Origin of the sequence: Paracoccus onchidii (assembly GCF_028294535.1) — a bacterium.
Lineage (GTDB): Bacteria > Pseudomonadota > Alphaproteobacteria > Rhodobacterales > Rhodobacteraceae > Paracoccus > Paracoccus onchidii.
The window spans coordinates 57,672-173,014 of record NZ_JAQBIE010000005.1; the positions used below are offsets into that span (position 1 = coordinate 57,672).

General features: G+C 59.6%; 96 protein-coding genes, 1 other RNA gene and 1 pseudogene (1 of these 98 only partly in view). 47 read left to right on the forward strand and 51 right to left on the reverse strand.

Annotated elements, in window-relative coordinates; translation table 11 throughout:
- Positions 1-156: 156 nt before the first annotated feature.
- Genes PAF17_RS05365 through PAF17_RS05380 form a run of 4 tightly spaced genes read left to right on the forward strand, consistent with a single transcriptional unit; the run spans position 157 to position 3,048 of the window.
- Positions 157-600 carry a MaoC family dehydratase gene (locus tag PAF17_RS05365; RefSeq protein WP_271888063.1) on the forward strand — a complete coding sequence of 148 codons (444 nt, stop codon included), beginning with the start codon at positions 157-159 and terminating at the stop codon, positions 598-600.
- A gap of 29 nt (positions 601-629) precedes the next feature.
- Positions 630-1,559 (forward strand): bifunctional riboflavin kinase/FAD synthetase, encoded by a 930-nt coding sequence (locus PAF17_RS05370; RefSeq protein ID WP_271888064.1) that lies wholly within the window; start codon positions 630-632, stop codon positions 1,557-1,559.
- Positions 1,559-1,999, forward strand: a complete 441-nt coding sequence (locus tag PAF17_RS05375) for a YcgN family cysteine cluster protein (protein ID WP_271888065.1) — start codon at positions 1,559-1,561, stop codon at positions 1,997-1,999. The genes PAF17_RS05370 and PAF17_RS05375 overlap by 1 nt, the downstream gene beginning before the upstream one ends.
- Positions 1,996-3,048: a threonine aldolase family protein gene (locus tag PAF17_RS05380; protein WP_271888066.1), complete on the forward strand. Its 1,053-nt coding sequence runs from the start codon at positions 1,996-1,998 to the stop codon at positions 3,046-3,048. Before PAF17_RS05375 ends, PAF17_RS05380 begins: the two co-directional genes overlap by 4 nt.
- Here PAF17_RS05380 and PAF17_RS05385 read toward each other — a convergent pair.
- The 5 genes from PAF17_RS05385 to PAF17_RS05405 all read right to left on the reverse strand — a co-directional run bounded on the left by PAF17_RS05385 (position 3,045) and on the right by PAF17_RS05405 (position 8,595).
- Positions 3,045-3,530, reverse strand: coding sequence for a CinA family protein (locus PAF17_RS05385; protein WP_271888067.1), 486 nt, complete (start codon positions 3,528-3,530; stop codon positions 3,045-3,047). The genes PAF17_RS05380 and PAF17_RS05385 overlap by 4 nt on opposite strands.
- Positions 3,527-4,018, reverse strand: a complete 492-nt coding sequence (locus PAF17_RS05390; protein WP_271888068.1) for a phosphatidylglycerophosphatase A family protein — start codon at positions 4,016-4,018, stop codon at positions 3,527-3,529. The genes PAF17_RS05385 and PAF17_RS05390 overlap by 4 nt, the downstream gene beginning before the upstream one ends.
- A 3-nt stretch (positions 4,019-4,021) precedes the next feature.
- Entirely contained in the window at positions 4,022-5,170 is a 1,149-nt protein-coding gene (locus tag PAF17_RS05395; protein ID WP_271888069.1) for a bifunctional 2-C-methyl-D-erythritol 4-phosphate cytidylyltransferase/2-C-methyl-D-erythritol 2,4-cyclodiphosphate synthase, read from the reverse strand.
- Positions 5,167-7,347, reverse strand: a complete 2,181-nt coding sequence (gene purL / locus PAF17_RS05400) for a phosphoribosylformylglycinamidine synthase subunit PurL (protein WP_271888070.1) — start codon at positions 7,345-7,347, stop codon at positions 5,167-5,169. Before purL ends, PAF17_RS05395 begins: the two co-directional genes overlap by 4 nt.
- A 339-nt stretch (positions 7,348-7,686) precedes the next feature.
- The gene (locus tag PAF17_RS05405) at positions 7,687-8,595 is read right to left on the reverse strand and encodes a LysR family transcriptional regulator (protein WP_271888071.1); all 909 of its coding nucleotides are present in this window, start codon (positions 8,593-8,595) and stop codon (positions 7,687-7,689) included.
- A gap of 161 nt (positions 8,596-8,756) precedes the next feature.
- On the opposite strand from PAF17_RS05405, the gene PAF17_RS05410 reads away from it, so the two are divergent.
- The 8 genes from PAF17_RS05410 to PAF17_RS05445 all read left to right on the forward strand — a co-directional run bounded on the left by PAF17_RS05410 (position 8,757) and on the right by PAF17_RS05445 (position 18,090).
- The gene (locus PAF17_RS05410) at positions 8,757-12,146 is read left to right on the forward strand and encodes an indolepyruvate ferredoxin oxidoreductase family protein (protein ID WP_271888072.1); all 3,390 of its coding nucleotides are present in this window, start codon (positions 8,757-8,759) and stop codon (positions 12,144-12,146) included.
- Positions 12,147-12,210: 64 nt separating this feature from the next.
- On the forward strand, positions 12,211-13,023 hold the full coding sequence (locus tag PAF17_RS05415) for a glutamate racemase (RefSeq protein ID WP_271888073.1): 813 nt from the start codon (positions 12,211-12,213) through the stop codon (positions 13,021-13,023).
- 18 nt (positions 13,024-13,041) lie between these two features.
- The gene (ccmE, locus tag PAF17_RS05420) at positions 13,042-13,491 is read left to right on the forward strand and encodes a cytochrome c maturation protein CcmE (RefSeq protein WP_271888200.1); all 450 of its coding nucleotides are present in this window, start codon (positions 13,042-13,044) and stop codon (positions 13,489-13,491) included.
- 103 nt (positions 13,492-13,594) lie between these two features.
- On the forward strand, positions 13,595-14,206 hold the full coding sequence (locus tag PAF17_RS05425) for a holin-associated N-acetylmuramidase (protein WP_271888074.1): 612 nt from the start codon (positions 13,595-13,597) through the stop codon (positions 14,204-14,206).
- Positions 14,197-14,733: a holin family protein gene (locus PAF17_RS05430; protein WP_271888075.1), complete on the forward strand. Its 537-nt coding sequence runs from the start codon at positions 14,197-14,199 to the stop codon at positions 14,731-14,733. The genes PAF17_RS05425 and PAF17_RS05430 overlap by 10 nt, the downstream gene beginning before the upstream one ends.
- Positions 14,734-14,832: 99 nt before the next feature.
- Positions 14,833-16,794 carry a heme lyase CcmF/NrfE family subunit gene (locus tag PAF17_RS05435; RefSeq protein WP_271888076.1) on the forward strand — a complete coding sequence of 654 codons (1,962 nt, stop codon included), beginning with the start codon at positions 14,833-14,835 and terminating at the stop codon, positions 16,792-16,794.
- Positions 16,791-17,252, forward strand: coding sequence for a cytochrome c-type biogenesis protein (locus tag PAF17_RS05440; RefSeq protein WP_271888077.1), 462 nt, complete (start codon positions 16,791-16,793; stop codon positions 17,250-17,252). The genes PAF17_RS05435 and PAF17_RS05440 overlap by 4 nt, the downstream gene beginning before the upstream one ends.
- A 67-nt stretch (positions 17,253-17,319) precedes the next feature.
- Entirely contained in the window at positions 17,320-18,090 is a 771-nt protein-coding gene (locus PAF17_RS05445) for an enoyl-CoA hydratase-related protein (protein WP_271888078.1), read from the forward strand.
- Here PAF17_RS05445 and PAF17_RS05450 read toward each other — a convergent pair whose 3' ends face one another.
- From PAF17_RS05450 to PAF17_RS05460, 3 genes are all read right to left on the reverse strand, one after another.
- Entirely contained in the window at positions 18,091-18,786 is a 696-nt protein-coding gene (locus PAF17_RS05450) for an NUDIX hydrolase (protein WP_271888079.1), read from the reverse strand. It abuts the gene before it with no gap.
- Positions 18,783-19,202 carry a DUF983 domain-containing protein gene (locus PAF17_RS05455; protein WP_271888080.1) on the reverse strand — a complete coding sequence of 140 codons (420 nt, stop codon included), beginning with the start codon at positions 19,200-19,202 and terminating at the stop codon, positions 18,783-18,785. The genes PAF17_RS05450 and PAF17_RS05455 overlap by 4 nt, the downstream gene beginning before the upstream one ends.
- Positions 19,203-19,314: 112 nt before the next feature.
- Complete coding sequence (locus PAF17_RS05460) at positions 19,315-20,724, reverse strand: diguanylate cyclase (RefSeq protein WP_271888081.1); 1,410 nt, start codon at positions 20,722-20,724, stop codon at positions 19,315-19,317.
- A 107-nt stretch (positions 20,725-20,831) separates the two neighbouring features.
- On the opposite strand from PAF17_RS05460, the gene PAF17_RS05465 reads away from it, so the two are divergent.
- The 5 genes from PAF17_RS05465 (at position 20,832) to PAF17_RS05485 (ending at position 24,918) form a co-directional block, all read left to right on the forward strand.
- Positions 20,832-21,119 carry a DUF3572 family protein gene (locus PAF17_RS05465; RefSeq protein WP_271888082.1) on the forward strand — a complete coding sequence of 96 codons (288 nt, stop codon included), beginning with the start codon at positions 20,832-20,834 and terminating at the stop codon, positions 21,117-21,119.
- Between the two features lie 65 nt (positions 21,120-21,184).
- Positions 21,185-21,775: a heme NO-binding domain-containing protein gene (locus tag PAF17_RS05470; protein WP_271888083.1), complete on the forward strand. Its 591-nt coding sequence runs from the start codon at positions 21,185-21,187 to the stop codon at positions 21,773-21,775.
- Positions 21,775-22,788, forward strand: coding sequence for a GGDEF domain-containing protein (locus PAF17_RS05475; RefSeq protein ID WP_271888084.1), 1,014 nt, complete (start codon positions 21,775-21,777; stop codon positions 22,786-22,788). Before PAF17_RS05470 ends, PAF17_RS05475 begins: the two co-directional genes overlap by 1 nt.
- A 94-nt stretch (positions 22,789-22,882) precedes the next feature.
- Complete coding sequence (locus PAF17_RS05480; RefSeq protein WP_271888085.1) at positions 22,883-23,500, forward strand: nicotinate-nucleotide adenylyltransferase; 618 nt, start codon at positions 22,883-22,885, stop codon at positions 23,498-23,500.
- Positions 23,497-24,918, forward strand: coding sequence for a D-alanyl-D-alanine carboxypeptidase (locus tag PAF17_RS05485; protein ID WP_271888086.1), 1,422 nt, complete (start codon positions 23,497-23,499; stop codon positions 24,916-24,918). The genes PAF17_RS05480 and PAF17_RS05485 overlap by 4 nt, the downstream gene beginning before the upstream one ends.
- Here PAF17_RS05485 and PAF17_RS05490 read toward each other — a convergent pair.
- Positions 24,915-25,337 carry a tellurite resistance TerB family protein gene (locus PAF17_RS05490; protein ID WP_271888087.1) on the reverse strand — a complete coding sequence of 141 codons (423 nt, stop codon included), beginning with the start codon at positions 25,335-25,337 and terminating at the stop codon, positions 24,915-24,917. The genes PAF17_RS05485 and PAF17_RS05490 overlap by 4 nt on opposite strands.
- Before the next feature lie 91 nt (positions 25,338-25,428).
- Here PAF17_RS05490 and PAF17_RS05495 point away from each other — a divergent pair, with 91 nt between their 5' ends.
- From PAF17_RS05495 to PAF17_RS05535, 9 genes are all read left to right on the forward strand, one after another.
- Positions 25,429-27,027: a lysine--tRNA ligase gene (locus PAF17_RS05495; RefSeq protein ID WP_271888088.1), complete on the forward strand. Its 1,599-nt coding sequence runs from the start codon at positions 25,429-25,431 to the stop codon at positions 27,025-27,027.
- A gap of 171 nt (positions 27,028-27,198) precedes the next feature.
- Positions 27,199-29,493 carry a glycosyl hydrolase family 28-related protein gene (locus PAF17_RS05500; RefSeq protein ID WP_271888089.1) on the forward strand — a complete coding sequence of 765 codons (2,295 nt, stop codon included), beginning with the start codon at positions 27,199-27,201 and terminating at the stop codon, positions 29,491-29,493.
- A 259-nt stretch (positions 29,494-29,752) separates the two neighbouring features.
- Positions 29,753-31,708 carry an acetate--CoA ligase gene (acs, locus tag PAF17_RS05505; protein WP_271888090.1) on the forward strand — a complete coding sequence of 652 codons (1,956 nt, stop codon included), beginning with the start codon at positions 29,753-29,755 and terminating at the stop codon, positions 31,706-31,708.
- 132 nt (positions 31,709-31,840) lie between these two features.
- Positions 31,841-32,098: a DUF4212 domain-containing protein gene (locus PAF17_RS05510; protein ID WP_271888091.1), complete on the forward strand. Its 258-nt coding sequence runs from the start codon at positions 31,841-31,843 to the stop codon at positions 32,096-32,098.
- 13 nt (positions 32,099-32,111) lie between these two features.
- A complete protein-coding gene (locus tag PAF17_RS05515; protein ID WP_271888092.1) occupies positions 32,112-33,920 on the forward strand; it encodes a sodium:solute symporter family protein in 1,809 nt (602 codons plus the stop codon).
- Between the two features lie 73 nt (positions 33,921-33,993).
- Entirely contained in the window at positions 33,994-35,805 is a 1,812-nt protein-coding gene (locus PAF17_RS05520; protein WP_271888093.1) for a putative nucleotidyltransferase substrate binding domain-containing protein, read from the forward strand.
- Positions 35,802-36,302 (forward strand): hypothetical protein, encoded by a 501-nt coding sequence (locus tag PAF17_RS05525; RefSeq protein ID WP_271888094.1) that lies wholly within the window; start codon positions 35,802-35,804, stop codon positions 36,300-36,302. Before PAF17_RS05520 ends, PAF17_RS05525 begins: the two co-directional genes overlap by 4 nt.
- The gene (locus PAF17_RS05530) at positions 36,302-36,670 is read left to right on the forward strand and encodes a response regulator transcription factor (RefSeq protein ID WP_271888095.1); all 369 of its coding nucleotides are present in this window, start codon (positions 36,302-36,304) and stop codon (positions 36,668-36,670) included. Before PAF17_RS05525 ends, PAF17_RS05530 begins: the two co-directional genes overlap by 1 nt.
- Positions 36,667-38,625: a 3'-5' exonuclease gene (locus PAF17_RS05535; protein WP_271888096.1), complete on the forward strand. Its 1,959-nt coding sequence runs from the start codon at positions 36,667-36,669 to the stop codon at positions 38,623-38,625. The genes PAF17_RS05530 and PAF17_RS05535 overlap by 4 nt, the downstream gene beginning before the upstream one ends.
- On the opposite strand, the gene PAF17_RS05540 is transcribed toward PAF17_RS05535, so the two are convergent.
- Positions 38,626-39,030, reverse strand: coding sequence for a hypothetical protein (locus PAF17_RS05540; RefSeq protein WP_271888097.1), 405 nt, complete (start codon positions 39,028-39,030; stop codon positions 38,626-38,628). It lies immediately after the preceding gene.
- Positions 39,031-39,108: 78 nt separating this feature from the next.
- Positions 39,109-39,789: a GntR family transcriptional regulator gene (locus tag PAF17_RS05545; RefSeq protein ID WP_271888098.1), complete on the reverse strand. Its 681-nt coding sequence runs from the start codon at positions 39,787-39,789 to the stop codon at positions 39,109-39,111.
- Positions 39,790-39,907: 118 nt separating this feature from the next.
- Between PAF17_RS05545 and PAF17_RS05550 the strand changes: the two genes are divergently transcribed.
- Together PAF17_RS05550 and PAF17_RS05555 are read left to right on the forward strand one after the other, a co-directional pair.
- Positions 39,908-41,257 carry a glutamine synthetase family protein gene (locus PAF17_RS05550; RefSeq protein ID WP_271888099.1) on the forward strand — a complete coding sequence of 450 codons (1,350 nt, stop codon included), beginning with the start codon at positions 39,908-39,910 and terminating at the stop codon, positions 41,255-41,257.
- Complete coding sequence (locus PAF17_RS05555) at positions 41,257-42,579, forward strand: NAD(P)/FAD-dependent oxidoreductase (protein WP_271888101.1); 1,323 nt, start codon at positions 41,257-41,259, stop codon at positions 42,577-42,579. The genes PAF17_RS05550 and PAF17_RS05555 overlap by 1 nt, the downstream gene beginning before the upstream one ends.
- Before the next feature lie 1,056 nt (positions 42,580-43,635).
- Here PAF17_RS05555 and gap read toward each other — a convergent pair.
- The 4 genes from gap to purB all read right to left on the reverse strand — a co-directional run bounded on the left by gap (position 43,636) and on the right by purB (position 47,401).
- Positions 43,636-44,637 carry a type I glyceraldehyde-3-phosphate dehydrogenase gene (gap, locus tag PAF17_RS05565; protein ID WP_271888102.1) on the reverse strand — a complete coding sequence of 334 codons (1,002 nt, stop codon included), beginning with the start codon at positions 44,635-44,637 and terminating at the stop codon, positions 43,636-43,638.
- 111 nt (positions 44,638-44,748) lie between these two features.
- Entirely contained in the window at positions 44,749-44,892 is a 144-nt protein-coding gene (locus tag PAF17_RS05570; protein WP_271888103.1) for a hypothetical protein, read from the reverse strand.
- A gap of 89 nt (positions 44,893-44,981) precedes the next feature.
- Entirely contained in the window at positions 44,982-45,998 is a 1,017-nt protein-coding gene (locus PAF17_RS05575; RefSeq protein WP_271888104.1) for a FliG C-terminal domain-containing protein, read from the reverse strand.
- Positions 45,999-46,087: 89 nt separating this feature from the next.
- Positions 46,088-47,401, reverse strand: a complete 1,314-nt coding sequence (gene purB, locus PAF17_RS05580) for an adenylosuccinate lyase (RefSeq protein ID WP_271888105.1) — start codon at positions 47,399-47,401, stop codon at positions 46,088-46,090.
- 287 nt (positions 47,402-47,688) lie between these two features.
- Here purB and PAF17_RS05585 point away from each other — a divergent pair, with 287 nt between their 5' ends.
- Entirely contained in the window at positions 47,689-48,699 is a 1,011-nt protein-coding gene (locus PAF17_RS05585) for a YihY/virulence factor BrkB family protein (RefSeq protein WP_271888106.1), read from the forward strand.
- Between the two features lie 7 nt (positions 48,700-48,706).
- Complete coding sequence (locus tag PAF17_RS05590; RefSeq protein WP_408636380.1) at positions 48,707-49,042, forward strand: SMR family transporter; 336 nt, start codon at positions 48,707-48,709, stop codon at positions 49,040-49,042.
- Positions 49,043-49,045: 3 nt separating this feature from the next.
- On the opposite strand, the gene PAF17_RS05595 is transcribed toward PAF17_RS05590, so the two are convergent.
- The 5 genes from PAF17_RS05595 to hisC all read right to left on the reverse strand — a co-directional run bounded on the left by PAF17_RS05595 (position 49,046) and on the right by hisC (position 54,907).
- Positions 49,046-50,746, reverse strand: coding sequence for a peptidoglycan -binding protein (locus PAF17_RS05595; RefSeq protein WP_271888108.1), 1,701 nt, complete (start codon positions 50,744-50,746; stop codon positions 49,046-49,048).
- Between the two features lie 2 nt (positions 50,747-50,748).
- A complete protein-coding gene (locus PAF17_RS05600; protein WP_271888109.1) occupies positions 50,749-52,050 on the reverse strand; it encodes a biopolymer transporter ExbB in 1,302 nt (433 codons plus the stop codon).
- 165 nt (positions 52,051-52,215) lie between these two features.
- On the reverse strand, positions 52,216-52,767 hold the full coding sequence (locus tag PAF17_RS05605; RefSeq protein WP_271888110.1) for a gamma-glutamylcyclotransferase: 552 nt from the start codon (positions 52,765-52,767) through the stop codon (positions 52,216-52,218).
- Between the two features lie 122 nt (positions 52,768-52,889).
- On the reverse strand, positions 52,890-53,819 hold the full coding sequence (locus PAF17_RS05610; protein ID WP_271888111.1) for a prephenate/arogenate dehydrogenase family protein: 930 nt from the start codon (positions 53,817-53,819) through the stop codon (positions 52,890-52,892).
- Positions 53,816-54,907, reverse strand: coding sequence for a histidinol-phosphate transaminase (gene hisC / locus PAF17_RS05615; protein WP_271888112.1), 1,092 nt, complete (start codon positions 54,905-54,907; stop codon positions 53,816-53,818). Before hisC ends, PAF17_RS05610 begins: the two co-directional genes overlap by 4 nt.
- 122 nt (positions 54,908-55,029) lie before the next feature.
- Here hisC and PAF17_RS05620 point away from each other — a divergent pair, with 122 nt between their 5' ends.
- On the forward strand, positions 55,030-56,292 hold the full coding sequence (locus PAF17_RS05620) for a glycosyltransferase family 4 protein (RefSeq protein ID WP_271888113.1): 1,263 nt from the start codon (positions 55,030-55,032) through the stop codon (positions 56,290-56,292).
- Between the two features lie 93 nt (positions 56,293-56,385).
- On the opposite strand, the gene rpsD is transcribed toward PAF17_RS05620, so the two are convergent.
- The 10 genes from rpsD to PAF17_RS05670 form a co-directional block, all read right to left on the reverse strand.
- A complete protein-coding gene (rpsD, locus tag PAF17_RS05625; RefSeq protein ID WP_271888114.1) occupies positions 56,386-57,006 on the reverse strand; it encodes a 30S ribosomal protein S4 in 621 nt (206 codons plus the stop codon).
- Between the two features lie 123 nt (positions 57,007-57,129).
- Positions 57,130-58,548: a xylulokinase gene (gene xylB / locus PAF17_RS05630; protein ID WP_271888115.1), complete on the reverse strand. Its 1,419-nt coding sequence runs from the start codon at positions 58,546-58,548 to the stop codon at positions 57,130-57,132.
- A gap of 90 nt (positions 58,549-58,638) precedes the next feature.
- Positions 58,639-59,859, reverse strand: a complete 1,221-nt coding sequence (locus tag PAF17_RS05635; protein WP_271888116.1) for a multidrug effflux MFS transporter — start codon at positions 59,857-59,859, stop codon at positions 58,639-58,641.
- Between the two features lie 66 nt (positions 59,860-59,925).
- A complete protein-coding gene (locus tag PAF17_RS05640; protein ID WP_271888117.1) occupies positions 59,926-60,552 on the reverse strand; it encodes a DsbA family oxidoreductase in 627 nt (208 codons plus the stop codon).
- The gene (locus tag PAF17_RS05645; protein ID WP_271888118.1) at positions 60,539-61,003 is read right to left on the reverse strand and encodes an AMP-binding enzyme; all 465 of its coding nucleotides are present in this window, start codon (positions 61,001-61,003) and stop codon (positions 60,539-60,541) included. The genes PAF17_RS05640 and PAF17_RS05645 overlap by 14 nt, the downstream gene beginning before the upstream one ends.
- A 245-nt stretch (positions 61,004-61,248) precedes the next feature.
- Complete coding sequence (locus PAF17_RS05650; RefSeq protein WP_271888119.1) at positions 61,249-61,725, reverse strand: GNAT family N-acetyltransferase; 477 nt, start codon at positions 61,723-61,725, stop codon at positions 61,249-61,251.
- A complete protein-coding gene (locus PAF17_RS05655) occupies positions 61,722-63,233 on the reverse strand; it encodes a tripartite tricarboxylate transporter permease (RefSeq protein ID WP_271888120.1) in 1,512 nt (503 codons plus the stop codon). The genes PAF17_RS05650 and PAF17_RS05655 overlap by 4 nt, the downstream gene beginning before the upstream one ends.
- Position 63,234: 1 nt before the next feature.
- Positions 63,235-63,681 (reverse strand): tripartite tricarboxylate transporter TctB family protein, encoded by a 447-nt coding sequence (locus PAF17_RS05660; protein ID WP_271888121.1) that lies wholly within the window; start codon positions 63,679-63,681, stop codon positions 63,235-63,237.
- Between the two features lie 32 nt (positions 63,682-63,713).
- Positions 63,714-64,700, reverse strand: coding sequence for a Bug family tripartite tricarboxylate transporter substrate binding protein (locus PAF17_RS05665; RefSeq protein ID WP_271888122.1), 987 nt, complete (start codon positions 64,698-64,700; stop codon positions 63,714-63,716).
- A gap of 186 nt (positions 64,701-64,886) precedes the next feature.
- The gene (locus tag PAF17_RS05670; RefSeq protein ID WP_271888123.1) at positions 64,887-65,441 is read right to left on the reverse strand and encodes a carboxymuconolactone decarboxylase family protein; all 555 of its coding nucleotides are present in this window, start codon (positions 65,439-65,441) and stop codon (positions 64,887-64,889) included.
- Between the two features lie 174 nt (positions 65,442-65,615).
- Between PAF17_RS05670 and PAF17_RS05675 the strand changes: the two genes are divergently transcribed.
- Entirely contained in the window at positions 65,616-66,173 is a 558-nt protein-coding gene (locus PAF17_RS05675) for a TetR/AcrR family transcriptional regulator (RefSeq protein WP_271888124.1), read from the forward strand.
- Between the two features lie 618 nt (positions 66,174-66,791).
- On the opposite strand, the gene PAF17_RS05680 is transcribed toward PAF17_RS05675, so the two are convergent.
- Genes PAF17_RS05680 through PAF17_RS05690 form a run of 3 tightly spaced genes read right to left on the reverse strand, consistent with a single transcriptional unit; the run spans position 66,792 to position 72,146 of the window.
- Positions 66,792-70,175 (reverse strand): error-prone DNA polymerase, encoded by a 3,384-nt coding sequence (locus tag PAF17_RS05680; RefSeq protein ID WP_271888125.1) that lies wholly within the window; start codon positions 70,173-70,175, stop codon positions 66,792-66,794.
- Positions 70,172-71,650: a Y-family DNA polymerase gene (locus tag PAF17_RS05685; RefSeq protein ID WP_271888126.1), complete on the reverse strand. Its 1,479-nt coding sequence runs from the start codon at positions 71,648-71,650 to the stop codon at positions 70,172-70,174. The genes PAF17_RS05680 and PAF17_RS05685 overlap by 4 nt, the downstream gene beginning before the upstream one ends.
- Entirely contained in the window at positions 71,592-72,146 is a 555-nt protein-coding gene (locus PAF17_RS05690; RefSeq protein WP_271888201.1) for an ImuA family protein, read from the reverse strand. Before PAF17_RS05690 ends, PAF17_RS05685 begins: the two co-directional genes overlap by 59 nt.
- Positions 72,147-72,278: 132 nt before the next feature.
- Here PAF17_RS05690 and PAF17_RS05695 point away from each other — a divergent pair.
- Positions 72,279-72,902 (forward strand): annotated as a pseudogene (locus PAF17_RS05695) (transposase).
- A gap of 288 nt (positions 72,903-73,190) precedes the next feature.
- On the opposite strand, the gene PAF17_RS05700 reads toward PAF17_RS05695, so the two are convergent.
- On the reverse strand, positions 73,191-74,783 hold the full coding sequence (locus tag PAF17_RS05700; protein ID WP_271888127.1) for an NAD(P)H-hydrate dehydratase: 1,593 nt from the start codon (positions 74,781-74,783) through the stop codon (positions 73,191-73,193).
- A 155-nt stretch (positions 74,784-74,938) separates the two neighbouring features.
- Between PAF17_RS05700 and PAF17_RS05705 the strand changes: the two genes are divergently transcribed.
- The 3 genes from PAF17_RS05705 (at position 74,939) to PAF17_RS05715 (ending at position 77,216) form a co-directional block, all read left to right on the forward strand.
- Complete coding sequence (locus PAF17_RS05705; RefSeq protein ID WP_089343015.1) at positions 74,939-75,277, forward strand: P-II family nitrogen regulator; 339 nt, start codon at positions 74,939-74,941, stop codon at positions 75,275-75,277.
- Between the two features lie 74 nt (positions 75,278-75,351).
- The gene (gene glnA / locus PAF17_RS05710) at positions 75,352-76,758 is read left to right on the forward strand and encodes a type I glutamate--ammonia ligase (protein ID WP_271888128.1); all 1,407 of its coding nucleotides are present in this window, start codon (positions 75,352-75,354) and stop codon (positions 76,756-76,758) included.
- 194 nt (positions 76,759-76,952) lie between these two features.
- Complete coding sequence (locus PAF17_RS05715; protein ID WP_271888129.1) at positions 76,953-77,216, forward strand: hypothetical protein; 264 nt, start codon at positions 76,953-76,955, stop codon at positions 77,214-77,216.
- A 122-nt stretch (positions 77,217-77,338) separates the two neighbouring features.
- On the opposite strand, the gene PAF17_RS05720 is transcribed toward PAF17_RS05715, so the two are convergent.
- Positions 77,339-78,328, reverse strand: a complete 990-nt coding sequence (locus PAF17_RS05720) for a Hint domain-containing protein (RefSeq protein ID WP_271888130.1) — start codon at positions 78,326-78,328, stop codon at positions 77,339-77,341.
- A 374-nt stretch (positions 78,329-78,702) separates the two neighbouring features.
- On the opposite strand from PAF17_RS05720, the gene thiC reads away from it, so the two are divergent.
- The 3 genes from thiC to PAF17_RS05735 all read left to right on the forward strand — a co-directional run bounded on the left by thiC (position 78,703) and on the right by PAF17_RS05735 (position 85,503).
- A complete protein-coding gene (gene thiC / locus PAF17_RS05725) occupies positions 78,703-80,505 on the forward strand; it encodes a phosphomethylpyrimidine synthase ThiC (RefSeq protein ID WP_271888131.1) in 1,803 nt (600 codons plus the stop codon).
- 114 nt (positions 80,506-80,619) lie between these two features.
- A complete protein-coding gene (locus PAF17_RS05730) occupies positions 80,620-83,139 on the forward strand; it encodes a cation:proton antiporter (protein WP_271888132.1) in 2,520 nt (839 codons plus the stop codon).
- Between the two features lie 60 nt (positions 83,140-83,199).
- On the forward strand, positions 83,200-85,503 hold the full coding sequence (locus PAF17_RS05735; protein ID WP_271888202.1) for a Tex family protein: 2,304 nt from the start codon (positions 83,200-83,202) through the stop codon (positions 85,501-85,503).
- Positions 85,504-85,514: 11 nt separating this feature from the next.
- On the opposite strand, the gene PAF17_RS05740 is transcribed toward PAF17_RS05735, so the two are convergent.
- Positions 85,515-86,324, reverse strand: a complete 810-nt coding sequence (locus tag PAF17_RS05740; protein WP_271888133.1) for a GNAT family N-acetyltransferase — start codon at positions 86,322-86,324, stop codon at positions 85,515-85,517.
- A gap of 67 nt (positions 86,325-86,391) precedes the next feature.
- Between PAF17_RS05740 and ssrA the strand changes: the two genes are divergently transcribed.
- Positions 86,392-86,745: a transfer-messenger RNA gene (gene ssrA, locus PAF17_RS05745) on the forward strand.
- Positions 86,746-87,117: 372 nt separating this feature from the next.
- The gene (locus PAF17_RS05750; RefSeq protein WP_271888134.1) at positions 87,118-87,546 is read left to right on the forward strand and encodes a hypothetical protein; all 429 of its coding nucleotides are present in this window, start codon (positions 87,118-87,120) and stop codon (positions 87,544-87,546) included.
- Between the two features lie 268 nt (positions 87,547-87,814).
- Here PAF17_RS05750 and PAF17_RS05755 read toward each other — a convergent pair whose 3' ends face one another.
- The 5 genes from PAF17_RS05755 to guaA form a co-directional block, all read right to left on the reverse strand.
- Positions 87,815-88,747, reverse strand: coding sequence for a sugar ABC transporter substrate-binding protein (locus PAF17_RS05755; RefSeq protein ID WP_271888135.1), 933 nt, complete (start codon positions 88,745-88,747; stop codon positions 87,815-87,817).
- 54 nt (positions 88,748-88,801) lie between these two features.
- On the reverse strand, positions 88,802-89,827 hold the full coding sequence (locus PAF17_RS05760; protein WP_271888136.1) for an ABC transporter permease: 1,026 nt from the start codon (positions 89,825-89,827) through the stop codon (positions 88,802-88,804).
- A 17-nt stretch (positions 89,828-89,844) separates the two neighbouring features.
- On the reverse strand, positions 89,845-91,374 hold the full coding sequence (locus PAF17_RS05765; RefSeq protein ID WP_271888137.1) for a sugar ABC transporter ATP-binding protein: 1,530 nt from the start codon (positions 91,372-91,374) through the stop codon (positions 89,845-89,847).
- A gap of 78 nt (positions 91,375-91,452) precedes the next feature.
- Entirely contained in the window at positions 91,453-92,391 is a 939-nt protein-coding gene (locus PAF17_RS05770; protein WP_271888138.1) for a sugar ABC transporter substrate-binding protein, read from the reverse strand.
- Between the two features lie 740 nt (positions 92,392-93,131).
- Positions 93,132-94,691, reverse strand: coding sequence for a glutamine-hydrolyzing GMP synthase (guaA, locus tag PAF17_RS05775; protein WP_271888139.1), 1,560 nt, complete (start codon positions 94,689-94,691; stop codon positions 93,132-93,134).
- Positions 94,692-94,754: 63 nt separating this feature from the next.
- Between guaA and PAF17_RS05780 the strand changes: the two genes are divergently transcribed.
- On the forward strand, positions 94,755-95,300 hold the full coding sequence (locus PAF17_RS05780; protein WP_271888140.1) for a CAP domain-containing protein: 546 nt from the start codon (positions 94,755-94,757) through the stop codon (positions 95,298-95,300).
- 74 nt (positions 95,301-95,374) lie between these two features.
- Here the strand turns inward: PAF17_RS05780 and PAF17_RS05785 are convergent, their stop codons facing one another.
- From PAF17_RS05785 to proS, 6 genes are all read right to left on the reverse strand, one after another.
- Positions 95,375-96,712 carry a branched-chain amino acid ABC transporter permease gene (locus PAF17_RS05785; protein WP_271888141.1) on the reverse strand — a complete coding sequence of 446 codons (1,338 nt, stop codon included), beginning with the start codon at positions 96,710-96,712 and terminating at the stop codon, positions 95,375-95,377.
- Between the two features lie 13 nt (positions 96,713-96,725).
- Positions 96,726-97,733, reverse strand: a complete 1,008-nt coding sequence (locus tag PAF17_RS05790) for a branched-chain amino acid ABC transporter permease (RefSeq protein ID WP_271888142.1) — start codon at positions 97,731-97,733, stop codon at positions 96,726-96,728.
- A 3-nt stretch (positions 97,734-97,736) separates the two neighbouring features.
- Positions 97,737-98,570 carry an ABC transporter ATP-binding protein gene (locus tag PAF17_RS05795; protein WP_271888143.1) on the reverse strand — a complete coding sequence of 278 codons (834 nt, stop codon included), beginning with the start codon at positions 98,568-98,570 and terminating at the stop codon, positions 97,737-97,739.
- Complete coding sequence (locus tag PAF17_RS05800; protein WP_271888144.1) at positions 98,567-99,349, reverse strand: ABC transporter ATP-binding protein; 783 nt, start codon at positions 99,347-99,349, stop codon at positions 98,567-98,569. The genes PAF17_RS05795 and PAF17_RS05800 overlap by 4 nt, the downstream gene beginning before the upstream one ends.
- Before the next feature lie 111 nt (positions 99,350-99,460).
- Positions 99,461-100,645: an ABC transporter substrate-binding protein gene (locus tag PAF17_RS05805; RefSeq protein ID WP_271888145.1), complete on the reverse strand. Its 1,185-nt coding sequence runs from the start codon at positions 100,643-100,645 to the stop codon at positions 99,461-99,463.
- A 251-nt stretch (positions 100,646-100,896) separates the two neighbouring features.
- Positions 100,897-102,255: a proline--tRNA ligase gene (gene proS, locus PAF17_RS05810; protein WP_271888146.1), complete on the reverse strand. Its 1,359-nt coding sequence runs from the start codon at positions 102,253-102,255 to the stop codon at positions 100,897-100,899.
- A gap of 155 nt (positions 102,256-102,410) precedes the next feature.
- On the opposite strand from proS, the gene PAF17_RS05815 reads away from it, so the two are divergent.
- The 4 genes from PAF17_RS05815 to PAF17_RS05830 are packed head-to-tail and all read left to right on the forward strand — an operon-like array spanning position 102,411 to position 108,096.
- On the forward strand, positions 102,411-103,610 hold the full coding sequence (locus tag PAF17_RS05815; RefSeq protein WP_271888203.1) for an AI-2E family transporter: 1,200 nt from the start codon (positions 102,411-102,413) through the stop codon (positions 103,608-103,610).
- An 8-nt stretch (positions 103,611-103,618) separates the two neighbouring features.
- On the forward strand, positions 103,619-104,308 hold the full coding sequence (locus PAF17_RS05820; protein ID WP_271888147.1) for a P-loop NTPase family protein: 690 nt from the start codon (positions 103,619-103,621) through the stop codon (positions 104,306-104,308).
- Between the two features lie 31 nt (positions 104,309-104,339).
- Positions 104,340-106,505 carry an RNA degradosome polyphosphate kinase gene (locus PAF17_RS05825; RefSeq protein WP_271888148.1) on the forward strand — a complete coding sequence of 722 codons (2,166 nt, stop codon included), beginning with the start codon at positions 104,340-104,342 and terminating at the stop codon, positions 106,503-106,505.
- Between the two features lie 55 nt (positions 106,506-106,560).
- Complete coding sequence (locus PAF17_RS05830; protein ID WP_271888149.1) at positions 106,561-108,096, forward strand: Ppx/GppA family phosphatase; 1,536 nt, start codon at positions 106,561-106,563, stop codon at positions 108,094-108,096.
- A gap of 156 nt (positions 108,097-108,252) precedes the next feature.
- Here the strand turns inward: PAF17_RS05830 and groL are convergent, their stop codons facing one another.
- Both groL and PAF17_RS05840 read right to left on the reverse strand, forming a co-directional pair.
- A complete protein-coding gene (gene groL, locus PAF17_RS05835; protein WP_271888150.1) occupies positions 108,253-109,905 on the reverse strand; it encodes a chaperonin GroEL in 1,653 nt (550 codons plus the stop codon).
- Between the two features lie 47 nt (positions 109,906-109,952).
- Positions 109,953-110,240, reverse strand: a complete 288-nt coding sequence (locus PAF17_RS05840) for a co-chaperone GroES (RefSeq protein WP_271888151.1) — start codon at positions 110,238-110,240, stop codon at positions 109,953-109,955.
- A 229-nt stretch (positions 110,241-110,469) separates the two neighbouring features.
- Here PAF17_RS05840 and PAF17_RS05845 point away from each other — a divergent pair, with 229 nt between their 5' ends.
- The gene (locus PAF17_RS05845; RefSeq protein WP_271888152.1) at positions 110,470-111,483 is read left to right on the forward strand and encodes a TraB/GumN family protein; all 1,014 of its coding nucleotides are present in this window, start codon (positions 110,470-110,472) and stop codon (positions 111,481-111,483) included.
- 5 nt (positions 111,484-111,488) lie between these two features.
- Here PAF17_RS05845 and PAF17_RS05850 read toward each other — a convergent pair whose 3' ends face one another.
- Together PAF17_RS05850 and PAF17_RS05855 are read right to left on the reverse strand one after the other, a co-directional pair.
- Positions 111,489-113,423 carry a monovalent cation:proton antiporter-2 (CPA2) family protein gene (locus PAF17_RS05850; RefSeq protein ID WP_271888153.1) on the reverse strand — a complete coding sequence of 645 codons (1,935 nt, stop codon included), beginning with the start codon at positions 113,421-113,423 and terminating at the stop codon, positions 111,489-111,491.
- Positions 113,423-115,343 carry the 3' portion of a hypothetical protein gene (locus tag PAF17_RS05855; protein ID WP_271888154.1) on the reverse strand. The gene runs 1,181 nt beyond the window's last position, so the window shows 1,921 of its 3,102 coding nt (coding positions 1,182-3,102); its start codon lies off the right edge, out of view — the gene reads right to left on this strand; it ends in the stop codon at positions 113,423-113,425. Before PAF17_RS05855 ends, PAF17_RS05850 begins: the two co-directional genes overlap by 1 nt.

Genomic DNA, 115,343 nt, shown 5'->3' on the forward strand with positions numbered 1-115,343 from the left:
AAGAAGCGGGCCGTTTTGCATAGAGAGATTCAAAACGAGTCGGTAATAAAATGACATAAAACACTAAAAACTGCATATATTATTGCGCATCGGATGAAATGCTGCTATGCAGCATAACACCTTGAACAGTTCGTGACGCAGCAAATGGATGACAGCATGTTCGACAATCTTCCCCGTGGCACGATCGTCATCGAGGATCTGGAGGTCGGAATGACCCGTCATCTGCAAAAGCAGATTACCGATCATGATATCGAGCTTTTCGCCGAGGTTTCGACCGATCATAATCCCGTTCATCTGGATGAAAGCTATGCAAGGGATACGATCTTCGAAGGCCGGATTGCGCATGGCATGTTGACTGCGGGCCTGGTTTCAGCGGTGATTGGCGAACAGCTGCCGGGTCACGGCACGGTCTATCTTGGACAGACATTGAAATTCATGGCACCGGTGCGTCCGGGTGACATGGTGCGGGCCGAAGTGACCGTAGCTTCAATCGATCATGCGAAAAGGCGCGTGACGCTTGCAACCCGCTGCCTCGTGGGCGATACGGTCGTGCTGAAAGGCGAGGCCGTCGTATTGGCGCCAAGCCGCAAGTTCGACTGACGGGGCGCGGCTGCCCCAGTGGGGGCCTCGTGCACATCCATCGCGACTGGACAGGTTTACCGGCTGAAGCCCGTGGGGCAACGGTTGCCATGGGAAATTTTGACGGTGTTCACATGGGACATCGGGCCGTCATCGATGCGGCGAGGCGGGCGGTCGATGCCCCCTTGGGGATCATCACCTTTGAACCTCATCCCAGGCAATTCTTCGCACCTGATGCGCCGTCATTCCGCCTGATGAATTCCGAGGCGCGGGCGAACCGCCTGGCGCGGCTGGGGACTGAGCGTCTCTACGAGCTGCCTTTCGGGGCCGTGCTGGCCGGCCTGACCCCCGAAGCATTTGCGCAAGAGGTGCTGGTTGATGGGCTTGGCGTCAGGCATGTGACTGTCGGGCAGGATTTTTGCTTTGGCAAGAAACGTTCAGGCAATGTCAATATTCTGCGTGATCTTGGCGAACGGCATGGTTTCGGTGTGACTGCGGTTCCTTTGGTCGGGGATGGCGGGCAGGAATACAGTTCGACCGCCATTCGCAAGGCGCTGAGCGAGGGACGCCCCCGCGATGCCGAGCGTATGCTGGGCCATTGGCACAGGATCGAAGGTGAAATCGTGCATGGCGAAAAGCGCGGTCGTGAATTGGGCTGGCCAACGGCAAACATGCGGCTTGACGACCTGCATTTGCCGCGCCTTGGTGTCTATGCCGTGCTGGTCGATGTATTGACCGGACCTGAACGACTGTCCTGCAAGGGCGTCGCAAGTCTTGGGGTAAGGCCCATGTTCGGGCGCAACGCGCCCAATCTCGAGGTGCATCTGTTTGACTATTCAGGTGACCTCTATGGCCAGCATCTGTCTGTTGCGCTCGTCGATTTTCTCCGCGACGAAGAAAAGTTCGGCTCACTCGAGGATCTGGTCCGGCAAATCGATGCAGATGCCGATCAGGCGCGCCGGTTGTTGTCGGGGGTCTGATGCGTGAGCGTTTCTGGGAAATGCCGCTGTCACAGCTTGATCGCGACGAATGGGAAGCGCTGTGTGACGGTTGCGGGAAATGTTGTCTGAACAAGATTGAATATGAAGACAGCGACGAACTGGCGTTTACCCGTGTTGCCTGCAAGTTGCTGGACGGGCACGCCTGTCGTTGCAGTTCCTACGAGAATCGACATGATTATGTGCCGGAATGCGTTGTTCTGACCCCTGCGAAGCTGCGGGAAATATCCTGGTGGCTGCCATCGACCTGTGCGTATCGTTTGCGCCAAGAGGGACGGCCACTGCATAAATGGCACCCGCTGATCTCGGGGGATCCCGAATCCGTTCACCGCGCGAAGATCAGCGTTCGGGGCTGGACCGTCAGTGAGGCCGAAGTTCCCGAAGAAGAATGGGAAGATCACATCATCGAGGATCTGTCGTGAATTTTGCATCCGACAACGCCTATGGGGCGCATCCTGCGGTATTGCAGGCGCTGATAGATTGCAATGAAGGCGCTGTGATGGGCTATGGCGCCGATCCGGTCTCGGCGCGCGCAACCGCGGCCATTCGCGACATATTCGAGGCACCAGATGCCGAGGTCCATTTTGTCGCGACCGGAACAGCCGCCAATGCCCTGGTCTGTGCGCAGCTTTCACCGGGATTCGGGCGCATTTATTGCCATGAGGATGCCCATATCGAAACCAGCGAATGTGGCGCCCCCGAGTTTTTCACAGGTGGCGGAAAGTTGATCACTCTTGCCGGGGCGATGGGCAAGCTGAACGCCGGGCATTTGCAAGAGGCGCTGCGCATCGGCGCGGCAGAGGGCTGGAACGGCGGGCGCAACGCGATGCTGTCGATCACGAATTCGACCGAATGGGGCACCGTTTATACACCGCAAGAGGTCGCCGCGCTGTCCAGGATCAGCCATGATGCAGGTTTGCCGGTGCATATGGATGGGGCAAGATTTGCCAACGCAATCGCATCGCTGGGATGCCGTCCCGCCGATCTGACATGGCGCGCGGGCGTCGATGTATTGTGTTTTGGCGGCACCAAGAATGGGGCCATGGGGGCAGAGGCGGTGATCTTCTTTGATCCCGAACTGGCCGAAGGTTTCGCATATCGGCGCAAGCAGTCCGGGCATGTCTTTTCCAAACAGCGATTTCTGGCGGCGCAAATGCTGGCGCTTTGCGAAAACGGGTTGTGGACACAACTTGCCCTACAGGCCAATGCTGCGGCCACGCGCCTGGCCGAAGGGGTGGCGCGCGCGGGGGGGCATTTTCTGGCGCCGGTGCAAAGCAACGCGATTTTTGCTGCGATTCCCCTGGCGGCCCATCAGCGCGCCGTCGCAGCCGGGGCGAAATACCACCTGTGGCCGGACGCATCGGCCGACGGATCAGACCCGGTGCCGGTCCGGCTTGTCACGTCATGGAACACACCGGATTGCCAGATCGATGCCTTGGTTGACCTGTTGTGCCAGGGTGACGGCGCCTAGCTTGCGCCCTGATCTGCGAACAGCGCATCCAGAAGCATTTGCAATGCGAAACTGACCGAGGCCTCGCGCACCTGTCGACGACCCAGGGCGCCAAAATCGACCAGCCGCGTGACGGTGCCCGTCGCCGTTGCCACGCCAAAGCAAACGCGCCCTTCGGGCTTGTGCTCGGAACCTCCCGGGCCGGCAATGCCGGTGACCGCGACTGTAACGGTCGCGTCCGAGTTCCGCAGCGCGCCTTCGGCCATTTCAGCGGCGATCTCTGGGCTTACGGCGCCGTGCTTTTCCAGCGTTGTGGCGTTCACACCCAGCATCTGCCGTTTGGCCGCGTTTGAATAGGTGACAAACCCCCGGTCCAGCACGGCGGATGAACCGGGGATATCCGTCAATGCCGCAGCGATCATTCCGCCCGTGCAGCTTTCGGCAGTGGCGATCACGGCTTGTGCATCACGCGCCGCTGCCAGAACCTGTGCGGCCAGCGTCACAGCAACACCAGATGAGCGAGTGCCGCGGCCAGCAATGTCGCGAAGCCGGCGAATATTCCAGCCCAGAGATCATCTTTCATGACGCCATCGACACCGCCTTCACGATCTGCACGCCCAACCAGCCACGGTTTCCAGATATCGAACAGGCGAAAGAACAGGAATGCCGCCACCCAGCCCGGATAGGGGAAGACCCCTGCGTCCATCCCCGAAAAATAGAATGCCGCTGAAGGAAAGCACAGGGCAAGCCATTGGCCCGCGACCTCATCGATGACGATTTCGCTGCGGTCAGGATCGCTCATGCCGGCTGTATAGCGGCGCACAGCCCAGAACCCGATCAGGGTGACGGCCAAGGTCGCACACGCCAATAGTGGGAAATGCCCGACCCGATGCAACAGCACGCCCATGGCGAGGGCAATGGCGGACCCCCAGGTGCCGGGTGCCGGTTTCAAAAGCCCGGCCCCGAACCAGATGCAAAGCAGACGATCCATGTCCTATTCCTTCATGAGCGCGACGGTTGCAATGGCGGCGATTCCTTCGCGGCGACCAGTGAAGCCGAGCCGTTCAGAGGTTGTGGCCTTTACGCTGATGCGCGGGGGTTCCACGCCCATGATTTCGGCAAGCCGATCCTGCATCGGCGCTGCATGAGGCCCGATCTTGGGCATTTCGCAGATCAGTGTCACATCCGCATTGCCAAAGGCAAACCCCCGGCTGCGCGCCAGATCGGCTGCGTGGCGCAGGAAAATTGCACTGTCCGCGCCCTTCCATTGCGGATCGCTTGGTGGAAAGTGGCGGCCGATATCACCTTCGGCGAGCGCACCATAAATTGCATCGGTCAATGCATGCATACCGACATCGGCATCGGAATGTCCGATCAGTCCGCAATCATGGGGGATCTTCACCCCACACAGCCAGACATGATCGCCCTGGCCGAAAGCGTGCACATCATATCCATTGCCCAGGCGAATATCCATCTTCCCTCTCAGCAGCCGTTCGGCCCGCGCGAAATCGGCGGGGTAGGTGATCTTGAGATTGTTTTCATCACCCGGGGTGATTTCAACCTCGATACCGGATTTCCGGGCAAGTTCGACATCATCGGCGGCATCTTCGGGATGGGCGCGATGAGCCTCAAGTATCGCTGCCAGGGCGAATCCTTGCGGTGTCTGGGCGCGAAACAATCCTTCCCGGGACGCGGTGCCGCGCACCTGGCCGTTTTCTCCGCGCCACAATGCGTCGGAGACGGGAAGGGCAGGCGCAGCGGCCCGCGCGCCGCCCTGTAACGCCGTCACCACGCCGGCGATAACCTGCTGGCTGACCAGCGGTCGCGCGCCGTCATGGATCAGGACATGGCTGATGCCGCTATGTTTCAGGGTCTCAAGCGCGGCGCGGACACTGGCGGCGCGTGTGGCGCCACCGATGACGATGGTGGCCACCCCTTGCGTCAGGGCAATCGCCTGGGCGACATCATCCGGGTGCACGACCAGAATGATGCGCTCAAAGCCCGCAAAGGCGGCCAGAGCATGGGCCAGAACTGCGCGATCGCCCAATTGCCGCCATTGTTTCGGCCCCTCACCCCCGGCGCGGCTGCCGCGACCCGCAGCCGTGATGATCGCGGCGAAGCCGTGGGGTGCGGGTCCGGTCATGCGTGGTCGGGCACGTCGCCATGGATCGCGTCGGCAAAGGCCGAACGATAAAGCGACGACAACAGCTGAAGCGGCGCGCGATCCCCCCCAAGGGCAACTGTGTCGCCGCCAACCTGTCCGACCTGCGTCATTGGCACGTTGGCCTTGGCCGCAGCCTCCAGCAGCGTTTTGGCATTGTCGGGCGAGGCGGCGACCAGATACCGGGCCTGATCTTCGCCGAACAGTTGCGGGATCCGATCGTCGTCAAGGGTGATGCCCAGCCCTGCCGCTTCGCCCATTTCGAACGCGGCCAGTGCAAGCCCGCCATCGGACAGGTCCGTGGCCGCGGCAAGATGCGCGCGCATGTCACGCAGGAAGGTGCCGTGCTTTCGCTCGGCTTCGAGGTCGACATGAGGCGCGTCGCCGGTTTCCATGCCAAAGGCTTCATAGGCCAGGGCGGATTGTCCCAGATGGCCCTCGGTCTTGCCAATCACCAACAGGACGTCGCCTTCGGATGGCAATCCGGCGATCAGGTTCGCCAGATCATCGATCAGTCCGACCCCGCCGATGGTCGGGGTGGGCAGGATGCCCTTGCCGTCGGTCTCGTTGTATAGCGAAACGTTGCCCGACACGATCGGAAAGTCCAGCGCCCGGCAAGCCTCGCCGATGCCCTTGATGGCTCCGACGAACTGCCCCATGATTTCGGGCTTTTCGGGGTTGCCAAAATTGAGGTTGTCCGTCGTGGCCAACGGCAGGGCGCCCGCCGCGCACAGGTTGCGATAGGCTTCGGCGACAGCCTGTTTGCCACCTTCTTGCGGGTTCGCGCGGACATAGCGAGGTGTCACGTCACTGGTGAAGGCCAGGGCCTTGTTGGTGCCGTGAACGCGCACGATCCCGGCCCCGATGCCGGGGCGGCGGATCGTGTCTGCGCCGACCTGGGTGTCATATTGTTCCCAGACCCATGATTTATGGGCATAGTTGGGCGAGCCGATCAGGGTTTTCAACGCCGCGATCGGGCCGATTTCGGGAAGGGCCGGCGTTTCGGTAACCGGCGGCGTCTCGACCCAGAGGCGATCATATTCCGGTGCACTGGAAGACAGTTTGGACAGCGGCAGATCGGCCTTGATGTCACTTCCGTGGAGGATCAGGAAACGATCCTCGGCAATGGTTTCCCCGACAATGGCGAAATCGAGATCCCACTTTTCAAAGATCGCGCGGGCTTCGGCCTCTTTTTCGGGCTTCAGCACCATCAGCATCCGTTCCTGGGATTCCGACAGCATCATCTCATAGGCGGTCATGTTGGTTTCGCGCTGCGGCACGGCATCAAGCTGCAGCTTGATGCCCAACCCGCCCTTGTCGCCCATCTCGACGGCCGAACATGTCAGGCCCGCGGCGCCCATGTCCTGAATCGAGATCACCGCCCCCGATGCCATCAGTTCAAGACAGGCCTCCAACAGGCATTTTTCGGTGAATGGCGCGCCGACCTGAACGGTGGGGCGCTTGTCTTCGATCGTGTCATCGAACTCGGCTGATGCCATGGTCGCACCGCCCACGCCATCGCGCCCGGTCTTGGCACCAAGATACACGACCGGCATGCCCACACCCGAGGCCGCCGAATAAAAGATCTTGTCGGTATCCGCCAAGCCTGCGGCAAAGGCATTCACAAGGCAGTTGCCATCATAGGACGGATGAAATCGAACCTCGCCGCCGACATTGGGAACCCCGAAGCAATTGCCGTATGCCCCGATGCCTTCGACCACGCCCTTGACCAGATGCGGGGTCTTGGGATGCTGGGGGCGGCCGAAAGATAGCGAATCCATCGCGGCGATCGGGCGTGCGCCCATCGTGAACACGTCGCGCAGGATCCCGCCAACGCCGGTCGCGGCACCCTGATGCGGCTCGATATAGGACGGGTGGTTGTGGCTTTCCATCTTGAACACCACGGCCTGGCCGTCGCCGATATCGACAATGCCTGCATTCTCGCCGGGACCACAGATTACCTGAGGGCCATCCGTGGGCAGGGTGCGCAACCATTTCTTTGACGATTTATAGGAGCAATGCTCGTTCCACATCGCGCTGAAGATTCCCAGTTCCGTGAAACTGGGTTCGCGGCCAATGATGTCAAGAATGCGATCATATTCGTCGGGCTTCAGCCCATGAGCGGCGATCAGTTCCGGGGTGATCGACGGTTCCTGCATCTCTGGTCCTTCCTGGCGGTAGAGTCAGCCGCCTTTTATGGCCTGTCTGTCGCTATGGGAAGGGTCCGCCCGAGGCGGATGCCACGTTCAAGGCAAAAAAAAGCCGGGCACTAAGCCCGGCCTAAGTCCAACAGGGAGGTAGAAGGTGATGTGCGATTAAGCTGTCATCGCCTTCGAAGCCTGATTTATGGGCAGGTTGTTAACGGTTCAAGTCTTTTCATGCTGCAGACGCAGCATAGCCGACATGCAGTTGCCGAATAGCTACACGCTAAAGTTGTAGTTTGAAGGCCGAATCATGCAAAACAAGGAGAGGATGCCGTTAGATCTGGCCCATTTGCGCTATTTTACTGCACGGTTCTCACTTTGGTGGCGGCGATAGGCCTGGATCTCTTCCAAGACAAAATCGCGGAAGGCTGCGACTCGTTGTGTTTGGCGCAATTCTTCCGGGTAGGCGAGGAAAACCGGCACTTCACCCGATTCCGTTTCCGGCAGAACCCGCACCAGATCATGATGGTCGGCGGTCAGATAGTCCGGCAATACGCCGATCCCGACATGCGCCAGAACCCCTTGCAAGACACCGAAATAGTTGTTGACGGTCAGGGTCGAACGGACATTTTGCGCCATCACGTCCTGCGCCAGACGCGCGCCCGCAGCGACCTGAGGCTGGTCTGTCTTTTGGCAAATGATCCGATGACGGGCCAGATCCGCCATGGTTTCGGGCGTTCCGGCAAATTCCAGATATTCGCGCGTGGCATAGAGACGCATCCGGATATTCAGCAATCTTCTGCGAATAAGGTCGGACTGGCTTGGCTCTTTCATGCGAATGGCGACGTCGGCTTCGCGCATGGGCAGGTCAAGAACCCGTTCTTCCAGCAGAAGATCGATTTTCAGTTCGGGGTATTTCTCGTACAGTTTGACCAGACGTGGCGCCAGCCAAAGCGTGCCAAAACCGACCGGCGTTGTGACCTTCAATTCGCCCAGGACGTTTTCTTCGCTGTCGCGGATGCGCGCAGATGTCGAATCGAGCTTGCGCGCCATCGATGATGTGGCTTCGAACAGCAATTCGCCCTGTTCGGTCAGAATCAGCCCGCGCGCATGACGATGGAACAGGGTGGTGCCAAGAGAATCTTCCAGGGCGCGAATCTGGCGGCTGACCGCGGATTGCGAAAGATGCAGGGTGTCGCCTGCATGTGTCAGGCTGCCCGCATCGGCCACCGCGTGAAATATTCTTAGTTTATCCCAGTCCATAGCTGTCACATTCCTGCCTAGTCAGCCATGCATTTTTTGCAAAGCTATCGCAGCCCTGCCTTTCTGTCACGCCTGCGTCAAGCCCGGATTTTTTTCTTTTTCGGTCAGCAATTCTGACCTATACTGCGATGCGGGGTGCGACACATGGGAGGAAACGCAGAATGAGCAAGCAGGAATTTTCGCTAGCCGATCGTTTCGATCTTTCGAAGACACAGGTATTGCTGAACGGAACGCAGGCACTTGTGCGGCTGATGCTTATGCAGGCGGCACGAGACAAAGCCGCGGGGCTGAACACCAGCGGTCTTGTGACCGGGTATCGCGGCTCGCCGCTGGGTGGGGTCGATTTGCAGATGATGCGCGAATCGCGTCGCTTGAACGAGGCAAATGTTCTGTTCCAGCCGGGGCTGAACGAAGATCTTGCCGCAACGGCAATCTGGGGCAGCCAGCAGGCCGAACTGCGCGGCGAAGGCAGATATGACGGCGTTTATGCCCTTTGGTATGGCAAGGGGCCGGGCGTTGATCGTACCGGCGATGTGATGCGCCACGGCAATATGGCCGGTTCGTCGCAACATGGCGGCGTCGTCATGGCGATGGGCGATGACCACACCGGCGAATCCTCGACGGTCCTTCATCAATCGGACTGGGCGATGATTGATGCCTATATACCGGTTCTGTCACCTGCCGGTGTACAGGAAATCCTGGATTATGGCCTCTATGGGTTTGCCTTGTCGCGCTATGCCGGCGTCTGGACGGGGCTGAAGACCATGAAGGATACGGTCGAGGCGACGGCCGTTGTCGACGGCAATCCGCACCGGCTGAATTTCGTGCGACCGGATTTTGATATTCCGGAAGGCGGGCTGAATATTCGTCTGGGTGATACGCCTGTCATCCAGGAAGCCCGGATGATCGATTTCAAACGCCACGCCGCCGAGGCGTTCGCGCGGGCCAATCGGATCGATCGCAAGGTCTGGGGCAAGCCCGGTGCCAAGATCGGTTTCGTGGCGGCGGGCAAGAACTGGCTCGATCTGGTGCATGCCTTGTCCTTGCTGGGCATCGACGAGGCGGAAGCCGAACGGCTGGGCCTGACCACCTATAAGGTCGGGCAGACATGGCCGCTGGACATGAAGTCCATGCAGGAATGGTCCGAGGATCTGGAGCTGATTGTTTGTGTTGAAGAAAAGCGAAAGCTGATCGAGGTTCAGCTGAAAGAAGCTATTTTTGACAACCGGCATGGGCGACGGGTGCATGGTTGGCATCATGATCGAACGCGGGAAGAATTGTTCCCGACCCGCTATGCGCTGGATCCGGTGATGATCGCGCAGAAAATCGGATCGATCCTGATCGAAGAAGGCCGCGGCACCGAACATATCCGCGCGGGACTGCAACGCCTGACCGAGGTGCGGCGCAACGATAATGCCCCTGAAATCGCGACGCGCACGCCATGGTTCTGTTCGGGTTGTCCGCATAATTCTTCGACGCGCCTGCCCGAAGGCAGCCGTGCCTATGCGGGGATCGGCTGTCACTACATGGTTCAATGGATGGGGCGCGAAACCGAAGGCTTCACCCATATGGGCGGCGAGGGTGCCAACTGGATAGGCGAAGCGCCGTTCAGTAAAAGAAGTCATGTATTTCAAAATCTTGGGGATGGAACCTATAACCATTCCGGAAACCTGGCGATCCGTGCGGCGCTGGCCGCCGGAACCAATATCACCTACAAGATCCTGTATAATGACGCGGTTGCGATGACCGGCGGGCAGCCCAATGAAGGCGGGCTGAGCGCACAGCAGATTGCGCGTGAATTGGTCGCGATGGGTGTCAGCCCTGTCGTCGTGGTCTTTGATGACAAAGAGGATGTCGACCGTTCGACATTCCCGGGCGGGCTGCGTTTTGAAGAGCGCGCCGAGATGATGAATGTGCAGCGCGAACTGGAAAAAGTCGCGGGTGTCAGTGCCATCCTGTATATTCAGACCTGCGCCGCGGAAAAACGCCGCAGGCGCAAGAAGGGCGAATTTCCCGATCCTGACCGCCGGGTCTGGATCAATCCCGAGGTTTGCGAAGGGTGTGGCGATTGTTCGGTCCAGTCCAATTGCGTCTCGATCGTCCCGCTGGACACGGAACTGGGACGCAAGCGCCAGATCGACCAGTCCAGTTGTAACAAGGATTACAGCTGTCTGAACGGGTTCTGCCCCAGCTTTGTCACCGTCAAGGGTGGCAAGCTGCGCAAACCAAAGGCCGAGGCGTTCGACATTCCCGATCTGCCCATGCCACAACTGCCCGCGATCAGCGGCACCCATAATGTCGTTATTACGGGCGTCGGTGGGACCGGCGTGGTGACAATCGGTGCGGTTCTGGCACAGGCAGCGCATGTCGATGGAAAAGGCGCCGGGATGATGGAGATGGCGGGGCTGGCCCAAAAGGGTGGCGCGGTGCATATCCATCTGCGACTGGCGGACAAGCCCGAAGATATCAGTGCCATTCGGGTTGCGACCGGCGAGGCGGATTGCGTGATCGGCGGGGATCTGGTGGTCACGGCCGGTGCGCGCACGATCGGTCTGATGACCAATGGTCGCAGCGGCGCGGTCGTCAATGATCATGAAATCATTACCGGTGACTTCACCCGCTTTCGTGATTTCCAGGTCCCGTCGGATCGCCTGCGCATGTCGCTGGAGGCCCGACTGGGCGACAAGGTTGCGTTTTTCGACGCCAATGAGCTGGCGTTGCGGATGCTGGGGGATTCGATTTACTCGAACATGCTGGTTCTGGGTGCGTGCTGGCAGCAGGGTCTGATTCCCCTGACGGAAGACGCGATCATGAAGGCGATCGAGCTGAATGGCACCAAGACCGAAGAAAACAAAAGGGCTTTCCGCATCGGACGTTGGGCGATGGTTCATCCCGATCAGGCCCGCAAGCCGGTCGACCCGATCCAGTTGCCGACCGATCCGGTGGTCTATCGTGCTGAGCGGCTGATCGCCTATCAGGGCAAGGGGTTGGCGCGGAAATTCGAAAAGCTGGTCGCGGCAGCGCCCGCGCCGCTGCGTGACAGCGTTGCACGGGGCTATTTCAAGTTGCTGGCCTACAAGGACGAATACGAGGTCGCGCGCCTGCATCTGAGCACGGTCGATCAGGTCGCGCAGACATGGGAAGGTGATACCAGGCTGTCGCTGCATCTCGCGCCCCCGATTTTGCCGGGCATGGATGCGCAGGGCCGCCCCAGGAAACGCGAGTTCGGGCCGTGGATGTTCAAGGCGTTTCGCGTGCTTGCCGCCATGCGCAAGCTGCGGGGCACGCCTTTCGACCCCTTCGGTTACAGTCATGAACGTCGGGTCGAGCGTGGCATGATCCGCGAATATGAACGGGACATGCAGGCCGTGTTCAAGGATGTCCGGGACGCAACCTTGCCAGTCGCCATTGAATTGGCCGAACTGCCTCTGACTGTGCGTGGATACGGGCCGGTCAAGGACAAGGCAGTTCAGCAGGCCGCGCAACGGCGCAAGGAGCTGTTGGCGCAGTTGCAGAGCGGAGACGCACCGATCCGTGAAGCTGCCGAATAACGCAGGTCATTCCCAATTGCCGCGCGGCGTCCTAAAACATGTCGTGCGGCAAGAGGAGCAAGCAATGGCAGTTGGTGTTTTCGATTCGGGTTTGGGTGGTCTGACCGTGCATCAGGCGATCGCCGCCCGGCTGCCGGATGTCCCGCTGGTCTATCTTGGTGACAATGCGCATGCACCATATGGCGTGCGGACGGCCGATGACATCTATGACCTGACCTGCGCAGGGGTGGAACGTCTTTGGCAGGAAGGGTGCGATCTGGTCATTCTTGCCTGCAACACGGCCAGTGCCGCGGCGTTGCGCCGGATGCAGGAGACCTGGTTGCCGCAAGACAAGCGTGTTCTGGGGGTTTTCGTGCCGATGATCGAGGCCCTGACCGAGCGTCGCTGGGGGGACAATTCCCCGCCCCGCGAGGTCAAGGTCAAGCATGTCGCGCTGTTTGCCACCCCGGCAACCGTGGCCAGCCGGGCGTTCCAGCGCGAACTTGCGTTCCGGGCCGTCGGTGTCGATGTCGAGGCACAGCCTTGTGCCGGTGTCGTTGATGCCATCGAACAAGGCGACGAGATTCTTGCCGAAGCCCTGGTGACGAGCCATGTCGAGGCCCTGAGACGCCGGATGCCCAGCCCCGAAGCTGCAATTCTTGGCTGTACGCATTATCCTTTTGTCCAGGATGTGTTCAGCCGCGCGCTGGGAGCGGATGTCGAAGTTTACAGTCAGGCGGGGCTGGTGGCCGACAGCCTGGCGGATTATCTTGAGCGCCGGCCGGAATTTATTGGTGCCGGACGGGTCTCGAAATATCTGACGACGGGCGATCCACGGCGGGTTTCTGGCAAGGCTACGCAATTCCTGCGCAGCCCGATCACATTCGAATCCGCTTGAAGAGGCACTATGTCAGGATTGAAATCATTGAAGAAACGTCGCCGCGTGCAGGTGATTTCTGCCGCGGCACTGGCCTTGGTGATCGCGACGGTGCTGATCGGTTACGGATTTCGCGACGGGATCAATCTCTATCGTTCTCCGACGCAGGTCAGTGAGGCGGCCCCTGCGCCGGATGAGTATTTTCAGCTGGGCGGGCTGGTCAAGGATGGCTCTATCGTGGATCGGGGCGGGGTGCGCTTTGATTTCGTGATTACCGACGGCCTGGCCGAGATCGCGGTGACATATACCGGCGATGATCCCCGCCCCGATCTGTTCAAGGAGGGACAGGGAACGATTGCCAAGGGCTATTATCGCGACGGTCGTTTCGAGGCAAAGGACCTGCTGGCCAAGCATGATGAAAGCTATATGCCGCGCGAGGTCGTCGACACCTTGAAGGAAAGCGGCGTCTACAAGGATCCGAATTCCTGAAACCGGGCGTTGCGCGTGGTGATCGCGCAACGTTCTCATGATTAACAGAACGTTAAATTGCAGGCCCCACCTTTGGCGACAGGGATCGCGAAAAGGATAGGCAATGCAAAGCGTAGAAGAAATCGCGCGGGAAATCGTCAGCCGCGAAGGTGGATATGTGAACGACCCCGATGATCCGGGAGGGGCCACGATCCACGGTGTGACGATCGGCACGATGCGCAGTCTGGGGTTGGACCTTAACCGCGATGGTCGAATCGACGCGACCGATGTCAAGGCGCTGACAAGGGCGCAGGCCGAACAGATTTTCGTTGAACATTACTTTCGCAAGCCGGGCATCTCGCAATTGCCAGATAGACTGCATGCCAGCGTATTTGACATGTATGTCAATGCTGGCCGGAACGCGGTGAAGATCTTGCAGCGATTGACCTCCAGAATGGGCTTTCCGGCCAGCGATGATGGCCTGATTGGCCCAGAGACTGTTCAGGCCGCAAGGGATGCATCGCGTGCGGCCCCGGATCATCTGGCGGACGCATATGGGATCGCGCGGCGGAATTACTATTACGCATTGGCGGATCAGCGCCCTGCCAGCCGCAAATATGCCTCGACCCAAAAATCGACCAAGGGCGGGTGGATAATCCGGGCCGAGGCATTCATCAGCCCTCACTACCACCTGACCCAAGCTCAACATCGTGAAAGGATTGCCGCATGGGCATGATTGACCGTTTCATCGGCTTGGGGGCGAACGCCACGGCGCTGGGAAACGCTGCGGCAGGAATGGCCGAGGTCTTTACCCGCAATCAAACACGCAAGATGGAGCTGGAAGAGGCGGCCTATTCCCAGGCGGTTTCACAGTTCGGGCAAGAATTCGCCGTTCAGCAAAGCGGCGTTTTCAACAGCCTCGTCAATGGGCTGAATCGGCTTCCACGACCGTTATTGGCATTGGGCACGATGGGCTTGTTTGTCTATGCCATGATTGAACCCACTGGATTTGGGCTGCGCATGCAGGGTTTGCAGCAGGTGCCCGAGCCGCTTTGGTGGTTGCTGGGTGCGATCGTCGGGTTCTATTTCGGTGCGCGTGAGGCACATTATTTCCGGCATCGAAACTGGTCGGTGCCGGAAAACGGCGCCATGGCAAAGTCGGCCTCGGCGACGCCGCAAATGCTGCAGGGGTGGGTTGCGCCAAAAGAAGATTTTGCCGACAATGCCGCCCTGCGCGATTGGGCCGCCAGCTTGCGCGGATAGGTCGCATCGCAAAGACGCGATTGTGAAGCATTGGGCCAAGGGGGGACTTTCCCCCCTTTTTTCGTGCCTTTATGCTGGCCGCAACAGAGGAACTCCTGAATGATTGCTGAAATCGGCCATTTCGCCCTGATACTCGCTTTTGCGGTGTCGATATATCAGACTGTTGTGCCGATGGTGGGGGCATCGCGTGACTGGCAAGGCTGGATGACCAGTGCAAATCCCGCCGCGCTGGCCCAGTTCTTGCTGTGCGGGTTGTCCTTTGCGGCGTTGACCGTGGCTTTCGTGACGTCGGATTTTTCGCTGAAGCTGGTCTACGAGAATTCTCATACGGCCAAGCCGATGATCTACAAGATCAGTGGTGTTTGGGGGAACCACGAAGGTTCGATGCTGCTTTGGGTATTGATACTGGCGTTGTTCGGTGCGGCGGCCGCCGTGTTCGGTGACAATCTTCCGCCGCGGTTGCGGGCTCGGGTGCTGTCTGTTCAGGCTGCGATCGGTGCCGCATTTTATGCCTTTATCATCTTTACATCGAACCCTTTTCTTCGCCTTGGAAACCCGCCATTTGACGGGCGCGATCTCAATCCGTTGCTGCAAGATCCGGGTTTGGCCTTTCATCCGCCCTTCCTGTATCTTGGATATGTCGGGCTTTCGATGGCGTTCAGCTTTGCTGTTGCGGCGCTGATCGAAGGGCGGGTCGATGCGGCCTGGGCGCGCTGGGTGCGTCCGTGGACATTGGCGGCCTGGATGTTTCTGACGGTCGGAATCGCACTGGGTTCGTGGTGGGCGTATTACGAACTGGGTTGGGGCGGATTCTGGTTCTGGGATCCGGTCGAAAACGCAAGCTTCATGCCTTGGTTGCTGGCTGCTGCGCTGCTGCACTCAGCGATTGTGGTCGAAAAGCGCGAGGCTTTGAAAAGCTGGACGATCTTGCTTGCGATCATGGCTTTTGGTTTTTCGTTGATCGGCACCTTTATCGTGCGCTCCGGGGTCATCACCTCTGTCCACAGCTTTGCCAGCGATCCGGAAAGGGGGTTGTTTATTCTGGCGATTCTGCTTGCCTTCGTTGGCGGGGCGTTGACCTTGTATGCGGCCCGCGCCAGTGAGATGACTGCCAAGGGGGTCTTTGCACCCGTGTCGCGGGAAGGTGCGCTGGTTCTGAACAATGTGTTGCTGGCGGTGTCGGCATTCGTGGTCTTCATTGGAACGATGTGGCCGTTGTTCGCCGAAATGATGTGGGATCGAAAACTGTCGGTCGGTGCCCCTTTCTTCAACAAGGCGTTTACGCCTTTCATGATCGCCTTGGCGCTTGTGCTGCCCATCGGATCCCTGGTGCCCTGGAAAAGGGCGAAATTCTTGCGTGCCCTTCGGCCGCTGCGCGCCGCCTTGATCTTTACGGTTGCCACGATGTTGCTTGTCTTCGCCGTTTCGACCGGGCGATCGGCGATTGCGGTCATCGGCGCGGGGCTGGGCGCCTGGCTGGTTGCCGGAGCTGTGGCAGAGCTGTGGCATCGCACCGGATCCTCGGGTCTTTCACGCCTTTTCCGTTTGCCGCGCGCGGATTGGGGCAAGGCGGTCGCGCATGCTGGTCTGGGTGTGACCTTTATCGGGGTCGGTCTTCTGACCGCCTGGCAAAGCGAAGATATCAGGGTGGCACATATCGGCGACAGCTTCGAGGTTTCGGGATATACGATTACCTTGCAATCCGTGGATGAGGTGCGGGGGCCGAACTATTATTCGACCATGGCTGCGATGAAAATATCTCGTGATGGGAGGGAAATCGCCGTGCTCAATCCCGAAAAACGCGTTTACCCGGTGCAGGCCATGCCAACGACCGAAGCCGCGATCGATGGTGGTTTCCTGCGCGACGTCTATGTGGTGATCGGGGATGCCCAACCTGACGGTGGATGGGCCGTGCGCACCTATATCAAGCCATTTGCGAACTGGATCTGGCTGGGGTCGATCCTGATGGCATTGGGAGGATTGATCAGCTTGTCCGACCGCCGCTATCGCGTGGCTGCGGGCGCGCGGCAGAAAAAGATCGCGACGGTGCCAGCCCAATGAGACAGTTGATTGCCACATTCGCCCTGCTGTTGATCTTGCCCATATCCGCGCTTGCGGTCCAACCTGATGAGGTTCTGGACGACCCGACGCTTGAGGCGCGCGCGCGTACGATTTCGCAGAAACTTCGATGCCCGGTTTGTCAGGGCGAGAATATCGATGAATCAAACGCGTCAATCAGCCGTGACCTCAGGCTTTATGTGCGCGAGCGTCTGGTTGCGGGGGATGACAACGAGCAGGTCGTTGACGCAGTGGTTGACCGCTTTGGCGAGTTTGTTCTGTTTGAACCCCGTGCACGTGGTGGCAACCTTGTGCTGTGGCTCGCCGGTCCGGTCATGGCGATCCTTGCCCTGCTGGTCGCATGGCGGTTTATCCGGGCGCGTTCAAGGGCGACCCAGAACACCGCCCATCTGTCCAAGGACGAACAGGCCCGCCTCGACGAAATCATGCGCGAGGATTGACGCGAGGTCGCCCTTTACGCGCACGTCACCTTGGGCCATCACGATTGAAGCCAACGGGGAGGTGTGCATGAACTACCAGACGATCCAGTTTGATACACGCGATGGCGTCGCGACCCTCATCCTGAACCGGCCAGAGGTCATGAACGCGCTGAATACGGAAATGCGTTCGGAAATCACCCACGCTCTGACCACGCTGCCTGCCGAAACACGCTGCGTTGTCATAACCGGTTCGGGCCGGGCATTTTGTTCCGGCCAGGATCTGAATGATGGGGCCGCCGCGACGGATCTGGAGGCAACATTGCGCGATGAATACGAGCCAATGCTGCATGCCGTGCTGGATTGTCCGGCACCGGTGATTGCTGCGGTCAATGGCGTGGCGGCGGGGGCGGGGGCCAATCTTGCGCTTGTTGCCGATGTGGTGATTGCCGCTGAAAATGCCAGCTTTGTCCAGGCATTCACGCGGATCGGCCTGATCCCCGATGCGGGCGGAACCTGGATGATTCCACGCCTTGCCGGACATGCTAGGGCGATGGGGATGATGTTGTTTGCGGATTCGATTCCGGCAAGACAGGCCTGCGAATGGGGGCTGATATACGAATGCTGCCGGGACGATGAATTCGCGCAATTTGTCGCAACGCGTGCGCGACAGCTGGCTTCGGGGCCAACCTCGGCGTTTCTGTCAATTCGCGAGGCCGTCAGAGCCTCGTTCGGGAATGACATGAGCGCGCAACTGAAACTAGAGGCGCGGTTGCAGGGGCGCGCGGGCCGCAGCCATGATTTCCGCGAGGGCGTCGCGGCATTTCTTCAGAAACGAGCCCCCGAGTTTCGCGGAAACTGATCACGCGATCTGTGAAAATCGGGGGGCCGTTCCCCGGTTGTCGAAAAACGGCACGGTATCGGGATCAGGAAGATCCTGATGATGGGGAACCGATCCGGCAACCTCTGCGATTTCGGCAAGAACCACCTCGGTGATGAAAGGCAGGTTCAGATTGCGCGCTTCGGTCAGGGGAACCCAGTGCAGATGCGACAACTCATCGCAGGCATCGCCGAATTCGTCGGGGTTTCCCAGAAGTTGCGCGGCGTCAGCGATGAAGAAATGCGCATCGAAACGGCGAGGCCGGCCGGGGGGCGTGATCGCCCGGAACACGTAACGCAGTGTCGACGCATCTGCAGCCAAGGCTTTTTCGGCATAGCCGGGCCATTGGGTCGGGGTTGGTGAGGGTGCGCCAATCACCAATCCGGTTTCCTCGACCAGTTCTCGTAGCGCTGCTGCCGCGATGGCATGCGGGTTTGCAGGTTCGTCCGGACGGGGCTCGGCCCTCAATCTGCGCTGGTGAATATCTGTCAAGGGGCGCAGCAAGGTCGCGTCAGCATCTTCGGGATCGACAGCACCGCCGGGAAACACATATTTCGACGGCATGAAAGCCGCCTTTGCACCGCGCATCCCCATCAGGACAGAGGTTTCCCTGGCGTTTCGCCGCAACAAGATCATCGTCGCGGCCTGACGAATCGGCGGGTCGACCTTGGTGGTCATGTGGCCGCAGGTTCCGCGTCGCGCCCGAATCCGTGCATTCTGCGCGCCCATTGCAGACCAACCATTGCCCCCTTGATGCGCGGCAACAGCAACAACGACAACACGATCGCACCAAGGCTGAAGGTCAGGATCATGGTCATGGCCGAGGGACGCCACGCCATGTAGCAGGCAAGAAGCAGCGGCGCCCCCAGATGCGAGACAATCAGGATCGTCAGATAGGCAGGGCCGTCATCGGCCCGCTGATGATGCAGCGCTTCTCCGCAATTTGGACACTGATCTGCAACCTTGAGGTATTTTTCGAATAAGCGTCCCTGACCACAGCAGGGGCATTGGCCAAGCGTCCCACGGATCATCGCCTGCTTCGTGGGGCGATCGTTTTCGACAGAGATGATGTCTTGCCCAGATGTGTGAGCCATGATTGCCCCCTCAACTTCATGATGATCGCCCGAACGGGCGTATCGGACGGCAAATTAGTGTGAACAGCCTCGATTTTCCAGTGGCAATAGCCGCGACCATAAGGCGCAGGGACTAGCCGGCATGTTCCGGCTGGGCCAGTACGACGCAGTTTCGTCCGCGGGACTTTGCCTGACGCAGTGCACGATCGGCACGTTCCAGTGACGCTTCGGCGATTCGTTCGGCCGTGAACCCACCGTTACATGGCTCCTCCATGGCGACGCCGATTGATGAGGTGGCCGCGATGTTTCCGCCGCCGGACAACGCTGGCAGTCGTACCGGTCGGGCCTGTATGGCGGTGCGCAGATCTTCTGCCAGCTGCATGGCCTGCGCTTCGGTTGTGGATGGCAGGATGACCAAAAATTCTTCGCCACCTATGCGGGCGGCGAGGCCATGATCTTCGATGCAACGCTCGATCCGGCGCGCAAGATCGACCAGCACCGCGTCCCCGGCAGCATGGCCATAGCTGTCATTGATGGATTTGAAACGGTCCAGATCGAGGGCAAGCAGGGCGAAACCCTGTGAACAGGATTTCATTTCACCTGCAATTTCGGTCAATCGTGGCAGGGCATAGCGGCGGTTATACAGCCCGGTCAGCGGGTCTGTCATGGCCCAAAGCAGTTTGCGTTGTGTTTCCACGCGCCGTCTGTCGCCCTGTTCCTTTCGCGACAGCTGTGATTGCAGGGCGAGGGCCGCCAATTCGATCGCGGTTGCGGAATCGAAATCGACAGGCAGGACTTCGCCCGCGCCAAGGTCAAGGGCGATTGCAGACAGTTCGGTGCGGTGGGGTTCGGTCGCAACGACGAATGCCGCGTTCTTCGACCCGTTGCGTGACCGAAGCTCTGACAGCAACCGCAGCCCATCACCACGTTCAGCGATGTCGGCAGCGATCAGGTAAAGGTCGGCCGCGTGCCCGTTCGCGGCGGCGACAAGTGCTTCGGCCGGGGTGCAGATGGTAAAAGCCGACGCCAGCCGTCGTTGCAAAGCCCCGCGCCAGCGCATTGCCCGGGCTGGATTGTCGGCAACAAGGGCGACGCGAGTAATCGAAGGCGCAGCGCCGAACTGCGCCGCGGGTTCGGCCATCGAATTTTGCATGTCGGGCATGTCGCCGGAATCCCGCAGAAGGCCGCGTATTCGCGCCAGCAGCATTTGTTCGTCGATCAGCGGGTCAAGAACCGCCGCCACGCCAGCCCGCAGGGCCTCTAATCGGGTTGGCGCATTTGCAAGCATGATGATTGGCGTCGAGGTCAGCTCTGCCTCTCCCATCAGGGACATCGCAATCGCGACCGGATCAGTCTGCGCAAAACCGCCGCCCAATATAATGAGATCGGGCCGATACAGATGCGCCTGCCTGATGAGATCGTCGGAGTTGGACACCGTACAGACATCATAGCAGGCGGCAGTCAGGCGCACCTTCAGGGTGATGCGCGTCGTTGCCGTCCCGTCCGCGATCAGGATGCGTGCAGTCATCTGGGTGCGGTCCATCAAATTCGTTTGCGTCCATGACAGAAATGACAAAAAAGAATTAATAACTCCTTTCCAAAAGGATTGCATGCCATGCAAAAAGTGATTTTCACACGAAAAGGTGAAGGATGAGCAGTCAGGAACAGGCGCGAAGAGTGGCTTCGACATTGCTGGTTTATGTATTGGAACGCCCGGAACTGGCCGCGGGATTCCTGGGGGCCTCGGGGCTGGAGGTTCAGGATCTGCGCCGCCTTTCCGAAAGCGGGGGTCTGGATCTGCCCCTGCTGGACTATATTCTTGAGGATGATGAGCGTGTGCTTGAGGCGGCCGATTCTCTGGACCTGAGACCCGAAGATTTCCTGCGCGCGCGCACTGCAATGGAAGGTCCGGGGGGCTATGGCTGGGAAATCGGCTGATTTTCCCAAACGAGTTTCCGCTTTCTTCATCTTTGCCAGCTATCAGGCTGAGACAGAGGTGAGAAATGCAACAACTTATCATCCGCGCAATCGAGGAATTTTTACGCCAGACCTATGGCGAAAAATTGTGGCTTCGGGCCGTTGATCGTGGCATGGAACATGATCGGCGATCAATCGATTTGGCATCGGCCGCGCCGAAAGGGCTCAGCGTCGAGCGCCTGGTTACTTGCGCGGCGATCGAATTGGACAAGTCGCCTCAGGAACTGATGGAGGATGGCGGCGCCTGGCTTGCCCGACGCGAGGCGTTTCGGCGATTGCTTCGCTTTTCAGGACGCGATTTCAAGGACTTCCTGTTGAGCCTTGAAGAACTGCCGGGGCGTGCGCATTTCGTGGCTCCGGATCTTGCCATGCCGGATATATCCGTCTCTCTCTGTGCCGATGGTGAATTCACCCTGCGCCTTCCCGAAGGGACCTGGGGGTGGGCGCCACTGCTGGGCGGCGTGGTGCGGGCCATGGCGGATGACTATGGCGCTTTGGGTCTGATCGCGGTGGAGGGAAATGTGATCACGGTGAAAATCCCCGAAGCTGAGTTTTCACCCGGCCGGGATTTCAATCTGACGAGTTGTTTGCCTGTGCGCATAGCGGGGGAACCGTGATGCAGGTTGCGCAGCCGGGTGTGGAAATCATGGCGCATGATCTGGGGCGGTTGCTGCCCATGCATTTCATCGCTGATTCAACTGGCCGGATCGAACGGATGGGGCCGACCCTTCGGAAATTGTTGCCACAACGCGGCGCATGTGTACGAGATCTGTTCAGCAGCGGTCGCAGGAATGCCGATGGGGACATTCTGGCGATTCTGCTTCAGGCGGCCACACAAGGGGATCGCCTGTTCCTGCGCGTTCGTGGCTTGCCCGATGTCGGGCTGCGCGGCCATGCCATCTGGACCGAAGATCGGAAGATCCTGGTCAATCTGGGCTTTGGGATCGATCTGGTGCAGGCAGTTGGTCATGCGTCATTGACTGATGGCGATTTTGCACCGCCTGAATTGGCGATGGAGTTGTTGTTCATGCGCGAGGCCATGCAAGGCTTGCTGGGCGAGCTATCCCGCTACAACAGGCAGCTTGATCTGGCGCGAGAATCCGCAGAGTTGCGTGCTCATACCGACGCGCTGACCGGGGTTCGCAATCGTCGCGGCATGGAAGCCGATCTGGGACGGGCGTTCTCAACCACCTTGGATGACGAAGATGCAGGTTTCGCCATCGCCCATATCGATCTGGATCACTTCAAGCACGTGAATGATCTGTTGGGGCATGCCGCGGGCGACCGCCTCCTGTGCCAGGTGGCGCAGGTATTGACGCAGGCCACCCGAGGGCACGATACCGTTGCAAGATGCGGCGGCGACGAGTTCATCGTGATTTTACGCAACCTGACCGATGTCGCGACACTGGAACGGCTGGCGTCGCGAATGATCGCCGCAATCGAGGCATTGATGGCGCCAGAGACAGGTTGCCCCGTATCCGCCAGCATCGGGATCGTATTATCTCCGGGCTATCGAGACTTGTCGCTGGACCGGATGTTGCTGGATGCTGATGCAGCTTTGTATCAGTCCAAGCATGACGGGCGCGGGCGTGTGACGGTGTTATCCAAACCGCTGGCTGATTGTATCTAGGCGAAACTTGCAACCGGCATGCCCGCAGCCAAGGCGCAGGCCGCGAGCGCAGGATTCGGTTGGATTGGTCAGGGTGATGGTCTAAGCCGGCGATATGAAAGCAGGGCTGCCAATAGCGACGTCCGGTATGAAGATCGGGCTGTTGGGGGGATCGTTTGATCCCGCCCATGACGGGCATTTGCATATCAGCCACGAGGCTTTGCGCAGGTTCAGGCTGGATCGTATCTGGTGGCTGGTAACGCCCGGAAATCCGTTGAAGTCTCATGGACCTGCGCCAATGGATGCGCGGCTGAGCGGCGCAAGACGAATCGCCGGCTCGTCGCGGATCGTGGTGACCGATATCGAGTCGCGACTTGGCACGCGGATGACGGCGGATACGATCGGGCATTTGCAGCGGATCTATCCGAAGATCAGCTTCGTTTGGCTGATGGGATCGGACAATCTATGCCAGTTCCATCGCTGGGATCGTTGGCGCGACATTGCCGACAGGGTGCCGATCGGCGTTCTGGCGAGACCTGGCACCCGCAACGCCGCGCGTCATTCGCGCTCGGCGCAGTTGATGCGTGCCTGGCGTCTGCCCGAGATCGATGCGCCATTGTTGGCAACCTGTCATGCCCCCGCATGGGTCCTGATCAATCTTCCCATGTCGTCGCAATCCTCGACGGCGATCCGCAATGCCAAAGCTGCTGCGTCAGCCCGGAGTATATCATGAGCATGATCGATCGGCGCGCCATTCTGGGCGGTTTGTTGGCAACGCCGGCATTGAGGGCAATGGGGCAGGAGCCGTCGCTTTTTCAGCGTCCTCCGATCAAGCCGGTCCCCGCTACGCCGCAATTGATCACCCGTTCCGGCCTGATCGGGAAGGTCGGCTACGCGCTGATTGATCGTCGGGATGGCACGCCGATCGAAGTCGGAGGCGGGGATGTCGCCATGCCCCCGGCAAGCACGATGAAGGCATTGACGGCGCTATATGCGCTCAACAAGCTGGGCGAGGATTTCCGCTTTCGTACCCGAGTCATGCTGTCAGGCGACACGCTGATCCTTGCGGGGGGCGGGGACCCGGTACTGAGCACCGATGATCTGGCATCGCTTGCCGATCAGCTTGTTGCAAGTGGCCAGCCCTCGCCCGCGCGCTTTGCCGTGTGGGGCGGTGCCCTGCCGTCGATCGATGAAATCGCGCCGGCACAGGCCGATCATCTTGCCTATAACCCGGCCCTGTCCGGGATGATCCTGAATTTCAACCGAGTGCATCTGGGATGGCAAAGCGGTTCTGGCGGGGCGCGGATGTCCTTGCAGGCCCGTGCAGCTGCGAATTCGCCAAGGGCCTATACGATATCTGCCGAAGCGGCCGATCAGGCACAGTTATTCGCCTATCGCAAAGATGACCGGCGCGAATACTGGACCGTATCACGTGCCGCCATGCGCAGGCCGGGCAGCCGATGGCTGCCGGTCCGCAACCCTGAACTTTATGCTGGCGATGTGTTCCAGACCCTGTGCCGCGCCAAGGGATTGGTTCTGCCAAACCCCGAGGTGATTGCCGATCTGCCTGCTGCGACCGAAATTGCCGGACATGACAGTCCGGGTTTGCCGATCCTGCTTCAGGACATGTTGAAATATTCGACCAATCTGACAGCCGAAGCCATCGGAATGCGGGCCAGTGGTGCAACGGGTTTGAGGTTTTCGGCCAAAGCGATGCAAGACTGGTATCAGGCGCAAGGATTGGCCGAAGGCTTCGACCTGCGCGACCACTCGGGGCTTTCGACCGAAAGTCGCGTCAATGCGACGGGGCTGGCGCGGGCAATCTGTCTGGGTGGGAAGGCAAATGAGCTGGCCGCGCTGTTGAAGCGCAATCCGCTTGATGTCGATCTTGGTGTGCTGGAGGCGCGCGGCTATTCGGTCATGGCCAAGACCGGAACGCTCAATTTCGTTTCAAACCTGGCGGGGCATCTGCTGATCGACGGAAATGAAGGGGCCTGCTTTGCGATTTTGTGCACCGACGCGCCGCGTCAGCAGGCGTCGGTGGGGCAGGAAAGACCCGCAGGGGTCTTTGCCTGGACCCGAAATGCCAAGCGTTTGCAACGCGACATCCTGACCGGATGGGCGGAAAAGATGCGGTCCGGGGTGCTCTAAAGCACCCGGTGGCGCACCTGCGCCGACAACTCGATCGCTGCGGCGTGAAGGCGGGAAATACGCATCTGGTGGCGAATCTCGGCAAGCATTTCGATCTCGCCCTCATAGAGCCGCCCATCGGCCGCGCCGACATCGCAGGCAAGTGCATAGGCGGTCTCATACAGTTTTTCCGGCAACGCATCCCGGATCAACCCGAACAGCGCATCCAGCCCGTCTTCCTCTTCGAACAGCGAAATCACCGTCTGGCTGACGGCGCGGATGCGATCATCGTCATATTCCGCGAAAACGGGGGCATGATCGACCATCCGCTGAATGGCAACCAGTTCCGATGTGCGCATCGTCTGGTCCGAGGCGGAAACCGCGACCATGACAGCGACCAGCGCGTCACAGGCAGAAAATGAGGGTAGTTCAGTGGTCATTGTCACGACTCCGTCTTGTGTCATTGCAAATTATTGACGAACACACAGCCATTCAATAAGGCGTCGTAGCCTTGTAACAGGAGAATATGACATGAGCACTCTGCGTGATGCCGCAATGAAATCGAAGGCATGGCCGTTCGAAGAGGCGCGCCGGGTGCTGAAACGGTACGAAAAGAAAGCGCCGGAAAAGGGCTATGTGCTGTTCGAAACCGGCTATGGCCCGTCGGGCCTTCCCCATATCGGCACCTTTGGCGAGGTTGCACGGACCACGATGATCCGTCGCGCATTCGAGATCATCAGCGACATTCCGACGCGGCTGATCTGCTTTTCCGATGACATGGACGGCATGCGCAAGGTTCCCGAAAATGTTCCGCAGCAAGAGATGCTGAACCGGCATCTTCAAATGCCCTTGACCTCGGTTCCCGATCCCTTCGGCGAATATGACAGCTTTGGTGCGCATAACAATGCCATGCTGCGCCGGTTTCTCGATACCTTCGGCTTTGAATACGAATTCGTGAGCGCAACCGATTATTACAAATCGGGAAAATTTGATGAAACGCTGCTGCGCGCGGCCGCGCGTTACGACGATATCATGAAAGTCATGCTGGCCAGCCTGCGCGAAGAACGCCAGCAGACCTATAGCTGCTTCCTGCCCATCAGTCCCAAATCGGGTCGGGTTCTGTATGTTCCGATCAAGCATGTGGACGCCACCGCCGGAACCATCACCTTCGATGATGAGGAAGGGCAGGAAACGACGCTTCCCGTCACGGGCGGACAGGTCAAGCTGCAATGGAAGCCCGATTTCGGGGCCAGATGGGCCGCGCTGGATGTCGATTTCGAAATGTATGGCAAGGACCATTCCACCAATACCCCGATCTATGACCGCATCTGTGAAATTCTTGGCGGAAAAAAACCCGAGCATTTTACCTATGAGCTGTTCCTTGATCAGCACGGACAAAAGATCAGCAAATCCAAGGGCAACGGCCTGTCGATTGATGAATGGCTGACCTATGCATCGACCGAAAGCCTGTCGTATTTCATGTATCAAAAGCCCAAGACGGCCAAGCGCATGTATTTCGACGTCATTCCCAAGGCCGTTGATGAATACCACCAGCAATTGCGCGCCTATCACGATCAGACACCGGAACAGCAGGCGGCCAACCCCGTCTGGCATATTCACGGCGGCGATGTGCCTCAATCGGATATGGTCGTGCCGTTCCAGATGCTTTTGAACCTGGCATCTGTGGCGGGGGCAAAGGATCGCCAGGGTTTGTGGGGCTTTATTCAGCGATATGCGCCCGACGCCAGCCCGGAAACCCATCCCGCGCTGGATGAGGCGGCCGGATTTGCCGTTCGGTATTTCAATGACTTTGTTGCCCCGACGCGCACTTACCGCCTGCCCACCGACATCGAGCGCCGCGCGATGGAGGATCTGGCCGGACGCCTGGCGACCTGGAATCAAGAGGCTGATGCCGAAACGTTGCAATCCATGGTTTTCGCGATCGGCAAGGATCACGGTTTCGAGCCGCTGCGCAACTGGTTCAGCGCGCTCTATCAGGTGCTTTTGGGGGCGGATCAGGGCCCTCGTTTTGGTGGCTTTATCGCCCTGTATGGGATTGATGAGACCCGTGCACTGATTGAAAAGGCGCTTGCCGGCGAGCTGGTTTCCGCCGCGTCGGCGCAATCCTGATCGGCATTGCCGGCTTTTCGGGCGCGGATTTCGGAACTGACAGTGTTGCGTGGCAGGCCGTTGCGGCGCACGCTGTCTTCATGGGGCGTTAACGCTTTGTAAACTATTTCTTCAGGCAACCCGTATGGTCGCTGGCGCGGCTGGGGCACCGGGCGGTTTGAGGAGATGGAAATGAACATAGCGATTACTGACGGGCTGTTGCTGATGCCTCCCGCGTTTCACGCGGGGTTGAATGCCTGGTCGCAAAGTGACGGGACATCGGGCAGTGCCACCTGGGCTGTGGCGGACAATGCTGGCATCAATCCGGCGGATCAGGATTTCGGCCCGTGTCTTGAAATATACAAACAGCAAACGACGACCAGAATTCGCTTCATGGGCGAAACGCCGATGTTTCCCGGCGTGTATCTGCGCATTTCTGCGCGTGTCAAAGCCGTGGCGGGCGCCTTGTGCAGTGTCCGCATTGCCGGTTGGGCGGGGAATGGTTCGCGAAATCATGTCAGCGGCTTGATCGAAACCGGAGAGACGATTCCCTTGCCGGGCTATGGCGAGGTGGTCGAGGTCAGCGCGATTGTCGGGGTCGGGTCGCGCGATGGCGTCGATATGGGTTGGGGGACCGTGCCGGTCTATGGTCATTTCGGACTGGATCTGGTCGGGGCGAATGGCGGTGCGATCCGCATTGAATCCATCCGGATCGAGGATGTGACCTCGGCTTTCATTCCGTCGCTGATCGATTGGGTGGATGTGCGCGATTATGGTGCCGTCGGCGATGGTGTCACCAATGACCGTGCCGCGTTTCTGGCCGCTGATCAGGCCTCGGATGGTGGTTGGGTGCTTGTGCCCGATGGAGAATTCTTCATCGATGGCGATCTGGGTATCCAGAGCCCGATCCGTTTCAAGGGCAAGTTGAAAACGCCCGCCTCGACACGAATATCTTTTCTGCAAAGCTTTGACTTTCCGACCTATGCAGATGCGTTTGGCGACGAGGCGTTGGGATTGGAAAAGGCGTTGCAGGCGCTGTTTGGCTATACGGATCATGTGTCTCTGGACTTGCGCGGTCGCCGGGTCGAGCTGGATCGACCTATTCGCGTCGACCAGATTGCACCCGCGCTTAGCGATTTTTCCAATCGGCGCGTGATTTGCAATGGCAGCCTGTTGGCCGTGGCGGATGGCGATTGGTCCACGGGCACGACGAACAGTCGCGCCACCTATGATCCGGCCACGCCGACCCGGTTGAGCAATGTCGAAAACGTCGCTTCTATTGAGATTGGCAGCCGGATCAGTGGAAACGGGGTGGGGCGCGAAGTCTATGTCAACGGCAAGGATGTGGCGCGCGGGCGGCTGGAGCTTTCACAACCGCTCTATGGTGGCGCAGGCACGCGGAATTACAGCTTCGAAAGATACCGCTATTTGCTGGATTTTTCGGGTGTCGAACAGATCGATCGTCTGAATTTCGTGGATCTGGACATCAACTGCAATGGCGTCGCCAGCGCGATCATGCTGGCCCCGAAGGGCGAAATGATTGCAATGCGCGACTGTTACGTGACCCGGCCAAGGGATCGAGCGATTACTTCGATTGGGCGTGGCTGTCAGGACATGCTGATTGATCGCTGCCAATTTTTGTCGAACGAGATGGAGCTGCCGACACAGCAAAGAAGCAGCATCGCGATCAATGTGAACGCCAATGATGTGAAGATGCGCAACAACCGGTTCGTTCGCTTTGCACATTTCATGGTTGCTTGCGGTGGCGGGCATATCATCTCGGGCAATCATTGGTTCCAGGGCGACAACAGCAATGACGGGTTGCGCTATGCGGGGCTGGTGCTGACGCAGAAGAATGTCCAGACAACGATTTCAGGTAATTACATCGACAATGCTTCGATCGAATGGACCAATGAACATAGCGCCTATCCCGATTTCAGCGGCAGCGAGTTCAGTTTCGGCGGATTGACCCTGACCGGGAACACATGCCTATGCAGCAAGACGGTGCCCTGGTTCACGTGGTTGACGGTCAAGCCGTTTGGCAGCGGTCATTTTGTTCATGGTCTGAGTGTGGTCGGCAATGTGTTCAAGGCGCTGAACAATTCCATCGACCGGATCGAACGGGTCGACACATCGATTGCGGATCTTGATTACAACAATATGCGCAACGTCCAGTTCGAGGCGAATACCTTCAACGGGGTGGTCAACTATGTCTCGAATCCGTTGATGGTGATCCACACGCAATCCAGCCTGAATGATGCATGGACCTTGCCGGTGGTCGAAGGGTTGCCGTTTCAGGGCTGGGCGAAATCCGTGCAATCGGTCGTTGCCGAGGGCCCGATCACGAATTCATCGGGTCAGCAGGTCGACGCGATGCCTTGGGTGCAAACGCATATCGGTTCGACAAAACGTCAGGTTCGCTTGAATTGGAACCAGCGGTTGAAGGGCAAGATCTGTGTCTATGCGCGCATGGATCGACCGCAATAGGTGGGGGTGATCCGCAGTACTCCAAGGCCGCCCGCAGCTTGCTGCGCGGTGGCCTTTCCATATCGCGGTCGGCTTGTGAAAGATTTACAAATCTGGAGAAAATCTGGTCAATTAATTTACAAAAAAATGCTGTAAAAAAAAATACTTAACAAGCTATCGTGAATGTGATTAACATCTGGGTACGTCTGTTGTGCGGCCTGTGACATATCTTGCGATGGGGAATGGTCTGGCCGCGTCAATGCTGTGAGGAGGGGACTTGATGACGACGGCTGCCGCTGAAAAAATTGCCATACCTGCGGGCTTTGAAAACGCGCATGTCGGACCGGATCGTTATGCGGATCTATACGCTGAATCAATCAGCGATCCCGAAGCGTTCTGGGGCCGGGAAGGCAAGCGGCTTGACTGGATCGAACCCTATACCAAGGTCAAGAACACCAATTTCGCTTTTGGCGATGTCAGCATCAAGTGGTTCGAGGACGGGGTGCTGAATGCCAGCGTGAACTGTGTCGATCGTCATTTGAAGGATCGTGCGGACCAAACAGCCATTATCTTCGAACCCGATGATCCCCAGGCCGAAGCGCAGCATATCACCTATGCGGAATTGTCCGAAAAGGTGAACCGTTTCGCCAATGTCTTGCTCAGTCAGGGCGTCATGCGTGGTGACCGGGTTGTGATCTATCTGCCGATGATCCCGGAAGCCGCCTATGCAATGCTGGCCTGCGCCCGGATCGGGGCGATCCATTCAATCGTGTTCGCAGGGTTTTCGCCCGATGCGCTGGCAAACCGGATCAATGATTCCGGCGCCAAGGTGGTGATCACCGCCGATACGGCGCCGCGTGGCGGGCGGCGCACTGCGCTGAAATCCAATACCGATGCGGCATTGTTGCATTGTTCGGATCGGGTGCGTTGCCTGGTGGTCAAACATACCGGCGACCAGACGACATGGATCGATGGGCGTGATGTCGACGTCAAGGAACAGATGAAACATGTCAGCCCGGATTGTCCGCCCCGCCCGATGGGGGCCGAGGATCCGCTGTTCGTGCTGTATACCTCGGGGTCGACCGGAAAGCCAAAAGGTGTTGTGCATTCGACGGGCGGTTATCTGGTCTATGCGGCGATGACCCATCAATATACCTTCGACTACAAGGACGGGGACATCTTCTGGTGCACGGCCGATGTGGGCTGGGTCACCGGGCACAGCTATATCATCTATGGTCCGCTGGCGAATGGCGCAACGACGTTGATGTTCGAAGGCGTGCCGACCTATCCCGATGCCGGTCGTTTCTGGGAGGTGTGCGCCAAGCACAAGGTCAATCAGTTCTACACCGCTCCGACCGCCATTCGTGCATTGATGGGCAAAGGAACCGAGTTCGTTGAAAAACACGACCTGTCCAGCCTGCGCATCCTGGGAACTGTCGGTGAGCCGATCAACCCCGAAGCATGGAATTGGTACAACGACCATGTGGGCAAGGGAAAATGCCCGATTGTTGACACATGGTGGCAGACCGAAACCGGGGGACATCTGATTACCCCGCTTCCGGGCGCGACCGAGACCAAGCCCGGTTCGGCCACCGTGCCGTTCTTCGGGGTCAGGCCCGAGATTCTGGACCCCAGCAGCGCCGAACGTATCGATGGCAATGGCGTCGAGGGCGTGTTGTGCATCGCCGATAGCTGGCCGGGACAGATGCGCACTGTGTGGGGTGACCACCAGCGCTTCATGGAGACTTATTTCCAGCAATATCCCGGCTATTATTTCACCGGCGATGGCTGCCGCCGCGATGAGGATGGCTATTACTGGATTACCGGTCGGGTCGATGACGTGATCAATGTGTCAGGGCATCGCATGGGAACCGCCGAGGTCGAATCCGCCCTGGTCGCGCATGAGCATGTCGCCGAGGCGGCTGTGGTGGGCTATCCGCACGCGCTGAAGGGGCAGGGGATCTATGCCTATGTCACGCTGATGAACGGGGTCGAGCCATCCGAGGAACTGCGGGCCGAGCTGGAAAAATGGGTGCGTACGGAAATTGGCCCGATTGCGAAACCCGATCTGATCCAATGGGCTCCGGGCATGCCCAAGACCCGTTCGGGCAAGATCATGCGCCGCATCCTGCGCAAGATCGCAGAGAATGATTTCGGCAGCCTGGGCGATACATCGACCCTGGCCGAGCCAGAGGTCGTGGATGAATTGATTGCCAACCGCATGAACCGCGACTGAGCTTGACGAAAACCGGATAGGGGCCATTGCGGCCCCGCCAAATCACCCTGGTCTTCCCGCCGGGCTGATGGGTGCTGGCACAAGGAAATGGCGGGACGAGGGACATGTCTGAACAGGGAGGGTTCTAAGGACATGAGTGACAGACAATCATCAAATGCATATTGGCAGGCCAATCTCAGGATTATCTGGGTCTGTCTGGCGGTCTGGGCGCTGGCATCCTATGGGTTTGCCATCATTCTCAGACCATTGGTTTCGGGCATCAAGATCGGTGGCACCGATCTTGGGTTCTGGTTCGCGCAGCAGGGTTCGATCCTGGTCTTCATCGTGCTGATCTTCAGCTATGCCGCACGTATGAACAGGCTGGATCGCGACCACGGCGTGGATGAGTGAGGAGATCTGATCCATGACCCAGTTTACTCTGAACCTGATCTTTATCGGGCTGTCCTTCGCGCTTTATATCGGCATTGCGATATGGGCGCGGGCCGGATCGACCGCCGAATTCTATGCCGCCAACCGGGGTGTAAGCCCGGTCATGAACGGTATGGCAACGGCGGCGGACTGGATGTCCGCGGCATCGTTCATTTCCATGGCCGGCCTGATCGCGTTTACCGGCTATGACAATTCGACCTATCTGATGGGTTGGACGGGGGGCTATGTCCTTCTGGCGATGTTGCTGGCTCCGTATCTGCGCAAGTTCGGCAAGTTCACGGTGCCTGAATTCATCGGTGACCGGTTCTATTCCAAGACGGCGCGGATCATCGGCGTGATCTGTCTGCTGATCATCTCGATCACCTATGTGATCGGCCAGATGACCGGAGTGGGCGTCACCTTTTCGCGCTATCTCGAGGTGTCGAATTCGACCGGCCTTTGGATCGGTGCGGCGATGGTGTTTTGCTATTCCGTTCTAGGTGGCATGAAGGGCATCACTTACACGCAGGTTGCGCAATATATCGTTCTGATCATCGCCTATACCATTCCGGCGATTTTCATCGCGCTGCAACTGACGGGGCATGTCCTGCCGCAAACCGGGTTGTTCGGCACGCTGAACGGCACCGACACCAAGTTCCTGACCAAGCTGGATCAGGTGGTCACCGATCTTGGATTCCGGTCCTATACCGAACATCACGGCGGAACGCTGAACATGGTCCTGTTCACGCTGGCGCTGATGATCGGCACAGCGGGTCTGCCGCATGTGATCATCCGCTTCTTTACCGTGCCCAAGGTTTCGGACGCACGTAAATCGGCAGGTTGGGCGCTGGTGTTCATTGCGTTGCTTTATACCGTCGCGCCTGCGGTCGGGTCGATGTCGCGCTTCAACCTGACGGCAACCATGTGGCCGGGTGCGCAAACCGGCGAGACCTTCAGCCAGCCTGCGGTCAGCCTGGACTCGATCGAAAACGACGAGGACAAGCAATGGATGCGCAACTGGCAGGTGACCGGACTGCTGAACTGGGAAGACAAGAACGGCGACGGTCTGATCCAGTATTACAACGAGGGCGGTGAAAGCGAGGCACTGGCTGCTGCCGTGGCGGAACAGAACCTGCAAGGCAACGAACTGACAACCGTCAACCGCGACATCATGGTTCTGGCGAACCCTGAAATCGCGAATCTGCCGGGCTGGGTCATCGCCATCGTGGCTGCGGGTGGTCTGGCTGCGGCATTGTCGACGGCCGCGGGCCTGTTGCTGGCAATTTCGGGCGCGGTCAGTCATGACCTTGTGAAAGGCGCGATCAACCCGAATATCAGCGAGAAAGGCGAGCTGAACGCCGCGCGGATTTCGATGGCGGTATCGATCCTTGTTGCCACGATCCTGGGTCTCAACCCACCGGGTTTTGCGGCGCAGACGGTCGCCCTGGCATTCGGTCTTGCGGCAAGTTCGATCTTCCCGGTCCTGATGATGGGTATCTTCAGCAAGCGCATCAACAAGCAGGGTGCCATTGCGGGTATGCTGGCAGGCATCCTTTCGACGCTGCTGTATATCTTTACCTACAAGGGATGGTTCTTCATTGCCGGCACCAACATGCTGGACGATACCGCCGCGAACTGGCTGTTCGGTATTTCCCCGGCATCCTTCGGGGTGATTGGCGCGCTGATCAACTTTGGCGTGGCCTATGTCGTTTCGAACGCGACGGAAGAGCCGCCGATCGAAGTGCAGGAACTGGTGGAATCGATCCGCGTGCCGCGTGGCGCGGGTGGCGCGGTGTCGCACTGACAAGAATGGCCGCACCCCGGCAGAACGGGGTGCGGCTACCCTTGGCATGACAATCACGGGAGGGGTGTCGCGAATGTCCGAGACGATCGAATTTCTCGCTACGGTTCATCCCTATGATTGCCTGCCGCGCAACGAGCTGGACAGATTGGCCGGTTCCTTCCGCTGCAGGGATTATGAGACGGGCGCAACGATCTATCAGTTCGGGGACAAGCTGCCCGGTTTATACCTGATCCGGTCGGGGCATGTGCGCGTCACCGATCGCAATGGCGATCCAGTGTCCGAACTGGGCCAGCGCAACTCCTTTGGCGAACGCGGTTTGTTGCGGGACGGTGTGGCCGTCACCTCGGCCACAGCCATCGACGAGGCGCAGGTTCTGATGTTGCCGCGCGCCGAGCTAGAGCGGCTGATCGCGGATCATCGCTGTGTTGCCCGCTTTTTCGCGCGTGGACGAATGGCCAGCCTGCGCGGAGCCGATATTGCCCTGTTGAAGGTCGAAGAGCTGCTGGCCGGTCGGGCACCTCTGTTCTGTTCAGCCGATACGCCGATTGTCGAGGCCGCAGGCCAGATGCGCGACGCGGGTGTCAGCAGCATCGGCGTGGTCGAGGATGGGGCGCTGATCGGTCTGGTGACCATTCGCGACATGTCCAACCGCGTCGTGGCCGAGGGGCGCGATGCGGGGCAACCCGTGCGCAGCGTCATGACCGAACATCCGGTGACCTTGCCGCCGACCGCATTGGGTTATGATGTGCTGAGCATCATGTCCAGACGGGGGATCGGCCATTTACCGGTGGTTGAGGATGGTCGCTTCATCGGCATGATCAGCCAGACCGATCTGACGCGCGTTCAGGCGATCAGCTCGGCGGGGTTGGTCCGCGACGCGATGCAGGCGCAAACGGTTCCCGGCCTTGCGCGGGTGGCTGCGGGTATTCCCGATCTTCTCGATCAGATGGTGCATGCTCATCAGCGCCACGAGGTGATTACACGCATGATCACCGATATCGCCGATGCGGTGACGCGGCGACTGCTGGATATGGCGCGGGACCGTTTTGGACCCGCGCCGTCGCGATGGTTGTGGGCCGCCTGCGGATCGCAGGGACGGCAGGAACAGACCGGCGTCAGCGATCAGGATAATTGCCTGATCCTGGAAGAGGGCGCCAACCCGGATGATCCCTATTTCACGAACCTGTCGCGCTTTGTCTGTGACGGGTTGCACGCCTGCGGTTATGTGTATTGTCCGGGCGACATGATGGCCACGAACCCAAGATGGCGTCAGCCCAGAAATGTCTGGCAGGGCTATTTCACGGATTGGATAACCCATCCCAGCCCCGAGGCGCAAATGCTGGCCAGTGTCATGTTTGATCTGCGCGCGATCGCCGGCGATGCTGCGCTGCTGGCCGATCTGCAACAGGACACGTTGCAAATGGCCTCGCGCAATTCGATCTTTGTGGCGCATATGGTGTCCAATTCGTTGAAACACCGCCCACCGCTTGGATTGATGGGCGGTTTCTCGACGATCCGGTCGGGCGAACACAGGCACCATATCGACATGAAGCATAACGGAGTCGTGCCGGTGACGGATCTGGCGCGGGTCTATGCGCTGCAAGGTCGTCTGACATCGGTGAACACGCGTGCGCGCCTGTTGGACGCCGAGGCGAGGGGCGTGGTATCGGGCAGCGGTGCGCGCGATCTGATCGCCGCCTATGATCTTATCCAGACGATGCGGCTGGAAAATCAGGCACATCTGATTCGTGCCGAGCGGACTGCCGACAATTACCTGTCGCCATCCGATCTGCCCGATCTGGAGCGCAGTCACCTGCGTGACGCCTTTGTCGTCGTGCGCAGCATGCAATCGGCCCTTGGCCATGGGAAGGGAATGTTGGGATGACCGGAGTGGGCGTTGAGGTTCTGGGCGTCATTGCGGTGGGTATCGGGGTGGCGGCGCTGTTGTTCGCCTCGTTTCACGCGATACGGAAATTCGGTCTGGATCTGCCACGTTGGTGGATCCCGGCGGGAATTGGCATCGCGATGGTCGGCTATTCGGTCTGGAACGATTATGCTTGGTATGATCGGGCTGTCGGGCGGCTGCCATCGGGGTCCGAGGTTCTGTTGGTGGGGCATGAAAAGATGCCCTGGGCGCCCTGGACCTATATTGCCCCGGTTGCGGTTCGTTTCGCTGCATTGGATCCTGCCACCATCAGGGGCGCGGCGGATGGTATCCGCCAAGCCCAGATCATGCTGATCGAACGCCGGGGCCAGGCACTTGTGGTGCCGCAGGATTTCGACTGCGCGGATCGGCAGATCCGGCGCGCGGATTCGCAATGGACCCCGGTCGATCCCGATGATGTTGCCTTCTTGCGTGTTTGTCAGGGGGCAAGCGGCTGATGGCAAGGATCCTGGTGGTCGAGGATGAAGACAACATCGCCGTGGCGCTCGATTTTCTGTTGTCGCGTGACGGGCATGTTCACGAGCGTCTGGCAAGCGGTGGCGACGCGTTGAACCGGATACGGGAAACGCGGCCTGATCTGGTGTTGCTGGATGTGATGTTGCCCGATATTTCCGGCTATCAGATCGTTCAGGATTTGCGGGCCGATCCGGCGCTTGCGGATGTGCAGGTGTTGATGATGACAGCCCGTGGATCGGTCGTCGAACGGCGCAAGGGATTGGCCCTTGGGGCAGATGGTTTTATCGCAAAACCGTTCGAATTGTCCGAGTTGCGATCGGAAATGAGCAGATTGCTTGCAGCGCCATGACACTGCGTGATCGCTCGTTGAGGTTGCGTATATTGCTGCTTTTTGTGGGGCTGGGCGGTCTGGTCCTGACGATCCTGGGGGCGGCATTGGGCGTTGCGGCCCTGCGCCTTGGCAATGCTGATCTGCGATCCGGAGTGATTGTCGATGCGTTTGCGTTGGCGGGGCTGATCGCCGGGCTTGGTGCGGTTGGGGCCATCGCGGCGGTGTGGCTGTTGTTTGATCGCCATGTTGCGCGACCCATCGAAACCCTGGCGGGCGGGTTGCGCACCGGTCAGGCCCCCTCGGCCGAAGATAGCCGGTATCTGGCGGATCTTGGGCCGGCTGTGCAGGATGCGGCGCGGGCAAGGGCAAGCGCTGCACAGGCCTTGGCCAAGGCCGTTCGGGACCATGCCGGCGAGCTGGCGCATGAAAAGGAAACGCTGGAAAAGATCCTGGCCGATTTCGGGGCAGGCGCGGTCATGACCGATGCGCATCACCGGATCGTTTTCTATAACGGGGCGGCTGCCGCGTTGCTGAACGGGATTGCGCTGGACCGGCTGTTGGATCGTTATATCGTTTCGGGTGCGATTGATGCGGCGCAGGCCCGGCTGGCAACCGGGGTCGAGGCCACCGATCTTGTGTGTCGCACCATCGATGGAAGCCGGCTGACGGGGCGAATGCGACAGGTCGATGAAAAGATCCTGTTGATCCTGCGCGATGAAGATGCGGTTCCCGCCTTGCCGCGTGACCGACTGGAAACCCTCAGGCGTCATGCCGCGACGCTGGTGCCGATGCTGGATGCGCTGGACGGTCCGATGCCGGCTGATCTGGCCGAAGCGATCCGCCATGAAGGGCGTGGTCTGGCGCGTGAAACCCGCGCATTGTCCGAGCTGATATCGGGGCGCGGATCGGTGGGGCGTGCCAATCTGGCCGAACTGACGGCGGGTCTTCAATTGAAAGCGAAGCTGCCCGATGTCGTGGTGCTGGCTGATGCCGGGCCGCTGAATGCATTGCTGCGTCGGTTACAACTTTATCTGCGCGATGACGGACTGGATCCGGTTCTGGATTGCGTCATGGACGATCCCACCGAGGCCCATCTGTCGCTGGTCTGGACCGGGCGGCCGGTGGCAATGTCACGATTGGAGGATTGGCTGGCGCAACCGCCCGATTGTGCGCAGCCCGACCTTTGCGGTGCCGAGATACTGGCTGCGCATGCAACGGGCATCTGGCCCGAGACCCTGCAAGGGGGGCAGGCCCGGCTGGTCTTGCCGCTGGCTGTCGCAACGGGCGCACAGCGCCCGACAGGATTGACCTATGATTTCGCGCTTGGCAGGCGTGGGCCGCAATCCTCGCGTCTTTCGGAACTGACCTGTGTCGTGTTCGATACCGAAACGACGGGGCTGGATGTCAGCGACAGGATCGTGCAGATCGCTGGATTGCGGATCGCGGGGGGGCGATTGACCGGAGAAAGCTTTGAAACGCTGGTCAATCCGCATCGGGCGATTCCGCCGGCTGCCACGCGGATCCATCGGATCAGCGATGACATGGTCGCTGATGCTCCGGATATCGGGGCGGCGCTGTCTGCCTTTCATCATTTCGCCGAAGATGCGGTGCTTGTTGCGCATAATGCGCCGTTCGACATGGGCTTGTTGCATGCCGCGCAATCGGAAACGGGCGTGCATTTCGCAAATCCGGTGCTTGACACGGTGCTGTTGTCGGCCATGGTTTGGGGCTATTCCGCCGATCACAGTCTGGATGCCTTGGCCAGCCGTCTGGAGATCGATATCCCTTCCGAAACGCGACACAGCGCAATGGGTGACAGCATCGCCACCGCCAGAGTTTTCCTGCGTCTGGTTGCGGCGCTTGAGGCCAAGGGTATTCAAAGTTTTCAGGATGTCACAGAGAACGCCAGAAAGTTCCGTCGCCTGATTGCCGATGCCAACCACGCGCGGCAAGATTCGATCAAAGGGGGGTGATCACAGCTCGATTTCAGGTGCGTCGGGATTGATCGGAATATCGGGTTCGGTCTGGAACCGGTCGGGATCTTGCAGGCCCGGCCCCAACGGCGGGGGCGGCGGGGCATCCGCGCGGCGACGAATGATGATGTCGCCATTTTCCAGCCTTTCGGGCATCTGATAATTTTCCATGTCATCGACCATCGTTGACAGATCCTCGAAGACCGGGGCCATGCGCGACAATGCCCCCGACATGTCTTCGCCCAGACGGTTCAGGTCGGGGCCGATATCATCGATGAAATCCTGCATCAGATTCTCGATCCCGCGCTGAAGCAGGCCGGAACCGTTCCCTTCGGGTTCCTGGGCGCTGACCGGCATGGTCGCAGACAGGAAGAACAGGGCGGCGATGAATGAATGTTGTTTCATGCCACTTACGATGGGCGCAACCGGGATTGCAGGCAACCGGTTTGTTGCTGCTTCTCGGGAAAATGAATCCTCGGCCTGTCAGTCGTCCTGTCCAAGTATCTGGCGGCCAAGATGCAGGATGCCGTCTCGGATATCACTTTCCAGTGCCGCGCATAGCGCCACCGGATCGCGATCAGCCAGCGCCTTCAGAATAGCCTTGTGATGGTCGACTTCGATGATCGTTTCGATCTGTTCGACAACCCGGCGCTGAAAAGGCCCCAGTTGCAGCCAAACGCTTTCGATCAGGGCCATCGCGCCATGATGCGGGGGCAGGCAATAAAGGTCGCGGTGAAAGCGGTGGTTCAGGCGGGTCAGCGCGTCAAGGTCGCGCGCGGCAATCGCATGATCCATATTGTCGTCAAGCCTGCGCAGATCGTCGATGGCAATCTCTGACAGATAGGGCATGGCGCGCAGGATCGCGTGGCGTTCCAGCATGACACGCAGTTCGACCAGATCTTCCAGGCGTCCCGCGCTCATGTCCGGGATCCGTAGCCGCCGGTTACCCAGAACCTCGATCGCATTTTCGGATGACAGGCGGCGAATGGCTTCGCGGATTGGTGTCGGACTAAGGTCCATTTGTTGTGCAAGACCACGAAAGGTCAGGGCGGTTCCCGGACGCAACACCCCCACCATGATCGCGTCGCGCAGGCGAAGATAGGCGTATTCCTGGGTGGTCATTGCCTCGGGGCGGGGCAGCTGCGGGATAGGCCGGTCGGTCATGTCGTGAACTGTCTTGTCAATCTTGCGGGATAGCGCCCAGAATGACCGCAGGGCCTGCTTGACTCAAGGCAAAAAACTATCACATAAAACGAAAGTGTATCACATTTTGGGTGTTCCGATGGAAGTCGAGGAAGCGGCTGCGTGGCTGAAGGATCAGCCGGAGATTCAGACGATTTTTGCGTGTATCTGTGATCTGAACGGTGTCATGCGCGGCAAACGGGTGCCTGTCGACCAGCTGGACAAGATCCTGAAAGGCGAATTGCGTATGCCGCTGTCGCTGCTGGGGATGGACATCTGGGGCGAAGATATCGTCGGCAACGAACTGGTCTTTGACACTGGCGATGCCGATGGCCTGTGTGATTTCACCGGGCGTGCGCCCAGCCCCGTGGGCTGGACCACCCGGCCGGCCATGTTTGCCCAGCTGTGGATGCGCCAAGAGGACGGAACCCCGTTTCCCGGCGATCCCCGGCGCGCCCTGGCTGCTGTGGCGGAACGTTTCAAGGCCCATGGGCTGACCCCGGTTGTCGCCACGGAACTGGAATTCTATGTTGTCGATCCCAGCAAGGCGGCGCCGCAGCCCCCCTGTTCGCCGATCACGGGAAAACGCCTGGATTCCGACGGCGCGCTGTCTTTGGATGAATTGCAGCATTTCGACGCGTTTCTGAACGATGTTTACGATGGGTGCCGCGCACAGGGGATCCCGGCGGATTCAGCCATTTCCGAAAACGGGGCGGGCCAGTTCGAGATCAACCTTCTGCATGTGGCCGACCCGCTGAAGGCCGCAGATGATGCCGTTCTGTTCAAGCGCCTGGTGCGTGGGATCGCCCGCAAGCACGGTTTCGCCGCAACCTTCATGGCCAAACCCTATGGCGACCGCGCCGGATCGGGGATGCATGTGCATTTTTCCCTGATCGACGAACAGGGACGCAATGTCTTTGACGATGGTGGTGATCTGGGCACCGACCTGCTGCGCCACGCGGTTGCCGGTCTGATCAACACGATGCAGGAAAATACGCTGGTTTTCGCACCGCATGAGAATTCTTTCCGGCGTCTGTTGCCGGGGGCGCATGCACCTGCCGCAGTAGCTTGGGGGTATGAAAACCGTACCGTCGCGATCCGCGTGCCGGGTGGTTCGCCCAAGGCGCGCCGGATTGAACACCGCGTTGCGGGGGCGGACGCAAACCCCTATCTGGTTCTGGCATCCATTCTGGGCGGTGCCTTGCTGGGGATCGAACAGAAATGGCAGCCCCCGAAACCCGTCGAGGGGGATGCCTATTCGCTTGATCTCGATACCCTGCCGCCGGACTGGGCATCGGCAATCGACGCGTTTTCGCGCGGGCCAAGGGTGAACCAGATCTACAGCAACCGGTTGAAGCGGATGTTCGTGCAATGCAAGCAGCAAGAGCTGCGTCGCTTTACCAGTCATGTCACCGATTTCGAATATCACAGCTATCTGGAGGCGGTTTGATGAACGCCACTGTTTCCCAGCCTGCCCATCCCTATGCCGGGGATGGCCAACATACGACCAGCTATTACGCCGCTTCGGCCAACCCGTCGCCCGAACGACCGCCGCTGCGGGGCAACCTCGACATCGATATCTGCGTTGTCGGTGCCGGGTATTCCGGTCTGTCAACGGCGCTGCATCTGGCCGAGAAAGGGCACAAGGTCGCCATTCTGGAAGGCGCCCGCGTCGGTTGGGGGGCATCTGGTCGCAATGGGGGGCAGATCGTCAACGGTCTGAATGCCAGTTTGCAGACCATTGGCCGGCGCTATGGTCAGGATACTGCCCGTTTTGTGGCCGGGCTGGTCCAGGAAGGCGGTCAGATCATTCGCGAACGTGTTGCGACCTATGACATCAAATGCGACCTCAAGAACGGCAATGTCTTTGCTGCACTGACCGACAAGCATCTGCGCGACCTTGAGGATCGCAAGCGTCTTTGGGAAAGCTATGGGCTTGAGAACCAGCGCATGCTTGATCGCAGCGAAATGCAGGACCATGCCCGTTCCGATCTTTACACCGGCGGTATGCTCGACGTGACCGGGGGGCATCTGCATCCGCTGAACCTGGCGCTGGGAGAGGCCGCGGCCTTCGAAGGGCTTGGTGGCCAGATCTTCGAAATGAGCCCTGTCATTTCGGTCGATAGCAATGCGGCAAAGCCTGTGGTCAAGACTGTCGAAGGCCAGGTGACCTGCAAGACACTGGTTCTGTGCGGCAATGCCTATCTGGGCCATGTGGTCCCGGAACTGACGCCCCGCGTCATGCCGGTGTCGACCCAGGTCATGGCGACGGAACCATTGGGCGAGGCATTGGCCCGCGAATTGATGCCAGCCGATACCTGCATCGAGGATGTGCGCTATATCCTTGATTATTATCGCATGTCCGCAGATCATCGCCTGTTGTTCGGGGGGGGGACCGTATATGGCGGCACCGACCCCAAGGACATCAAGGCGAAGCTGTGGAAGAACCTGCACAAGGTCTTTCCACAGCTTGAAGGGCGACGCATCGATTATGCCTGGTCCGGGAATTTTGCGCTGTCATTCTCACGCGTGCCGCAGATGGGGCGTATCGGAGGCAATACCTATTTCGCGCATGGTTATTCCGGTCATGGCGTCACCGGATCACATACTTTCGGTCGAATCCTTTCCGAAGCGATACATGGTGATACCAGCCGCTTCGATGTCTTTGCCGATCTGCCCTGGATCCCGTTTCCGGGCGGTCGGACATTCCGTGTGCCCTATTCGGTGATGGGTTCCTGGTGGTACGCGCTGCGTGATCGCCTTGGCGTCTGAGAACGACCCGGCAATGGCCATGAAACTGCTTCTTGGCCATTGCTGATTGATCGCCTTGCAAATGATGCCCCGGGCGGGAATTGTTGTGCGAAGCAACTTTGGGGCTATATGGCGCTCTTCCAAGGTGGCGCATTGCGCGCAAGGTCTCGTTTCGCGCCAATGTTGCCGGACAGCTTTCTGTCCAGGCCTGACCATGCCGGCGGGTGGGGATGATCGTCTCAGCGCCTCGGTCGATGATCGCGGCATGGCATCGTCGCGCTGATCCGCATTTGGCATCGGCACAGCGTCGAGTAATTCGGCACCGGGCAGTCGAGCCCCAACACCCAGCTCCGTCGATCAGCCAACCCAAAAGCTTTGCAGAAGCGAAAGGCCGACGAGCATGTGTCGCGAGAGGCGCGTCTTGATCGCGGTATCAGAGCGCGTTCGGGCTGCCCCTGCGTTCCGATCTTTCCGGCAGACCATGTCGGGATCAAACCAGACCGACAATGAGCCCCGTTGGTCGAGCGTAGCGTTATTTCATCCTGCGAGAGTGGGCTTCAGCCCGGAGCAGATCCAAGATGCTGGCTCCTGGCAATCACCCCTCATCCCCGCTTCGTGAAACAAGTCTTTCGGAGGCGGGCATGTCGTGATGTTTTCCATGGGTGGTCGTTTGGCAGCCTGGCTGGAAACTCGACATCATCGACAAGAATCCGCCCGTTCTTGTCAAGCGCAAGGCAGGATAGGCCGGCAGCAATGCGGCCTGAAAACCAGACAGCCCTCATGTCGGGCAAGGGCAGATCAAGAGAAACGCCGGCAACACGGCTATTTTGCGGTTGCGGCGCTGGCAATGAACGCAGCCAACGGCAAGGACAGCAGAAAAAACCGCCGAAATCCGCAGGACAGGTTCCGATGATGTTGATCAACCACCGTATCGGGCTGTCGGTCACGGCGGCGGGACTTCTGGGATGAGCTGAGCGGCGGATGAAACCCGGATGAAAAAAGGAGGGCCGGACATGGCCCTCCTTTGAAGCTGGTTACGGGTGCGAGTTTTTTCGCGCCCGAGCGATGGCATTGATGTCAGATCAGTTTTCCCATCGCGACCGCCGTATCCGACATGCGGTTCGAGAAACCCCATTCGTTGTCATACCAGGTCAGGATCCGGCACAGCTTGCCTTCCATGACCTTGGTCTGATCCATGTGGAAGACCGAGGAATGGGAATCGTGATTGAAGTCCGTCGACACAAGCTGTTCGTCGGTATAGCCCAGAATGCCCTTCAGTTTGCCGTCGGCGGCAGTTCTGATGGCTTCGTTGATTTCTTCGACCGAGGTTTCGCGCTTGGCCTCGAAGACAAGATCGACAACCGAGACATTCGGCGTCGGAACGCGGATTGCGACACCGTCCAGACGACCTTTCAGTTCGGGCAGAACCAGTCCGACGGCTTTGGCGGCACCGGTCGATGTCGGGATCATCGACAATGCCGCAGCGCGTGCGCGGTACAGGTCTTTGTGCATCGTGTCGAGCGTGGGCTGATCGCCGGTATAGCTGTGGATCGTGGTCATGAAGCCACGGTCGATCCCGATCGCGTCGTTCAGGACCTTCGCCACCGGCGAAAGGCAGTTGGTCGTGCAGCTTGCATTCGAAACGATCAGGTCGTCCGAGGTCAGGGTATCGTCATTGACCCCAAAGACGATCGTCTTGTCGGCACCTTCGCCGGGAGCCGAGATCAGGACACGTTTCGCGCCAGTTTCCAGATGCGCCTTGCACTTTTCCTTGGATGCAAAGATCCCGGTGCATTCAAGGATGACATCAACATGTCCCCAGGGCAGCTCTGCGGGGTTGCGAATTGCGGTTACCTGAATGGCGCCGCGGCCCACATCGATCGATGACCCATCGACGGTCACATTCGCGGGGAAACGACCATGAACGCTATCATAGCGCAGCAGATGGGCGTTGGTTTCGACCGGACCCAAATCGTTGATTGCAACGACTTCAATATCGGTGCGTCCCGATTCCACGATGGCACGCAGAACATTGCGCCCGATACGTCCGAAACCGTTGATGGCGACTTTGATTGCCATGGTTCTTTCTCCCGACCAAATGACGTTGGCATTCATCTAACGTGGCAATCCGTCCGATGCAAATGCAGTTGCGCAGTTGTGCCTGAGAGGTCCCGGAAATTCCGGTATTGCCTACCTCCAGAAACTGACTTGGTCGATCAGGGCGGTCAGTTGCTTGCCCGCCCATACTGGCAGGCCGCCGCCCAGCCAAAGCATGTCGATGGCGAAAACGCCTACAATCAGCAGGCCCAGTGCGACGGCAATCCGATTGGTCATGTTTCGCCTTTCGTCGATGCAACGACCCGCAAGATGCAATCCCGGGCCTTTGCCCTCAAGCGCGAATTCCGCGAAACTGGCGGTCTTCGTCAGTCCTCATCGTCATCGGCGGGTTTGATCAATGTCAGTTCTTCCGCAGATTCAAGAGCGCGAATTGCGGCGATCACCTGGTTTTGGGCGTCTTCGATATCGCGAATGCTGACTTTGCCCAATTCGGCCAGCTCCTCGCGCAACCCGTCCGCCATCCGTTGCGAGATATTGGCCAGGATAAAATCACTGGTGGCCTTTTGCTCGGGATCGGCACCCGCCAAGGCACGCAGGAGGGTCGGCTGGTCAACTTCCCGCAGAATTCTTGCGACATCGCGGGTCGCGACGCGAGAGGGGATATGGGCGTACACAAAAATGGCGCGTCTGACACCATCCGCGAAGGTCATGTCCTCTGCGCCAAGCGCCCCCAGAACATCGTCGCGCAAATCGGCTGTCGCGAAGTTCAGGATCGCGCCGACGCGTTCGGTTGCGGGGGTGTCGATGGCGGGACGGGGCAGGTTTTCGGCGGCTTGCAGCAAGATCAGTCCCACGCGTCTCAGCGCATCGGGGCCGACCTCGCCGGTCATCGACATGGCCTGCGCCACCGCGCGGGCCCGTTCGCGGGCTAGGCCTGAAAACAGATCGGAAGCGGCTTGCACCGGAATCTTGGACAACAGCAACGCCACCATTTCCACGGATTCACCATTGGCCAGAACCTCGAGGCTTTCCTTGGGTAAAGCCGAGATGCGCATCCATGGATCGCCGCGCCCCGACATCGCGGCCATGCGTCGCAGGCGGTCGGTGCTGTCTTCGGAAAGTTTGCTGCCCAGCATCTCAAGCGTGCCGTCCAGATTTCCGGGGAACGTCACGCCAACCGCTTCGAGGTTTTCACAAAACTCGCTGATGACGGCGTCGCGCGTGTGTCGGTCAACCACTTCCATTCCGGCCATTTCCTCGGCCAGCAGCGTCTGCAATTCGTCATTGAGCGTTGCGAGGCTGACGACATCTTCGTCGTCGAGCAGAAGGCGGACAATGACGGCCGCCTTCTGCCGTTGTGTCAGGCCGCTTTGAATGTTCATCTTTCACCCGGTCATGGCCGCAAATTCCTGTTTCGCGGCCAGATTGCCCGATGTTTCCTAACATCCGGTTAGCGGCAGGTAACCTGCCGTCAGAGGGCACCTTGTTCAAAGACCCGGCGGAAGATCGTGTCGACATGTTTCGTATGATAGCCCAGATCGAATTTCTCTTCGATCTCTTCTGCCGACAAGGCTGCGGTGACTTCGGCGTCGGACAGCAATTCCTCTTTGAAATCCTTGCCTTGTTCCCAGACTTTCATGGCGTTTCTTTGCACCAGACGATAGGCGTCTTCGCGCGAAACACCGGCCTGTGTCAGGGCCAGAAGGACGCGCTGGCTCATCACCAGACCTTTGAACTTGTTCATGTTCGCCAGCATGGTTTCGGGATAGACAACCAGCTTTTCGACCACGCCGGCCAAACGGTTCAATGCAAAATCAAGGGTTACGGTCGCATCCGGCGCAATGCCGCGCTCGACCGATGAATGACTGATGTCGCGTTCATGCCAAAGGGCGACATTCTCCATCGCGGGAATGACCGTCATGCGCACCAGGCGGGCCAGACCTGTCAGGTTCTCGGTCAGGACCGGATTGCGCTTGTGGGGCATGGCAGATGAACCTTTCTGGCCGGGGCTGAAGAATTCTTCGGCCTCCAGAACCTCGGTGCGCTGCATATGACGGATTTCAATCGCGATGTTTTCGATTGAGCTTGCGATCACGCCCAGGGTTGCAAAGAACATCGCATGGCGATCGCGGGGGATGACCTGGGTGGAAATCGGCTCGGGGCGCAGCCCCATCTGTTCGCAGACATGTTCCTCGACAGCCGGATCGATATTGGCAAAGGTGCCCACCGCGCCGGAAATCGCACCGGTGGCGATCTCGGTCCGGGCGGCCTGCAGGCGGGCCTTGCCGCGGGCGATTTCGGCGTAGAAGCGCGCGAAGGTCAGGCCCATCGTGGTTGGTTCGGCATGGATGCCATGGCTGCGACCGATGCGAACGCTGTCCTTGTGTTCATAGGCGCGTGTCTTCAACGCCGCCAGCAGCTTGTCCATATCTGCCAGCAGGATGTCCGCCGCACGGACAAGCTGCACGTTCAGCGTGGTGTCCAGCACATCGGATGAGGTCATGCCCTGATGGACGAAACGCGCTTCTTCCGACCCGATATGTTCGGCAAGATGGGTCAGGAAGGCGATCACGTCATGTTTGGTCACTGCTTCGATTTCGTCGATACGCGCGACATCGAATTCGACATCCTTGGCACGCCAGACGGCCGCGGCGTTTTCTTTGGGGATGACGCCGAGATTGGCCTGTGCGTCACAGGCATGGGCTTCGATCTCGTACCAGATGCGGAACTTGGTCTCAGGGGACCAGATCGCGGTCATTTCGGGGCGTGCATAGCGAGGGATCATGGCGGGCTCCTTATCGTTGCGGCGGGCATAGCGTTGTGATCGCGTGGGGGCAAGTTTCAACTGCCCCATGCCCAGCCCGAGGAACAAAACCGAACCGGATGGGTTTGATCACCAGATTGAAATCGAAGCAGGGCGCTGCGCCCTTCGCCAGATGCCACAACACAACGGGGGCTGGTGATTTTACCTTTTCTGCCGTTAGGGTAGAAGCTGTTCTTGATAAGTTGCCCCACGGCGAAATGGCCGGGGACAACATGCGTCAGTAAATGTTTGTCAAAGGCCCGATCTTGATGCCCGACCGAAATCGTCCCGGAATCCACGATGCGATATTTGGTGATCTGGATGATGACACCAGGGCCAGATACGGGTTGACGACCACGGGGCCAGACACCAGCGGACATGACAGGGTGCCGTCTTCGCAGGTGGGCAGCATACGGTCCCTGGGGGGCAAGGATGTGCTGGCAGTCGCGCGGGATACGATGAAAAAGGTCAGCGCCGACCGGGTGACCGCCGTTGCCGGTGGCGTCACCTTTTTCGGGCTGTTATCATTGTTCCCGGCGATCACGGCCTTTGTGTCGATCTATGGCCTGGTGGCCGATCCGGCGATAATCGCCGAACATCTCAGTCTGCTGGAGAAATTCGTCCCTGCGGGAACGCTGGACATCATCCGCGCCCAGGTCGAAAGCATCGCCAATTCGCCCGGATCAGCCTTGTCGGCGGCGGGGGTGATCGGCTTGCTGGTGGCGTTTTACAGCGCGAATGGGGGGATGAAGGCGATGTTGTCGGCGTTGAACGTGGCGTTGATGCAGAATGAAAGCCGGGGGTTTCTGCGCCTGAACCTGGTTGCCATGGGATTCACATTGTCGGCTCTTGCGATATTGGCGTTGATGCTGACGGTTGTGGCGGTTGTGCCGATCCTGCTGGCATGGCTGCCGATGCAGGACGGGCGTGATCTGTGGCTGCCGGCCATTCGCTGGCCCGCCATGTTCGCGGTGCTGACATTGGCATTGGCGGGGCTGTATCGTTGGGGGCCGTCGGTGCCGAATCCGCGCTGGCGCTGGATTTCACCGGGGGCTGTCTTTGCCGCGGTGGCGCTTGTCGTCGTGTCGATGGGCTTTAGCTGGTATGCTGCGAATTTTGCCAATTACAACAAGACCTATGGTTCACTTGGCGCGGTCATCGGCCTGATGATGTGGTTGTGGCTAAGCTCCACGGTCATACTGGTCGGGGCCGAGTTGAACTCGGCCCTGGATCGGCGCATCAAGGCCAAGGTCGGAACAGCGCCCGGGCAGTCAGGATGAATGAATGATGATATCCCCGTTTTTGCCATTGATCCTTGCGATCGGCCTCGAGGTTGTGGGCACGTCCCTGTTGCAGCAATCCTCTCAGTTCACACGACTTTGGCCGACGCTTGGAATGGCAATCTGCTATCTGACAAGTTTTTACTTGCTGTCGCTCAGCCTGAAGGTGCTGCCGCTTGGTGTTGCCTATGCAATCTGGAGCGCGCTTGGCATCGTTCTGGTCGCCTTGATCGGTTGGCTGGTCTTTGGCCAAAAGCTGGACATGCCGGCAATCCTTGGCATGGGCCTGATCGTGACTGGGGTGCTCGTGGTCAATCTGTTCTCGAAAACGGTGGGGCATTGACGCCTAGCGTTCGGTCAGTTTCAACTCGATCCGGCGGTTCTGTGCCAAGGCTTCAGGGCCTGTGCCGCTGGCCACCGGGCGCGTATCCGAAAAGCCTGTTGCAGCCAGTCGGTTCGACGGAAAGCCCAGATCTTCGGTCATGTATCTGACGACAGCAAGGGCCCGCGCCTGGCTTAGTTCCCAGTTGTCGCTATAACGCCCGGTGCCCGACAACGGGGTGCTGTCGGTGTGACCGTCGACACGAATGATCCAGTCGATTTCCGGGGGAATATCGTCTGATATTTCCGATAGCATGTCGGCGACGCCGGAAATCTGTTGGCGTCCCGCAGATGACAGATCGGCGGCACCCGGTGCGAACAGCACCTCGGACTGGAACACGAAACGGTCGCCGACGATCTGCACCCCTTCGCGCCCGGACAGGATTTGCGAGAGGCGTCCGAAAAACTCGGACCGATAGCGCGCAAGGTCACGTGCCTCTTCCTCGGCCTTTTTGCGGGCTTCCTCTTCAAGGGAGAGGCGGCGTTCCTTTTCTTCCGCGGCGCGCAGCAGGGCGGCGTTCAGCTGTTGCCCCAGTTCCGCGACCCGCAATTCGGCGTCGCGCTGGTCGTCGCCGGCCGTATCAAGAAGCGCCTGCAATGAACCCAATTGGGCGGTCAGGCTGGCGACTTGTTCGTTCAGCAATGCGACACGCTTCTGCCCATCTGCAGACAGGCTTTGCTGTTCTTGCAATTCTTGTCGGGCGATGGATAACAGCTCGGCTTGACGGTCCTGGCTGGCCTCGCTTTCCTCGGCACGCGCTAGGTTCTCGTCGCGGGCGGCACGGGCTGCGGCCAGCAGGGTCAAGGTTTCCTCGGCGGCCTTGCGGCTTTCTTCCAACGCCAGCGTCATCGCCGTCAATTCGCTATCGGCCTGCGTCAACCGGTCGCGCAGCAACGCGGCGGCTTCGGCCTCTGTCACCCGGGCGGTTTCTGCGGCGCTTAGCTTGCTCTCAAGTGCCTGCGTCCGGGCGGTCGCATCGCTGTTGCGGCTGCGCAGGTCTGCGATCAGCGCCTCAAGCGCCTCGCGCCGTGCAGCAGCCAACCGGGCCTGTTCCTTGGTGCTGTCTATTTCCCGACGAGCCGATGCAACGGCAAGCTCGGCAGCAGAAAGTTCTTCCTCACGCTCGGCCAGTTTGGCCTGAAACTCTTGGCGGTCGCTTCTCGCCTGGTCCTGCAAGCGCGAGCGGGTCGCGATCAGTGTCGCGACCTCGGCCTCGAAATCCGTCAGGCGGCTACGTGCATCAGACAGGTTTTGGCGGCTGGATTCCAGTTGGTTGTTCAGCCTTGTGATGCGCGCGGCCCGATCGCGGGCTTCGGCCTCGGCACGGGTCAGGGCGGTTTCTGCGGCGCTGCTGCGCTCGACCTCGCGCGAGAGTTGGTCCGTCAGGCGATCTTCCTCATCGCGCGACGCGCTAAGCGCCTGACCAAGGGCGGACACCTGCCGGCCTAGCTCCTGTAACTGCAGGTCTTGCTGGGAAATCTGTTGGTTCTGATCTGCAATCGTGTCGTCTTGAGTGGTGATCTGTTCGCGCAGCACCGATTGAACGACCATGAAAATCGTCAGCACGAACATCAGCACCAGAAGAAGGGCGGTCATGGCATCGACAAAGCCGGGCCAGATCGTTGCCGAAAAACGGTTGCCGGATGAAACCCTGCGCAACGCCATGCTCAGCTCCGGTCCCGTCCGATCAAAGGATCGCGTTGCAGATCGTCGGGGAATGGATCGCCAAAGCGGGCGGCGCGAACCGCGCGGGTCAGAATCAGAAGGTCTGAGCGCAATTCGGCCACCATTTCATCGCGCCCCGAAGAAAGATCGCCGGTCAACCGATCAAGTGCGGCCTCGATTCCCGTCAGGTCGGCGGTAGGCGGTGGCGCAGAGGTCCCTTTCGCCAGTGATATCAGTTGGTTTTGCCCTTCAACCATCTGATTCAATGCCGCCGAAAGCGAGGCGATTCGTGCGACCGATGCCTCTTGCTCGGCCTCGACACGGCGCGTCAGCGCCTCGACCGATTCGGCCATGACGACAATGCGTTCATCCGCCATGATCGCGGATTCGTCACGCAAGGCATCCCGTTCGGAATGGTAGCTTTGCAGTCGGTCCATCTGCGCGGCCAGATGATCGACGGCACCGGACATGGTGGCCTGATCGATGCCCCCGGATTCGGAATCCGCAAGGCTGACACGGGTGAAGCCCGACATCCATTCTTCCAGTTCGCGATAGAACCGGTTCTGGCCATGAGTGACGAACAGTTCAAGCAAACCGACCACCAACGACCCGGCAAGCCCCAGCAATGACGAGGAAAATGCCGTGGCCATGCCGCCCAATTGCGCCTCTAGCCCGCCCATCAGCTTTTCGAAGACCTGCAAACCGGTTTCGCCATCTTGCGGGGCCAATGCGCGGATGGTTTCCACGACAGCCGGGACAGTCGTGGCGAGCCCATAGAAGGTTCCCAGAAGGCCGAGGAATATCAAAAGGTTGGACAGGTATCTTGTGATGTCCCGCAATTCATCGATCCGGGTGGCGACCGAATCCAGAATGGATCTTGCCGAGCCGGTCGAAATCACCCCGCCCGCGGGGCCGCGATTGCCGAGCAGCGCGGCCAGAGGGGCAAGAAGCCGCGGCGCGATGTCGGTATCGGTCGCGGAACGCGCCGCAAGGCCCTTTTCGACCGCATTGCGGCGGCGATCGGCGAACCGTTCGATCCAACTGACCGATCGGACCAATTGGCCGACCTGCCAGAAACAGGCCAGAACGCCCACCGCAAACACAGCAAGGATCAACCCGTTCAGCCATTTGTTCGCCATGAAGATCGGCAGGATGCGCCCATAGGTGAACCACCCACCGGCCAGCACCAGCGCGAGAACGCTCAGCATCAGCAGGATCTGTCGAACCGGTTGCGAGAAATGTGGGGTGCTGGGGGTGCCGGCACCGCCACGAGAGGCGGTGATGCGCCGGTTTGCAAGCTTCATGCGCCTGTCCGATGGGGCAAGGGCATTGTCGGGGGTATCTGGTGTCTGGCCGTTGTCTGGATCGCTCAAGAGGTCCCGGTCCCGTTATCGTTGCCGCGTTGATTTCAGGTCGAGTGTAGGGGCCGGCGATCAACTTGCCAAGCAATCCGAAGGGAGGATTGATGGTTAGTTGTTGCGGTCAGACGCCAGAATTTCCTTAACATTCGCAGCAAGTTCGTTCATCGCGCGGTCAGGCAGGCCGATTTCGGTCAGATGTCGCGCGGTGTTGAAAAGATAGTCGGCATTCGGTCCACGCCCGCCATGCGCGCGAGAGATGATGCGCGCCTGTTCGTTCACGCACAGCCCGCCGGCATACTGCCAGTGATCGCGCCGCATCACATAGGCGATGGCATCGACCTGACGTCCGTCATCCAGCTGGATCGCGACGGTCGCCTCGCGATAGGCGCCGGTGTCCATTTCCCGCACCCGCAGATAGTCCATCACCGTGTCATGGTCGGTATCGGAAATCCGCAATGCCATGCCGCTGCAGCTTGCATCGCGCTGTCGGTCCAGACCCAGAACGAGGCCCGGATGTTCTTCGGTGCCCCGGTAACGGGTCGAGCGCAGGCAAAAACTGCGCGCATAGCCGGAAAGCCTTGCTTTGACTGCCTCGGTGGGGTGAAAGCCGGGATCCCACATCAGGGATCCATAGCCAAAGACCCAATTTGTTCTGGTCATGAAAATTCGCGCCCTTTCCACCCCTGAAGTTAGGCGAGCAGACAGCCGGTTTAAAGCCCCGTCATGTCTGCCTCACCCGTGATCAGGCGGGAAATGCTGTTGTCGGCTTTGGGCAGCGTTGGTCAGGGCATCTTGCCCGATGTCGCGCCACGACCGAAATCGGGGGCTTCGGTGTCCTGGCCTGCCTCGATGATGCCGCGTCGGATACTGCGCGTGCGGGTGAAATAGTCGTGCAGTTGCTGACCATCGCCCATCCGGATTGCCCGCTGCAGCGTGAACAGTTCTTCGGTGAACCGGCCAAGAATGTCCAGTGTCGCCTCTTTGTTGTGCAGGAATACGTCGCGCCACATGGTTGGATCGCTGGCCGCGATCCGCGTGAAGTCGCGGAACCCGGCGGCGGAATACTGGATGACCTCTTCGTCGGTAACGCGGCGCAAATGATCGGCGACGCCGACCATCGTATAGGCGATCAGATGTGGTGCATGGCTGGTGACGGCCAGCACCAGATCATGATGCGCGGCCTCCATGCGGTCGCATTTCGCCCCCATCGCGGTAACAAGTCCGACCAGTTTTTCGACCGGCGCGGCGGGGCTGTCGGGCAGGGGGGTCAACAACCACCAGCGGTTCTCGAACAGGCTGGCAAACCCTGCGCGTGGCCCCGAATGTTCGGTGCCGGCCAGAGGATGCCCGGGGATGAAATGCACGTCTTCGGGCAGGTGCGGCTGTACGGCCTCGATCACCGATTGCTTGACCGATCCGACATCCGTAATGGTCGTTCCCTTGGCAAGATGGGGTGCGATGTCCTGTGCGACGGCACCCATCGCCCCGACGGGCACTGCAAGAACGACGAGATCTGCCTTCGCGACGGCTTCTGCCGCGCTGTCATAAACCGTGTCACAAAGACCGATCTCACGCGCGGTTTTACGGGTTTCTTCGCTGCGGGCATAGCCCACGACTTCCCTGGCAAGCCCTTTTTCGCGTAACGCATGCGCCATCGAACCTGCAATCAGACCCAGTCCGATCAGGGCAACGCGGTCATATATCGCGCTCATGCGGGCCTCCGCTCTTGCATGAAGCGGCCGAGCGTATCGATCACGCGGCGGCATCCGTCTTCGTCACCGACGGTGATGCGCAGCGCGCAGGGCAGGCCATATCCCCCGACGCGACGCACCAGAATGCCATCGGCGCGCAATGCCGCATCCGCGTCGGCCGCATCCGTGGGTGACGCGAAACGTGCAAGCACGAAATTCGCATGGCTTTCGTCACATTCGATCCCCATCTGGACCAGTGATGCCCGCAACCATTCGCGCATACGTGAATTCAGATCGGCACAATGGGCCGTGAATGCGGTATCCTGAACGGCGGCGGAGGCGGCGGCCATTTGTGGTTGGGAAAGGTTGAACGGTTGCCGGACACGGTTCAGCACGTCGATCACCGGGCGCTGCCCATAGCCCCAGCCGATGCGCAGCCCGCCCAGACCGTATATCTTCGAGAAGGTGCGGGTCATGATGACATTGGGATGACGGTCCACCAGCGCCGCGCCGCCATCGAACCCGTCGACGAATTCGGTATATGCACCGTCATGGACCAGAATGACGTCCTTTGGCAGGCCGGATATCAGGCGATCCAGTTCGGATTCATTTAGAAAGGTGCCTGTGGGGTTGGCGGGATTGGCGATGAACACGATCCGGGTCAGTTCGGTCACCGCGCCCAGAATCGCGTCAATGTCGATCTTTCGGTCGGCCTCGGCGACGGTGATGGGCGTTGCGCCGACCATGCGCGCCAATATCGGATACATCGAGAAACCATGCTCGGTTGTAATGACCTCGTCGCCCACACCGGCATATGCCTGTGCGATGAACTGCAGGACCTCGTCCGATCCCACTCCGCAAATGATGCGATCGGGGTCCAGGCCATGCACCTGAGCGATCGCTTGCCGCAAAGGCGCGTGATCGGTCGAGGGGTAGCGATGCAGATCCTGTCCGGCCTGCGTGAAAGCGGTGCGTGCCTTGTCGCTGCAACCCAACGGATTTTCGTTGGACGAAAGCTTCAGCACCTGTTCATGGCCTGCCAGTTTGCTTTCGCCGCTGACATAAAGCGCGATATCCATGATGCCGGGTTGAGGGGGGATCTGGGTCATCTGGCTCATCCTTTGTTCGGGCCGGTTTATTCGTCCCGATCAGCCAATGGAAGTGGCGAATTTCTTTGCCCTCGCGCGCTGGCTGTTCAATAAAGGCCCGTAGCCAGTAAGAACCGAGTATGATGCCTGACGACAAGTTGCCCAAGATCCTTATCGTGGCCCCGAATGCCTCGGCCCGTTTCGGTGGCGAAGCATTCCTGCCCTTGAATTATTTCCGGATATTGTTGCGTCGGGGCCATCCCGTGCATCTGATTGCGCATCATCGCAATCAGGATGAGTTGCTGGCCTTGCCCGATTGCGATCCCGCCCGCATGCATTTCGTACCGGACACGCGCTGGCATCGCGGGATCTGGCGCGCGTTCAGCCGGTTTCCGGAACGGGTTCGCGATCTGATCGGCGGTGGATTGATGACCGGCGTCAATGAAATCTATCAGGCGCGCCTGATCCGCAAGCTGGTTGCCGCGGGCGAGGTAGACGTCATTCATCAGCCTATTCCCGTATCACCCTTGATTCCTTCGGGGTTGCATCGCTTCGGTGTGCCACTTGTCATTGGCCCCATGAATGGCGGCATGGATTATCCCCCCGGTTATGAGGATCACGAAGGCGGTGCGACCCGTGCTTCGATTGCGACCGGTCGGCGTGTTGCGCTGATGCTGAACCGGTTGAAGCCGGGCAAGCACCGTGCGGCTGCGCTGCTGGTCGCGAATGAGCGAACGCGACGGGCCTTGCCTGACCCGCTGCATCCGCGCATCGAGACATTGATCGAAAACGGGATCGATTTTTCCAGATGGAAGGCTCCGGCCCAAAAGCGCAACGAGGCTGTCAGGGGCAAGCTGAAACTGGTGTTTCTGGGTCGGTTCGTCGGATGGAAGGCAATCGACATTACGTTGCGGGCTGTGGCATTGGCCCGAAAATCAGGTGCCGACGTGACGTTGGACCTGTTGGGGGATGGTGAAGGGCGCCATGAACTCGAGGCGCTGGCGGAGGAACTGGGCATTGCCGGCGAAGTCCGGTTTCACGGGTTCCGGCCGCAGGAAGAATGCGCGTCCATTCTGGCCCAGTCGGACGCGCTGATCCTGAATTCACTGCGCGAATGTGGCGGCGCTGTTGTTCTGGAAGCGATGGCAATGGGGCTGCCCGTGGTCGCCAGTGCCTGGGGCGGGCCGCTGGATTATCTGAATGTCGATAGCGGCTTTCTGATCCATCCGTCGCCACGCGAAGATTTCGACCGCAGGCTGGCAGGGGCGTTGATCACACTTGCTGATGATCCCCAACTGCGCGAGCGGATGGGACAGGCGGGGCAACAGATCGTTCGTCGCGATTTCGACTGGGAGCGCAAGGTCGACCGCATGATCGAAATCTATCAAGAGGCTGCGTCTGCCTGACGGGGGGCAACCCTTGTGATGCAAGGAAGCGCGAACGTGAAAAAGGCCGCTTCGATTGAAGCGGCCTTTGAATTTTGCAGGTGTCGGCGAAGATCAGTTCTTCGCGTAGAATTCGACAACCAGGTTCGGTTCCATCTGAACCGCGTAGGGCACATCACCCAGCGACGGGGTGCGCACGAAGGTTGCGGTCATCTTGTTGTGGTCTGCTTCGATATAGTCCGGCACGTCACGCTCGGGCAGGGCGACGGCTTCCAGAACGAAGGCCAGCTGGCGCGAACGCTCGCGGATCGAGATGACATCGCCTTCCTTGACGCGGTAGGACGGGATGTTCACGCGCTTGCCGTTCACTTCGATATGGCCGTGGTTCACGAACTGACGTGCGGCAAAGATCGTGGCAACGAATTTCGAACGGTAGACAACGGCGTCCAAGCGGCGTTCGAGCAGACCGATCAGGTTTTCACCGGTGTCGCCCTTTACGCGCTCGGCCTCTGCATAGATGCGGCGGAACTGTTTCTCGGTCAGGTCGCCGTAATAGCCTTTCAGCTTCTGCTTGGCGCGCAGCTGGGTGCCGAAATCCGACAGTTTCTGCTTGCGGCGCTGACCGTGCTGACCGGGGCCATATTCGCGGCGGTTGACCGGCGACTTGGCGCGGCCCCAGATGTTTTCGCCCATGCGGCGGTCAATTTTGTACTTGGCAGACGTGCGTTTGGTCACGGCTGATCTCCTTCTTATGTGTTTCGAAGGGCGTTGTCCTCTGGCTTGCGCCTGACAGGGATCCCCTCGCGGGGGCCACCAACACCAATGAAGTGCGCGCTTATAGTGCCTTGCCGCGTGGTGTCAAGCACGCTGTTGGCGTAGTCGTTGCAAACTTTCGGACCATGCTGGCACCAATTCGGGATCGGGTTCGAAAACATCCGAAATCTCAGGGGTTGTCAGCGCGCTTTCCCCCGCGCCTGTGGCGGCCATCAGGCCCAGTCGCGCCGCACCGAAACCCGCGCCGGTTTCTGCGCCGGCGGGGCGCATAATCGAAATGCCGGTGGCCTGAGCCAACATCGCAAGCCACAGGTCGGAGCGCGCGCCCCCGCCCATGGCGATCAGCGAATCGGCACCACCACCGCCCGCGCGCAACGCCTCCATGTTTTCCGCCAGCGCCAGCGTCACCCCTTCCAGCACGGCCCGGGTCATCTGCGCACGGTCACTGCCGGTTGACATTCCGGTGAAGCCTGCGCGCTGCAACGGGTTGTTCAGGGGGGTCCGCTCGCCGGAGAGATAGGGCCAGAACATGATCGGACCGGGCCGGCCCGGTGCAGGATCAAGCCGGGACAGAAGTTCCGCGGGCGAGGCGCCCGTAATGCCCGCCCACCAGTCAAGACATGCAGCCGCAGAAAGCATGACGCCCATCTGGTGCCAGCGGCCGGGCAGGGCGTGGCAAAACGCATGGACAGCCGTTTCAGGCGCCGGCAGAAAACGGTCGGTGGCCGCGAAGATGACCCCTGATGTCCCCAGGGAAATCAGCCCGCTACCCGCCGAGGTGATGCCCGCGCCAATGGCTGTGGCGGCGTTGTCCCCCGCACCTCCGGCAATCGGTATGCCTTTGGGCAGGCCCAGTTCGGCTGCGGTTTCGGGGCGCAAACAGCCGGCAAGTTCGCTGCCTTCGGCCAGAACGGGCATCATGGTCCGTTCCATTCCCGTTGCCGCCAGAAGCTGATCGGACCAATCGCGTTTGGCGGGGTCGAACCATGCGGTTCCCGAGGCATCCGACATGTCGCTGATCGCTTCTCCTGTCAGCCAGAGCCGCAGGTAGTCCTTGGGCAGAAGAACGCGCCTGGTGCGCGCGAAAAGATCCGGCTCGTGCTTGCGCATCCATACAAGCTTTGGTGCGGTAAAGCCTGCGAACACGATATTTCCGGTGATTGCGCGGAATGCGGGATCGGCGTCAAGGGCGGCAGCCTCGTCCGCCGCGCGACCATCGTTCCACAAAATGGCCGGACGCAGCACATTGTCGGATTGATCGAGGCAGACGGCCCCATGCATCTGCCCCGACAGGCCAATGCCCGCCACCTTGTCCAAGGGGGAATCAAGATCCCGGATCGCGCATCGCGTCGCCTCGATCCAGGCCGCAGGGTCCTGTTCCGACCAACCCGGATGCGGGTTCTGGACGGTCAGGCTGGCATGGCCTGTCTGAATGATCCGTTGGGTGTCGTCGATCAGGACGACCTTCACCCCCGACGTGCCAAGGTCAATTCCCAGAAACATGCCAATCCCTCCATGACTTATGCGGGGACTTTGGGCGATTTGAAGCGCGGTTTCCAGTGTTCAGACGGCATGCCAGCGCGGCAGGCCTGTCTAGTCGGTCAGATAACGCATCAGGAACCAGGCCAATCCCGAACAGATCAGGGTCGCCGAGACGACGGGAATTGCCGTGCCATTATACAGCAGTCCGACAGGCGAGGCGATCAGCGTGGCCGAAACCGTCGAGATCGCAGCCACGATCGAGGCGGCCATGCCCGCAATATGCCCCATCCTCTGCAATGCCAGCGCGTTCAGGTTGCCAAATGTCACGCCCGCCATGAAAAAGACGCTGACCGCCCAGATGAAGAACGCGGGAAACCGCAGCGTTTCAGGCAGGACATCGGTGGTCAGCAGGATAAGCATCGAAAAACTGACGACGGTTTGCATGATGTAGGCCCATTTGGCGATACGGCGCATCCCGAAACGGGACACGAATTTCGCGTTCAGGATAGAGCCTGAACCCGCCAGCAGCGCCATCGCGGCAAACCATGTCGGAAATGCGTCGCCCTTGGCATAAGCTTCTCCGAAAAGTTGCTGTGCCGATGAAAGCAGGCCGAACATCTGGCCAAAACCCAGGGTCAGGATCAGCGTGCACAGCATGACATGGCGGTCGTGCAAGACCTCGGATGCCGCCGCCAGAACTGGCCTGATCTTCAGCGGGCGGCGTTTCTGGACAGGCAGTGTTTCCGCCTGACGCAGGTTCAGCCAGGTGCAGCCGATCAGGGCAAAGATCAGGAAGCCATAGAACACGCCGTGCCATCCGGCCAAGGATATCATGCCGGCGCCGATGGATGGCGCAAGCGCGGGCACGATGATGAAGACCATCATCACGATGCTGGTGATGCGGGCCATGTCGCGGCCTGCATAGAGGTCGCGAACCAGGGCAAGGCCGACAATCCGCGGCCCCGAAGCACCGATTCCCTGAATGAACCGGGCGACGAGCAAGACCTCGATCGAGGATGAAAATATCGCGACCACCGAGGCGGCGGCATAAATCACAAAGCCAATCGTGATGGTTGCCTTGCGGCCGATCGAATCCGAAATCGGCCCGGCAAACAATGTGCCACAGCCCATGCCCGCCACAAAGACCGACAGGATCAGCTGTGCGCGATTGACATTGTCCGGGGTCAGCTCGCGGGCGATCTGGGGCAGAGCCGGTAGCATCGCATCAATGGAAAAGGCGATGATCGCGAACAGGAATGCCAGCATCGAAATGAATTCCGGCATGGGCAGGCGCTGTTCCGGCGCCTGCATGAAATCTGTTGTCTGGGTCATGATGTGCACCTGAGGCCTGAATATGGCCCTTAGCGCCGTTTTGCACATAATGCAAGTATTGCGATGTCAGGTCGCCTGCTTGGACACCAGCTCGTCAATGACCTTCTGCCACAATGCAGCCGGTTGAGCGCCGCTGACGGCATGCACGTTATCGACGATAAAAGTGGGGACGGCGTTGATCCCGCGTTCCCGCGCATGTTGTTCGCGTGTCAGCACCTCGTCGCGATCGGCATCGCTGTCCAGCAATCTCGCGATCATCTGTCCGTCGAGGCCTGCCGATGTGGCGATCTCGGCCAATTCGGTCTTGTCGCCAATATTCCGTGCCTGTTGCCAATGCGCACGCAACAGCCCGGACATCACCCGGGTCTGTGCACCCTCGAGCCCCGCCCAATACATCAGCCGGTGGGCGTCGGTGGTGTCGGGCTGGATGGGCGAAGGATCAAGATCAAGTCCCATCTGCACCGCGCGCTGCGCAATGGTGCGCGATACTTCCTCGGCGCGATCCCCGAACTTGGCGACCAGGTATTCATGGCGATTCATGCCGCCCGATGGCATCTGCGGATTCAACCGGAAAGGGTGCCAGACGATCTGGAAAGGATGATCGGGGCGGGTCTCAAGCGCCTGATCCAATTCCAGCTTGCCAATCAGACACCAGGGGCAAACGGGATCCGAGAAAATATCAAGCGGTATCATGTTGCGGCTCTCCAAAGTCCTGGCGCAATGCGCGGCGGTTGATCTTGCCGGTCGCTGTCCGTGGCAACGCGTCCAGCCATATGTATTTGCGGGGCTGTTTGTATCTGGCCAGTTCGGATTCGGCCAGCCGTCGCAAATCGGACTCGGGCGCGGGTCCGGTCCAGAACAATGCAATGATCGAGGTCGTGGCGTTCAGGGAAACTTCGGTGGCGGCGACATCACCGCATTCCGGGTGAGTCGATATGACCTCTTCGATTTCGGCGGGGGCAACCCGATACCCTCCGGCATTCATGATGTCGTGTTCGCGGCCCAATAGCGTGACCGCACCAGAGTGGGTCATGACTGCGCGATCACCGGTCAGGAACCAGTCGCCCCGGAACCGCGCCGCTGTTTCCTGCGGCTGGTCCAGATAGCCCAGGAACAATCCGGGGTCGCGACGATCAACGGCCAATGAACCTGGCTCGCCGGCAGGCGATGGCTTGCCGCATTATCGCCGGAAGATGGAATTGGGCCATCGGTTGCAACGCTTTGTGCGTTCGGTGCCGTAGATGAGGCGGGCGAACGCCGGCAAAAAACCGATGACGAGCCGGTCGCCTCTGATATGCATCTGAGGTCTATATCATTCGCCTGATCCCAGCGGGGGCGCGGGAGGTCGAAGGCAATCTCGTGACAAAGCATGGGGCAGGCAACAGCGCCTTACAGCTCGATCGTCATGTAGATGCTGTTGGGATCGGGACGATAATCGGCAAAGGGTGCACATTCCATGAAACCGGCACGAAGATACAACCCCCGTGCCGCGGCAAAACTGGGCTGTGCGCCAGTCTCGAGCGAAAGGCGTCCGATACCTGCCGCTGTCGCTTGTCCAACCAGGTGATCAAGCAAAAGACGCGACAGGCCCTTTCCACGCATTTCAGCCAAGACATGCATGGATTTCAACTCGGCATGGGTCGGGTCGATCGCCTTCATGGCCCCCATCGCGACAGGTTGGCCACCCTGACGCATGACGAAAAAACTGATCCCGGGCGACACGAGGGATTCGCGCGGGATCATGTGAATGGATTCAGGCGGCGTATCGGCATGCATCGCCTCGACATGCCTGCGAAACAACAACTCCAGATCCGACGAGAGCGGATCTTCGATCGCGATGTGGATCTGATCGGTCGATGTCGTCATGATGTGGCCTCATCTTTTGGCTGCGGTCTGGATCCGAAAATCGCCTTGCAGGTTGCAAACAGGATCAATCCTGTCGTCGCTACGACAAACAGGCAAGCAATGGGGCGTTCGATGAACACCATGGGATCCCCCCGCGAGATCAGCATGGCGCGTCGCAGGTTTGTTTCGATCAAGGGTCCCAGTACAAATCCCAGCAACAACATTGCGGGGCTGAATGATGCCAGCGCCAACAGATAGCCCACGGCCCCGATGCCCGCGACCATCACGATGTCGAACGTTGCGCCGCGCACTGAATAGACCCCAAGACAAATGAAGACGATGATCGCTGGATAAAGCCATCGAAACGGAATCCGCAGCATCGAAACCCAGATCCCGATCAATGGCAGGTTCAGGATCAACAGGAACAGGTTGCCGATCCCGAAGCTGGCGACCAGCCCCCAGAACATGTCGGGCCGAGCCTCGAGCATCATCGGCCCTGGCTGAATGCCGTGAATGACCAATGCCCCCAGCATCAGCGCCATGATCGGGTCGCCTGGAATTCCCAGGGTCAATGTCGGGACAAAGGCCGTTATGGCCGCCGAGTTGTTGGCGGCCTCGGGCCCGGCAATTCCTTCGATCGCGCCTTTGCCGAAACTTTCCGGTTTGCGCGATACCCGACGTTCCATCGCGTAGCTCAGGAATGACGAAATTGTCGAACCGGTGCCGGGCAGGGCACCAAAGAAGCCGCCCAGGGTCGTTCCGCGCGCAATGGGGGCGACCATTCTGCGCAACTCGTTGCGTTGTGGCAGCAGTTGTCGAAGGGTTATGCGATCTGGCGGCCCGTGGCGATCTGCCTTGGTGATATTGGCGATGACTTCGGCGACACCGAACAGCCCCATGGCAAGCGCAACAAGATTGATCCCGTCAAGAAGCTGTGTTTGTCCAAAGGTAAAACGTTGTGCGCCCGAATTCACATCCGTACCCACGCAGCCCAGAATCAGGCCGACAACCACCATCGCCAGACTTTTCGAGGGCGCACCCCCACCGACCGTCGCCGCCGCAACCAGGCCCATGATCATCATCGCCGCGTATTCCGCCGCCCCGAACATGGTCGCGACCTCTGCCAGCCAACCCGCCAGCAGAACCAGTATGACGATCCCCAGGATCGACCCGCAAAAGGATGAGATCATCGACGTGAACAATGCCACGCCCGCGCGCCCTTGCTGGGCCAATGGATAACCATCCAGGGTCGTGACCGCCGATTGCGGCGTTCCCGGCAATCGCAACAGGATCGAAGCGACCGCACCGCCATATTGCGCGCCGTAATACACCCCGGCCAACATCACCAAGGCGGCCTCGGACGAAATATAATAGGTGATCGGCAGCAGCAGCGTAATTGCCGCCATTGCCCCGATCCCGGGTAACACGCCAACAAAAGTTCCAAGCAGCGCCCCGAAAAGGCTGTAGACCAGAATCGATGGTTGAAGTGCGACCGACAACCCATGTGCCAGACCGTCCAAAGTGTTCATATCACTGCACCTTCGGCCAGACGGGAATGGTCATGTCCAACGCAACGACAAAGACCAGCCAGGTGAGAAAGGTCACGGCAACACAAAGAACAAGCCGCCAGAGAACGCCTTGGCGCGGAGCCACCGCACTGGACGTCAAACTGGCCAGCGCGGTCGCAATCACCACACCCAGCCGTGGCATCAGCAGGGCAAATATGATCAGCGCGCCGATCACCCCCAATCCCTCGCGCCAGGCCAGGGGCTGCGGAGCTGCGGCGCGCTTGAGGGCCGACAATCCGATCGCGGCCCCCAGCAGCATCAGCACCAGCCCAAGCGCCACCGGGAAAAAGCCCGGTCCCATGCGGCGCAGATTGCCGATTTCATAGGAAGTCGCGGCATAGGCCGCCACAAATGCGCCCAGCAGGGCGAGAATCGCCCCCCAGGCAAGATCCTGATAGTCACGCTGCATGAAACCGCCGTTTGGTCCTGTTTTCGGGCGGTTTAGTCCTCTGCCTCGGTCTTGTCGATCACCTCACCCCACATCGCGGTATCCTGCGCGATCCGGGCCGACAAATCATCTGGCGTGCCGGGGGCGGTCTGCCAGCCGATCGCCAACAGTTTTTTCTGAACCTCGCTATCGCCAAGAATTTCGATCAGTTCGGCGTTCAGCATCTGGATTGTGGCATCGTCTGTTTCGGCGGGCGCTATAAAGGCATTCCACAGCTCGGCGCGGAAATCCTCGGGCAGTCCGGCCTGTCCTGCCAGAACCGGAACATCGGGAACCTGTGCAAAAGGCTCTGCCGAGGTGATGCCAAGCATTTTCATCTTGCCCGCTTCCACATGGGGCAGGGCGGCCGAGGGCGCCATGAAGCCACCATCGATTTCGCCGCCCAGAATCGAAGTGGTAACTTCGGCGTAGCTCTGGAACGGGATATGGAACAGTTCGATCCCGGCTTCCGATGCGAACAGTTCGGCGGTCAGATGCGCGCCCGAACCCTGGCCAACAGATCCATAGCTGATGTCGCCCGGATTTTCGCGGGCATCCTCGATGAATGCAGTCGCGTCATCCGCCGGGTAATCCGCACCGACGGCCAGAACCAGCGGACTTGTTGCGATCAGGCCAACCGGCGCGATGTCATTTGCGGGATCATAGCCCAGATCATCGATCAGGCGCGGGGCAGTGGTCAATGGCCCATTGATCGTGATCCCCAGGCTGTGTCCGGTGCCCTTCTGCGCCAACATCTGCTGGACTCCGATCACGCCACCGGCGCCTGGCTTGTTCTCGACGACAACCGGTTGTCCCAGCGCCGCCGATAGCGGCTCGGCGATGATCCGGGCGATCGTATCGGGCGAGGATCCGGCAGGAAAGCCGACGAACAAGTGAACCGGGGCAGTCGGCCAGTCTTGCGCCGCGACGGGCATTGCCAGAAACGACAAACCGGCAGTGGTCACGGCCAAAAGGCTGCGGCGTGAGTAATTGCGGAGCATGATTGGATTCCCATATTGTCGTGTTTGCGCCATGTTGTTGGCCTTTTGCGCTGCGGGGTCAATGCACCAACGCATCTCCCGCAGTGCTGAAATGGGCCGCGCGAACTCGACAATCCCGCAATGTTGGGGGGTAAGTGCCGCATTCCCGAATGGGATCCTTTCGGGAATGCGGTTCCATTTGTCGCGTCAGCGCTTCGTCCAGGCAAATTTCTGCATGACTTCATCGACCGGGGTCTGTGCAACATGGTTCGTGTAGTTGCTCATCACCTTCTGAGCGAGCCCCAGGATGATATCCAACACATGGCGCTGTTCGTACCCGGCATCAAGGAAGGCTTGCATTTGTGCGTCACTTGGATTGCCGCGGCTTTCCAGCATGACCAGCGTAAAGTCCCGCAGGGCTTCGAGTTTGGGGTTGGGCAGGGGGGTCTCGTCGCGCAGGGCGTTCGAGATGTCATCGCTGACACCCATCATCTTGGCGATTCCGGTATGGGCCGGAACGCAATAGTGGCATTCGTGATAGACATTGATCGTTTGCCACACGACGGTTTTTTCATCCGCATCAAATGCCGTTTCCTCGGCGAACAGGCGATGAAGAACCTGATATCCTTCCAGCAACGCAGGCGATCCGGCCATGACAGCGTGCAAACCCGGCAGGCGTCCGAATGCCTTTTTCGATTTCTCAATCAGGGGCAGGGCCGCTTCGGGGGCGTTGGTTTCATCAAAACGTTGAAAATCGGTCATGTCGTCACCTTGCAGTTTCCAGAATGTTCGCTCGGTCGCACAATTTGAACGATCACTCAAGAATTAATTTGAGCAATCACTCAATAATTGCATTCAAACATCTGTCATCCGCGAACTGACCGGGCTATATACGGAACCATGGCACGGACAGCTTCATATGATCGGGAAAAAGCCTTGGACGCTGCGATGGTCCTGTTCTGGACCAAAGGCTATCACGCGACCTCGCTCAAGGATCTGGAAGTCACGCTGCAGATGAAGCCGGGATCGATCTATGCGGCGTTCCAAAGCAAAGAGTCTCTGTTTCGCGCAACCCTGGATCGCTATGCCGCCAAAATGGCATCAGAGATGCAAGCCGTACTAGATACCGCGCAAAGCCCCTTGACCGGCTTGCGAAACCATTTGATTTCCCTTGCAAATCTTGCGCCGACTGACAAGCCTTCGACCTCGTGCATGCTGGTGAAATCATTGCTGGAGGTTGGTCATGTCGATGCGTTGCGCGATGCCGTGCAAAACCATCTGAACCGGATTCAGATCTCGCTGACCCATGCGGTTCAGATGGCCCAGAACGCCGGAGAGCTTTCGCAATCGCTCGACTGCGATCGTGTGGCAAGACGCTTGCAGACCTATATTTTTGGACTGAAAATTCAGGCGCAACGCGAGACGGATCCAAGGCGGATGCGGCAGCTATGCGAAGATCTGGCAACCGAGCTTTCGCAATCTGTCGCCGCATAGATCTCGCAGGCCGGGGTGCGATCCTCGAACCAGCGATGTTCCGCGCCGTCGATCTGGCTCAATTCACCCAGAACCTCGCGCCGCAATTGCGGCTGATGCATCCGGCACCGATGCGTCCGACTCTGCCACATGCCAGCCGCCTTCATCCAATGCGGCTGGCTCTCGGAGGAAGCCCGGATGCCATGGCGTGGACTTGCCCGGAGAAAATGGAGAGCGCCAACTGAGGAACCGGGAGGTGTTCTATGTCCTACTGAAAACGACTGACGCGGGAGTTCAGGCGTGAAGCGCTGGGGCTGGCATTGACCAGCGGCCGGACAATGCGAGAGATCGGCGCTGTTGCGCAAATCAGCGAATGATCCCACTTGCCCTTTCCCCGAGCACACTTATCCCGCGGCCACGGCCATCAGGATACCGAGTGCCGTGAAGCGGTTGAGGGCCACCGCGCGGATCCGCTTCGTCATCCGGGGCATTCCGCCGTCAGTCGCGACAGCTTGGCAACTGGTCCGAAATCCCGCGACCGCCTTTGATTCAAACGGTGAACCACTGGCGGCGGTTTGTGCAGCAAAGCCGAACAGAGCCCAAAGTAGCAAATTCGTGCATACTGCAAGAATGACAGCGTCAATGAAAATCCCGGCTGGGGAATAGACGTTTGGCCTGATCTCGGGGATGCATGGCACGGGAAGGATAGCGCGCTTGCTTGGGGGTATCATCAGCCCGGGGACCTTCGGTGGTTAGGGCTTCTGGTTTTGGGTGGCCCAGTTCGAAAAGCTTATGTGACATATCCTGAATGTCCTGTGCGATTAAATGCACAACGATCCCTTCACGTTGCAGAGACCCTGTTACACGCAAGAGCCGCGCGCCCATGACGATACGCCGAAACCGTTCATAGACAGTCCGCCAGACCACCACGTTACTGACGCCGGTTTCATCCTCGAGCGTCAGGAAGATCACGCCAGAGGCCGTGCCGGGGCGCTGCCGGGTGATGACGAGACCACAGACGCTGTAGCGGCCCAACGGAATTTCAGACAAAGATGAATGTGTCGTAAGCCCCGGAAGTGATGGGCGCAGCAGTTCCATCGGATGGGCACGCAGAGTCAATCGGGTTGCGACATAGTCTTCCACCACCTCTTGGCCCAATTGCATGATGGGCAAGGCAACCTGTGGTTCATGAATGTTTTCCCCGTCAATTGGATCGTTGAACAGGGGTAAGGGCTTGGGGCTTTGGATGGCTTTGATTTGCCATAATGCGTCGCGACGCGTGAGTCCCATATCTGCAAACGCATCGGCTTCGGCCAGACGCGTCAACACATCAGGTTTCAGGCCTGCGCGTAGCCACAGCGCATTCGGGTCCGGGTAACCATTTCCGCGTGCTGCCACAATCCAACCGGCATCTTCCTCTTTCAGCCCTTTGATCTGGCGAAAGCCCAATCGCAGCGCCAAAGTGCCATCCGGTCGGCGTTCCAGCGTATTGTCCCAATCCGAGTGATTCACGCAGATTGGGCGGGTTTCCACCCCATGTTCGCGCACGTCCCGCACGATCTGAACCGGGGCATAAAACCCCATGGGTTGGGAGTTCAGTAAGGCACAGGCAAAGATCGCCGGGTGATGGCATTTGAGCCAGGCCGACACATAGGTCAGCATGGCAAAGGCTGCTGCGTGGCTTTCGGGGAAGCCGTAATCGGCAAAGCCTTCGATCTGGCCGAAACAACGTTCTGCTACTTCTTGGCTATACCCGTTTTCCAACATGCCGGTGATGAATTTCTCTCGATAGGTGCCAATGGTTCCCATGCGCCGGAACGAGGCCAGTGAGCGGCGCAGGTGGTCGGCCTCTTCGGCGGTGAACCCCGCGCCGACCACTGCGATTTGCAGTGCTTGCTCCTGAAACAATGGCACACCCAGCGTGCGTGCAGTGACCTGTTCCAGCGCAGGGCCGAAGGGTTCTGCCTTTTCCTGACCGTTTCGGCGCCGGATATAGGGCTGCACCATGTCACCCTGAATGGGGCCAGGGCGGACAATTGCGACCTCGATCACCAGATCATAAAATTTACGGGGCCGCATTCGGGGCAGGAAATTCATCTGTGCCCGGCTTTCCACCTGAAAGACGCCAATCGCATCGGCGCGACACAGCATGTCATAGGTGGGTGTATCGCCTTGGGGCACCGAGGCGATGCTGTGGCTGATATTGTCGTGTTCCTGCATCAGCGCAAAAGCCTTGCGAATACAGCTCAGCATGCCCAGCCCCAAGACATCCACCTTAAGGATGCCCAAAGCGTCGATATCATCTTTGTCCCAGCAAATTACGGTACGATCCTGCATTGCGGCATTCTCAATCGGCGCGAGCTCATCCAGCCGCCCACGCGTGATGACAAAGCCCCCCACATGTTGTGACAGATGACGGGGAAAGCCGATGATTTCTCCAATCAAGCGAATGGTCTGCATCAGGCGGCGGTCATTTGGATCAAGGCCAAGCTCGCGGATGCGGTCCAGATCCACGCCGCCATTGGTCATACCCCATATCTGACTGGACAGACCTGTGGTCACGTCCTGACTAAGCCCCATGACCTTGCCCACCTCGCGGATGGCTGCGCGGGTGCGGAAATGGATCACAGTGGCACAAAGCCCGGCGCGGTGGCGGCCGTATTTCGTATAAATCCACTGGATCACCTCTTCGCGCCGTTCGTGTTCAAAATCGACGTCAATGTCCGGCGGCTCGCCCCGGTGCTTTGAGACAAATCGTTCGAAAACCATGGCGATCATGTCTGGGCTGACATCGGTGATGCCTAGGAGATAACAGAGAATGGAATTGGCAGCAGACCCGCGCCCCTGACATAAAATGCCCTTGGATTTGGCGAATTGAACAATGTCATGCACGGTCAGGAAATAAGCGGAGAAGTTTAGTTCCTGCACCACGGCCAGCTCTTTTTGCATTAATGTCAGCGCCCGAGCCGGCGGGCCGTCCGGATGGCGCCGCTTCAACCCCTCCTTGGCAAGCCGTTCCAGACGGGCCTGCGGGGTTTCCCTGTCCGTTTGCTCATGCGGGTATTCATAGGACAGCTCGCCCAGATCAAAGCTGCACCTATCCGCGATTTCCAATGTGCGGCGCAACGCTGCCGGATGCTTGTGAAAAAGACGCGCCATATCCTGCCCTGCTTTCAAGCGGCGTTCGCCATTGGGCAGCGCGCGCGTGCCGATCTGGTCGATGGTGATATGTTCGCGCATACAAGTCAGCACATCAGCCAGCTGTCGACGATTGGCCCGGTGCATCAGCACATCGCCCACAGCGACCATCGGGGCCGAGGCCCTTTGCGCCGCTTGCGCACAGGCATTCAGATAGTCTTGGTCACTGCCGTCATACCGGGGGGGCGCCCCCAGAAAGACGTGACTCGGGAAATGACGAGCGAGTATCTGAATATCCGTGATGGCCGCGTTCAAACCTTCTTGCGGCAAGGCAATCAGGATCATGCCTTTGCAGGCGGCGACCATATCTTTGGTGTAAAGAGTGCAGTGCCCTTTTTCTGCGCGCTGCTTGCCTAGGGTCAGCAGGCGCGTCAGCCGTTCATAAGCGGCCCGGTCGCGTGGCAGAGCAACCCAATCCACTGAACTGTCCTGCAAGATCAACCGGCACCCTACGATGAGCTTGGGCAACACGATCGTATCAGGCTTGGCGAGGGGATCACCCTGATCGCTGACTTGCCGGGACGAACTGTCCATGCGCTGCAGGGATCGTATTTTTACGCTGTCCTGCGTTTCACGTTTCAGCTGCTTCAACGCAGACCAGGCCCGCACCACACCAGCCAACGAATTTCTGTCTGTAATGGCAATGGCCGACAGGCCCAGCTCGGCCGCCCGCACCACCAGTTCTTCGGGATGTGATGCCCCAGTCAGAAAGGTGAAGTTTGTGGTGACGCACAGCTCGGCGTATTCCTGCGCCCGCGCACGGGTTCCCAACATATCTCGCCGGAACGCCTCGGCCGGGCGATGGGTGCGATTGATTTCGATCATGCAAATTCCCCCTGCACAAACCAGCCGGGGTTTTGCGGCGTATAGAATAGCCACAACCTGCGCCCCTCACGTGTTTCCACCCGCCAGTAATCGCGCAGGCCGGAATGCCAGTTGTCATCCTGTAGCCACCATTCCGGGGCTATGCGCTCGGGTCCGGTGGTGCGGCCTGTGGTGAGTGACATTCGTCGCCAGCGAAAGCGTGTAGGAGGGCGTGTGCCTGTTCCGGCAATCGGTTCTGGTGGAAACAGGGTGATCGGACGCGGGTGTATTCTGACCCAACGACCGGCCTGGTCAGAATACGCCGCAGGTGCAACGATAAAGCTGCGCTCGGGAATATGGCTGTCAGCGGGTAGGAACCGATGGATGTTCTCTAACCCGATCCGCGTGCCAAGGCGTGAGATCAGATCGTTCAGCTTGTCTTTTTCGCCACCTGAAACATGGCTGATCTGCTGCACCGGCAGAGCCTCTACCTGTGTGGCTTCCAGCCGGAGCTGATCAATGCCGAACCCGGCATCAACCTCGCTCAGTCCTCGCTCAAAAAGCGGCAGGATGCGCAAGGGCTCGCGCAGAGGGCGTGCCAAACGCAGCTCGACCTGTTGCTGGCCCTGATCCACCCGGCGCAGTGTCACGCACAAGCTCCGCGCACCCATCTCCTGTGTTTTCAATTTCGCACAAAGCTGAACAAGCAGCCGCTCGGCTCCGGCCATCACATCTGACAGCAAGCCGATCGGTTCGGGCAGGGTCATCCGGACCGCGAAATGCGGCGGATCAGCATAAGGGGAAATCTCTTCGGGCTGCGTGCCCAAAGCCTGATCCAAACGCAGCAAAAGACCGGGGCCAAACCGGCGGGTTAGCGGCGCACGCGCGGTGTCCGCCAAGTCGCCAATGCTGCGCAACCCCAAACGTTGTAACGTGGCGGATATGCTGTCGTCGATCCGCAGCGCCGCGACCGGGAGGGACGTCAAGGCGGCCAGCGTCTCGCCGCTGGGGGCGACACCCTCGCCATAATGCGCCAAGGCCCAAGCCGCCCCACGGGTATCCGCAAGACCTATTTGTGTTGAAATCCCGGCGCGCATCAGGCGCATGCGTATATCGGCCAGCATAGCCGCCTCTCCGCCAAACAGATGCGCCGAACCAGTGACATCCATCACCAGCCCATCCTGGCCCTCAAGCCCAACCCAAGGGCAGTAACGTGTCGCCCCGCGACGTAGCGTGTGTAAAAACCTCTGGTCCTGCTCAGGCTGCGCCACCTGGCTTTGCAGGCTTGGACAAAAGGCCCGCGCATCCGCATAGGGCATTCCCGGATGCAGGCCTTGTTGTGTGGCAGCGGCATTCAGGCAGTGAATCCGGTTGGCATTTTTCTGCTTCAGCGTCAGCGCAAAAGGCCCGTCGATGTGGCACTGGCGTAAAACCCGGTCACTTGCGAGCCGAGGAAACCATAGTGAGACGACGCGACGCCGTATTCCATCGAACATGCCAGACACCCAATGTTCCCGATTTGTTCTTAATAAGCTCCCATTTTTGCAGAGTCGAGTCTGTGGGGGCGAACACAGGGCTGCAGCGCCAACGCGTTTCCGCCGCATTGCTGCCCATACCTTCGGGAATACTGGCCAGTCCCGTGGACTTTCCATCCCGTGCAGCCAGCTGCAACCGCCGCCCTTCAGTCAAGCCCAAAGACTTATTCAGAGACATGACAACCAGCGACACAGCACCAGACCGCAAGGCTTCTTCTGCCACTGCAAGCGTCTCGGGCTGATTTTTGGTGTTGCAGACGGTTAGTGCCGCAGGCTCTAGGAAATCGGCAAATCCAGTTGGATTGATTTGTGACGTATCCCAGTTTTCGCGGATCCACATCGTATGACCATTCAATTGGGCCGAAAGCGCAAAGGAAAACACACATGCACCCGCCCCACAAACCTCATGTGTGCGGGATGTGGCAGGTGGAAAAAATGGAACCTCGGCATTTTGCATGGGCAGAATGTAGCGAGAAACACCGAGGTCAATCAATGCCGGACCTTGCTGCAACGACAAGGCTTTGTGGCACAAATCGCCGTCAGTGGTTCACCGTTTGAATCCAGTTTGACAGCTTTTCGGCATGAGCAGTTGGGCCCCGACGAAGTGCAAGACCGGAACGGGCCTTCGTCCAGCACAGCGTTGCAACAGCGCGGATCGCTGTCCATTTGGTTTGATCCCGAGATTGTCTGGGCATCGCCGCCGAGCGGCAAGCGTGGTCGGCAACAACGGTTCAGCGATGCGGCGATCCAGACCTGCCTGACATTGAACGTGTCATTCGGAATGCCATTGCGGCACCCATGTTGCCGGAATTGATTGATTGATCAGATCCCGGCCGATCAGACCATCGGATCAGTGACCGCCGGCGGGGCCTATATCACGCGTAGATGCCATGGCGCGATTGCTTCGCGTGGCGCTCATGCCGTCATCCCGCCGCGCAAGAATGCCAAACCCCGGAAACCCTGAAGCGTCGGTGCCTTCGCTCGCAACGAGGCAGTGAATGCAGCGTGATATCTGGGTCGAGCTATCTGGCGACAATGGCGCGGATGTCACCGCCGAAGCCGCGTCGAGGCCAGGATGAACTGCATCAAACTTCTTGGCCAACCCCTGATGACCAGAGACCTTGACCGGCAGGTCGCGGAAACCCAGATCCGCATCGCGGTGCTCAACCGCCACACCGCTCTTGGCATATCTGTCACAGAGCCAAGAGAATAAGTCCGTCCGCGAAAAGGGAAAGCCCGATTGCACCCCCGGTTCGTACAACAAAACCCATATCGAATAACGACGGGTAACCTGCGCGACCGACACATCTGCGGCCATGGCCTGCTCGAAGGCCGACCGCTTCTTCTGGCTCTTCTTGCCCGTTATGGGGTGCCTCATGATGTCCATTATCGATGATGAACACTAACGGCTTCGGATTCCTCCTGTCAGAGCGGCACCAGCGGACGAATACGGAGATGCTGCGTTCTTGCAAGGGCTTGTGGCGGGTTCCAGACCGAAAATTCATGTCAGCAACATCTGAAGTATGGCGGGAATTTGTTCAGGCAGATCGTCGGCAATCAGACCTGGCCCAAATTTACGGGCGGCGCTTGCGTGTATCAACGCGGCGAGGGCGGCTGCGTCTGTCGCGGGCAGGCTGCGTGCCAGCAACCCGGTCGCGATTCCCGCAAGGGTGTCGCCAGATCCGGCGGTGGCGAGCCATGGCACGTCCAGAGCGGTGTGAATATAACATGCGCCGGTGGGCGCGGCGATCACGGTGTCCGGACCCTTCAGCAAGGTTACCGCATTGCTCTGATGGGCGGCCATCCGCAACATATCAATGCGCGATGGTGTTGGCGTGAGTTGATCGGTTGGACCGCGGCCCTGCTTGGCGGCTATGTTCGGGAACAGGCGGGAAAATTCGCCCTCATGCGGTGTCATCACGCATTTTTCGTGAAGCCGCGCGAACAGGGAGCGATCCCGCGACAGGGCCGTAAGTGCATCGGCGTCCAGCAGGCAGGGGCGCCCCGCGGCAAGAATCGCGGGCAGCAAGGCTGTTGCGCGCGCGATGCCACAGCCGGGACCAATGCATATGGCGGTGATGCGGGGGTCGGCAAGCAGGTCTTGCAGCTCTTGCGTGTCGTCCACGGGGTGGCGCATCAAGGCGTCCGGGGTGGTATTGTGTTCGGGCATCGCCTGCGATGGCGGGCAAATCGTCACCAGCCCGGCTCCGATCCGCAGGGCGGCCCGTGCAGCGAGGCGTGCGGCCCCCGCATGTTCCGCACCGCCCGCAATGACAAGCGCATGCCCATGCCGGAATTTGTGGTCCAAGGGGGATTTCGCCAGTCGTTGCGCGATTGCGGGACGGACCTGAGATCGCGAAAATGGAAACTGCGGCCAGATCGCTTGTAGCGGGGGCGCGGGACTGACCGTCCCTTTCGTTTCTGGTAACCCGATATCCACGATCTGCAAATCGCCCGTCAACAGGCAGCCGGGTCGCAACAGATGCCCCGGCTTTGGTCGGTGAAACGCGACCGTCATGTTTGCGCGTGGCGCGTGTTGCATATGTTCGGATGACCAGCCGGGCATCTGGCCACTGTCAAGGTCGAGGCCGCTGATGCAGTCGATGGCATAAATCCTGCCGCTATAGCGTTCGGCGTCGTCGTTCCGGCCACCCAGACGCAAGAGGATCCTGTGCAGGTCGCCCGCAACCTTGCGTGTCAGCCCGGTTCCGAAGATGGCGTCGACATAAATATTCGCGGGCGGTTCACACATCAGCTGAGCGTCACTTAGCGGGCGGATCTGTCCCCGTTTCAGCCACATGTCTTTCATATGGGCGGCATCCGCCCCGGGCGTGTTGTCCATGCCCAGAACCCGAACGCTCCATCCCGCATCATGCAAATGGCGCGCGACCACATAGCCGTCGCCGCCGTTATTGCCCGGGCCGCACAGGACGATCACATCTTTGGGCGAGGGCGTTGCCTGCTGGATCAATGCGGCCGCTGCCGCGCCGGCCTGTTCCATCAGCGCCAGCCCGGTGACCGCACCGCTGCCTATTGCGTCAGATTCGATGGCGCGCATTTGGGCGCTGGTCAGTATTTCGGATCCAATTAGCACGATGTCTGCCTATAAAATGGTCATTTAGCGTAAATAATGTGCAGTCAGGCCCGGTCTTGCGGGTCGGTCACCTATTCGGCGGCGTGTCGCATTTACCCCGCCCATGAAACCCGCCAATCAATCATCAGGCAAGCCGCGAGGAAGGATCAATTGCGATGAAAAAGATCGAGGCGATCATCAAGCCTTTCAAACTGGACGATGTGAAAGAAGCACTGCAAGAAGTCGGTGTGCAGGGTCTGTCCGTCACCGAAGTCAAGGGCTTCGGTCGTCAAAAGGGGCATACGGAACTTTATCGCGGCGCAGAATATGTCGTCGATTTTCTGCCGAAAGTGAAAATCGAGATGGTGCTGCCCGACGATCAGGTCGAAGCTGCAGTCGATGCAATCGTCGATGCGGCCAGAACCGAAAAGATCGGCGACGGCAAGATCTTTGTTTCGCCCGTGGAACAGGCAATCCGCATCCGCACAGGTGAAACAGGTGACGACGCGCTGTAAGGCGGGTCGGTCATAAGGAACAGAACGCCCGGCCGCGCAGGCAGTCGGGCGCGATATTTGAAGAAAGGGAAGAGATGGAAATCAAAGACGTCTTGAAGCTGATGAAAGATGAAGAGATCGCCTATGTGGACGTTCGCTTCACGGACCCCAAGGGCAAGCTTCAGCATGTGACATTGGATGTGGATCTGGTCGACGCAGATTTCTTCGAAGAAGGGTTCATGTTCGACGGCAGCTCGATCGCTGGCTGGAAGTCGATCGACCAATCCGACATGAAGCTGGTTCCGGATGCATCGTCGGTTTATATCGATCCGTTCTATGCCGAAAAAACTCTGTGCGTGCATTGTGATGTGGCAGAACCCGACACCGGCGAAGCCTATAGCCGTGACCCGCGTGGCACCGCCGTCAAGGCCGAAGCCTATCTGAAATCTTCGGGCATCGGTGATGCGGCCTATTTCGGCCCGGAAGCTGAATTTTTCCTGTTCGACGATGTCCGCTATTCGGTCACGCCGCAGAAGGTTGCCTATCAGATCGACGCCGTTGATGCCGCGTGGAACACCGACACCGAATACGAGATGGGCAACCAGGCGCATCGCGCGGGTCACAAGGGCGGCTATTTCCCCGTGAACCCGATCGACGCATCGCAGGACATTCGTGGCGAGATGCTGACCACCATGAAGCGCATGGGCATGAAGGTCGACAAGCATCACCACGAGGTTGCCAGCGCGCAGCACGAGCTGGGCCTGATCTTTGGTTCGCTGACAGAGCAGGCGGACAACATCCAGAAATACAAATACGTGATTCACAACGTCGCTGCCGCCTATGGCAAGTCGGCGACCTTCATGCCCAAGCCCATGAAGGGCGACAACGGTTCGGGCATGCATGTGAACATGTCGATCTGGAAAGACGGCAAGCCGCTGTTTGCAGGCGACAAATATGCCGATCTGTCGCAGGAAGCGCTGTATTTCATCGGCGGTATCCTGAAGCACGCCAAGGCGCTGAACGCCCTGACGAACCCGTCGACCAACAGCTACAAGCGTCTGATCCCGGGCTTCGAGGCACCCGTCCTGCGCGCCTATTCGGCTCGCAACCGTTCGGGATGTGTCCGTATTCCGTGGACTGAATCGCCCAAGGCCAAGCGCGTCGAAGCCCGCTTCCCCGATCCCTCGGCCAACCCCTATCTGTGCTTCGCGGCACTGCTGATGGCGGGTCTGGACGGCATCAAGAACAAGATCGATCCGGGTTCGGCATCGGACAAGGATCTTTACGATCTGCCGCCCGAAGAATTGGCCGAGATCCCGACCGTTTGCGGCAGCCTGCGCGAAGCGCTGGAAGAGCTGGAAAAGGACATGGACTTCCTGCTGGCGGGCGATGTGTTCACCCGCGACCAGTTGGAGGGTTACATGGCCCTGAAATGGGAAGAGGTCTATGCCTACGAGCACACCCCCCATCCGGTCGAATATCAGCTGTATTATTCCTGCTGATTGCCAAAGACAGCATTGCGAAAGGGCGCCCTAGGGCGCCCTTTTTGTGCCTTGGCAGGCCGCGCCGCAGGACATGCACGGGCGCGTGTGAAATTATCACACAACAGTGAGCGGTGAAATAAATCCGCCCCGACCTGCGTATCGAATATCAGAGCCAACAAGGTTCCGATCAACAGATACCAGGAGATAAGACCATGACCTTCAAGAACATTTCCGCCGCACTGACCGCTGTTGCAATTCTGGCTGGCGCCGCTTCGGCCACGGCTGCACCTTTTGCGAATGAACGTCCCGATCTGAATGCCACCGCAGGTGTTGCAGAAAAAACCGAGGTCACAGCCGGCACGATCTATCGCGGAAAAGAGCTGCAGCGCCGTGACGTGGATGCCGGCCGTGAAATCGCTGTGACCGTGATCCCCTCCAGTGGCAAGATCGACCGTTCCAGCCGCGGCGACAGCTGATTCCGGCGCATGGGGCGGGACCCGTCGCCATGAACCGGGTGACGACCCGTGAAATCAAGAACACCGCGCGAGGCTATGGCTGTCGCGCGGTGTTCAGATTCCAGGGCACCCCCAACCGGGATCTAATCAAGCTGCAACGGGATATTGTTGGCCGCGTGCCGGTTGATAAGCTGCTTCTGACGGCTGCCCTTCGGGATGATTCGTGCAGGTGCCGGCCTGTAGTCGCGCGACTTCAGTTCGGGAAAAATCGCCCGCACTTCCTCGCGTGCTTCGGGGGACAGCGCCTGTAATGCCGCGGGACCGGTATACAGGCTTTCGGTGGCGCAGCCTTCTGCGGTGACGATTTCATGATCGTCAAACAGCAGGTGCACATAGGTGACGCTTTCGACCTGCTCATCGACATAAATGCCGGGCAGGGGGCAAAGCCGGACAGCCGAAACCAGCACCTCTTCTTCGCCGAACATGCGTTGGGCGACCTTTGAGCGCACCAGCATCCGGTGCTGGCGGGACACGACAAGATCCTGATGGGGCAGGTTGGGACCCAGAGCGCCTGTCGTGATGCGCACCGGAAGCAGTTTGTAGTTGGATTCCAGCTCTGCCCGATCCAGCTTGCGTTGACCGATCCAGCGGATCGTGCGGGCCGCTTCGATTCCGTCGGTCGTGGTCAGCAGCTTGTCGCCGGCCTTGAGGTCATCGATCAGCACCTGCGTTCCGTCAGCTGCGGTCATGCGTGTTCCGAGTGTAAAGCAGATCGGAACAAGATCAGTGCGGTCAACCGGGCCTTCGGTGTCCACGAAAGTGGTGCTGACCAGTTCGGAATCTTCGAGAATGGTGCCGTCGGTCGGTGTGAAATACGCCGTTCCACCCGCCGTTTCAAAGGTGATTCCGGTAATGGTTTGCGTTGCGCCACCGGGCAGAATGACCGTAATGGTGTCGCCCGGCCATGACTGGACGATGTCCTCGCCATTCAGCTGGTCGCCGGTATTGCCTTCGATATCGTTGTCATCATCATTATCCGTCAGCGTCACCTGAGACACGGTGAGGATGGTTCCTGCCGCCGGCGGGGCGAATGGATCGATGGTCCAGACCTGTTCAGGGAAAGTCGTTGGCATTGAAAAAGCTCACTGGTTCAGAATTACTTACGCAAAAATTAAATTAGTGCTGTCGCAAAGAAAACGGTCTTTTTAGACAGGTTTGTCTGCTTTTTCTACTTGGGTGGCAAGAAAATGCAATGCTTGACACCGCCAGCGCGATAGGAAACCTTGCGTCACGTCAGGGGAGTCCCGCCCAAGGGACTGAGAGGCTGATTGGCGGGGCGACCCGCGGTGAAGCGACCCTTTGAACCTGACCCAGTTGAGACTGGCGTAGGAAGACCGGGGGGCGCCTTGCGTTCTTTGGGCCATTGCGGCCGTATCAGGCCGCATCGGTCGCTTTCTGCCTCATGCTTCATCTCGGGTCTTTTCGAGTTGTGCTTGAGGAGACGCGCATGAACGATCAAAAACCTATTCCGCAAATCACCACCGGCCCTTTGCCGGCATCGCGCAAGGTCTGGCATTCGGGGATGCTTCACCCTGAAATCCGGGTTCCGATGCGTGAAATCGAGTTGCATGTTTCCGCGATGGAACCGCCGGTTACCGTCTATGACAGCTCGGGGCCCTATACCGATCCAGATTCGGTGATCGATATTTCGTCGGGGCTGGCGCGGCTTCGCGAGGGTTGGATTTCGGCGCGTCAGGATGTCGAACGCTATGCGGGCCGCGAGGTTCGACCCGAGGATAACGGCTTTGTGTCGGGTGAACGGCTGACACCTGAATTTCCGATCCGTCATCAACCCATGCGTGCGGTGAAGGGCCGGGCCGTGACCCAGATGGCCTATGCGCGTGCCGGGATCGTGACCCCCGAGATGGAGTTCGTTGCCATTCGTGAAAACCTCGGCCGGCGCGCCGCCAAGGAAAAGCTGCTTCGCGATGGGCAGGATTGGGGCGCGGCCGTTCCCGATTTTGTCACCCCCGAATTCGTCCGTCAGGAGGTCGCCAGCGGTCGCGCGATCATTCCCGCCAATATCAATCACCCGGAAATCGAGCCAATGGCCATCGGGCGCAACTTTCTGGTCAAGATCAATGCCAATATCGGCAACTCGGCCGTCACCTCGTCGATGGAGGAAGAGGTCGAAAAGATGGTCTGGGCGACGCGTTGGGGCGCGGATACGGTCATGGACCTGTCGACCGGGCGCAATATCCACAACATCCGTGACTGGATCATCCGCAACAGCCCGGTGCCGATCGGCACGGTTCCCCTGTATCAGGCGCTGGAAAAGGTCGGCGGCGTTGCCGAGGACCTGTCATGGGAGGTGTTTCGCGACACGCTGATCGAACAGGCCGAACAGGGGGTCGATTACTTTACCATTCACGCGGGGGTGCGGTTGCCCTTCATTCACCTGACTGCCGATCGGGTAACGGGCATCGTCAGCCGCGGCGGTTCGATCATGGCCAAATGGTGTTTGCACCATCACCGCGAAAGCTTTCTGTATGAACATTTCGATGAAATCTGCGATATCATGCGGGCCTATGATGTCAGCTTCAGTCTGGGGGACGGATTGCGTCCTGGATCAATCGCCGACGCCAACGATGCCGCGCAATTTGCCGAACTGGAGACATTGGGCGAGCTGACCGAGATCGCATGGGCCAAGGATTGCCAGGTGATGATCGAGGGGCCGGGCCATGTGCCCATGCACAAGATCAAGGAAAACATGGACAAGCAACTGGCCCATTGCGGCGAAGCTCCGTTCTATACGCTTGGACCGCTGACAACGGATATCGCACCCGGATATGATCACATCACCAGCGCCATCGGTGCGGCGATGATCGGTTGGTTCGGCACCGCGATGCTGTGCTATGTCACGCCCAAGGAACATCTTGGCCTGCCGGATCGGGATGATGTGAAGACGGGGGTCATCACCTACAAGATCGCCGCCCATGCTGCGGATCTGGCCAAGGGGCATCCGGCGGCGAAGCTGCGCGACGATGCATTGTCGCGCGCCCGTTTCGAGTTTCGCTGGGAAGATCAGTTCAACCTGTCACTTGACCCCGATACGGCCCGTGAATTCCACGACCAGACCTTGCCGAAAGAGGCGCATAAGGTTGCCCATTTCTGTTCAATGTGCGGACCGAAATTCTGTTCGATGAAGATCAGCCACGATATTCGGGCAGAAGCGCGCGCCAAGGGCATGGCGGAAATGGCCGAGAAATATCGCGACGGCGGCGACCTTTATCTGCCGATCGACGGATAGGCCGCCCTTGACCGGCGCGGCGAAGGGCTGAATTGCGGCGCCGGTCACGAAAATGCGTGGCAAAGCCGTTCCGGGCATATTCCCCAGAACGGTTTTTCCCGCTATCTCAATACTATGGATATTGCGCTTCTTATTTCGATCACGGCATTGCTGTTTCTTGTCATCGCGGCCGCCGAGCCTTTGGCCGCGCGCTTGTCATTGCCCTATAGCGTGATCCTGGCATGTCTTGGTATCTTGATTGGTGCCGGCGCAATCTTCTTTCTGCGAACGGAACTGACTGACGCGCTGAATCCCGTGGCCGAGGCCATTCTGGCGCTGCCGATCAGGTCGAACGTTTTTCTGTATGTCTTCCTGCCGACTTTGCTTTTTCAGGCGACCCTGGGGATGAATGTCCGGCGTATGTTCGATGACTGGGTGCCTATCCTGACCCTGGCAGTCGTGGCTGTTTTCGCCGCGACGTTGATCATAGGATATGCGCTGTCATGGATCAGCAGCCTGCCATTGGTCGTTTGCCTGTTGGTCGGGTCCATCGTGTCCACGACCGATCCTTCGGCCGTGGTCGGGATTTTCCGATCACTTTCGGCGCCGCGCAGGCTGGCGCGGATCATCGAGGGTGAAAGCCTGTTGAATGACGCGGCTGCGATCGCCTTGTTCGGCCTGTTCATGAGCTATGTCATGCTGGGGGTGCCCAACCCGAACATCGGTCAGGCCTTTGGCCAGTTTCCGATGTTGATCGGTGGCGGCGTCCTGATGGGTGGGCTTGTCGCACGTCTTGCGCTGTTGTTGATGCAGTGGTTCGGGCGCTACGAGCTGGCGCAACTGTCGGTGTCGGTTGCCGTGCCCTATCTGGCCTATGTCGGGGCAGAGCAGTTGTTTGGTGCGTCGGGGGTGATCGCTGTCGTGGCGGCGGGGCTGACCTTGAACCTCGCCGGGCCGGGGCATCTTTCGCCGGCGTTCTGGACCAATCTGCGTGAGGTGTGGGACCTGTTGGCGCATTGGGCGGGGGCGATGATCTTTATTCTCGCCGCGCTGCTGATTCCGCGACTGATGGGTGAGGTCCGGCCCGGCGATTACGCGTTGATCCTTGTGGTGATCGTCGCGGCCTTCATTGCGCGGGCGCTGATATTGTTCGTGTTGTTGCCGATGTTGTCGTTGCTGCGCCTGTCGCCGCGTGTCGAGCGACCTTATCGGGTGGCTATCCTTTGGGGTGGATTGCGCGGGGCGGTAACGCTGGCCCTGGCGCTGGCGGTTACCGAAAGCCAGAACGTGCCGGTCGAGACCAAGCGTCTGGTCGGTATTCTGGCCACGGGCTTTACCTTGTTCACCCTGATGGTTCAGGGGACCACGTTGCGCTGGGTCATCAACAAGCTGGGGCTGGACCGGTTGTCGCCCCTGGATGCAGCGCTGTCAAATCAGGTGATTGCTGTCGCGCTGCAAACCGTCCGGGAAGAGGTCGCGACCACCGCCGAAAGCTATGAGCTGACGCGGGAAACCGTCCGATCAGAGGCAAAGCGTTTTGCCGGGCGGCTGGATGATGCCGTCGCACGCGCCGAGTCTGATGACAACACGCAGATTCTGGATCGTGACCGGATCACCCTTGGATTGATCGCTCTGGCAGGTCATGAACGGGAAACCATCCTGACCCGGTTCCGTGAACGCGCGATCAGTGCGCGCCTGTCCGAACGCATCCTGTCCGATGTCGACCGATTGATCGAAGGGGCGCGAATTGGCGGGCGCAATGGCTATCAACGCGCGGCGCGGCGCAGTTTGCGTTATGGTGGCACCTTCCGTTTCGCGGCGTTCCTGCACAACCGGATGCATATCGCGGGGCCGCTGGCCCGCATGACGGCGGACCGGTTCGAGGCATTGCTGGCCAAACGCCTGATCATGCGTGACCTGCATGGTTTCGTCGACAATCGCATCCGGCGGATTCACGGCCGGCGGGTGGCGGATCTGCTGCATGAATTGCTGAACCGCCGCGTCGAGGCCGTCGAGACGGCGCTGGAAGGGCTGCGTTTGCAATATCCCGGATATTTCGAGGAACTGGAACGCCGCTTCATCCGCCGCACCGCGCTGAGGCTTGAGGAACATGAATACAATGCAATGCGTGAGGACGGGCTGGTCGGGGCCGAGCTGCACACAGCGTTGATGAGTGATATCGGACGCCGCCGGCAAAGGGCCGAGGGGCGTCCGGCGCTGGATCTGGCAATGCGCAAGAATGAACTAGTTCGTCAGTTTCCGCTATTTGCCGATCTGGACGAAGGCGAATTGCGCCGCCTGACCCGCGTGTTGCGGACCCGATACTACAATGCCGGCAAGATCATTTCACGCAAGGACAGCCCGGCACGCAGCGTCTTTTTTGTGGCGTCGGGGGCCGTTGAACAGGAAATTGCCGGGCAGACCTCGCGCCTTGGACGGGGCGACATGTTCGGGCAGATGGGTGTCTTGACACATCGGCCACGGCGCGCGCAGATCACGGCGATCACTCCGACCAGCCTGTTGGAGCTGGACGAACTGGCATTCCGCCGGGTTCTTAGGCGGTCTCGTGCATTGCGTCAGGCCGTCCGCGACAGCGTGTCGTCCAAGGCCATGATCGAGGAAACCGCCAGAATGCCCGAGCTGAAACTGGACTGAGATCTTGGCGACAACCCTCGGTGTCGCTACAAGCGGTTCTTCATGACATATGAGGACCAGATGGACGCCGCCCCCCGCATTGCCCGCACGATCGCGACCGAAATCAATGCATCGCCCGCACAGGTCAGCGCGGCAGCAGAGCTTCTCGATGGTGGGGCAACCGTACCCTTCGTGGCCCGTTATCGCAAAGAGGTCACAGGCGGGCTGGACGATACGCAATTGCGGACCCTGTCCGAACGTCTGACCTATCTGCGCGAACTGGAAACCCGGCGCAACTCGATCCTGGGATCGATCCGGGAACAGGGCAAGCTGACGGACGAATTGTCGCGTGCGATTGCCGCCGCCGACACAAAGGCGACGCTGGAAGACATCTATTTGCCGTTCAAGCCCAAGCGCCGCACCAAGGCGATGATCGCCCGCGAAAAGGGGCTGGAACCACTGTTGCGCGCCATTCTGGAGCAGCGCGATGGTGATCCGGTGGAAGTGGCCGGGCGGTATGTCGGGGGAGATGTCCCCGATTCCAAGGCCGCTCTGGATGGCGCACGCGATATTCTGGTCGAGGAACTGGCCGAGAATGCCACGCTTCTGGGATCCCTGCGCAAGTTCATGCGAGCCGAGGCTTTTATCGCCGCAAGGGTGATTGCCGGAAAAGAGGAAGCCGGGGCCAAGTTCAGCGATTACTTTGATCACCGCGAGAAATGGGCGGATATTCCTTCCCACCGTGCCCTGGCCATTTTGCGCGCAGCCAAGGAAGAAATCGTCACGATCGATATCGCGCCCGATCCTGATACCGGGGCCGCACGCGCCGAAGGTATTGTCGTGCAGGCCATTGGAACCCTTGGACAGGGCGCGGGCGATCAATGGTTGCGCAAGGTGGCGGGCTGGGCCTGGCGGGTGCGCCTGTCCAACACGATGTATATCGATCTGCTGACCGAGCTGCGCAAGCGTGCCCATGATGAAGCGATCCGCGTCTTTGGCCGCAATCTGAAAGACTTGTTGTTGGCGGCACCTGCGGGGGCCAAGGCAACCATGGGTCTGGATCCGGGGATCCGCACCGGCGTGAAGGTTGTCGTGGTCGATGGCACAGGCAAGCTGGTTGATACGGCGACCATCTATCCCTTCCAGCCCAAGAACGATCTGCGCGGTGCGCAAACCACCATCCTGAACCTGATTCAGCGTCACGGGGTTTCGCTGATTGCCATCGGCAATGGAACCGCCAGCCGAGAGACCGAAAGGTTGGTTGGCGATGTGCTGAAACATCTGCCCAAGGAAAGTCCGGCGCCGGCGCGTGTCGTGGTGTCGGAAGCCGGGGCATCAGTGTATTCGGCATCCGAACTGGCCGCGAAAGAGTTTCCCGATCTTGATGTATCGTTGCGCGGCGCGGTGTCGATTGCCCGCCGTTTGCAAGATCCCTTGGCCGAGCTGGTCAAGGTGCCGCCGGAATCCATTGGTGTGGGACAATATCAGCACGATGTCGATCAACGACAGCTGACCAAGGCGCTGGAGGCCGTGGTCGAAGATGCCGTGAACGCCGTTGGTGTCGATCTGAATATGGCCTCGGCGCCCTTGCTGTCCCATATCGCGGGCCTGGGTCCGTCGCTGGCGCAGTCGATTGTCAGCCATCGTGACGCGAACGGGGCCTTCCCGTCACGCGCGGCGCTCAAGAAGGTCACGGGCCTGGGGCCGCGGGCATTCGAGCAATGCGCGGGTTTCCTGCGCATCCGTGACGGTGCCGAGCCGCTGGACGCATCCTCGGTCCATCCCGAGGCCTATGGCGTTGCGCGCAAGATCGTGGCGGCTTGCGGGCGCGACATTCGCGCAATCATGGGTGATGAAGAAGCATTGCGGGGGCTGCGTGCCGATCAGTTTGTCGACGACAAATTCGGCCTGCCGACCATCCGTGATATCATGTCCGAACTGGAAAAGCCGGGTCGGGATCCGCGTCCCAGCTTTGTCACGGCAACTTTTGCGGATGGGGTCGAAGATATTCGTGATCTGCGTCCAGGTATGTCACTGGAAGGTAGCGTGACCAATGTGGCCGCCTTCGGGGCCTTTGTCGATATCGGCGTTCACCAAGACGGTCTGGTGCATATCAGCCAGCTGGCGGATCGTTTCGTCAAAGACCCGAACGAGGTGGTCAAGGTGGGTGATATCGTCAAGGTCCGTGTGACCGAGGTCGATGTCGCGCGAAAACGGATTGGCCTGTCGATGCGCAAGGATCAGGGCGGCGCGCGGCATGACCATCAGTCCATGCCAAAGGTGCCGCGCGGATCGTCAAGACCTTCGAAACCCCAGAAGAATGATCAGGGGGGCGGGCAAGGGGCGCTTGGCGCGGCACTGCTGGATGCCATGCGCAAGCGTTAAGACACCCTGCGTCAAATCCCGGAAAAGGCGGGGGCATGTATGATGCGCGTCCCCGCCGACAACTTTCCAACGGCCATCAGGTTCGGGCCTGCATAGGGGGATTGAAGGTCCGTCGGGGCAAAGCCGAAACGGCCGTAATAGGCCGGATCCCCCAAAACGACGATTGGTTTTACCCCCGCCCATTCCAGGGCAGCCGTGATCAGGGCTGCGCCAATGCCACGCGATTGCAGTTTGGGTGAAACGGCGACAGGCGCAAGTGCGTAGGCCGGTTGTTCAGCCGAGATCGGTGACAGCGCGACATGGCCCAGAACCTGTCCCGCGCCCACCGCAACCAGCGACAGCGCAAGATCCCCGTCATCGCGCAAGGCGCGCACAAGATCTGCTTCCTGCTGACCTTTGAAGGCGGCTGCGAGCAGCTGGTCAATCGCATCATGGTCATTCTTCGTTTCTTCCCGCAGCACGGGAAAAACCTGCCGTCGGTCGAAATCACGCAACAGCTCGGTGCCGTCGCGGCCCCAGTCGCTCTGGGCGGTTCTGGCCTGATGCGCCTCGAAGGCGAGGTCGTCGACGAACAATTCCGACAGGTTCCAGACCATCGGATTTTCATCCTGCCAGATGTCGAAACGCAAGCAGCCGGGTTCCTCACGGCTCAGGCTCATATGATCGGGCAGCAGGGATAGAGCCGTCATCATCTGCGCTGTGTCGGTGCAGGTCAGCGTGCCTTCAAGCGCGACCAGTGGCGGATCAAGTTCGATCGCCGCACCGGCATCGTTGCAGTCATGGGTCATTGTCGGGGCGTGATGTCCGCAAGCACAGCTCATGTCGGGATCTCGTATTGGAAACAGGTCGCTGCAGCTTGCCATTTCGCGCCATGCCGGATCAATGCCCCATCTTGCGAAATGCCCGACATACCCCTATATCGGTTCTGTTCGGTGCAAGCCGGACTATGGACATAAACGCGCTCGTAATAAGCGGATCGGACCCGGGGGCGGTACCCGGCGGCTCCACCAAATACCCTCGTTGGGGGAACATGGGGCCGAAACAGGATCGACGAACGTCTAAAGGGGTTTGCTTTGTCCCGGTGAGCTACCACCGTTATCGGTGCGATTTGTACAGTTGCCAACGACAACCGTGCTCCGGTCGCTCTGGCTGCGTAAGCAGCTCGGGTAACCGAAACCTAACTCCTTGCGCCTAGCAGCGTAAGGCGGGGCCCGCAGGAGCCTTGCAACAGAATCCTGCACCTTACTCCCTCAATCTTTAGTTACACGAATTCCTGCCTCTTTGTTCGGCACAACGGATCAGACCCCGGCGCATGGGTGTCTGGTGGCGAATCCCGTGGGGCGTGCGTTCACGACGGCATTGACCGCAGCGTGCAACGGATGTTGTTTGCGTGGTTTCGGGGCTTGGCCTCCATCCTCCTTGATATGCGCTGGGTGCAGAACCGGGGCGGAATGGTTTGCCCACAAGGCCGAACTTGGCGGCCGATGGTTTGACCTTGTTTCCTGATTGCCGCCTCGTCGCCCTTGGCAAAACCCCGCCGACCTTCTGGACCTGATGCAGCCATTCCTGTTTTCACGAGTTATGGTCAGGCAACATGCGAAACGGAGCAAAGTCGTGAAACCTTACCGAAACCTGATGACGGCAACGTTGATCGTCGCGATGACATCGGCATTTCCGGCCTTTGCCAATTCAGGGCAGGGGAATGGCAAGGGCAAAAACGCTCAGGCGCATCGGGTGATCAAGGGGAATCAATATCGTGGATCGTCTCGGCATGCGGCGAATTGCCCGCCGGGGCTGGCGAAGAAAAACCCGTCATGCGTTCCGCCCGGTCAGGCAAGAAAAGGCGAGGTCCGCTACAAGCCCGCGGCCGGTGAGATCTTGCGTGTCGGTGACTATCGCATCATTCGCGATCCGCGCCGATATGATCTCGATTATCGTAACGGCTGGGACTACTATCGTGATGATCGGCACATCTACCGCGTTGATAGCGACACCCGGAAAATTCTTGCGGTCTTGAACCTCGTGGATGCATTCACGAACTAGTCAAGCTGGTCGTGGAAGCGGATCCATTCGACCTGTTGCGTCAGCCGCCAACACATCGACGCGATGTCCGGGCAGCGCCAGCCTTCGCCCCGATGCGAAAAGAGTGCAATCCGCGTGGACCGAAGTTCTTGATCCGACATAACCGGTCCATCGGAAATGCCCGATCCTGATCTCGATGTTGGCGACGACCCATTGTGGTCTTGCGTCAGAAGGGCCGCCGCCAGGCGACGATCGAGTGGGAGGAAGAAGAACTCGATCGCCGTAAGCGTCACTGGAAGTCTGAAATGTTTTCCAGTGTCACGGGCTCGAACGGCACCCAGATATTTCCCGGAACTTCCTTTCCGGAGGCCATGTCCAACGCGGCCTTGACGGATTCGATTCCCTGCCGTGTCGCGTTCTGATAAACGGTCACGTCCAGATCGCCGGCCTGCAATGCAGCCAGACCATCCGGCGTGGCGTCAATGCCGGCGACAACGATCTTGTCCATATCCGTGCCCGCAGCCTTCAGGGACATGATCGCCCCGATGGCCATCTCATCGTTATTGGCAATGATCGCGTCGAATTCCATCCCGGTGGTCAACCAGTTTGCGGTGATGTCCGCGCCCTGAGTCCGATTCCAGTTGCCGACCTGCTTGTCGACGATCTTCATCCCGGTGCAGGGTTCCTTGGCAATGACTTCTTCGATGTCGCGGGTTCGGACGATGGCGGATTCGTTTTCCAATGCCCCGACCAGAACCAGGATGTTGCCGGTGCCATCCAGCATTTCGCATACCGCTTCGGTCTGCATCGTGCCGCTTTCGATTTCGTTTGATCCGACAAATGACGACCCTTCCGGCATGTTGGCATGTTCGGCAGGCGGATGGTTGGCATAGATGATCGGGATGCCGGCATCGACCGCAGCCTGTGTCATCCGAGGTGATGCGGCCCCATCGACAGGATTGACGATGATCGCATCGACGCCATTGGCGATAAAGTTCTCGACCTGGTTGAACTGGCGCGGGACATCCAGTTGAGCATCTTCCAGCAGCAGCTCTAGATCATCGTGATTTGCGGCTTCTTCCTTCATGCCGTTGAGCAGGATGGTCAGGAAGGGGTTGTCGAAGCTGGTCATGGAGACGCCGATCTGCGTGTCGGCATGGGCGCTGGCCGCCATGATTGAAATCGTGCTTGCCAGTGCAAGGCGGGTCAGTTGCGTTTTCATGAATTCCTCCTTTTCATGGTTGAAAAAAGGCGCCGGGTTCCGGCGCCTTGATGGTCATTTGCTCTTACGGCCTTTTTTCTGGCGATAGGTGTCGACGATGACTGCGGCAACGATGATCCCGCCCTTCATCATTTCCTGATAATAGGCGTCAAGCCGCAGGAAGGTGAATCCCGAGATGATGACACCAAAGATCACCATGCCGATTGCCGTGCCCAGGATCGAACCGCGGCCACCTGTCAATGACGTGCCGCCGATCACCGCCATGGCGATCGCGTCCAGTTCGTACATCAGGCCCATGCCGGCCTGGGCGGTTTGCCCCCGTGCCGCGACAACGATTGCGGCCAGACCCGACAGCAGACCCGCGACCATATAGATGCGCACCTTCTGGCGTTCGACATTGATCCCGGAAACGCGAGCGGCGATTTCATTTGCACCGATGGCATAGGTGAACTTGCCGTAGCGGGTGTATTTCATCAGGATGTGAAAGATCACCGCGACCAGAAGGAAGATCACCACCGGCATCATGCCCGAGCCGATGAAGGCAAAGGATTCCGTGGGGAATGAGATCGGCGCGCCTTTCGTATACCATTTTGCGAAACCGCGGGCGGCCACCATCATCCCGAGCGTTGCGATGAAGGGCGGGATCTTGGTATAGGCGATCAGCCAGCCGTTCACGAAACCCGCTGCAAGCCCGACCAGCAACCCGATCGCGATCGGAACGATGACCGGCAGATCGGTCAGGCCCGGATACAGCACACGATCAAGGCCATATGCGCCGGTCTGTGCAAATGACATCGAGACCATCGCCACAGCACCCACAAGCGAGCCAGAGCTAAGGTCGATACCTCCCGTGATAATGGTCTGGGTCACGCCGACGGCAATGATGCCGATGACCGAAACCTGCAAGATCATGATCTTCAGGCGCGCCATGTTGCCAAGGAAGGACTGGCCCTGAAAGATCCAGCCCAGCACTTCGAACAGCAGGGCGATCCCGACCAGCACCAGTAGGATGTTCACTTCGGCCGGCATGCGGCGATTTTTCCGGGGCGTCTGCGCCGCGTTGAGATCTGTTGTCGTCATGGATTTCTTCCTCCCGCTTACTTGGCCGCAAGCTGCATGATGCTGACCTGATCGGCTTCGGAGCGATCAAGAAAGCCGCTGACATGGCCTTCATGCATGACCATGATCCTGTCGGACATGCCCAATACTTCGGGCAATTCCGATGAAATCATCAGAATTGCGACACCCTGGGCGGCCAGTTGGGTGATCAGGCGATGGATTTCGGATTTGGCGCCGACATCGATGCCGCGCGTCGGTTCGTCAAGGATCAGGATGTTGGGGTTGATCAGCAACCATCTGGCAATCAACAGCTTTTGCTGGTTGCCGCCTGACAGGTTCTCGACCACTTCGGCAAGGCCCGGTGTCTTGACGCGCAGCTTCTGGACATAATCTTGAACAAGGTTCTCGACCTTGCGGCCGTCTATGAACCCCATCCGGCCTGCCTTGCCTTGGGCAAGCAGCGCCATTTGAACGTTTTCCTGACAATCGAGGATCAGAAAGCAGCCGCTTTCCTTGCGGTCTTCGGTCAGGAAGGCCATGCCGTGTTGCATTGCCTCGGCCGGGTTGCGAACCGTAACCGGCACGCCGTCAACAAGAATCTCACCCGAGTCGGCCGGATAGACGCCAAAGATGGACTCGGCAACCTCCGAACGTCCTGAGCCGACAAGCCCCGCGACGCCCAGGATTTCCCCCTTGCGCAAGTGAAAGCTGACATCGTGGAACTGGTCGCCGCGCGTCAGGTTGCGCACCTCAAGTGCGACATCGCCGATATCGCATTCGATCTTGGGGAACATATCGGTGATTTCGCGCCCGACCATCATCGTGATGATGTCGTCACGCGTGACATCGGTCGCGCTGACGGTGGTGATGTATTTTCCGTCCCGAAAAACTGTCAGTTCATCTGCGATCTCGAACAGCTCATCCATCTTGTGGGTGATATAGACGATTCCGACGCCCTTGGTGCGCAGATCGCGAATGATCCGGAAGAGATGTTCGACCTCGCTTTCCGTAATCGCAGAGGTCGGCTCGTCCATGATCAGCACATCAGAGTTATATGAGACGGCCTTGGCGATCTCGATCATCTGTTTCTGTGCGACGGTCAGATCTCCGACCATGGCGCGTTCGTCGAGGCGAATGTTCAGTTCCCCGAACAGTTCGGCCGTCATCCGGTTCATGGCCGCGTGATCGATCAACCCCAGCGCGTTGCGCGGTTCCCGGCCGATCCAGACATTTTCGGCAACGGTCATGGAATTCATCAGGTTCAGTTCCTGATGGATCATCGCGATTCCCGAATTCAGCGCATCTATCGGGGTGCGAATGACAAGCGGTTTGCCCGCAAAGCGGACTTCGCCACGATCAGGATTATAGATACCGGCGATGATTTTCATCAGCGTCGATTTTCCGGCCCCGTTCTCGCCCATCAGTGCGTGCACACTGCCGGGTCTGATGCGCAGTTGCACATCGTCCAGTGCGACGACCCCAGGGAATTCCTTGCGGACATGGTCCACTTCCAGAATGAATTCCCCTGTGAACTTTTCGCGCGCGGGTTCAACGCCAGCGTCGAGCATCCTCTTCCTCCCTTGATGATACTGTCCCGTCATTGATGGCGAAGCTGGTTCCGTGCCCCGCCATCAACCTGGTCGCGATCAGTTGCTGGACGCGAACTGGTCCAGGTTTTCCGGGGTGATCAGCTGGAACGGAATATAAGAGATCTGTTCGACCTCTTCGCCACGGGCCAGACGCACCGCCGCGTCAACCGCGCCATGTCCTTGACCGACCGCATCCTGAAAAACGGTGTGATCGATCTCGCCCGACTGGATCATGGCTTTGGCATCGATGGTACCATCGACGCCAGCGACGACGACCTGATCGAAATCGGCGCCGGCATTGCGCAGCGCCTGCGCGGCACCTACGGCCATTTCGTCGTTATTTGCCAGAACCGCATCGATTTCCAGCCCTGCAGAAAGCCAGTTGGTCACCATGTCAGAGCCCAGGGTGCGCTGCCACATCGCCGTCTGTTTTTCGACCACTTCGATAAATCCGCATTCATCACCTGCGAAAATGTCTTCTGCGCCCTGCGTCCTGAGACGCGCGGCCTGATTTGACAGATCGCCCATCAGGATCGCGACACGGGCCTCGGTCTTGCCCATGGCTTTTAGCAATTCACAGGCATGTTGCCCTTGTTGGTTGCCGGCCTCGATTTCCAAAGAGCCGACATAGGCCTGCGTGGCGGGCAGCTGCTTCAGGTTCACGGGTTCACGATTGACGAAAACCAACGGGATGCCGGCTTGTTCGGCAAGCTGGGTCATCGGGATGGTTGCGTCGGTATCGACAGGATTGACGATGATCGCATCCACGCCACTGGCGACAAAGTTCTGAATCTGGTTCAGTTGGCGCCCGACTTCGTTCTGGGCATCTTCCAGCTGCAATTCGGAATCCATGGTCGCGGCATGTTCCTGCATACCGGTCCGCAAGACTGTCAGGAAGTTGTCGTCGAACGCAGCCATGGTAACGCCGATCTTTTCGGCATGCGCAGCCGACGTCACCGCCAGCGCAATCGCACTGGCTGAAATAAGGGTCTTCATCACGCTTTTTCCTCCACCTTCGGTTCGCAATCGTCCCCTGCCGAGCCGCGCGCGATCTACTTTGATGGACACGCGGGTCAGCTTTCCCGATCACTGCAACGGAAGATGCCACATAATGCAACCGGTTGCAATAATTCATCAAGGCGAATGATTAGGAGGTATGTATTTCGCAGTTTCTGTTAATTTATATAATAATTTTCAATGGAATGCTAGAAAACGTCTATGCTTGTTTCCAGATAGCGATTGCAAAGAATCTTTTAGATGGCTGCGAATCAAGCCCATCGCTTCCTGCTAAACCCGTCGGGGCCGCGTTGCGCGAGGTTGGGGCAGCGTTTGGCTGTGGAGGCTGATCCTTGGTTATGGAAAACAACCGGGCTTCACGCGGACAGAATGACCTTGGCATGGGCTTGCGCATGGCATGTTTGGACGGAAGGTGTTCTGCCCCGTGGATCTGTGATCGCACCGCCACGATTGGCGGGCCATATGTCAACGGGGTATGAGGGCGCGTGCAGACTTGGCAGTGACACGGCGTCGACATGCCGGCCAGAGCCCGGATTTCCGGGTTGATCGTCCGAGGGGGCGCTTGCCATGGCAGCGGTCAGGAAACGCATCATGTCGCGACCATGCCGGGTTTGACACCGCCAAGCCACGATTCGGTCTGCTACCCAAGGCGATAAAAAACAGGCCCGCGAAAGCACGGGCCTGTTTCTGTTGATTTCGGGCTGCTGCCCTGCGTGTGATCATTCCCACTCGATCGTGCCGGGGGGTTTTGACGTGATGTCATAGGTGCAGCGGTTGATGCCCTTGACCTCGTTGATGATCCGCGTCGCCGTCTCGCCCAGAAATGCATGGGTGAAGGGATAGTAATCCGCCGTCATCCCGTCGACCGAGGTCACAGCCCGCAGCGCGCAGGCATAGTCATAGGTGCGCCCGTCGCCCATCACACCGACCGTGCGGACCGGAAGGATGGCAACGAATGCCTGCCAGATCTCGTCATACAGGCCATGCTTGCGGATCTGGTCGATATAGACCGCATCCGCCTTGCGCAGAATGTCCAGCTTGTCGCGGGTGATCTCTCCGGGGCAGCGGATCGCAAGGCCGGGCCCGGGGAAGGGGTGGCGGCCGATAAAGCTTTGCGGCAGGCCCAGCTCGCGGCCCAGGGCGCGAACCTCGTCCTTGAACAATTCGCGCAGGGGTTCGACCAGCTTCAGGCCCATCTTCTCGGGCAGGCCGCCGACATTGTGATGCGACTTGATCGTGACCGAAGGTCCGCCGCTAAAGGACACGCTTTCGATCACATCGGGATAGAGCGTCCCCTGAGCCAGAAACTCGGCGCCGTCGATCTGATTGGCGTATTTCTGGAACACGTCGATGAACAGCTTGCCGATGGTCTTGCGCTTCAGTTCAGGGTCGCTGACCCCTTCCAGTGAGCCAAGGAACAGGTCGCTTTCATCGGCATGGATCAGCGGGATATTGTAATTGTCGCGGAACATGCTGACGACCTCGTCAGCTTCGTTCTGGCGCAACAAGCCGTGATCGACGAACACGCAGGTCAGCTGGTCGCCGATGGCCTCGTGGATCAGGACCGCAGCGACGCTGCTGTCAACGCCACCCGACAGGCCACAGATCACCTTGCGATCGCCGACCTGTTCGCGAATCTTGCGGATCGCCTCGTCCTTGTAGGAGGCCATGGTCCAGTCACCCGTGAAGCCGGCAAGCTTGATGAAATTCTCAAGCATCCGACGACCGTTCGGGGTGTGATGCACTTCGGGGTGGAACTGCACCGCATAGAAATGCCGCGCCTCATCGGCGATCATCGCCAGGGGCGCGTTGGGCGAAGTGCCGATCACCTCGAAGCCCGGTGCGATCTCGGTCACGCGGTCGCCATGGCTCATCCAGACCTCTTCGCGGCCGGTCTCGAACAGCCCGGCGAAGATGCCGTCCTGTTTGTGGCCCGGTGCGGGGGCGATGAAGGCGCGGCCATATTCGGCGTGATGCCCGGCTTCGACGCGACCGCCCAATTGGGTCATCATGACCTGCTGCCCATAGCAGATCCCGAAAACAGGCACGTCCAGTTCGAACACCGCTTGCGGGGCACGGGGGCTGTCGGTTTCGGTGACGCTGGCGGGGCCGCCCGACAGGATGATGGCTTTGGGAGCCATCTGCCGCAGGTTTTCCTCGGTCACGGAGTTGAAGGGGCGGATCTCGCAATAGACATTCAGTTCGCGCAGACGGCGCGCGATCAGCTGTGTCACCTGAGAGCCGAAGTCGATGATCAGAAGGCGCTGGTGCTGGGTCATGATTGCGCTTTAAGGTCGGTTTCAGATACGCGCAAGAGATTAACTGCCAGAGCTAGGTCGAACATGATATATAAAACTCTCGTCACCTCGATCCTGGGCGTTGCGATGCTGGGTGCCTGTGAAACGGGCCAGGGGTTAGATGCGCAGACGGATATGTTGCTGGGCGAGGCCAGCCCGGTCGCCCCTGCGTCACAGTCGCTTGCCGCAAGTTGCGCTGGAAATGACCTCCTGCAACAACAGATGATGGACGCCGTGAATGCCGCGCGGGCCACGCAGGGTAAAACTATTCTCGAAATTGATCCGCTGCTTGTCGAAATTGCACAATCCCATGCGTGCGATATCGCGGCGATGGGGCAGGCATCGGTTGCGGGGTCGAACGGTTCCAGCGTGGTGGATCGTGCCCGCGCCGTTGGCTATCCGACATGCGGTGTAACGCAGCTGGTGGCGATCGGGGGCAGCGCCGATGGGGTGGTCGCCGGTTGGGGCCGGTCGAAGCCGCACAGTGTCGAATTGCTGAGCCAGATGAGCGAGCAAGTTGGGGCCGGTGTCGTCCAGGGCGCTGATGGTCGTTTGTGGTGGAGCGTTGTCCTGGGTGAAAACTGCACCTGAACTTTCGATCACCACATGGACAAGGCGCGGCCCCAAGGGACCGCGCCTTTTTTTTGGTTCAGGACAAGACAGGTTCAGTTCTCGGGCACCAGCCCTCGCGGTGCAAAGCGCAATACAAGCAGCAGCACCAATCCCATCGCGATGAAACGCATATGGGCCGAGCTGTCCAGCAGATGTTCTTTTAGCCCGCCTTCCGGCAATGGCGAGGTCAGCAATCCTATCAGTTCGGGCCCCCAGACCTCGGCCTTGATCCACAGGAACCAGATCAGCACCGCACCCAGAACAGCACCCCAGTTGTTGCCTGATCCGCCAACGATCACCATCACCCAGATCAGGAATGTATAGCGCAGCGGATTATAGCTGACCGGCGCCATAAGCCCATCCTGCGTGATCATCATCGCGCCGGCGATGCCAATCACGGCTGACCCCAGCACAAAGACCTGCAGGTGACGTGCGGTGACGTCCTTGCCCATCGCCTCGGCGGCGGTTTCATTGTCGCGGATGGCGCGCATCATTCGCCCCCATGGCGATTTCAGCGCCAGTTCGGCAAGCAGGATGATCGACAGCAGCACGACAAGGAACAGCAGCATGTAGCACAGCTTGACCCAGATCCCCGATGCCTCGGCGGCGCTAAAGCCCCAGCGCGTCGCGAATTCGACGAATTCGGGATTCTGTTGCAGATCGATTTCATAGGGAACGGGGCGCGGGATCGAAGTGACGTTCTTGACGCCCCGTGCCAGCCAGTCCTCGTTCTTCAGGACGGCGACGATGATCTCGCCGATCCCGAGTGTGGCGATGGCCAGATAGTCCGAGCGCAGCCCCAGCGCGACCTTGCCGACGGCCCAGGCGGCTGCGGCAGCAAAGGCCCCACCGACCAACCAGGACATCAGCACGGGCAGGCCCAGCCCGCCCAGGTTGCCGTGACGAGCTGGGTTGTTGGCCTCGATCGCGGTGACGGCAGGGTCAAACAGGCCGCGATACAGGACGAACCCGACCAGCAGGACGGCCAGCATCGCCAGCGTGCGCCCCCGATGCAGCCGTTTCCAGACCTGCGTGGCAAGGGCAAGTGTACCCACGCCCACCGCCAGTGCGAACAGCACACGCGGGCCGCCGGCCTGCCATGCACCCTCGACCGGTTGGAGCGATACCAGAACCGGGGCGACGCCACCTAATGCAAGAAATCCGACGACACCGACGTTGAAAAGCCCCGCATAGCCCCATTGCATGTTCACGCCCAACGCCGTGATGGCCGAAATCAGCCCCATGTTCAAAATGGCCAGCGCGGTATTCCAGCTGCCCGAGAACATCGAGTTGCGGACCGTTCCTTCCAGCACGAAGAGAATGGCAAGAAAGGCGAACAGGATCGGGGCGCGCCACGGATTGCTGGCAGCGGCTTGGCGATTGGTTGACATGACCGTTCCTCCCTTACACCGATTTGCCGCGGAACAGTCCCGTCGGCTTGAACAGCAGCACTGCAATCAAGATGACGAAGCTGACGGCGAATTTGTATTCAGTGCCAAGCAATTGCAGCAATCCTTCGGGCTGCCAGCCCGGAAACAGATAGCGTGCCACCTTCAGCCATGGATAGGTGATCGCGACCTCGGAAAAGGCGACGACGAACCCGCCCGCGATCGCACCCAGCGGGTTGCCCAGGCCACCAACGATGGCAGCCGCGAAGATGGGCAGCAGGATCTGGAAATAGTTGAAAGGTTTGAAGGCCTTGTCCAGCCCGTACAAGACACCCGCAATGGTTGCCAGAGATGCCGCGATGATCCAGGTCATCCGCACGACCTTTTCGGGATCGATCCCGGAAAGAAGGGCCAGATCCTCGTTGTCGGAATAGGCGCGCATTGCTTTGCCCGACTTGGTACGGTTCAGGAACCAGAACAGCGCCCAGACCACCAACAGCGCGACAACGACCGTCAGGACCTGCGTGGTCTTCAGCGCCAGCCCTTCCTGCAGGCCGGTCATCGCCTTGAATGTGCGCACATCGATGACAAAACGCGTGCCATCGGCGAAACGCTGTTCATCAACGCCAATCAGCAGGCGGGTGATCCCGTTCATCAGGAACATCACCCCGACCGAGGCCATGACCAGAATGATTGGCGCGGACTTCTTCACGCGATAGAATCGATAGACGGCCTGATCGGTCAACAGGACCATGGCTGCGGTGGCTGCGATCCCGAAGGGCAGCGCCAGCAACGCGGTCGGCAACGGTCCAAGCGAAACCCCCATCGCCTGCAACCCCCAGGTCGCCAGGATGGTGACTGCGGTGCCAAAGGCCATGGTGTCGCCATGCGCGAAATTCGAGAAACGCAGGATCCCATAGATCAACGTCACCCCAAGCGCCCCCAGTGCCAGCTGGGCACCATAGGCGGCGGCGGGAATGAAGACAAAGTTAAGAAAGGCCACAAGGGCGTTGAGAATATCCATGGATCAACCCCCAAGGAAGGTGCGGCGCACCTCATCATTGGCCATCAGTTCCTTGCCCGTGCCGGTATGCGCATTCGCACCCTGCACCAGCACATAGGCCTTGTCTGCGATGTTCATCGCTTGCTGCGCGTTCTGTTCCACCATCAGCACGGGCAAGCCGCCGCGTGCAATCGCGATGATGCGGTCGAACAATTCGTCCATGACGATGGGGCTTACGCCTGCGGTCGGCTCATCCAGCATCAGGACCTGAGGTCGCGTCATCAACGCGCGCCCGACCGCCACCTGCTGGCGCTGCCCGCCGGACAGTTCGCCCGCCGCTTGCTTGCGCTTTTCCGCGACAGCGGGGAACAGGTCATAGACCTGCTCCAACGTGCCGGAAATATCATCATCGCGGATGAAGGCCCCCATTTCCAGGTTTTCCTCGACCGTCATCGAGGGAAAGATATTGTTGACCTGAGGCACGAACCCCATGCCGGCCTTGACCCGGTCTTGCGGGTTCAATGCGGTGATGTCATGCCCGTTCAGCCGGACACTGCCCTGGCGCAGGTCCAGCATCCCGAAAATAGCCTTCATCGCCGTTGACTTGCCCGCGCCATTGGGGCCAACGATGACCGCGATCTGCCCTTTTTCAACGGCAATCGTGCAATCATGCAGGATGTCGGGGCCGCGCCCGTATCCGCCCGACATGCCATCACCGATCAGAAAAGGGTCGCCGTCCTTGCCGGGACCGATCGCACCTGACCGGCGCGACCCGTCGATGGTGCCGCGCCCACGCGGGTTGACGACGGAGGCGTCGCGATTGCCGCGATTTCCGAATGCCTGATCCACATCGCTCATGCGCCCACCATTTCCTTGTTTTTCAGACCGGTGCCCAGATAGGCTTCGATCACCTCTTCGTTCTGCATGATCTGGTCCGCGCTGCCTTCGGCCAGCACCTTGCCTTCGGCCATCACGATGACCGGATCACAAAGGCGACCGATAAAGTCCATGTCGTGCTCGATCACGCAGAACGTGTAGCCGCGTTCCCTGTTCAGCCGCACAATGGCATCGCCGATGGTGCCCAGAAGGGTGCGATTGACACCGGCGCCGACCTCGTCAAGAAAAACGACCTTGGCATCCACCATCATCGTGCGGCCCAGTTCCAGCAGTTTTTTCTGGCCGCCCGACAGGTTGCCTGCCTTTTCATGTGTGAGGTGGCGGATGGTCAGAAAATCCAGAACTTCATCCGCCTTCTTGCGCAGTTCGGCCTCTTCCCGTTCGATCTGGCCCCGCTTGAACCAAGTTTTCCAGATGGTTTCGCCGGTCTGCTGGCCGGGAACCATCATCAGGTTTTCACGCACGGTCATGGATGAAAATTCATGGGCCAATTGGAAGGTGCGCAACAGGCCACGATGGAACAGATCATGTGGCGGCAGCCCGGTAATCTCTTCTCCGTCCATGAATACGCGGCCTGACGTGGGTGGAAGAACGCCCGCTATCACATTGAATAACGTTGATTTTCCGGCCCCGTTCGGTCCGATCAATCCTGTGATCGAGCCAGTCTCGATCGTCAGGCTTGCGCCATCTACGGCGCGAAAGCCCCCGAAATGGCGGTGAAGGTCCTCGACCCTGATCATCTTTGTTTCCCTGTCTTCACAGTTTTTAAGTGAAGTGTGGCCGTCTTGGCGGCTCTTGTCATTTAAATAGGGCCCGGCATTGTGGTGCCGGGCCCGGAATGTCATGCGGGATCAACGATACCCGATAACTTCCATTTCACCATTGGTGAAGCCGACCTCGCGATAGACGCCAGCGGATTCGCCGCCGCCGACCAGATCGACCGACGTTGCGCCGACATAGTCGACCTCGCCGCCGCCATTGATGATTTCCAGCGCCTTGCCGAGCTGACCTGGCATGATCTGTTCACCCGGTTCATTGGCGATTTCCATGACCTTTTCCTTATAGGCCGCAGGATCGCTGGATTTCGCCGCCGCCATCGACAGCAGGATCAGGGCCGCCGCGTCATAGGCTTCGGCCGAGAATGCGCCGCTGCCGTCAAAGCCGGCCTCTTCGGCCAGTTTCAGGTAGGTGTCACGGCCTTCGCCTTCGGCGGCCGGGTTCTGGCCAAAGCTGCCATCGATTTCCGAGCCGAAGTTTTCGACAAGCTGGTTGCCAACCATGCCATCAGGGAACACAAAAGTGTCGAACGCGCCGGTGTCAAGCGCCGCCCGGACAACGCCCGAACCGCCCTGGTCAACGTAACCGGCCACGACCAGCGCATCACCACCTGCGGCGGCCAGCGCGGCAACCTCGGCCGAATAGTCGGCCTTGCCGTCGTCATGAGCCGCGTTCACCGTAACGCTGCCACCAGCCGCTTCGAAGGCGGCCTGGAAGCTGTCGGCCAGACCCTTGCCGTAATCGTTGTTGGTATAGGTCACGGCAACGCTGCTGATGTCTTTCGACATGATGATATCGGCCATGACCTGGCCTTGCCGTGCGTCTGACGGCGAGGTGCGGAAGAACAGACCGTTATCTTCCAGATCCGACAGTGCGGGCGAAGTCGCCGAAGGCGATATCATGACAATGCCGTTCGGCTTGGCGACGTTTTCCAGCGAGGCGATCGTTTCGCCCGAACACATGCCGCCGATGATGCCTTTGACACCTTCGGCGGTAATCAGTCGTTCTACGGTCGCGGTGGCCGCTGCCGCATCGGCACAGGTCGAATCGCCCTGCACAGGCGAAACAGTGGAACCATCCAGCAACAGGCCCGAATCCGTGACCTCTTTCATGGCCAGTTCGGCACCTTTGCCCATGTCAGGCGCCATCGATTCCAGCGGCCCCGTAAAGCCAAGCGAAATGCCCAGCTTGATATCTTCAGCTCCGGCGGTGCCAGCAATCAATGCCCCGGCAGCGGACGCAAGAAGCAGTTTTTTCATGGTGTTATTCTCCCAGTTGGAACGTTGTCCTGACGGCAGGTTAGAAGGGAGTTGCACAAAAGGAAAGCAGCTTGTCGTAACGTCAAAACTGGCTTTAGGGGCAGAATCTGCCGCTGGGGGTCATGAACCGGGGGAAAAGGGTAGGTGGCGGCAACAGCCCGGAAACAACTTTGCGAAAGCCGTTGTTTTTCTTGCGCTGCCGGGCGTGAAACGGCGCGGAAATTTTCCGCGCCGTTCGATGGTCATACGGCTCAGGCTCGGGCCGATGCCTGCAAGATCGGACGATAGATTTCCACCAGACGGGCGACCGCGTCCTGGGGCGACAACTCGATGCTGTCACCGCTGCGGCGGTTGGTCAGTTCGACGATATTTTTGGCCAGACCGCGCGGTCCGACTGTGATGCGCCAGGGCAGGCCGATCAGATCCATCGACGCGAACTTGGCACCTGCGCGATCATTGCGATCATCGTAAAGCGGTTCCAGTCCGGCGGCGCGCATTTCGCCATAGATGGATTCGCAAGCCCCGTCCGTGGTTTCATCGCCCTGCTTGAGATTGACGATCCCCGCATGGAAAGGGGTGACGCCTTCGGGCCAGATGATCCCCTTGTCGTCATGGTTCGCCTCGATGATCGCGCCCAGAAGGCGGCTGACACCGATTCCGTGGCTGCCCATATGCACTGGCACGCGCGCACCATCGGGGCCGACGACGGTTGCGCCCATGGGTTCCGAATACTTGGTGCCGAAATAGAAGATCTGGCCGACCTCGATACCGCGGGCGGTGCGGCGGCGATCCTCGGGGACGTCAGCGAAGATCGCCTCGTCATGGGTTTCGTCGGTGCGGGCATAGCGACTGGTGAATTCTTCCAGCACGGCCTGACACTGGGCGTGGTCGTCGTAATCGATCTGCCGGTCGCCGAAGGTCAGGTCGGTGATCTGGCTGTCATAGAACACCTCGGATTCGCCTGTTTCCGCAAGGACCAGGAATTCATGCGTGTAGTCGCCACCGATCGGGCCGCCATCGGCGCGCATCGGGATTGCCTGCAGGCCCATTCGTTCATAGGTGCGCAGATAGCTGACCAGATGCCGGTTATAGGCGTGCAGCGCGTCTTCCTTGGTCAGGTCGAAATTATAGCCGTCCTTCATCAGGAACTCGCGGCCACGCATCACGCCGAACCGGGGGCGGATCTCGTCGCGGAACTTCCATTGGATGTGATACAGCGTCAGGGGCAGATCCTTGTAGCTGTTCACATGGCTGCGGAAGATGTCGGTGATCATCTCTTCATTGGTGGGGCCGTAAAGCAGGTCGCGCTTGTGACGGTCGGTGATGCGCAGCATTTCTTCGCCGTAATCGTCATAGCGGCCGCTTTCGCGCCACAGATCGGCGGGTTGCAGGGTCGGCATCAGCAAGGGAACGTGGCCCGCGCGTTCCTGTTCTTCATGCACGATCTGTTCGATCCGGCGCAGAACCCGATAGCCAAGCGGCAGCCAGGAATAGATGCCGGCGGTCTGCTGTTTGATCATTCCGGCACGCAGCATCAGGCGATGACTGACGATCTGGGCCTCTTTGGGGTCTTCTTTCAGAACGGGCAAAAAATATCGCGACAGACGCATGGCATCCTCATTTCAGCATTTGCGCCACCTCTAGGGCAGAGCGGCGCACTGGGCAAGCGTTGCGCGCGCTTTGCCTGCATGGGGCAATTGTGCAGGCTTGCAACCCGGCAGCCAAGCGGTCACATAGTCATGATCAAAGACAGGAGCATTCCGTGATGCGCGTGCCGGTGCAAAAGCAGATGATCTGGTGGGGCGTCGCGGTCGCGTCGCTGTTGATTGTCATGTGGTTGCTGGGGCAGGCCATCTTGCCCTTTATTCTCGGGGCGGGCGTCGCCTATTTGCTGGACCCGGTTGCCGACCGGCTGGAACGGGCGGGCCTGTCACGCACCATGGCGGTGGTGTTGATCACCGTCGGTGCCGTCCTGCTGTTCGTGGCGGTGATCCTTCTGGTCGTGCCGGTCCTGGTGCGCCAGGCATCCGCACTGATCAGCACCGCGCCCGAAATGTTCGAACATGCCCGCGCCTTCATCAGCGCCCGATTTCCCGAAATCCTGCCCGAGGGCGGCACCATAGGGACCGCCCTGACCGATCTTGGCAAGGGCATGGGCGAACAACTGACCAATGTCGCGCAGACGCTGCTCAATTCGTTCGGCGGCATGATCAGTGCGGTTGCGTTGCTGGTGATCGTGCCGGTCGTGGCCTTTTATCTGTTGCTGGATTGGGACCGCATGGTCGCACAGATCGACAGGCTCTTGCCGCGAGAACATGCGCCGGTCCTGCGCGACCTCGCATCTCAGATCGACCATGCCTTGTCGGGGTTCGTGCGCGGGCAGGGGTTGGTGATCCTGATACTTGGCACATGGTATTCTCTGGCGCTGATGCTGGTCGGCCTGCCTTTCGGCTTTTTCATCGGAATGATGGCGGCACTTCTGTCCTTCATTCCTTATGTCGGGGTGCTGATCGGGGGGGCGACGGCGATCGGTGTTGCCCTGTTCAGTTTCTGGGGTGACCCGGTCTGGATCGGCGCGGTGGTGGCGATCTTTGCGCTGGGACAGGTGGTCGAAGGAAATTACCTGCAACCCAAGATCGTGGGAAGCCATGTCGGTTTGCACCCGGTCTGGTTGCTGCTGGCCTTGTCGGTGTTCGGATCGCTATTCGGTTTTGTCGGTATGGTTGCGGCCGTTCCGCTTGCAGCGGCGCTGGGGGTTCTGGCGCGGTTCGGTATCGAGCGTTATCGCGAAAGCGCGTTTTACACCGGGCAGACATCGCCGGCGGATCCACCGCCGCCACTGCTGGTGGAAATCGCCCCGCGCGGTACGGTTGCCTCGCAACTGAAAGAGGCACGCGAACAGGCCGAGATAAGTCGCGCCGAGGCCGGAATTCTGCCGCGCAGCCATGACCGGAAGAATATCTAGGGAGATATATGTCGCGACAGTTGACCCTTGATCTGACAACGCCGCCCGCACATTCGCGGGCCGATTTCCTGCCGGCCGATGCCAACCTTGCGGCCCTGGCGGCACTGGATGCCCCCCAGAACTGGCCCAATGGACGGATCCTGCTGATCGGGCCAGAAGGCGCGGGGAAGTCGCATATGGCGGCGTTCTGGGCCGCCGAGAACGGCGCAAGGCGGATCAAGGCTGCGGCGCTGCGCCCGGAATCTGCCGATAATCTGGCGACCGAAGGCGGCGCCCTGGTGGTCGAGGATGCCGATCGCGCCGGGCGCGCGGCAGGGGCGGAACAGGCGCTGTTTCATCTGTGGAACCTATGCGGCCCAAGGGATTGTCTGTTGTTGCTGACGGCGCGTTCGGCACCGCGCGATTGGGGGCTGGTTCTGCCGGATCTGCGCAGCCGGATGGATGCGATGCCGCAGGTGCGGTTGGGACCGCCCGACGAAGCCCTGTTGTCGGCGGTTCTGGTCAAGTTGTTCGCGGATCGGCAATTGTCGGTGCCTGCGGGATTGATCGAATGGCTTGTGCTGCATATGGATCGTGATCTGGGGCAGGCACGACGCCTTGTCGCCGCGATGGATCGCGCGGCAATGGCGGCAAAAGGGCCGGTAACCCGGCGAATCGCCGCAGAACTTCTGGACAAGCTGTCACGCTCGGACGCATGATCGCGGTGATTTTCCAACGGCGCGTAACACGATGACTCAGGCTGATTTTCTCAGAACCCCTTTTCCTGAACCTGTCGATCTGCCCGGAGGAGCTCCGACTGGCCCGGATCGGTTCTTCAACCGCGAAATCAGCTGGCTCAGCTTTAACTGGCGGGTTCTGGACGAAGCACGCAACACGCGGGTGCCGCTTTTGGAACGGTTGCGTTTCGTGTCGATCAGCGCGGCAAATCTGGACGAATTTTATACCGTGCGCGTCGCTGGCCTGCGCGAGCTGGTCCGCGAAGGGAATGCAACCCCGTCCGATGACGGCAAGACCCCGGCCCAGCAGTTGGCCTTGATCAACGCGGATGCCCGTCGGCTGATGGGGGCGCAACAAGCGGTCTGGAACCGTTTGCGCCGGGACATGGAGGATGAGGGAATCATCATCCTGTCGCGCGACCATCTGGGGGCGAAAGACCGGGAATACCTGCATAGCTATTTCGACAACCGCGTTCTGCCGGTGCTGTCGCCGCTGGCGATCGACCCGGCGCATCCATTTCCCTTTATTCCGAATACGGGGTTCTCATTGGCGCTGGAACTGGGGCAGCAATCGGATGGGCGCCGGATGCAGGCCCTGCTGCCTATCCCGGCGCAGTTGCCGCGCTTCATAGCATTGCCCGGCGGCGAGCGGTTCCTGCGCCTGGAAGACCTGTTGCTGATGCATCTGAGCAGCCTTTTTCCGGGCTATCGCGATGTCGGACATTGCGCGTTTCGCGTTCTGCGCGACAGTGATCTCGAGGTCGAGGAAGAAGCCGAGGACCTGGTGCGAGAGTTCGAAACCGCGCTCAAGCGTCGTCGTCGTGGTAGCGTCATCCGGCTCAAGATCACCGCCGGTGCGCCCGAAAGCCTGCGCCAGGTTATCATGGAAGAGCTGGAGGTCAGTCGCGACGAGGTTGTCGAGGTCGAGGGTCTAATCGGCATGGCTGACCTGAAAGAACTGGTTCTCGATCACCGGCGGGATTTGCTGTGGCCCGCATTCACACCGCGGGTGCCCGAGCGTGTGCAGGACCATCATGGCGATATGTTCGCCGCGATCCGGCAAAAGGATATGCTGCTGCACCATCCCTACGAAACATTCGATATGGTCGTGCGCTTCCTGCAGCAGGCCGCGCAGGACCCTGATGTTCTGGCGATCAAGCAGACCCTGTATCGCACCAGCCATAACAGCCCGATCGTCGAGGCCCTGTGCGAAGCCGCCGAAGCCGGAAAATCCGTCACGGCACTGGTCGAATTGAAGGCGCGTTTCGACGAGGCCGCGAATATCCGGCAGTCGCGGCGGTTGGAACGGGCAGGGGCGCATGTCGTGTATGGCTTCGTCAATTACAAGACCCATGCCAAGATCAGTTCGGTCGTGCGTCGCGAAGGCGATGGGTTGGTCACCTATACCCATTACGGCACCGGCAACTATCACCCGATTACCGCGCGGATCTATACGGATCTGTCGATGTTCACATGTGACCCTGCTCTTGGCCGCGATGCGACCAAGGTGTTCAATTATCTGTCTGGGTATGTGCAGCCCGAAAACCTCGAAAACCTTTCTATTTCACCGATTGATCTCAAGGATAACCTGCTGGCGATGATCGCCCGCGAGGCAGAATTTGCACGACAGGGCCGCCCGGCTGCCATCTGGGCCAAGATGAATTCGTTGATCCAGCGCGACGTGATCGAGGCGCTCTATGCGGCCGCGGCGGCGGGAGTGAAAATCAGTCTTGTGATTCGAGGTATCTGCGGGATACGTCCTGGAATCAAAGGCTTGTCTGAAAATATTCGTGTGAAATCTATTGTCGGGCGCTATCTCGAACATTCCCGGATTGTCTGTTTCGGGAACGGACACGGCCTGCCATCCAAGAAGGCGCGCGTCTATTTTTCGTCGGCCGACTGGATGGGGCGCAATCTGTCGCGCAGGGTTGAAACATTGGTCGAATGCCACAACGATACCGTCAAATCCCAGATCGTCAGCCAGATCATGGCCGCGAATATGGCCGATGAGGCGCAGAGCTGGCTGCTGCATCCCGACGGGCGTTTCGTGCGGTATCTGCCGGATGGCCGCGAGGATCTGTTCAACTGTCACCGGTTTTTCATGGAAAACCCTTCTCTTTCGGGACGTGGAACCGCGGGGGCGCGAGATGTGCCGGCATTGACCCATGCGCCGGATTGACGCATTTGGTTGAAACGGGCATTAGACCGGTCGATGCGCAAGCAGGAGCTTTTCGATGAACGGCGTTCGGACAACTTCCGGGAAGCAGCACGAGCCTTTGGGCAAGCTGTTTGCAAAACTGCCGAAACGGGCGCTTTCGCGTGTCGGCGTGGTCGATGTGGGGTCGAACTCGATCCGTCTGGTCGTCTTTGATGGCGCGGCGCGATCGCCCGCGTATTTCTACAACGAAAAGGTCATGGCCGGACTGGGGGCGGAAATGGCCGCCACCGGCAAGTTGAACCCCAAGGGTGTCGTGCGCGGCTTCGAAGCCTTGCAGCGTTTTGCCGCATTGGCCAAGGGCATGGATATCGAACCTTTGACCTGCGTTGCTACAGCCGCGGTTCGAGAGGCCGAGGATGGCCCGGCCTTTCGACAGAAGGTCGAACGCGAAACCGGGCTGAAGCTGTTGGTCATCGATGGCGAGGAAGAGGCAAGGCTTTCGGCCCAGGGTGTGTTGCTGGGCTGGCCGGATGCAAAAGGTCTGGTCTGTGATATCGGTGGCAATTCGATGGAACTGGCCGAGGTCGCGAATGGCCAGGTCGGGCGGCGTGTGACCTCGCCTCTGGGCCCATTCCGGTTGCAGCAGGTCAAAGGTGGCAAGGAAGGTCTGCGCAAGCACATTCGCAAGATCGTTCTGGATCTGGCCGAGAAGATGGGCGCCGATCATGATCGGATCTATCTGGTCGGCGGTTCCTGGCGGGCAATAGCGCGTCTGGACATGGAACGTAGTGATTATCCGATGACGGTCCTGCATGAATACCGCATGACCCCGAAAGCTGTCGAGGAAACGGTCGAGTTCATCGCAGCCAGCAATCTGTCTGAAATTCGCAGCAAGGTGAATATTTCGTCTTCACGGATGGAGTTGGTGCCGTTGGCGACGCGGGTCTTGTCAGAGCTGGTTTCCGTGTTCAAACCCAAGGATCTGGCTGTGTCCAGCTATGGTATCCGCGAAGGGTTGCTGTACGAACATATGTCCGAGACGTTGCGCAAGCGTGACCCGCTGATCGAAGCTGCGCGTTTCAGTGAGCGCCAGATGGCGCGTATTCCCGGATTTGGCCGCAAGCTGCACGATTTCCTGCAACCCGTATTCGGCGATGTCCCGCCCGAGCGTGATCGCCTGATCCGGGCGGCATGCCTGTTGCATGATACGACATGGCGGACCCATCCCGACTATCGCGCCGAAGCCTGTTTTGACAATGTTACCCGCGCAAATATGGCGGCGCTAAGCCATTCCGAACGTGTCTTTCTGGGGGTGTCGCTTCTGCACCGCTACAAGAACAATCGCAACAACTCACCGATGGCCCGGTTCTTTGCGTTGCTGAGCGAGGATGAACTGCGCGATGCCGAGATATTGGGCAAGGCGATGCGCTTTGGCGCCATGTTCGCAATCGATGATCCGTCAGATGCCGCCACGCTGAAACTCCGGCGTCGGGACAAGGTGCTGAGTCTGCAATTGACCAGGACGGGGCGGTCCCTGATGGGAGAGGTCGCGGTTTCGCGCTTCAAGTCGCTTTGCGCCGCGATGGGCGTCGAACCGTCGATCGAGACCTGAAAACAGCTGACAATGCGGTGACTGTCCACGCATCCGGTCCCGGAATGCGGGGCTGTGGCATGTCATCTGTCGGTCTGGGGCGACGGGATCACGGAACATGAAAAAAGGGCGCCCCGAAAGGCGCCCTTTCCGTATCTGCCATGGGCAGGGGGCTGATTACATCATGCCGCCCATGCCGCCCATGCCGCCCATGTCGGGCATGCCGCCGGCTGCGCCTTGGCCTTTCGGCTCGGGCTTTTCAGCGATCATCGCTTCGGTGGTGATCAGCAGGCCTGCGACCGATGCTGCATCTTCCAGCGCGGTGCGGACAACCTTTGCCGGGTCAATGACGCCGAACTTGAACATGTCGCCATATTCTTCGGTCTGAGCGTTGAAGCCAAAGGATTTTTCCGCGGATTCACGGATTTTCCCTGCGACGACAGCACCGTCAACACCAGCGTTTTCAGCGATCTGGCGCATCGGGGCTTCCAGCGCGCGGCGGACGATCGCAACGCCTGCTTCCTGGTCGCTGTTTTCGCCTTTGATGCCTTCCAGTGCCTTGCCGCCCTGAACCAGAGCAACACCGCCACCGACGACAACACCTTCCTGAACAGCCGCACGGGTCGCGTTCAGCGCATCGTCGACGCGGTCCTTGCGCTCTTTCACTTCGACTTCGCTCATGCCGCCGACGCGGATCACGGCAACGCCGCCAGCCAGTTTGGCCACGCGCTCTTGCAGTTTTTCCTTGTCGTAGTCCGAGGTGGTTTCCTCGATCTGCTGGCGGATCTGGGCGACGCGTGCTTCGATCTCGGCCTTGTCACCATTGCCGTCGACGATGGTGGTGTTGTCCTTGTTGATCGAAACTTTCTTCGCCGTGCCCAGCATGTCGATGGTCACGTTTTCCAGCTTCATGCCCAGATCTTCGCTGATGACCTGACCGCCGGTCAGGATGGCGATGTCCTGCAGCATGGCCTTGCGGCGATCGCCGAAGCCCGGAGCCTTGACAGCAGCAATTTTCAGGCCGCCACGCAGTTTGTTGACGACCAGGGTCGCAAGAGCTTCGCCTTCGACGTCTTCGGCAATGATCAGCAGCGGCTTGCCCGACTGGATGACCGATTCCAGCAGCGGAACCATGGGCTGCAGCGACGACAGTTTCTTTTCGTGCAGCAGGATATAGGCGTCTTCCAGATCCGCGATCATCTTGTCGGGATTGGTGACGAAATAGGGCGACAGGTAGCCGCGGTCGAACTGCATGCCTTCGACGACTTCGACTTCGGTTTCCATGCCTTTGTTTTCTTCGACGGTGATCACACCCTCGTTTCCAACTTTCTGCATGGCGTCAGCGATCTGACGGCCGATCGAAGCTTCGCCATTGGCCGAGATGGTGCCGACCTGCGCGACTTCGTCGCTGTCATTGACGGGGCGGGCAGCAGCCTTGATCGATTCGACAACTTTCGAGGTTGCCAGATCGATGCCGCGTTTCAGATCCATCGGGTTCATGCCGGCAGCAACAGCCTTCATGCCCTCTTTCACGATGGCTTGCGCCAGAACAGTGGCGGTGGTGGTGCCGTCGCCAGCTTCGTCATTGGTGCGCGAAGCGACTTCGCGGACCATCTGGGCGCCCATGTTTTCGAACTTGTCGGTCAGTTCGATTTCCTTTGCGACCGAAACACCGTCCTTGGTGATGCGCGGTGCGCCAAAGGATTTGTCGATAACGACGTTGCGGCCTTTGGGGCCGAGGGTCACTTTGACCGCGTCTGCGAGGATGTTGACGCCTTTCAGCATCCGGTCGCGGGCATCAGTGCTGAACTTGACTTCTTTACCAGCCATTTGAATCTCCTGAATTTATCGTTGAAGGGTGCGGTCTGATGCGTGGCTTACGAAAGCACGCCCAGAATGTCGCTTTCCTTCATGATCAGCAGCTCTTCGCCGTCGACCGTGACTTCGGTGCCCGACCATTTGCCGAACAGCACGCGATCACCCGCCTTAACCGAAGGTGTGATCAGTTCGCCCGAGTCCTTGCGTGCGCCTTCGCCGACCGAGATGATCTCGCCTTCCGCGGGCTTTTCTTTTGCGCTGTCGGGGATGATCAGACCGCCTTTGGTCTTTTCTTCCGACTCGACGCGGCGGACCAGCACGCGGTCATGCAGCGGTTTGAATGTCATGTTGAACACTCCGATGTTTCAGGTTGCAGTGTCGTGTTGTTGGCACTCACCCTGTGCGAGTGCCAATGACGTTGATCTAGGAGCGCGCCCCCACACTGTCAACGCCATTGCACAAGAAAATTCCACGGATGGTGGAGCTTGCTGGAAAATTGTGCCAACCTTTGGGAAACAGGGTTTTTTCCGGCGTCCCGGCAAGATCCCGACCCCGCCATGTTGCAGGAGAGAGATGATGCGAGTTTGGCTTGGCGCGGCGGCGGTGTTCCTGGGATTGGGCGGGGCGGGCAATGCCGGCGAATGTATCGGTTCGAATCTGTTCGAACAGATGCCACCTGAACAGCGCAACCAGATCGAAGATGCCGTGCGCGATGTGCCGTATCACGAAGGCCTTTTCTGGCGCGCCAGCAAGGGGGATCAGGTGATCACGCTGGTCGGGACATATCATTTCGGGGATCCCCGTCATGCAGACAGCATGGCGCGTATCGATCCCTTCTTGTCCGGCGCGGATGTCTTGCTTGTCGAAGCTGGTCCTGAAGAAGAGCAACGTTTGACACATGCGCTGACCGAAGATCCGACATTGATGGTGGACAATTCCGGACCGACATTGCCAGAGCGGTTGCCCCCTGAGGAATGGCAGGCCCTGACCGATGCCATGTCTCAACGCGGCACACCGGCAGTTGTTACCGCGAAACTGCGCCCGTGGTATGTTGCCATGCTGTTGGGGGTTTCACCCTGCATGATGCAGGGGCAAGCCGAAAGCGGGGCGGCAGGGCTGGATCACCTGTTGGTTGATCGCGCCAAGGAACTGGATATTCCCGTACGGGCGCTGGAACCTTGGGATACTGTTTTCACGTTGTTTCGCGACATGACACCCGAACAGGAAATCGACATGATCCGGGCATCCTTGCCTGCGGCAGCCTATGCCGATGACTATGCGATTACCTTGACCGACGCCTATTTCGGCGGTGATGTCTGGAAGATCTGGGAATTTGGACGTTTTGACGCCTATCGAAACTCCGGCTTGTCACATGACGAGGTGGATGGCTTGATGCAATTGGCGCAAACCCAACTGATGGATCGCCGCAACGCAAGCTGGATCGCACCCCTGACCGAAGCGGCGCGGGATGCTGCGCAACAGGGACGGGGAGTTGTTGCCGGGTTCGGTGCCCTGCATCTGCCTGGTGAAAAGGGTGTCTTGCGACTGCTTGAACAAGAAGGCTGGTCAATCGAACCCCTGGACGGGTAGAGACCCTATCCCTCGCGCCCACCTGGGCGATTGCGCTGAACTTCATGCGTCAATCCGTGCTCGGGTTCTTCGCTTTCGGCTTTGTCGGACGAGGATCGTTCAAACGGATGTTGGTCGAAACGCTCCATCAGTGCGGTTTCCAGCGTCCGGTTCAATTCACGACTGCGTTGCACATATTCGGGATTCTGGTCCAATGGCACGCCGGGTTTCCACACTTCGGCCAACTCGCGCAGCGAGGCCCTGTCCAGCCGATAGAATATGCGCTCAAGCTCTGACGCTTCGAATTCCGAAAGCCCGGCATTTTCCAACACATAGCGTGCAGCCCGCAACGAACTGTCAAAGGTTTCACGAACGATGTCATTCGCGCCCGCGCTGTAAAGCTCGTAGACATTCACCCGGTCGCGCGCACGGGCGATAATATGCAGATCGGGCCTGCGTTCACGGGCATAACGGATCAGTTTGAGGTTGGCGGCGGGGTCATCCAGTGCGGCGACCAGAATACTGGCCTTGTCCAGCCCGGCTGCGGTCAGGATTTCGGGGCGGGTCGGATCACCGAAATACCCCTTGAAACCGAAGCGACGCATCAGTTGGATCAGTTTCAGGTCATGGTCCAGAACGGTCGTCTGGAACCCCGACATCGTGACCAGACGGTTGACCACCTGCCCAAACCGGCCGACCCCCGCGACGATGATGGGCTGCTGTTCGGTGATGTCGTCGGCAGGTTCGGTGACCCCCGCCTCGGCAAGGCGTCGGGTGACCTGAGCGTGCAGAATGAACAATAGTGGCGTGCACAACATGGTCAGGGCAACGATCAGCAGCACGGATTGTGCCAGATCGCTTGGCAGAATGGCCAGAGACACGGCGAACGAGATCAGCACAAAGCCGAATTCACCGGCCTGGGCCAGTGACAGGGTGAACAAGGACCGCGCCTTTTGCGCCATGCCCGACCATTTGGCGATGAGCCAAAGGATTGCGGCCTTTGCAGCAATCAGTCCCGCCGTGGCCGACAGGATCGGAACCGGATTTTCAGCGAGGATGGAAAAGTTCATGCCTGCGCCGACGGTGATGAAGAACAGCCCCAGCAACAATCCCTTGAAAGGTTCGATCTGGGCCTCAAGTTCGTGACGCAGTTCGGAACTGGCAAGGGTGACGCCCGCCAGAAAGGTTCCCAATGCAGGCGACAGGCCAACCAGGATCATCAATGACGCGATGCCTACGACGATCAGCAAGGCCATTGCGGTTTCCATCTCGGGCAGGCGGGAAGATACCACCAGCCGGAACACCGGGCGGATCAGGTACTGGCCAAGGATGATGACGGCGGCCACCGCGCCAAGGGTGACCAGCATCGCGCCCCAGCCGGGCAACTGGGCCATGAACGCCTCACCGATATGTTCTTCGCCATGGCTGTCGGCTGAGCTATGGGCATAGGGTGCCAGCAACGGCATCAGTGCGATCATCGGAATGACCGCGATGTCCTGAGTCAGCAGAACGGAAAACGCGGAACGTCCGCCAGCCGTTTGCATCAGCCCCTTTTCCGAAAGCGTTTGCAGCACGATGGCTGTCGAGCTTAGCGACAGGATCATCCCAAGGGCGAGCGAAGTCGACCAACTGAGATCAAAGGCGAATGCCGCGATCAGGGCAATGATCGCGATCGAGATCGACACCTGCGCCACGCCCAGCCCGATCAGCTTGTGACGCATGTTCCAAAGGCTGCGTGGCTCCAGCTCCAGCCCGATCAGGAACAACATCATGACAACGCCGAACTCGGCGAAATGCTGAAGGTCGTCCATCTGGTTGCCGGTCAGGTGAAATACCGGGCCGATAAGAATCCCGCAGATCAGATAACCCAGTACCGATCCCAGACCGAGCCGGGCGGAAATTGGCACGGCGACCACCATGGTGATCAAATAAACCGTGGCCATCAAAAGGAAGTTGTCCATTATTTGCCGCTTAGTACGGACAACTGCTGTGTCCGGCCACCTTTGACGAACGTGATGCGGCTTTGGCCGATATCGGTAATCGTGCCGCCATTGATCTTGTCGCCCAATCGCAGGGTGATGATCTTGCCATTGCTCAGCCTGACCAGGGCGCGGCTGGCCTTGCCTGCGCCGATGGTGCCGATGATCTGAGTGCGGCTGAGCTGGATACCATCCTTGACCGTTGCGGCTTGGGCGGCACTGCCCTGGCCGCGTCCGGTGGGCAGGGCAGTTTTGACCTCGGGTTCGTTTTCGGCCTCGGGTGGGGTGTAATTCTGTTTGCGGGCCGCTGCTGCCTGGGCCTCGGCCTGGGCTTGCGCACGGGCGCGTGCTTCGGCTTGCGCGCGGGCGCGGGCTTCGGCCTGGGCATCCGCCTGGGCACGGGCACGTGCGCGGGCTTCGGCCTGGGCTTGCAGTTCGGCGTCGATGCGGCGCTGCTCTGCTAGCGCGGCCTCGTTTTCCTGGGCCTTTGCCGCCGCGCGAAGGTCATCTGCGGTCGGTGCGGCCGCCTGACGGTTGGTCTGATCGTCGCGCTCTCCCCGGCGCGGGGGAAGGGCAGATGTGCTAAGCGCCGTCAAAGCGACGGCGCCGGGCAAAGCGTTACTACTGGCGACTGCTGCGGCAATGGCATCTTCGACCGCGCCGGATGACAGGCTGGCATTGCCCGGCCCGGGATCGCTGTCCCGACGCGACGCGATCGAACCCGGGCGAGCCGGGGGTCGGGAAGATCCTCGAACGGTGGTCTGGGTTGCGGCGGTGCTTGCCGTTGGTGTCGCGGCGCGTTCGGTGTCTCTGCGAGGGGGCGGCCTTTGTGCGGTGGCGACTGCTTCGGCAACAGCGGCGCGCACGGCATTCTCGGAACTGCGCGAAATTGAAACAGGTCTGCGTGTGGGGCGGACATCTGCCAACCGGATCAGATCGCGCTCACCCGCGCTAAGGCCCGGTTGACCTGCCTGGGCGGTGCGCAGGTCTTGCATCAGTTGCTTGATAAACGCCTGTTCGCTGGCGGTCAGGTAGGTCCGTGCGCCATCTTCGCTGATGCTGCCTTCTTCAAGGCGGCTCAGACTGGCCGGGCGCGAGGGGGGGCGTGCCGATGCTGCCGGAGCAGAAGCCGGCGTCGCGGTCGGCTGGGTTTCCGGCGCGCGCAACGTGGAAGGCTGCGTGGCCGGAGATTGGCTTGCAGGGGCAGGCGAAGCGCTTGCTGCGGGGCGCGACGGTGGACGTGCCCCCGAAACGCGCGGGGGTTCTGGTTGACTGCGTTGTTCATAGGGCAGCGGGTTGACCGGGACCGTGGGGATCCTGTCGGAATTTGCCGGGATATTGGCGCGCGCGGGCGCCGCGTCACGCGGACGTGCCGAGCTGCGCAAACGTGAGGTCGGGCCGGTGTTTGCGCGGGGCGCGGGGTTCGCGGCGGTTGTCGCGACCGCATCGCCGTTTGCCGCTGGCCCCGAGACGGCGGCTGTGTCCGGTTCCGTCGATGTTGGCTGAACGGCCTGTTCGACGGTGGAGGTCAATGCCTCGGACAAGGCTTGTGTCAGGGCATCCTGAGCGGGCGTCTCCTGCGATGCGCCGGATTGGGGCGAAGGTTGTTCAGCCACCGCTGTTCCAGGCGTTGCGGTTTCAGGCGCCACAGCTTCGACTGTCGCGGTTTCGGGTGCCGTTTCGACAACAGACGTATCTGCGCCGAGGGGTTGATCCGGACCGGTCGCGTCATTGGACATATCGGCATCCGAAAGATCTGCCGTGAGTTCTGTTTCGGTTGTGGATGATTGGATCGGATCCGCAACGGGCGCGGCGGTCGGGGTTTGCTCCGTCGCTGCCGGAGCAGGCGGGACAGGCGCGTCGGTCGTGATGCCGGCACCGGTATCGGAAACCGGATCGTCG

Excerpts from the sequence above, each read along its gene's own strand:
- PAF17_RS05365 (WP_271888063.1), top strand. The coding sequence starts at position 157 with ATGTTCGACAATCTTCCCCGTGGCACGATCGTCATCGAGGATCTGGAG.
- PAF17_RS05375 (WP_271888065.1), top strand. The coding sequence starts at position 1,559 with ATGCGTGAGCGTTTCTGGGAAATGCCGCTGTCACAGCTTGATCGCGAC.
- PAF17_RS05390 (WP_271888068.1), bottom strand. The coding sequence starts at position 4,018 with ATGGATCGTCTGCTTTGCATCTGGTTCGGGGCCGGGCTTTTGAAACCG.
- PAF17_RS05395 (WP_271888069.1), bottom strand. The coding sequence starts at position 5,170 with ATGACCGGACCCGCACCCCACGGCTTCGCCGCGATCATCACGGCTGCG.
- purL (WP_271888070.1), bottom strand. The coding sequence starts at position 7,347 with ATGCAGGAACCGTCGATCACCCCGGAACTGATCGCCGCTCATGGGCTG.
- PAF17_RS05405 (WP_271888071.1), bottom strand. The coding sequence starts at position 8,595 with ATGGACTGGGATAAACTAAGAATATTTCACGCGGTGGCCGATGCGGGC.
- PAF17_RS05410 (WP_271888072.1), top strand. The coding sequence starts at position 8,757 with ATGAGCAAGCAGGAATTTTCGCTAGCCGATCGTTTCGATCTTTCGAAG.
- PAF17_RS05415 (WP_271888073.1), top strand. The coding sequence starts at position 12,211 with ATGGCAGTTGGTGTTTTCGATTCGGGTTTGGGTGGTCTGACCGTGCAT.
- PAF17_RS05425 (WP_271888074.1), top strand. The coding sequence starts at position 13,595 with ATGCAAAGCGTAGAAGAAATCGCGCGGGAAATCGTCAGCCGCGAAGGT.
- PAF17_RS05430 (WP_271888075.1), top strand. The coding sequence starts at position 14,197 with ATGGGCATGATTGACCGTTTCATCGGCTTGGGGGCGAACGCCACGGCG.
- PAF17_RS05435 (WP_271888076.1), top strand. The coding sequence starts at position 14,833 with ATGATTGCTGAAATCGGCCATTTCGCCCTGATACTCGCTTTTGCGGTG.
- PAF17_RS05440 (WP_271888077.1), top strand. The coding sequence starts at position 16,791 with ATGAGACAGTTGATTGCCACATTCGCCCTGCTGTTGATCTTGCCCATA.
- PAF17_RS05445 (WP_271888078.1), top strand. The coding sequence starts at position 17,320 with ATGAACTACCAGACGATCCAGTTTGATACACGCGATGGCGTCGCGACC.
- PAF17_RS05450 (WP_271888079.1), bottom strand. The coding sequence starts at position 18,786 with ATGACCACCAAGGTCGACCCGCCGATTCGTCAGGCCGCGACGATGATC.
- PAF17_RS05455 (WP_271888080.1), bottom strand. The coding sequence starts at position 19,202 with ATGGCTCACACATCTGGGCAAGACATCATCTCTGTCGAAAACGATCGC.
- PAF17_RS05460 (WP_271888081.1), bottom strand. The coding sequence starts at position 20,724 with ATGGACCGCACCCAGATGACTGCACGCATCCTGATCGCGGACGGGACG.
- PAF17_RS05465 (WP_271888082.1), top strand. The coding sequence starts at position 20,832 with ATGAGCAGTCAGGAACAGGCGCGAAGAGTGGCTTCGACATTGCTGGTT.
- PAF17_RS05470 (WP_271888083.1), top strand. The coding sequence starts at position 21,185 with ATGCAACAACTTATCATCCGCGCAATCGAGGAATTTTTACGCCAGACC.
- PAF17_RS05475 (WP_271888084.1), top strand. The coding sequence starts at position 21,775 with ATGCAGGTTGCGCAGCCGGGTGTGGAAATCATGGCGCATGATCTGGGG.
- PAF17_RS05480 (WP_271888085.1), top strand. The coding sequence starts at position 22,883 with ATGAAAGCAGGGCTGCCAATAGCGACGTCCGGTATGAAGATCGGGCTG.
- PAF17_RS05485 (WP_271888086.1), top strand. The coding sequence starts at position 23,497 with ATGAGCATGATCGATCGGCGCGCCATTCTGGGCGGTTTGTTGGCAACG.
- PAF17_RS05490 (WP_271888087.1), bottom strand. The coding sequence starts at position 25,337 with ATGACCACTGAACTACCCTCATTTTCTGCCTGTGACGCGCTGGTCGCT.
- PAF17_RS05495 (WP_271888088.1), top strand. The coding sequence starts at position 25,429 with ATGAGCACTCTGCGTGATGCCGCAATGAAATCGAAGGCATGGCCGTTC.
- PAF17_RS05500 (WP_271888089.1), top strand. The coding sequence starts at position 27,199 with ATGAACATAGCGATTACTGACGGGCTGTTGCTGATGCCTCCCGCGTTT.
- acs (WP_271888090.1), top strand. The coding sequence starts at position 29,753 with ATGACGACGGCTGCCGCTGAAAAAATTGCCATACCTGCGGGCTTTGAA.
- PAF17_RS05510 (WP_271888091.1), top strand. The coding sequence starts at position 31,841 with ATGAGTGACAGACAATCATCAAATGCATATTGGCAGGCCAATCTCAGG.
- PAF17_RS05515 (WP_271888092.1), top strand. The coding sequence starts at position 32,112 with ATGACCCAGTTTACTCTGAACCTGATCTTTATCGGGCTGTCCTTCGCG.
- PAF17_RS05520 (WP_271888093.1), top strand. The coding sequence starts at position 33,994 with ATGTCCGAGACGATCGAATTTCTCGCTACGGTTCATCCCTATGATTGC.
- PAF17_RS05525 (WP_271888094.1), top strand. The coding sequence starts at position 35,802 with ATGACCGGAGTGGGCGTTGAGGTTCTGGGCGTCATTGCGGTGGGTATC.
- PAF17_RS05530 (WP_271888095.1), top strand. The coding sequence starts at position 36,302 with ATGGCAAGGATCCTGGTGGTCGAGGATGAAGACAACATCGCCGTGGCG.
- PAF17_RS05535 (WP_271888096.1), top strand. The coding sequence starts at position 36,667 with ATGACACTGCGTGATCGCTCGTTGAGGTTGCGTATATTGCTGCTTTTT.
- PAF17_RS05540 (WP_271888097.1), bottom strand. The coding sequence starts at position 39,030 with ATGAAACAACATTCATTCATCGCCGCCCTGTTCTTCCTGTCTGCGACC.
- PAF17_RS05545 (WP_271888098.1), bottom strand. The coding sequence starts at position 39,789 with ATGACCGACCGGCCTATCCCGCAGCTGCCCCGCCCCGAGGCAATGACC.
- PAF17_RS05550 (WP_271888099.1), top strand. The coding sequence starts at position 39,908 with ATGGAAGTCGAGGAAGCGGCTGCGTGGCTGAAGGATCAGCCGGAGATT.
- PAF17_RS05555 (WP_271888101.1), top strand. The coding sequence starts at position 41,257 with ATGAACGCCACTGTTTCCCAGCCTGCCCATCCCTATGCCGGGGATGGC.
- gap (WP_271888102.1), bottom strand. The coding sequence starts at position 44,637 with ATGGCAATCAAAGTCGCCATCAACGGTTTCGGACGTATCGGGCGCAAT.
- PAF17_RS05570 (WP_271888103.1), bottom strand. The coding sequence starts at position 44,892 with ATGACCAATCGGATTGCCGTCGCACTGGGCCTGCTGATTGTAGGCGTT.
- PAF17_RS05575 (WP_271888104.1), bottom strand. The coding sequence starts at position 45,998 with ATGAACATTCAAAGCGGCCTGACACAACGGCAGAAGGCGGCCGTCATT.
- purB (WP_271888105.1), bottom strand. The coding sequence starts at position 47,401 with ATGATCCCTCGCTATGCACGCCCCGAAATGACCGCGATCTGGTCCCCT.
- PAF17_RS05585 (WP_271888106.1), top strand. The coding sequence starts at position 47,689 with ATGCCCGACCGAAATCGTCCCGGAATCCACGATGCGATATTTGGTGAT.
- PAF17_RS05590 (WP_408636380.1), top strand. The coding sequence starts at position 48,707 with ATGATATCCCCGTTTTTGCCATTGATCCTTGCGATCGGCCTCGAGGTT.
- PAF17_RS05595 (WP_271888108.1), bottom strand. The coding sequence starts at position 50,746 with ATGGCGTTGCGCAGGGTTTCATCCGGCAACCGTTTTTCGGCAACGATC.
- PAF17_RS05600 (WP_271888109.1), bottom strand. The coding sequence starts at position 52,050 with ATGAAGCTTGCAAACCGGCGCATCACCGCCTCTCGTGGCGGTGCCGGC.
- PAF17_RS05605 (WP_271888110.1), bottom strand. The coding sequence starts at position 52,767 with ATGACCAGAACAAATTGGGTCTTTGGCTATGGATCCCTGATGTGGGAT.
- PAF17_RS05610 (WP_271888111.1), bottom strand. The coding sequence starts at position 53,819 with ATGAGCGCGATATATGACCGCGTTGCCCTGATCGGACTGGGTCTGATT.
- hisC (WP_271888112.1), bottom strand. The coding sequence starts at position 54,907 with ATGACCCAGATCCCCCCTCAACCCGGCATCATGGATATCGCGCTTTAT.
- PAF17_RS05620 (WP_271888113.1), top strand. The coding sequence starts at position 55,030 with ATGCCTGACGACAAGTTGCCCAAGATCCTTATCGTGGCCCCGAATGCC.
- xylB (WP_271888115.1), bottom strand. The coding sequence starts at position 58,548 with ATGTTTCTGGGAATTGACCTTGGCACGTCGGGGGTGAAGGTCGTCCTG.
- PAF17_RS05635 (WP_271888116.1), bottom strand. The coding sequence starts at position 59,859 with ATGACCCAGACAACAGATTTCATGCAGGCGCCGGAACAGCGCCTGCCC.
- PAF17_RS05640 (WP_271888117.1), bottom strand. The coding sequence starts at position 60,552 with ATGATACCGCTTGATATTTTCTCGGATCCCGTTTGCCCCTGGTGTCTG.
- PAF17_RS05650 (WP_271888119.1), bottom strand. The coding sequence starts at position 61,725 with ATGACGACATCGACCGATCAGATCCACATCGCGATCGAAGATCCGCTC.
- PAF17_RS05655 (WP_271888120.1), bottom strand. The coding sequence starts at position 63,233 with ATGAACACTTTGGACGGTCTGGCACATGGGTTGTCGGTCGCACTTCAA.
- PAF17_RS05660 (WP_271888121.1), bottom strand. The coding sequence starts at position 63,681 with ATGCAGCGTGACTATCAGGATCTTGCCTGGGGGGCGATTCTCGCCCTG.
- PAF17_RS05665 (WP_271888122.1), bottom strand. The coding sequence starts at position 64,700 with ATGCTCCGCAATTACTCACGCCGCAGCCTTTTGGCCGTGACCACTGCC.
- PAF17_RS05670 (WP_271888123.1), bottom strand. The coding sequence starts at position 65,441 with ATGACCGATTTTCAACGTTTTGATGAAACCAACGCCCCCGAAGCGGCC.
- PAF17_RS05680 (WP_271888125.1), bottom strand. The coding sequence starts at position 70,175 with ATGATCGAAATCAATCGCACCCATCGCCCGGCCGAGGCGTTCCGGCGA.
- PAF17_RS05685 (WP_271888126.1), bottom strand. The coding sequence starts at position 71,650 with ATGTTCGATGGAATACGGCGTCGCGTCGTCTCACTATGGTTTCCTCGG.
- PAF17_RS05690 (WP_271888201.1), bottom strand. The coding sequence starts at position 72,146 with ATGCAAAATGCCGAGGTTCCATTTTTTCCACCTGCCACATCCCGCACA.
- PAF17_RS05705 (WP_089343015.1), top strand. The coding sequence starts at position 74,939 with ATGAAAAAGATCGAGGCGATCATCAAGCCTTTCAAACTGGACGATGTG.
- glnA (WP_271888128.1), top strand. The coding sequence starts at position 75,352 with ATGGAAATCAAAGACGTCTTGAAGCTGATGAAAGATGAAGAGATCGCC.
- PAF17_RS05715 (WP_271888129.1), top strand. The coding sequence starts at position 76,953 with ATGACCTTCAAGAACATTTCCGCCGCACTGACCGCTGTTGCAATTCTG.
- PAF17_RS05720 (WP_271888130.1), bottom strand. The coding sequence starts at position 78,328 with ATGCCAACGACTTTCCCTGAACAGGTCTGGACCATCGATCCATTCGCC.
- thiC (WP_271888131.1), top strand. The coding sequence starts at position 78,703 with ATGAACGATCAAAAACCTATTCCGCAAATCACCACCGGCCCTTTGCCG.
- PAF17_RS05730 (WP_271888132.1), top strand. The coding sequence starts at position 80,620 with ATGGATATTGCGCTTCTTATTTCGATCACGGCATTGCTGTTTCTTGTC.
- PAF17_RS05735 (WP_271888202.1), top strand. The coding sequence starts at position 83,200 with ATGGACGCCGCCCCCCGCATTGCCCGCACGATCGCGACCGAAATCAAT.
- PAF17_RS05740 (WP_271888133.1), bottom strand. The coding sequence starts at position 86,324 with ATGAGCTGTGCTTGCGGACATCACGCCCCGACAATGACCCATGACTGC.
- PAF17_RS05755 (WP_271888135.1), bottom strand. The coding sequence starts at position 88,747 with ATGAAAACGCAACTGACCCGCCTTGCACTGGCAAGCACGATTTCAATC.
- PAF17_RS05760 (WP_271888136.1), bottom strand. The coding sequence starts at position 89,827 with ATGACGACAACAGATCTCAACGCGGCGCAGACGCCCCGGAAAAATCGC.
- PAF17_RS05765 (WP_271888137.1), bottom strand. The coding sequence starts at position 91,374 with ATGCTCGACGCTGGCGTTGAACCCGCGCGCGAAAAGTTCACAGGGGAA.
- PAF17_RS05770 (WP_271888138.1), bottom strand. The coding sequence starts at position 92,391 with ATGAAGACCCTTATTTCAGCCAGTGCGATTGCGCTGGCGGTGACGTCG.
- guaA (WP_271888139.1), bottom strand. The coding sequence starts at position 94,691 with ATGACCCAGCACCAGCGCCTTCTGATCATCGACTTCGGCTCTCAGGTG.
- PAF17_RS05780 (WP_271888140.1), top strand. The coding sequence starts at position 94,755 with ATGATATATAAAACTCTCGTCACCTCGATCCTGGGCGTTGCGATGCTG.
- PAF17_RS05785 (WP_271888141.1), bottom strand. The coding sequence starts at position 96,712 with ATGTCAACCAATCGCCAAGCCGCTGCCAGCAATCCGTGGCGCGCCCCG.
- PAF17_RS05790 (WP_271888142.1), bottom strand. The coding sequence starts at position 97,733 with ATGGATATTCTCAACGCCCTTGTGGCCTTTCTTAACTTTGTCTTCATT.
- PAF17_RS05795 (WP_271888143.1), bottom strand. The coding sequence starts at position 98,570 with ATGAGCGATGTGGATCAGGCATTCGGAAATCGCGGCAATCGCGACGCC.
- PAF17_RS05800 (WP_271888144.1), bottom strand. The coding sequence starts at position 99,349 with ATGATCAGGGTCGAGGACCTTCACCGCCATTTCGGGGGCTTTCGCGCC.
- PAF17_RS05805 (WP_271888145.1), bottom strand. The coding sequence starts at position 100,645 with ATGAAAAAACTGCTTCTTGCGTCCGCTGCCGGGGCATTGATTGCTGGC.
- proS (WP_271888146.1), bottom strand. The coding sequence starts at position 102,255 with ATGCGTCTGTCGCGATATTTTTTGCCCGTTCTGAAAGAAGACCCCAAA.
- PAF17_RS05815 (WP_271888203.1), top strand. The coding sequence starts at position 102,411 with ATGCGCGTGCCGGTGCAAAAGCAGATGATCTGGTGGGGCGTCGCGGTC.
- PAF17_RS05820 (WP_271888147.1), top strand. The coding sequence starts at position 103,619 with ATGTCGCGACAGTTGACCCTTGATCTGACAACGCCGCCCGCACATTCG.
- PAF17_RS05825 (WP_271888148.1), top strand. The coding sequence starts at position 104,340 with ATGACTCAGGCTGATTTTCTCAGAACCCCTTTTCCTGAACCTGTCGAT.
- PAF17_RS05830 (WP_271888149.1), top strand. The coding sequence starts at position 106,561 with ATGAACGGCGTTCGGACAACTTCCGGGAAGCAGCACGAGCCTTTGGGC.
- groL (WP_271888150.1), bottom strand. The coding sequence starts at position 109,905 with ATGGCTGGTAAAGAAGTCAAGTTCAGCACTGATGCCCGCGACCGGATG.
- PAF17_RS05840 (WP_271888151.1), bottom strand. The coding sequence starts at position 110,240 with ATGACATTCAAACCGCTGCATGACCGCGTGCTGGTCCGCCGCGTCGAG.
- PAF17_RS05845 (WP_271888152.1), top strand. The coding sequence starts at position 110,470 with ATGCGAGTTTGGCTTGGCGCGGCGGCGGTGTTCCTGGGATTGGGCGGG.
- PAF17_RS05850 (WP_271888153.1), bottom strand. The coding sequence starts at position 113,423 with ATGGACAACTTCCTTTTGATGGCCACGGTTTATTTGATCACCATGGTG.